At 31.7% G+C, this 115343-nt stretch carries 88 protein-coding genes and 4 pseudogenes (1 of these 92 running past the window's edge); 84 read left to right on the top strand and 8 right to left on the bottom strand.

Annotated features, from left to right (window positions below; genetic code table 11):
- The 3 genes from BMY82_RS03835 to BMY82_RS03825 form a co-directional block, all read left to right on the top strand.
- Positions 1-792, top strand: partial view of a bifunctional 3,4-dihydroxy-2-butanone-4-phosphate synthase/GTP cyclohydrolase II gene (locus tag BMY82_RS03835; protein WP_091974833.1) — the 3' portion only. It extends 426 nt beyond the left edge of the window; 792 of the gene's 1218 nt are visible here — the last part of the coding sequence; its start codon lies beyond the left edge, outside the window; it ends in the stop codon at positions 790-792.
- A 10-nt stretch (positions 793-802) separates the two neighbouring features.
- A complete protein-coding gene (ribE, locus tag BMY82_RS03830) occupies positions 803-1264 on the top strand; it encodes a 6,7-dimethyl-8-ribityllumazine synthase (RefSeq protein WP_091974831.1) in 462 nt (153 codons plus the stop codon).
- A gap of 305 nt (positions 1265-1569) precedes the next feature.
- Positions 1570-2403 carry a deoxyribonuclease IV gene (locus BMY82_RS03825; protein ID WP_091974829.1) on the top strand — a complete coding sequence of 278 codons (834 nt, stop codon included), beginning with the start codon at positions 1570-1572 and terminating at the stop codon, positions 2401-2403.
- Positions 2404-2577: 174 nt separating this feature from the next.
- Here BMY82_RS03825 and dcd read toward each other — a convergent pair whose 3' ends face one another.
- Positions 2578-3102 (bottom strand): dCTP deaminase, encoded by a 525-nt coding sequence (gene dcd, locus BMY82_RS03820; RefSeq protein WP_091974827.1) that lies wholly within the window; start codon positions 3100-3102, stop codon positions 2578-2580.
- A gap of 324 nt (positions 3103-3426) precedes the next feature.
- On the opposite strand from dcd, the gene BMY82_RS03815 reads away from it, so the two are divergent.
- The 8 genes and pseudogenes from BMY82_RS03815 to BMY82_RS03780 all read left to right on the top strand — a co-directional run bounded on the left by BMY82_RS03815 (position 3427) and on the right by BMY82_RS03780 (position 14065).
- Positions 3427-4659: an ABC transporter substrate-binding protein gene (locus BMY82_RS03815; protein ID WP_091974825.1), complete on the top strand. Its 1233-nt coding sequence runs from the start codon at positions 3427-3429 to the stop codon at positions 4657-4659.
- Between the two features lie 122 nt (positions 4660-4781).
- A complete protein-coding gene (locus tag BMY82_RS03810; RefSeq protein WP_091974823.1) occupies positions 4782-5486 on the top strand; it encodes a GTP-binding protein in 705 nt (234 codons plus the stop codon).
- Positions 5476-6477 (top strand): annotated as a pseudogene (locus BMY82_RS03805) (ATP-binding cassette domain-containing protein). The gene BMY82_RS03810 and the pseudogene BMY82_RS03805 overlap by 11 nt, the downstream one beginning before the upstream one ends.
- 575 nt (positions 6478-7052) lie before the next feature.
- Positions 7053-8252 carry an FprA family A-type flavoprotein gene (locus BMY82_RS03800; protein WP_091974821.1) on the top strand — a complete coding sequence of 400 codons (1200 nt, stop codon included), beginning with the start codon at positions 7053-7055 and terminating at the stop codon, positions 8250-8252.
- A gap of 232 nt (positions 8253-8484) precedes the next feature.
- On the top strand, positions 8485-9468 hold the full coding sequence (locus tag BMY82_RS03795) for an aromatic ring-hydroxylating oxygenase subunit alpha (protein WP_091974819.1): 984 nt from the start codon (positions 8485-8487) through the stop codon (positions 9466-9468).
- A gap of 492 nt (positions 9469-9960) precedes the next feature.
- Positions 9961-10536, top strand: coding sequence for a TetR/AcrR family transcriptional regulator (locus tag BMY82_RS03790; RefSeq protein WP_091974817.1), 576 nt, complete (start codon positions 9961-9963; stop codon positions 10534-10536).
- Positions 10537-10602: 66 nt separating this feature from the next.
- Positions 10603-12360: an ABC transporter ATP-binding protein gene (locus BMY82_RS03785; protein ID WP_091974815.1), complete on the top strand. Its 1758-nt coding sequence runs from the start codon at positions 10603-10605 to the stop codon at positions 12358-12360.
- Complete coding sequence (locus tag BMY82_RS03780) at positions 12344-14065, top strand: ABC transporter ATP-binding protein (RefSeq protein ID WP_091974813.1); 1722 nt, start codon at positions 12344-12346, stop codon at positions 14063-14065. Before BMY82_RS03785 ends, BMY82_RS03780 begins: the two co-directional genes overlap by 17 nt.
- A 226-nt stretch (positions 14066-14291) precedes the next feature.
- Here the strand turns inward: BMY82_RS03780 and BMY82_RS03775 are convergent, their stop codons facing one another.
- Entirely contained in the window at positions 14292-15893 is a 1602-nt protein-coding gene (locus BMY82_RS03775; protein ID WP_091974810.1) for a solute:sodium symporter family transporter, read from the bottom strand.
- A 758-nt stretch (positions 15894-16651) separates the two neighbouring features.
- On the opposite strand from BMY82_RS03775, the gene iolG (BMY82_RS03770) reads away from it, so the two are divergent.
- From iolG (BMY82_RS03770) to BMY82_RS03740, 7 genes are all read left to right on the top strand, one after another.
- Positions 16652-17683: an inositol 2-dehydrogenase gene (gene iolG / locus BMY82_RS03770; protein ID WP_091974808.1), complete on the top strand. Its 1032-nt coding sequence runs from the start codon at positions 16652-16654 to the stop codon at positions 17681-17683.
- A 33-nt stretch (positions 17684-17716) separates the two neighbouring features.
- The gene (iolE, locus tag BMY82_RS03765; RefSeq protein WP_091974806.1) at positions 17717-18619 is read left to right on the top strand and encodes a myo-inosose-2 dehydratase; all 903 of its coding nucleotides are present in this window, start codon (positions 17717-17719) and stop codon (positions 18617-18619) included.
- Positions 18620-18639: 20 nt separating this feature from the next.
- Positions 18640-20028, top strand: a complete 1389-nt coding sequence (locus BMY82_RS03760) for a sugar porter family MFS transporter (protein ID WP_091974804.1) — start codon at positions 18640-18642, stop codon at positions 20026-20028.
- Positions 20029-20058: 30 nt separating this feature from the next.
- Entirely contained in the window at positions 20059-21087 is a 1029-nt protein-coding gene (gene iolG, locus BMY82_RS03755; RefSeq protein ID WP_091974803.1) for an inositol 2-dehydrogenase, read from the top strand.
- 21 nt (positions 21088-21108) lie between these two features.
- Entirely contained in the window at positions 21109-22143 is a 1035-nt protein-coding gene (locus BMY82_RS03750) for a Gfo/Idh/MocA family protein (RefSeq protein WP_091974801.1), read from the top strand.
- A gap of 186 nt (positions 22144-22329) precedes the next feature.
- Positions 22330-22788, top strand: a complete 459-nt coding sequence (locus tag BMY82_RS03745; RefSeq protein ID WP_091974799.1) for a heme-degrading domain-containing protein — start codon at positions 22330-22332, stop codon at positions 22786-22788.
- A 40-nt stretch (positions 22789-22828) separates the two neighbouring features.
- Complete coding sequence (locus BMY82_RS03740; protein ID WP_180366722.1) at positions 22829-24064, top strand: MFS transporter; 1236 nt, start codon at positions 22829-22831, stop codon at positions 24062-24064.
- A gap of 270 nt (positions 24065-24334) precedes the next feature.
- Here BMY82_RS03740 and BMY82_RS03735 read toward each other — a convergent pair whose 3' ends face one another.
- The 3 genes from BMY82_RS03735 to BMY82_RS03725 are packed head-to-tail and all read right to left on the bottom strand — an operon-like array spanning position 24335 to position 26206.
- Positions 24335-25147, bottom strand: a complete 813-nt coding sequence (locus tag BMY82_RS03735) for a hypothetical protein (RefSeq protein ID WP_091974795.1) — start codon at positions 25145-25147, stop codon at positions 24335-24337.
- A complete protein-coding gene (locus tag BMY82_RS03730; protein WP_091974792.1) occupies positions 25141-25839 on the bottom strand; it encodes an ABC transporter ATP-binding protein in 699 nt (232 codons plus the stop codon). Before BMY82_RS03730 ends, BMY82_RS03735 begins: the two co-directional genes overlap by 7 nt.
- Positions 25832-26206 carry a GntR family transcriptional regulator gene (locus BMY82_RS03725; protein ID WP_091974790.1) on the bottom strand — a complete coding sequence of 125 codons (375 nt, stop codon included), beginning with the start codon at positions 26204-26206 and terminating at the stop codon, positions 25832-25834. Before BMY82_RS03725 ends, BMY82_RS03730 begins: the two co-directional genes overlap by 8 nt.
- Before the next feature lie 256 nt (positions 26207-26462).
- Here BMY82_RS03725 and BMY82_RS03720 point away from each other — a divergent pair, with 256 nt between their 5' ends.
- From BMY82_RS03720 to BMY82_RS03665, 12 genes are all read left to right on the top strand, one after another.
- A complete protein-coding gene (locus BMY82_RS03720) occupies positions 26463-26681 on the top strand; it encodes a YdbC family protein (protein ID WP_091974788.1) in 219 nt (72 codons plus the stop codon).
- Between the two features lie 313 nt (positions 26682-26994).
- Positions 26995-28809, top strand: a complete 1815-nt coding sequence (locus tag BMY82_RS03715) for an oleate hydratase (protein WP_330386667.1) — start codon at positions 26995-26997, stop codon at positions 28807-28809.
- 133 nt (positions 28810-28942) lie between these two features.
- Positions 28943-31039, top strand: coding sequence for an AAA family ATPase (locus tag BMY82_RS03710; protein ID WP_091974785.1), 2097 nt, complete (start codon positions 28943-28945; stop codon positions 31037-31039).
- A 62-nt stretch (positions 31040-31101) separates the two neighbouring features.
- Positions 31102-32373 carry a hypothetical protein gene (locus BMY82_RS03705; RefSeq protein ID WP_144019715.1) on the top strand — a complete coding sequence of 424 codons (1272 nt, stop codon included), beginning with the start codon at positions 31102-31104 and terminating at the stop codon, positions 32371-32373.
- Between the two features lie 17 nt (positions 32374-32390).
- Entirely contained in the window at positions 32391-34346 is a 1956-nt protein-coding gene (locus BMY82_RS03700) for a vWA domain-containing protein (protein WP_091974781.1), read from the top strand.
- A 226-nt stretch (positions 34347-34572) separates the two neighbouring features.
- Complete coding sequence (locus BMY82_RS03695; protein ID WP_091974779.1) at positions 34573-35160, top strand: TetR/AcrR family transcriptional regulator; 588 nt, start codon at positions 34573-34575, stop codon at positions 35158-35160.
- Positions 35161-35193: 33 nt separating this feature from the next.
- Positions 35194-35439 (top strand): DUF1653 domain-containing protein, encoded by a 246-nt coding sequence (locus tag BMY82_RS03690; protein WP_091974777.1) that lies wholly within the window; start codon positions 35194-35196, stop codon positions 35437-35439.
- Between the two features lie 72 nt (positions 35440-35511).
- On the top strand, positions 35512-36012 hold the full coding sequence (locus tag BMY82_RS03685; RefSeq protein ID WP_091974775.1) for an O-acetyl-ADP-ribose deacetylase: 501 nt from the start codon (positions 35512-35514) through the stop codon (positions 36010-36012).
- A 92-nt stretch (positions 36013-36104) separates the two neighbouring features.
- The gene (locus BMY82_RS03680; RefSeq protein WP_091974773.1) at positions 36105-36692 is read left to right on the top strand and encodes a helix-turn-helix domain-containing protein; all 588 of its coding nucleotides are present in this window, start codon (positions 36105-36107) and stop codon (positions 36690-36692) included.
- 463 nt (positions 36693-37155) lie between these two features.
- Complete coding sequence (locus tag BMY82_RS03675; RefSeq protein ID WP_091974770.1) at positions 37156-38739, top strand: bifunctional aspartate transaminase/aspartate 4-decarboxylase; 1584 nt, start codon at positions 37156-37158, stop codon at positions 38737-38739.
- A gap of 1163 nt (positions 38740-39902) precedes the next feature.
- Positions 39903-41225: a branched-chain amino acid transport system II carrier protein gene (brnQ, locus tag BMY82_RS03670; protein WP_091974768.1), complete on the top strand. Its 1323-nt coding sequence runs from the start codon at positions 39903-39905 to the stop codon at positions 41223-41225.
- 133 nt (positions 41226-41358) lie between these two features.
- Positions 41359-42546: a pyridoxal phosphate-dependent aminotransferase gene (locus BMY82_RS03665; protein WP_091974766.1), complete on the top strand. Its 1188-nt coding sequence runs from the start codon at positions 41359-41361 to the stop codon at positions 42544-42546.
- 222 nt (positions 42547-42768) lie between these two features.
- Here BMY82_RS03665 and BMY82_RS03660 read toward each other — a convergent pair whose 3' ends face one another.
- A complete protein-coding gene (locus BMY82_RS03660; RefSeq protein WP_091974764.1) occupies positions 42769-44016 on the bottom strand; it encodes an AI-2E family transporter in 1248 nt (415 codons plus the stop codon).
- Between the two features lie 182 nt (positions 44017-44198).
- On the opposite strand from BMY82_RS03660, the gene BMY82_RS03655 reads away from it, so the two are divergent.
- The 50 genes and pseudogenes from BMY82_RS03655 (at position 44199) to BMY82_RS03415 (ending at position 108463) form a co-directional block, all read left to right on the top strand.
- Entirely contained in the window at positions 44199-44606 is a 408-nt protein-coding gene (locus BMY82_RS03655; RefSeq protein ID WP_091974762.1) for a hypothetical protein, read from the top strand.
- The gene (gene uvrB / locus BMY82_RS03650) at positions 44606-46579 is read left to right on the top strand and encodes an excinuclease ABC subunit UvrB (protein ID WP_091974760.1); all 1974 of its coding nucleotides are present in this window, start codon (positions 44606-44608) and stop codon (positions 46577-46579) included. Before BMY82_RS03655 ends, uvrB begins: the two co-directional genes overlap by 1 nt.
- 206 nt (positions 46580-46785) lie before the next feature.
- Positions 46786-49629 (top strand): excinuclease ABC subunit UvrA, encoded by a 2844-nt coding sequence (gene uvrA, locus BMY82_RS03645; protein ID WP_091974758.1) that lies wholly within the window; start codon positions 46786-46788, stop codon positions 49627-49629.
- Between the two features lie 132 nt (positions 49630-49761).
- Positions 49762-51576 (top strand): excinuclease ABC subunit UvrC, encoded by a 1815-nt coding sequence (uvrC, locus tag BMY82_RS03640; protein WP_091974756.1) that lies wholly within the window; start codon positions 49762-49764, stop codon positions 51574-51576.
- 239 nt (positions 51577-51815) lie between these two features.
- Complete coding sequence (gene hprK, locus BMY82_RS03635) at positions 51816-52748, top strand: HPr(Ser) kinase/phosphatase (protein WP_091974964.1); 933 nt, start codon at positions 51816-51818, stop codon at positions 52746-52748.
- An 81-nt stretch (positions 52749-52829) separates the two neighbouring features.
- Positions 52830-53750, top strand: a complete 921-nt coding sequence (murB, locus tag BMY82_RS03630) for a UDP-N-acetylmuramate dehydrogenase (RefSeq protein ID WP_091974753.1) — start codon at positions 52830-52832, stop codon at positions 53748-53750.
- Between the two features lie 15 nt (positions 53751-53765).
- Positions 53766-54503, top strand: a complete 738-nt coding sequence (locus BMY82_RS03625) for a PHP domain-containing protein (RefSeq protein ID WP_091974751.1) — start codon at positions 53766-53768, stop codon at positions 54501-54503.
- 28 nt (positions 54504-54531) lie between these two features.
- Positions 54532-55395: an RNase adapter RapZ gene (gene rapZ, locus BMY82_RS03620; protein WP_091974749.1), complete on the top strand. Its 864-nt coding sequence runs from the start codon at positions 54532-54534 to the stop codon at positions 55393-55395.
- 12 nt (positions 55396-55407) lie between these two features.
- Positions 55408-56559 (top strand): gluconeogenesis factor YvcK family protein, encoded by a 1152-nt coding sequence (locus BMY82_RS03615; protein WP_091974747.1) that lies wholly within the window; start codon positions 55408-55410, stop codon positions 56557-56559.
- Positions 56560-56578: 19 nt separating this feature from the next.
- Positions 56579-57007 (top strand): NUDIX hydrolase, encoded by a 429-nt coding sequence (locus BMY82_RS03610; RefSeq protein ID WP_091974745.1) that lies wholly within the window; start codon positions 56579-56581, stop codon positions 57005-57007.
- Positions 57008-57009: 2 nt separating this feature from the next.
- The gene (whiA, locus tag BMY82_RS03605; protein WP_091974743.1) at positions 57010-57978 is read left to right on the top strand and encodes a DNA-binding protein WhiA; all 969 of its coding nucleotides are present in this window, start codon (positions 57010-57012) and stop codon (positions 57976-57978) included.
- Positions 57979-58312: 334 nt separating this feature from the next.
- Positions 58313-61921: a DNA polymerase III subunit alpha gene (locus BMY82_RS03600; RefSeq protein WP_091974741.1), complete on the top strand. Its 3609-nt coding sequence runs from the start codon at positions 58313-58315 to the stop codon at positions 61919-61921.
- 539 nt (positions 61922-62460) lie between these two features.
- Positions 62461-63429, top strand: coding sequence for a 6-phosphofructokinase (pfkA, locus tag BMY82_RS03595; protein ID WP_091974962.1), 969 nt, complete (start codon positions 62461-62463; stop codon positions 63427-63429).
- A gap of 79 nt (positions 63430-63508) precedes the next feature.
- Positions 63509-65248, top strand: a complete 1740-nt coding sequence (gene pyk, locus BMY82_RS03590; RefSeq protein WP_091974961.1) for a pyruvate kinase — start codon at positions 63509-63511, stop codon at positions 65246-65248.
- Between the two features lie 207 nt (positions 65249-65455).
- A pseudogene (rlmD, locus tag BMY82_RS03585) lies at positions 65456-66808 on the top strand (23S rRNA (uracil(1939)-C(5))-methyltransferase RlmD); the annotation flags it as partial.
- Positions 66809-67109: 301 nt separating this feature from the next.
- Positions 67110-67391 carry a CD1845 family protein gene (locus BMY82_RS03580; protein WP_091974959.1) on the top strand — a complete coding sequence of 94 codons (282 nt, stop codon included), beginning with the start codon at positions 67110-67112 and terminating at the stop codon, positions 67389-67391.
- 40 nt (positions 67392-67431) lie between these two features.
- Positions 67432-67950: a ClbS/DfsB family four-helix bundle protein gene (locus BMY82_RS03575; RefSeq protein ID WP_091974736.1), complete on the top strand. Its 519-nt coding sequence runs from the start codon at positions 67432-67434 to the stop codon at positions 67948-67950.
- A gap of 105 nt (positions 67951-68055) precedes the next feature.
- Positions 68056-68811, top strand: coding sequence for a replication initiator protein A (locus BMY82_RS03570; protein ID WP_091974734.1), 756 nt, complete (start codon positions 68056-68058; stop codon positions 68809-68811).
- Positions 68811-69659, top strand: a complete 849-nt coding sequence (locus BMY82_RS03565) for an ATP-binding protein (protein ID WP_420358841.1) — start codon at positions 68811-68813, stop codon at positions 69657-69659. The genes BMY82_RS03570 and BMY82_RS03565 overlap by 1 nt, the downstream gene beginning before the upstream one ends.
- Positions 69656-70141 (top strand): PcfB family protein, encoded by a 486-nt coding sequence (locus BMY82_RS03560; protein ID WP_091974730.1) that lies wholly within the window; start codon positions 69656-69658, stop codon positions 70139-70141. Before BMY82_RS03565 ends, BMY82_RS03560 begins: the two co-directional genes overlap by 4 nt.
- Complete coding sequence (locus tag BMY82_RS03555) at positions 70138-71919, top strand: VirD4-like conjugal transfer protein, CD1115 family (protein ID WP_091974728.1); 1782 nt, start codon at positions 70138-70140, stop codon at positions 71917-71919. Before BMY82_RS03560 ends, BMY82_RS03555 begins: the two co-directional genes overlap by 4 nt.
- Positions 71920-72152: 233 nt before the next feature.
- Entirely contained in the window at positions 72153-72464 is a 312-nt protein-coding gene (locus BMY82_RS03550; RefSeq protein ID WP_091974726.1) for a single-stranded DNA-binding protein, read from the top strand.
- A 3-nt stretch (positions 72465-72467) separates the two neighbouring features.
- Positions 72468-72683 carry a Maff2 family mobile element protein gene (locus tag BMY82_RS03545; RefSeq protein WP_091974724.1) on the top strand — a complete coding sequence of 72 codons (216 nt, stop codon included), beginning with the start codon at positions 72468-72470 and terminating at the stop codon, positions 72681-72683.
- Positions 72684-72695: 12 nt separating this feature from the next.
- Positions 72696-73559, top strand: coding sequence for a VirB6/TrbL-like conjugal transfer protein, CD1112 family (locus tag BMY82_RS03540; protein WP_091974722.1), 864 nt, complete (start codon positions 72696-72698; stop codon positions 73557-73559).
- 18 nt (positions 73560-73577) lie between these two features.
- Entirely contained in the window at positions 73578-73967 is a 390-nt protein-coding gene (locus BMY82_RS09570) for a hypothetical protein (RefSeq protein WP_242938904.1), read from the top strand.
- Positions 73937-74344 (top strand): PrgI family protein, encoded by a 408-nt coding sequence (locus tag BMY82_RS03530; RefSeq protein ID WP_091974720.1) that lies wholly within the window; start codon positions 73937-73939, stop codon positions 74342-74344. The genes BMY82_RS09570 and BMY82_RS03530 overlap by 31 nt, the downstream gene beginning before the upstream one ends.
- On the top strand, positions 74238-76667 hold the full coding sequence (locus BMY82_RS03525) for a VirB4-like conjugal transfer ATPase, CD1110 family (protein WP_091974717.1): 2430 nt from the start codon (positions 74238-74240) through the stop codon (positions 76665-76667). Before BMY82_RS03530 ends, BMY82_RS03525 begins: the two co-directional genes overlap by 107 nt.
- Positions 76668-76671: 4 nt before the next feature.
- Complete coding sequence (locus BMY82_RS03520) at positions 76672-78804, top strand: CHAP domain-containing protein (protein WP_091974715.1); 2133 nt, start codon at positions 76672-76674, stop codon at positions 78802-78804.
- Positions 78805-78816: 12 nt separating this feature from the next.
- Positions 78817-79056, top strand: coding sequence for a conjugal transfer protein (locus BMY82_RS03515; protein ID WP_091974713.1), 240 nt, complete (start codon positions 78817-78819; stop codon positions 79054-79056).
- Positions 79031-80569 (top strand): CD1107 family mobile element protein, encoded by a 1539-nt coding sequence (locus tag BMY82_RS03510; protein ID WP_091974711.1) that lies wholly within the window; start codon positions 79031-79033, stop codon positions 80567-80569. Before BMY82_RS03515 ends, BMY82_RS03510 begins: the two co-directional genes overlap by 26 nt.
- A gap of 88 nt (positions 80570-80657) precedes the next feature.
- On the top strand, positions 80658-83714 hold the full coding sequence (locus tag BMY82_RS03505; protein ID WP_091974709.1) for a VaFE repeat-containing surface-anchored protein: 3057 nt from the start codon (positions 80658-80660) through the stop codon (positions 83712-83714).
- A 62-nt stretch (positions 83715-83776) separates the two neighbouring features.
- On the top strand, positions 83777-85483 hold the full coding sequence (locus tag BMY82_RS03500; RefSeq protein ID WP_091974707.1) for a DNA topoisomerase 3: 1707 nt from the start codon (positions 83777-83779) through the stop codon (positions 85481-85483).
- 18 nt (positions 85484-85501) lie between these two features.
- Positions 85502-85684, top strand: a complete 183-nt coding sequence (locus BMY82_RS09395) for a hypothetical protein (protein WP_180366721.1) — start codon at positions 85502-85504, stop codon at positions 85682-85684.
- A 76-nt stretch (positions 85685-85760) separates the two neighbouring features.
- A complete protein-coding gene (locus tag BMY82_RS03495) occupies positions 85761-87188 on the top strand; it encodes an AlbA family DNA-binding domain-containing protein (protein ID WP_091974705.1) in 1428 nt (475 codons plus the stop codon).
- 87 nt (positions 87189-87275) lie between these two features.
- Positions 87276-93587 (top strand): annotated as a pseudogene (locus BMY82_RS03490) (helicase); the annotation flags it as partial.
- A gap of 750 nt (positions 93588-94337) precedes the next feature.
- Complete coding sequence (gene ltrA, locus BMY82_RS03485; RefSeq protein ID WP_091974701.1) at positions 94338-96233, top strand: group II intron reverse transcriptase/maturase; 1896 nt, start codon at positions 94338-94340, stop codon at positions 96231-96233.
- A 166-nt stretch (positions 96234-96399) separates the two neighbouring features.
- Positions 96400-98841: pseudogene (locus BMY82_RS03480) on the top strand (helicase-related protein); the annotation flags it as partial.
- Positions 98842-98883: 42 nt separating this feature from the next.
- Entirely contained in the window at positions 98884-99543 is a 660-nt protein-coding gene (locus BMY82_RS03475) for a DNA-binding protein (RefSeq protein WP_091974699.1), read from the top strand.
- A gap of 245 nt (positions 99544-99788) precedes the next feature.
- Entirely contained in the window at positions 99789-100208 is a 420-nt protein-coding gene (locus BMY82_RS03470) for a MarR family winged helix-turn-helix transcriptional regulator (protein WP_180366720.1), read from the top strand.
- Complete coding sequence (locus tag BMY82_RS03465; protein WP_091974695.1) at positions 100192-101031, top strand: pirin family protein; 840 nt, start codon at positions 100192-100194, stop codon at positions 101029-101031. Before BMY82_RS03470 ends, BMY82_RS03465 begins: the two co-directional genes overlap by 17 nt.
- A gap of 15 nt (positions 101032-101046) precedes the next feature.
- A complete protein-coding gene (locus BMY82_RS03460) occupies positions 101047-101628 on the top strand; it encodes a TMEM175 family protein (RefSeq protein WP_091974693.1) in 582 nt (193 codons plus the stop codon).
- Positions 101629-101634: 6 nt separating this feature from the next.
- Complete coding sequence (locus tag BMY82_RS03455; protein WP_022156143.1) at positions 101635-101862, top strand: (4Fe-4S)-binding protein; 228 nt, start codon at positions 101635-101637, stop codon at positions 101860-101862.
- On the top strand, positions 101856-102134 hold the full coding sequence (locus BMY82_RS03450; RefSeq protein ID WP_242938903.1) for a GNAT family N-acetyltransferase: 279 nt from the start codon (positions 101856-101858) through the stop codon (positions 102132-102134). The genes BMY82_RS03455 and BMY82_RS03450 overlap by 7 nt, the downstream gene beginning before the upstream one ends.
- A gap of 9 nt (positions 102135-102143) precedes the next feature.
- Positions 102144-102716, top strand: coding sequence for a nitroreductase family protein (locus BMY82_RS03445; protein ID WP_091974691.1), 573 nt, complete (start codon positions 102144-102146; stop codon positions 102714-102716).
- Positions 102717-102949: 233 nt separating this feature from the next.
- On the top strand, positions 102950-104224 hold the full coding sequence (locus tag BMY82_RS03440; RefSeq protein ID WP_091974689.1) for a DUF3440 domain-containing protein: 1275 nt from the start codon (positions 102950-102952) through the stop codon (positions 104222-104224).
- A complete protein-coding gene (locus BMY82_RS03435; protein ID WP_091974687.1) occupies positions 104208-104726 on the top strand; it encodes a ParB N-terminal domain-containing protein in 519 nt (172 codons plus the stop codon). The genes BMY82_RS03440 and BMY82_RS03435 overlap by 17 nt, the downstream gene beginning before the upstream one ends.
- A 175-nt stretch (positions 104727-104901) precedes the next feature.
- Positions 104902-105345: an OsmC family protein gene (locus BMY82_RS03430; RefSeq protein ID WP_091974685.1), complete on the top strand. Its 444-nt coding sequence runs from the start codon at positions 104902-104904 to the stop codon at positions 105343-105345.
- A gap of 56 nt (positions 105346-105401) precedes the next feature.
- On the top strand, positions 105402-107090 hold the full coding sequence (lpdA, locus tag BMY82_RS03425; RefSeq protein ID WP_091974683.1) for a dihydrolipoyl dehydrogenase: 1689 nt from the start codon (positions 105402-105404) through the stop codon (positions 107088-107090).
- A complete protein-coding gene (locus tag BMY82_RS03420) occupies positions 107090-108010 on the top strand; it encodes a lipoate--protein ligase (RefSeq protein WP_091974681.1) in 921 nt (306 codons plus the stop codon). Before lpdA ends, BMY82_RS03420 begins: the two co-directional genes overlap by 1 nt.
- A gap of 15 nt (positions 108011-108025) precedes the next feature.
- Complete coding sequence (locus BMY82_RS03415; protein WP_091974679.1) at positions 108026-108463, top strand: MarR family winged helix-turn-helix transcriptional regulator; 438 nt, start codon at positions 108026-108028, stop codon at positions 108461-108463.
- A gap of 67 nt (positions 108464-108530) precedes the next feature.
- Here BMY82_RS03415 and BMY82_RS03410 read toward each other — a convergent pair whose 3' ends face one another.
- Together BMY82_RS03410 and BMY82_RS03405 are read right to left on the bottom strand one after the other, a co-directional pair.
- Positions 108531-109862 carry a relaxase/mobilization nuclease domain-containing protein gene (locus tag BMY82_RS03410; protein ID WP_091974677.1) on the bottom strand — a complete coding sequence of 444 codons (1332 nt, stop codon included), beginning with the start codon at positions 109860-109862 and terminating at the stop codon, positions 108531-108533.
- Positions 109863-109867: 5 nt separating this feature from the next.
- Entirely contained in the window at positions 109868-110218 is a 351-nt protein-coding gene (locus BMY82_RS03405) for a plasmid mobilization protein (protein WP_091974675.1), read from the bottom strand.
- Positions 110219-110496: 278 nt separating this feature from the next.
- On the opposite strand from BMY82_RS03405, the gene BMY82_RS03400 reads away from it, so the two are divergent.
- The 4 genes from BMY82_RS03400 to BMY82_RS03385 form a co-directional block, all read left to right on the top strand.
- Positions 110497-111093, top strand: a complete 597-nt coding sequence (locus tag BMY82_RS03400) for a recombinase family protein (RefSeq protein ID WP_091974955.1) — start codon at positions 110497-110499, stop codon at positions 111091-111093.
- Between the two features lie 194 nt (positions 111094-111287).
- On the top strand, positions 111288-112079 hold the full coding sequence (locus BMY82_RS03395) for an AP2/ERF family transcription factor (protein ID WP_091974673.1): 792 nt from the start codon (positions 111288-111290) through the stop codon (positions 112077-112079).
- Positions 112080-112138: 59 nt separating this feature from the next.
- The gene (locus BMY82_RS03390; protein WP_091974671.1) at positions 112139-112570 is read left to right on the top strand and encodes an RrF2 family transcriptional regulator; all 432 of its coding nucleotides are present in this window, start codon (positions 112139-112141) and stop codon (positions 112568-112570) included.
- A 68-nt stretch (positions 112571-112638) separates the two neighbouring features.
- On the top strand, positions 112639-115343 hold a 2705-nt coding region (locus tag BMY82_RS03385; protein WP_144019714.1), incomplete at its 3' end, for a Rib/alpha-like domain-containing protein.

Below are 115343 nucleotides of genomic sequence, written 5' to 3'. Positions count from 1 at the left end.
CATACAGAGGCAACTGTAGATTTGCTAAAAATAGCAGGGCTTGAAGAAATAGGTCTTTGCTGTGAGATTATGAAAGATGACGGTACCATGATGAGAAAAACTGAGCTTATAGAACTTGCTAAAAAATGGGATATAAAGTTCACTACAATAAAAAAACTTCAAGAATATAGAAAAAAGAATGATAAATTAGTAGAAAAATCAGTAGAGGCATATATACCTACAAAATACGGAGATTTTAAGGCATACGGATATATTAATTTGTTGAACGGTGAACATCACATAGCTCTTGTAAAGGGTGATATATCTGATGGAGAGGATGTTCTTTGCAGAGTTCATTCAGAATGTTTAACTGGAGATGTATTCTCATCTCTCAAGTGTGACTGCGGCGAACAACTTAACTTTGCAATGAGTGAAATAGAAAAAGAGGGAAGAGGTATCCTGCTATATATGAGACAAGAGGGAAGAGGAATAGGCTTAATAAACAAGTTAAAGGCATATGCTTTACAAGAAAAAGGTATGGATACTTTAGAAGCAAATTTAGCATTAGGCTTTGAAGCCGATATGAGAGAGTATTATATAGCGGCTCAAATTTTAAAGGATCTTGGAGTGAAAAGTTTAAACATTCTTACTAACAATCCAGATAAAATAGAGCAACTGAAGGATTATGGAATAGATATAAAAGAGAGAAGAGCAATAGAAGTTCAGGCAAATGAACATGATAAAAATTATTTAAAGACTAAAAAAGAGAAAATGGGACATATTTTAGAATTAAAGAATGTAGTAGGAAAATAGGGGGAAAAAAATGAATTTATATGAAGGAAAGTTAGTAGCAGACAAGATAAAAATAGGAATAGTAGCAGCAAGATTTAATGAGTTTATAGTATCCAAACTATTGGATGGCTCTATGGATGCTCTAAAAAGACATGGAGTAGAAAGTGATGATATAGATATAGCTTGGGTTCCAGGAGCATTTGAAATACCTTTAATAGCTTCTAAGATGGCATCTAGTAAGAAGTATGATGCTATAATATGCTTAGGTGCGGTTATTCGTGGAAGTACAAGCCATTATGACTATGTATGCAATGAAGTATCAAAAGGTATTGCTCAGATTTCATTAAAACATGAACTTCCTGTAATGTTTGGAGTTTTAACAACAGAAAATATTGAACAGGCAATTGAAAGAGCAGGGACAAAAGCTGGAAATAAGGGATTTGATGTTGCAACAGGAGCAATAGAAATGATAAATCTTATGAGAGAACTTTAAAAAGAGCTTATTTATATTAAAAAAATAAAATTAGATGTTTTTAATAAATTTAAATATAAAAATATAAAACTTTAAAAATAAAGTGTAAACTTTCAAATATTAAATAATAAGAATTAATAAAAAGCGAAATCAAATATATCTTGAGATTAATAGGATTTTAATAGTAGAAAAACTAATAAAAGTAAGATTAGAAACAAAAGGAAAGCATCTGCTTTCCTTTTGTTTTGTTAATTACATGCTATAATTGGGTATAATATAAATATGTTATATCTAAGTGTAGTTGTAATTTTAAAAGGAGGATACCCATGTTATATATAGGATCACATTTATCCGTATCAAATGGTTTTATGGCAATGGCAAGAGAAGCAAAAGCAATGGGAGCTAATACTTTTGCATTCTTTACAAGAAACCCTAGAGGCGGAAAAGCAAAAGATGTAGATATGAAAGACGTAAAAGAATTTAATGAATATATAAAGGAAAACGACTTTGGAAAACTTGTAGCACATGCTCCGTATACATTAAATGCAGCAAGTGCAACTGAAAAAACTAGAGAATTCGCTTTAATGGCTATGAATGAAGATTTAGCCAAAATGGAACTTATTCCAGGAAACTATTACAATTTTCATCCAGGTAGTCATGTAAAGCAGGGTGTAGATTTGGGAGTTAATTTAATAGCAGATGTTTTAAATAAAGTATTAAAAAAAGATATGACAACTACTGTTCTTCTTGAAACAATGGCAGGCAAGGGTACTGAAATAGGTAGAAACTTTGAAGAAATTAAGTCTATAATAGATAAAGTTGAACTAAGTGATAAAGTAGGAGTATGCCTAGATACTTGTCACATAAGCGATGGTGGATATGACATAATTTATAATCTTGATGAAGTTCTTGAGGAGTTTGATAAAATAATAGGACTTGATAAATTAAAGGCACTTCATTTAAATGATAGCAAAAATGAAAGAGGAAGTCATAAGGATAGACATGAAAAAATAGGAGAGGGATATCTTGGAATTGATACATTTAAAAATATAGTCAATCATCCATACTTAAAGACTCTACCTATGATTTTGGAGACACCTAATGATTTTTCTGGATATAAAGAGGAGATAGAACTTCTTAGAACTCTTGAGGATAAATAGAGCTTTAGAATCTGGATTTTTTAGGGATAAGTTTTAAACTCCAGCTATATTATTAAAAATAAATATAACTGTTAAAAACAGCCAGATCAATAAGACATCAAAGGCAAGCACTTGCCCTTATGTCTTATTTTATTGCAAAAAATAGCTTGCCCAAATAGGCAAGCATTTTTAGTTCTACTTTTCAAAGTCTTTATACATAAGTGAAGGTTGAATACCCTTGTTATTTTGATACTTTCCACTAGAATAAAGGTCGTAGTCACCATGAATATCATGATAATAAATCTGGCAGATTTGAGTATCAGGATATATTCTTATAGGCTGAACGCAGAATATTTCAAGAGTCCAGTATCCTGCAAATCCAATATCACCGAAACCAGCAGTAACATGAATAAAAAGACCCAATCTTCCTGTTGAAGATCTTCCTTCTAACATAGGTACAAATTTTTCTGTTTTAGTAAATTCATTTGTTCTACCTAGGTATAATTTATTAGGTTCAAGAAGAAGCCCTTCTTCAGGAATAGTTATTTTCTTAGCAGGATTTGGAACCTTCATATCTAAAACTTCATTTTCATATACCAAAAGTTCATTGCTTAATGAAAGATTGTAGCTGTTTGGATTTACATTATCCTTATTAAAAGGTTCTATTATAATGTCACCAGACTCTACATTTTTTAATATTTCTTTACCAGATAAAATCATTATTTCCACCTCTATAAAAATTATTAATCAAAAACGAAAATGATAAATTAAAAGTCATAATCGTTGAAATCACCATATCTTTTTATCATTATAACACACTTAAGCAAGTCAATAAACAATAAAGATAGCAATAATTTACTTTTCTAGCATATATATAGTGTAGTTGTTGATTTTTATTAATTATGTTGCAAATGCAACTGAAAAAAAAAGATAGTTATAGTAATCTATTTATAGAAAAGTTAATTTAAATAGTGGTATAAAAAATAATAAATATTAAATAGGTATATATAAATGAGAATTATAAATAAAGAAAAGAGGATAAAAATGAATAATTATTTTTCAGTAAATGATAAGATTTATGACATAGTGAAGAAAAATCCCAAAGCCTTGGACTTTTTAATTGCTAATGGCTTTGAGCAGTTTAAAGATTCTAATATATTTAATAGTATGTCAAAGAATATAAGTCTTTCAATGGCATTGAAATTAAAGAAAATAAATGTAGAAATATATGAGGAGAGATTACTATCTTTTTTAAAGAGTGAAAGAGAAAGTGTAGATAGAGATTTATTGGGAACATTAAACTCTAAAAAGAAAAAGGCAGATATTAATGTTGAAGGAGTTCTTCCTTGTCCAATTAGAATTCCCTTAGTAGAGTCTTTTAATGAATGGCTTGAAAAAAATAGAAGCTCATTTGACTATTCTATTGAGTATGATTTGAAATCTGCAAATATGGGTCTTGATTGGATAAAAGAACAGGTTAAAACAGGTAAAATAGATGAAATTCCAGATATATTGATGTCAGCAGGCTTTGATTTATTCTTTGATAAAGAGCTTATGGGGCAATTTATGGAGAGAGATGTTTTTGAAGCTTCTACAGATGAGATAAATAAGGATTTTTGCAATGATTATATAGATCTTAGAGATCCTAAAAAAAGATATTTAATTACAGGTGTAGTGCCAGCTGTCTTTTTGGTAAATAAAAATGAATTAAATGGAAGAAAAATACCTCAAACTTGGGAGGATTTATTAAGTGAAGAATTTGAAGATTCTGTGGCAATACCAGTGGGAGATTTGGATTTATTTAATGCGCTGATACTTACTATTTATAGAGAATATGGTGAAGATGGAATTTCTAAGTTAGCAAGGTCATATATGAAAAACTTACATCCAGCAGAAATGGTGAAATCAAGAAGAAAAAATAACTCTAATACTCCAACAGTTAGTATTATACCTTATTTTTTCACAAAGATGATAGATGAGAACAGCCAGGTAGCAGTATGGCCTAAAGACGGTGCAATAATAAGTCCAATATTTATGATTGCTAAAAAAGAAAAAAAGAAATCCTTACAAGCAATAGTGGACTTTTTTATGTCTCCTCAAATAGGAAATATATTTTCGGCAAATGGGAAATTCCCTTCTACTAATAAGGAAGTAGATAATCATCTTGAGGAAAATCAAAAATTCAAGTGGATTGGTTGGGAATTTATAGAAAAGCATGATATGGGAAGCTTACTAAAAGAGTTAGAATATAAGTTTAATAAAGAGATTATAAAATAAAAAAGCTAAAAGCGCATGGTTATTTTAAAATTATGCAAGAAATTGTAAAAGGCTTAAAGCAGGGGCTGAGTTAAAAGAACATAGCTATGGTAAAAGAAAAAGTATTTTAAAAGGAGAAAAAAATGAATTTAGTAGTATTTTCTGGTCCTCCATCATCTGGAAAGACTAGTGTAATAATGAAAACAATTGACGCATTGAAAAGACAAAATATAAAAGTTGGAGTAGTTAAATTTGATTGCCTATATACAGATGATGATTTGATATACGCAAAAGCTGATATTCCTGTGAAAAAGGGGCTTTCAGGTTCTCTTTGTCCAGACCATTTCTTTGTTTCAAATATAGAAGAGATAGTGAAGTGGGGAAAAGAAAAAGGACTAGATCTTTTGATAACGGAGTCAGCAGGTCTTTGCAACAGATGCTCTCCATATATCAAGGATATAAAAGGTATTTGTGTAATCGATAATCTTTCGGGAATCAACACTCCTAAAAAAATTGGTCCAATGCTGAGAGCAGCAGATATAGTAGTTATAACCAAAGGAGATATAGTATCTCAGGCAGAAAGAGAAGTATTTGAGTCAAAGGTAAATTCAGTAAATCCAACATCAATAACTATGCATATAAATGGGCTTACAGGACAAGGAGCATACGAATTAAGTAGATTGCTTCTTGAAGAAAAGAAAGAAATAGATACGGTGAAGGGTATGAAGTTGAGATTTCCAATGCCATCAGCACTTTGTTCCTATTGTCTTGGAGAAACAAGAATAGGTGAACAATATCAGATGGGAAATGTAAGAAAGATGGATTTGGGGGAAGAAAATGAGAAATAAGTTGAAAGATAAAAAATTAAAAGAGATAATAGAAAAATATCCATTTGTACTTTCTTTCTTTGAAGAAAACTCCTTGGATATAAAAGGAAAAGAAGAATATAGCTTTGAAGAATATTTAAATGAGTTTTCAGAAGATGAAATAGAAAATATGGCTTTAGATTTAAATAAGCTGTTAATAGATTTTTATGAATATATAAAACAGATGAAGGAATTTTTATGAATTCAAGAAGATGAGGGAGTAAAGTCTTTAAGCATTATAGCTGGCAGAGATAAAAATGGAGTTAAAGAAAAATTTGAAAGACTGGATATAAATAAATCTGAAATGATAGCCATAGTAGGTGCAACTGGTTCAGGAAAATCAAGGCTTCTTGCAGATATTGAGTGGGTGGCACAAAATGATACTCCAACAGAAAGAAGCATCTTGATAAATGGAGAAAAAGCTAAGGATAAATGGAGATTTTCCTCAAATAACAAATTGGTAGCACAGTTGTCACAGAATATGAATTTTGTAATGGATTTGTCTGTCAAAGATTTTCTAGAAATGCATGCCAAGAGTAGAATGGTTGAAGATATTGATAAGACAATAGAAAAAATAATAGAAGAGGCAAATAAATTAGCTGGTGAACAGTTTAATATAGATACGCAGATAACAGCTTTAAGTGGTGGTCAGTCAAGAGCTCTTATGATAGCAGATACAGCTATACTTTCATCTTCTCCTATTGTGTTGATAGATGAAATAGAAAATGCAGGTATAGATAGAAAAAAAGCTCTTGAGCTGTTGATTTCATCAGATAAAATTGTTTTGATGGCAACTCATGATCCAACTCTTGCCTTAATAGCTGATAAAAGAATAGTTATAAAAAATGGTGGAATTTCAGATATAATAGAGACAAGCAAGGAAGAAAAAGAAAAGTTAAAAGAACTTGAGGAGATGGATAATATAATACAAGAAATGAGAAGGGCGTTAAGAGCTGGAGAAAAAATAGGATAAAAAAGTAAAAAATATATTTTATAAAAATAAAATATAAAGTGAAATGCTTTGATAGAAAAAATAAATATTATTGAAAAAATATAAAGATTAGCAGAAAAAAGTATAAAGATATAGAAAAGTAGTGTAGCTATTAATATGAAAATTATAGATAAAAAGAAAACGTCAAATTGTAAAATTTGACGTTTTCTTAATTAGCTTTAAGAAAAAAATCTATGAAAAAGTTATTTTTTAAGATATAAAAAGATAAATATTAAACATTATTAATTGAAATGAAATATAGCAATAAAAAAATAAAAATAATCGATTAAAATAAAAAAATAGGGGGTATAATGAAATAGCGGTATCAATTGTATACAGTATTTTATTTAACAAAAAGCTTTGTTTTTGAAGTAAAATTCATTTATTTTTCATTGTATTTTAGTGTATAATAATTAGTGAGGATAAGAAGCTTACTTTTATAGACAATACTTTGTAATTATTGTATAATAAAATCTAGGTGTGATAACGTAAGAAATAATTATTAAAGAATTTATATAATTTATTAGTTTATATAACTAGAAGGGAGAATTTTAAGTATGAATACTGTTTCTGTAAAAATATTAGAAGATTTATATTATATGGGTGTAAATGATAGGGAAACAAACTTGTTTGAAAATATGTGGCCACTTCCAGAGGGGGTAGCATATAATTCTTATCTTATAACAGACGAAAAGACAGCTTTACTTGATACAGTAAAGATAATAAAGGTAGATGGATTTGTTGAAAATTTAAAGGCTAATCTTGGAGGTAGAAATCTAGATTATCTTGTAGTACATCACATGGAGCCAGATCACTCAGGATGCATGAAAACTATAATGGAATTATATCCTGATGTAACAATAGTTACAAATAAAAAGGCAAGAGCCATGATAGATGATTACCTTAATATAGAAATAAAGAACTATATAGAAGTTAAAAATGGAGATACACTTGATCTAGGTAGAAGAAAACTTAACTTTGTTACAACTCCAATGGTACATTGGCCAGAATCTATGGTAAGTTATGAGTCAACTGATAAGATATTATTCTCTCAAGATATATTCGGTGGATACGGTGCATTAAATGGTACAATATTCGATGACGAAATGAATTTCGATTTCTTTAAAGACGAAACAAGAAGATATTACTCTAATATAGTAGGTAAGTACTCTAAGCAGGCAGCAAGAGCACTAGAAAAAGTTAAAGAATTAGATATAGATATAATATGCCCAGTTCATGGTATAGTTTGGAGAAGCAATCCAGAACTTATAGTAGATGAATATATCAAACTTGCAAACCAAGTTAATGAAGAAGGTGTAGTAATAGCTTATGGTTCAATGTATGGAAATACAGAGAAGATGGCAGATCAACTTGCAAGATTTATAGCTGAAGAAGGTATAAAGAATGTTAAGGTCTTTGATGTATCTAAGACTCATGTATCTTATATATTAAGTGAAATATGGAAGTACAAGGGAGTTGTTCTTGGAAGCTGTACTTACAATAATTCAGTATACCCTAATATGAATCAGTTATTATATACTTTAAAAATGAACAAACTAGCTAACCACGCTCTAGGTATATTTGGATCATACGGATGGAGTGGAGGAGCTGTTAAGGAACTTACAGAATTTGCATCAGAAGGTGGAAATTTTGAAGTTGCTCCTACAATAGTTGAAACTAAGGGAACAATGAAGGAAGATGATATTGAATCATTAAGAGCTTTGGCAAAAGAAATTGCTCAATTAGTAAGAGCTTAATAATAAACTAATATCTATGACTAATAAATTAGTAGAATAAATATAAAAAACAGCATTGATTAATGCTGTTTTTTTATTTGAAAATGTTATGGGATAAAATTTGCTGTGAAGTATTTATTTTGATTGGTGAAATAATTTTAAATGTCGAAAAAGTATAAATTGCAACAAAAAAACTCTGATAAATGATAGAATAATAATAGGGGGGATTTTAGTAAAAAGAAAGGATTATTATATGATAAAAAACAAATGGTACGCTATACTTAGTTCGTCAGAAATAAAAAACGGACAGCTTCTAGGAGTAAAAAGATTAGGTGAAAACTATGTACTTTATCGTGATAAAGATGGAAAAATATCTTGTTTTGCTGATAAATGCGCTCATAGAGGTGCAGCGCTTAGCAAGGGGTGGAAAAAAGAAAATGACTGTATAGTCTGTCCATTTCACGGTATAGAATATGATAAAACAGGAAAATGTGTTCATATACCTAGTGAAGGAAAAAATTCTGAAAAAGATTTTTCCAAATTCAATCTAAAAAAATATTATGCCGAAGAAAAAAATAATATTGTCTATTTTTGGAATGGTGAAGGAGAACCAACTGAGGAGATAGACTATTTTGAAATGGATTATGAAAACATGGTTTATAGTGAGATATGTGACCATTGGAAAGTTCATTATTCAAGGGTAATAGAAAATCAGCTAGATGTTTCCCACCTTCCATTTGTCCATTACAATACTATTGGTAAGGGAAATAAAACGCTTGTAAATGGACCAAAAGTAATATGGATTGATGAAAACACTTTACAAACAAGCGCAAATAATCAAGTAGATGAAGGACAGAAACCTTTGAAAGCAAGTGAAAGCAAGATAAAAAGCACAAATATTCAGTTTAAATTTCCGAATACTTGGTTAAATACAGTTAATGAAAATTTAAAGATAATGGCATACTTTGTTCCTGTAGATGATGACAATACACTACTTTATATTAGATTTTATAATAAGATAACAAAATCAAAGGGAATAAATAAATTAATCGCTTGGTTTGGAAAATTTGCAAACAAGAAAATTGAAAGACAGGACAAGGTAGTAGTTGAAACTCAGATACCTAACTATACAAGTTTTAAAATGGATGAGAAATTGTTACAAGCAGATAGACCTATTATAGAGTATAGAAAGCATAGGGAGTTTTTAAAAAATAATTTAGGGGAAAATGAAAAATAATAAAAATATATTCTAAATTATATTAGGAAAATGTAATTACTGATAGATTATTAAATTTTTATAGTGATTCACTTAAGCTATAAATAAAAGATATGTTATAGATAAAAACTATTATAATAATAGATATTATGATTGATTATAATAGCCCATTTTGATATAATTAAATCAACAAAGAGTTATTGATGTAGGAATCGATCTTGTCCGTACATTTATCAAAACCCGATTGTTGAAATACAAATATTACACATAATTATAACTTAAATTATTCTGTACAAAAGGAGAGCGATGCTCTCCTTTTTCAGTATGTAAATTATCAATCTATTCTATTTTAAAATTATAAATTTCTTCTTATATTATAGAGTTACAAATAAGTTTAAAAGGTTTTAAAAAAGTTTGAAAAGAAAATATAATAAAGATAATATTGACCTTATTTTAAAGATGCTATATAATGAAATTAACCGACGATATCGTCAGTAAAGAAGGAGGTGTACTATGTGTGCGCGTGCTAGACTAAGTCAAGGAGAAAGAAAAGAAGAAATACTCAAGGCTGGAATGAAAGTTTTTAAGAAAAAGGGATATGTAAATACTACAATGGAGGATATCATCGGTGAAACAACACTTTCCAAGGGAGGAGTGTATTATTACTATAAAAGTACTTCTGAAATTTTACATGATCTAATGGAGTTTGGAATTCAGTATCGCATGGATATTGTAAGATCTACTATTGATAATTTTGAAAAAGATAGTGTTGATTTTTTAGCGGAAAAGATATTTGAAAAGATAATAGATAATAATCCTTATATGGATATTTATGTTCAATTTCTTTTAGCTAAGAGAAGAGATTCTAAGTTAGAGTCATTGTTTGAAGAGTTGAAAATTGAAGCAAGAGACGAATTTAGAAAGGAAATGGGTGATTTGCCAAATTCTTTTGAGGTTGAGGAACTATATGATTTTTTAACATATTTTATGAATTCATTAATTATAGGTGCAGAAGTATTAGGTGCAAGAAAAAGTTTTCTTGATAATAAAGATATGTTAATTGAAATGTTAAAAACTATTTTGAGTTAAGGGGGGATTTTTTTATTGTATTAATGAGAATGAATATCTATATTAAAAAACAAGGGGGAGGTTTTTATGAAAGTATATAGAAAGTTATTTAAGTATGTTTCAACAGAAAAAAATAATGGAATTCTTGCAGTTTTGTTTTCTTTTATTTCAGTAATAGCAACTTGTATAGGATATTATTATATATATAATATTTTGAAGTTGTTAATCTTATCAAAAGACTTTGTAATGGCTAAAGAGTACGCTTTTATTTCTATGATTTGTTTGACACTTGGGGGAATACTATATATTTTTTCAGGTCTATTTTCTCATAAACTAGGATTTAGAATAGAAACAAATCTAAAAAAGAGAGGTATAGATGGTATTACAAATGCAAGTTTTAAATTTTTTGATATTAATGAATCGGGAGTAATTAGAAAAACTATAGATGATAATGCATCAATGACTCATCAGGCTATTGCTCATATGATTCCAGACTTGGGACAAGCATTTCTTACTCCGATTTTAGTTCTTATATTAGCTTTTTTGGTTAGTTTTAGAGTAGGTATTTTGCTAATTGCGACAATTTTAGTAGCAAGTATCTTTATAATGAGAATGATGGGTGGAGAAACATCTTTTATGCAGGTATATCAAGATGCACTGAAAAGACTAAGTGGAGAAACAGTTGAGTATGTAAGAGGTATACAGGTAGTTAAAATTTTTAAGGCAGATATAAATTCATTTAAAGCTTTGTATGATGCAATTTATGATTATTCAAAAAATGCATATGCTTATTCAAAAAGTTGTAAATTTCCATATGTTACATATCAATGGATTTTTTTAGGAGCAATTTCTATTATAATCTTGCCGATATCTTTTTATTTATCGAAAATTTCAGATAAACAGTATTTTATGATAGAGATAATAATGTATTTTTTCTTAATAGGTATAATATATGTAACTATTATGAGAATAATGTATGCTAGTCAAAATATCTTTAATGCCAGCTATGCAGTGGATAATTTAGAAAAAATATATGAAGAAATGTTAAAAGATAAGTTGGAGTTTGGAAGTAATACAAAGTTTAAAAACTATAATATCTCTTTTGAAAATGTAAGCTTTTCATATGGAGAAAAATATATTCTTGAAAACTTCAATCTAGATCTTCAGCAGGGAAAGTCATACGCTTTAGTGGGAGAATCTGGTTCTGGAAAATCCACAATTGCAAAGCTTTTAAGTGGATTCTATAAGGTAGATAATGGAAAAATAAAAATAGGTGATAAGTCAATCAGTTCCTATACTGAAGATGCTATAACAGATTCAATATCTTTTGTATTTCAAGATCCTAAATTATTCAAAATATCTATTTATGATAATGTTGCTATAGCCAAGAAAAATGCTAAAAAAGGTGATGTAATGAAAGCACTTAAATTAGCAGGTTGCAATGATATTTTAGAAAAACTTCCTCAAAGAGAAAAGACTTTAATAGGAGAAAAGGGAGTACACTTATCTGGTGGTGAGAAACAGAGAATAGCAATTGCAAGAGCTATTTTGAAAGATGCTCCTATTCTTATAATGGATGAGGCTTCAGCAGCAATAGATGCTGATAATGAATATAAGTTACAGGAATCTTTTAAAGAGTTAATGAGAAAGAAAACTGTTGTCATGATTGCACATAGATTATCTAGTATTAAAAATGTTGATGAAATAATAGTTCTTAAAAATGGAAAAGTTGTAGAAAAAGCAAACCATAAAGAATTGATAAAATACAATAGTGAATACAAGAGAATTTTAGATTTATATAACAAGACAAATGATTGGAGGGTGAAAGATGAAGGAATGCTTTAAGAATAAATTTCAAGTTACAGACTCTGGAGCTGAAGGTATAGTAAAAGCAGCATTTTCAAGTTTTTTAGTTTACGTTATTAGTATGCTTCCTGTAATGCTACTGATGATGTTGGGAGATGAACTTATTCTAGGAAATGAACATAACAAGTGGAGTTACTTCCTTTTTTCCTTGCTAATAATCATTATTTTGTATATGGCACTTTGGAATGAATATGAAAAATTGTACAATTCTACTTATAAAGAAAGTGCAAATCTAAGAATTAATATAGCAAAAAAATTAAAAGAATTGCCGTTGAGTTATTTTTCTAAACATAACTTATCTGATTTAGCTCAATCTATTATGTCTGACGTGGAAGCTATAGAACATGCGATGAGTCACTCAATACCAAAAGTTTATGGGCTATATTTCTTTTTACCAGTTTTAGCTATTATGCTGATGCTTGGTAATTATAAATTGGGAATAGCCGTTATATTACCTAATGTACTGAGATTTGTTATTATTTCTTTATCTAAAAAAAGTAATAAAGTTGAAAATACTGAGTATCATAAAGTTTTAAGAGATAATAGTGAAAAGTTCCAAGAAGCAATAGAGATGCATAAGGAAATAAGAGGATTTAACTTAGCTAATGGAATAAAAAAAGATCTATATAAGCAAGTGGATTATAGTGAGAAGAAGCAGCTTAAAGCAGAACTGATATCTTTTAGAGCCATAGGAACTTCATCTTTATTTTCTTTTGTTAGTTTAGGGATTGTGATGATAGTAGGTACAAAGCTATTGTTTACAAATGAGATTAATATTCTTTATTTGATAGGATATATATTGGCAGCAATAAAATTAAAGGAGATGGTGGATGTTTCTAATGAAAGTATAATGGAAATAGCGTATATCTCTCCAAGAATTGCAAAAATAAGAGAAATTAATGAAGAAGAACTACAAAGTGGTAAAAAAACTAGATTAAATAAATTTGATATAGTCTTAAAAAATGTTGGATTTTCATATGAAGGGGATAGAAAAATTTTGAAAGATATATCGTTTACAGCAAAGCAAGGAGAAGTTACGGCTCTAGTAGGACCTTCTGGCTGTGGAAAAACTACCTTATTGAAACTTATTTCAAGACTGTATGATTACAATAGCGGGGAAATATTGATCGATGGTAAGGATATTAAGGAAATAGATATTGAATCCCTATTTGACAAGATATCTATTGTTTTTCAAGATGTTACTTTATTTAATACATCTATTTTAGAAAATATAAGAATAGGAAAGGTTACTGCAAGCGATAAAGAAGTAAAAAAAGCAGCAGAATTAGCTAATTGTATGGAGTTTATTGAAAAACAACCAAAAGGCTTTGAAACGCGCATAGGTGAAAATGGAGCGGAACTTTCTGGAGGAGAAAGACAGAGATTGTCTATTGCAAGAGCCTTTCTAAAGGATTCTCCTATACTTATTTTAGATGAGATATCAGCAAGTTTAGATGTCGAAAATGAAATGAAAATACAGGAGAGTTTAAATAAGCTTATTGAAAACAAAACTGTAATAATAATATCTCATAGATTAAAATCTATAGAAAATGTTAACAATATAGTTGTTTTAGAAAATGGATATCTTGAAAGCACAGGAAGTCATAGCGAACTACTAGAAAAATCTAACACTTACAAAAACCTAAATGAAAAGTCAAAAATGGCAGAAGAATTTGTTTACTAATAATAAATAGAAAGATTTTAAATGATTAGTAATAAAATTAAAAATCCAGTGATTACTTTAGTAGTAGTTTATAATGGAAAGTGTAAATGTTCGTGAAAATGAAGTAAGAAATTTAAGTACAAAAAAATATGAATTAGAATTATAGAAAAGAATTAATATATAGAAAATTAAGAAAAATAAAAGACCTTTTAAATTATATTTAAAAAGGTCTTTTATTTTTATAGAATTAAATCATAGCCGAAATACCAATGGGAGAAAAAAGTAAATACGTAGCTATAACAGTAATCACTACTAGAAGTCCTATACTATATCTATGTTTCCAAGGAGTAAGATCCAAAGCAGTATTTTTTTCTTTGAATTTATTATTGCAATTAGTACATGAAATTTTATTAAACAAAAGCAAAATAAATAAATCTAAAAAGAAAAGAACACTTAAAATATAAAGGAAGTTTATATTTGGAACTAAAATCTTAGAAACACCATAAAGCAAAATATGTATCAAGAAAACATATTTTGCACCCTTTGATGAAAGTTTTTTGCAAAAAAATCCACATAATATAAGTACAAGAAGAGGCATATTATATAGTCCATTAAATTCTTGAACCACTTGATAAAGTCCTTGGGGAAATAAAGATATAGCAGGAGCTATTAGTGTAGCAAGAATACCTATTAAAACTGTAACCTTTTTACCCAATCTTGCAATTTGTTTTGAAGATTTGTTTTTACCCCAAATAGGCTTGTACAGATCAAGTGTAAATAAAGTTGCCGTACTATTTAGGGAACCTACAAAAGAACTTAATATTGCTCCAAATATTATAGCTCCAAATATTCCATATGCCCAAGTAGGTAATATATGAACTAAAAGTGTAGGGTAGGCATCATCTGGGTTTTGTATAGTATTTCCAAAAAGATTGTATGCTATTATTCCAGGTAAAACAAGGAATAATGCTCCGAATATTTTGAAGAATCCGACTAATAAAGCGCCTTTTTGAGCTTCCTTTAGATTTTTACCAGCTAAAGCCTTTTGTATAATCATCTGATTTGTACACCAAAAAAATAAATTATTAAAAAACATTCCAAAAAATAAAGTTGGCCAAGGCACTATATTTGAGTTTATAGCTCCAATTGAATTCAATTTTTCTGGGCTGTGTACTGCTATATATTTTATACCAGATAAGAAATTTCCATGTCCTAAGATAGTCAATCCAATAATTGGTATCGATAGACCACCTATAATAAGTCCAATTCCATAAATAGAATCACTATATGCTCCCAGACTAAGACCACCTATAAATAAATAGATTATTCCGAAGAAACCTATGCAAAAGGAAATAAGTATTATTGCCTGTATATTAGTAATACCAAGGATTTCATTAACTTTGAATATCTTGTTGAAAACAAGAGATCCTGAATAAAGTACTACTGGAAGAAAAGAAGTAATATATGTAAAAATAAATAAAATAGATACAATTCTTTTTGTAGTTGTGTCATATTTAACTTCTATGAAATCTGAAATAGTATTTATACCGTATTTGAAATATCTAGGAAGGAAAACTATTGCAAGAATTACAAGAGTTATTGCAGCTGTAACTTCCCATGCCATTACTTCCATTCCAACTCGGAACGATTGACCGTTTTGACCGACGATTTGTTCGGTAGATAAATTAGTCATAATAATTGTAAATGCAATGGCAAATCCACTTAAGCTATGTCCACCAAGAAAATACCCTTCTTCATCCGAACAATCGATTTTTTTGCTTTTATTATAAGCATATATTGCTATTGATATTACAATAGCAAAAAAAGAAATAATTGAGAAAGCACTCATATAAAACCTCCTAATAGAATACATAATAAATTATTAATTTAAAAAATATAGTTTAAATTATAAAAACTAGAAAATAATGATACTTTTTAAACATAAGACAATCATATATTATCGATATAAAAATGTCAATGTTGAATTTTTTGACAAAAAATATAAATCTGAAAAAAACACAAAATCAAAAAGGAATACGTTTCATAGTCCAAATCCAAGCAAATGAATACTTAAAAAGCAATTAAATTATTCGATTTTTCTAAAAAACAAGCAAAAAAATAAAAAAATATTGTTAAAAAATATTGACAAATATGTAATGGATGGTTTAATATAAAGTTGTGTTTATTAATTAATTAATTAATTATGAGTTGCTATTCGGCTGTAGTTGATTACTTTAATTAGTGGTTTATAGAATAACTGTAACCGGTTTACTAAAAGTTTTTTACTAGATGTACAGGAGTTACTAGATTATTAACTATAAATTCAAGTGAGCTGGTATACTAAAATTAGAAAAGTGTAACCGGTTTACTAAACTGATAGATTTAAACTTAAAAATAATAGAACAAGGTGAAAATCTAAATTTAAATGTTTTTTAATATTTAATATAAGTTGATTTGAAGAATTGTTTATTGTTTTGCAAGTGTAATCGGTTACATTTTCCATATTACAGATGTAATCGGTTACACTAAAGATTAATATTTACAGAAAAGAATTGCTTTAATAATTAATAATAAATAAAAAATTTCGATGAAAATCAGGAGGTAAAAATGAAAAGAAAATTAAAAGCTGGAGTAATAGGTTTAGGAAGAGCAGGTTTTATGCATTTAAGAAATATTTCATCTATGACTGAAATAGAAATAGTTGCAGTTGCAGACATGATGGTAGATAAGCTATCAGAAGAATTAGATCAACTAAATATAACAAAAGATGCTCGTTATTCAGACTATAAGGATTTATTAAAGCAGGATGATGTAGAAGCAGTATTTATATTTACATCAACAAATACACATGAAGAAATAGTTTTAGAAGCTGCAAAACATAAAAAACATATTATGTGTGAAAAGCCTTTAAGTATGAGTCTTGATGAGAAAGATACAATAAATGTACTTAATGTTGTAAAAGAAAACGGTGTTAAATTACAGATGGCATTTAACAGAAGATTTGATCCTCAGTTTAGAAAGACTTATGAAATGGTTAGAGAAGGGAAGATAGGAGATCCTCAAATTGTAAAAATAACTTCAAGGGATCCAGATTTACTTCCTCATGACCTTATCTTGAGAATAGGTACACTTATATTTGACTTTACAATGCATGATTTCGATATGGCTAGATATATGATGGGAAGTGAAGTAGTCGAAGTATATGCAAAAGGAAATACACTTATAGATCCAACTTTAAAAAATATCAACGATGTAGACACTTTAGTAATAATTCTCCAGTTTGCTAATGGTGGATATGCAATTATAGATAATAGCAGAAAAGCTGTGTATGGATATGACCAGAGAGTAGAAGTATTTGGTTCAAAGGGAATGTTAAAGGCTGAAAATTATAGTGCTTCAACAGTAGAATATTACAATGAAAATGCTGTTGAACTTGCTAAGCCACTTCCAATGTTCCAGGTTAGATATACAGATGCATACAAGAATGAAGTAAAGATGTTTGCAAACTCTATACTAAATGATGCGCCAATAGTATGTGTTGGACTAGATGCATTAAAGGCTCAAAGAATAGGTATAGCAGCTCAGAAGTCTTTAGAAACAGGATTGCCTGTAAAAATTGATATAGTTGAAGAAATATAATTTGATTAAATTTTAGATAAAAGAGGTAAAAAAATGTCTTATGAAGTAAAAAATATTAGATACGGTATTGCTCCAATAGGATGGAGAAATGATGATATTCCTGAAATTGGTAAGGAAAATACATATAAACAAATACTTAGTGACGCAAAGATTGCTGGATTTGAAGGTACTGAAATAGGAGGATGTTATCCGACTTCTGCAGAAGAATTAAACAAGGAACTTTCTCTAAGAAATATGAGAATTGCTGCTCAGTGGTTTAGTGGTTTTTTAATTCAAGATGGTTTAGAAAAATCAATTGAGGATTTTACAAAGCATTGTGAATTTCTTCAGTCTGTAGGAGCTGATGTTGCAGTTTATTCTGAACAGACAGCTAGTGTGCAAGGAAAGACTGATGTATGTGTTTATACTCAAAAACCAATATATACAGAAGAAGAATTTAAAATTTTAGCTGAAGGACTAAATGTTCTTGGAGAGATAGCAAATAAACATGATCTAAAGTTATGTTATCATCATCATATGGGTACAGGAGTTCAGACTCTTGAAGAAACAAGAAAGTTAATGAATATGACTGATCCTACAAAAGTATATCTTTTATTTGATACAGGACATATATTTGTATCGGATGGTGAATATATGCCTATGTTAAAAGAGTTTAAGGACAGAATAGCACATGTACATTTTAAGGATGTAAGACCAGAAAAGCTTAAAGAAGCAAAAGCACAGGAAATGAGTTTCCTAGGATCATTTTTACATGGAATGTTTACAGTACCTGGAGATGGTTGCATAGACTATAAAGAAATATATGATTTCCTTTTAGAGATAAATTATTCAGGATGGATAGTTGTAGAAGCAGAACAGGATCCAAAGATTGCAAATCCATTGGAATACGCTATAAAGGGATTTAACTATATGCAGGCATTAAGAAAGTTTATATAAAAAATTAGGAGGATGCTTTAATGTCTTTAGATACAAAATCAAAAAAGAACTTATATCGATTTGTATATATTGCTACTATAGGTAGTTTAATGTTTGGTTTTAATACAGGAGTAATAAATGGAGTCGATCTTTTAATAAAAAGACCGGATCAGTTAGGTGCAACAGCAGCCCAAATAGGTGCAGTTGCAAGTTTATTGACAATAGGTGCAGCATTTGGTGCATGGTTTGGTGGAGCAATCGCAGATAAGATTGGTAGAAAGAAGTTATTACTTCTACTATCTGTATTATTTACAGTTTCAACTTTCGGATGTGCAATAGTGCCAAATATTTCAGTTTTAATATTTGCAAGATTAATATTAGGTTTTGCAGTAGGTGCGGTTTCAGTTACAGTACCAGTTTACCTTGCAGAAATAGCTCCTGCAGAAGAAAGAGGTAAGATTGTTACAATGAATCAGCTTCTTATAGTAACAGGACAGTTTTTAGCATTTGCTTCAAACGGTATTTTAAGTAATATATTTGCAAATAATCCAGCTATATGGAGAGTAATGCTTGGTGTTGCAGTAATACCTTCAGTATTATTATTGCTTCTAGTATTTGTAATACCGGAATCACCAAGATGGTTAGTAGTAAATAATAGACTTGATGAAGCTGAAAGGGTTCTTAAAAAGGTAAGAACAGAAGAGGCTGCAGCTAGAGAAATAAGAGAGCTTAAACAGGTAGCAGTAAGAGAGTCAAAAGAAGAAAAAGCTACAATAGCGGATATTTTTAAAGAACCTTGGCTATTGAGAATTGTACTTATAGGAATAGGTCTTGGACTTGTTCAACAGGTTGTAGGTATCAATATTATGATGTATTACGGTGCAGCTATACTTAAAGATGCAGGATTTAGTCAGACAGTAGCAACTGCAGCTAATGCAGCAATAGGTGTTGTATCTATAATAGGAGCAGCTGTAAGTGTAATGTTCATAAACAAGATAACAAGAAGAAAATTGTTACTAAGTGGTTTAGCTGTAACAACAATATCAATGGGATTAATGACATTAGTTTCTGCAGGAATTATTCCACTTGCATTAGCCGTAAAGCCAGTTGTAGTATTTGTTATGGTTTTAATATTTGTTCTTGTTTTCCAAGGAACAGTAGGACCAATACCATGGCTTGTATTATCTGAAGTATTCCCAAGAAGAATAGGTGGTCTAGCAATGGGTATATGTACTTTCTTCTTATGGATAGGAAATGCTCTTGTAGCTCAGTTATTCCCAATTATGCAGGAGAATATGGGACTAAATGGATCTTTCTTAGTATTCTTTATATGTAATATAATAGGAATCTTATATGTAATTAAGTTCCTTCCAGAAACAAGTGGAAAATCTTTCGAACAACTTGAAGCGGAGTTAAAGAAGGCAGTATAAATATTAGACAGTGTAAAAAGAGGTAATTATATGAAGAAGTTAAAAATAGGCATAGCTGGTCTAGGACGTATGGGTATGACTCATGCAAAAAATATTACAAGATATGTTTCAAACGTAGAAGTAGTTGCAGCTTGTAGTCTAGAAAAAGAACAACTTGAAATAGCCCAAAATGAACTTGGAATAAAGGATGTTTATTTAAGTTTTGAAGAAATGATTGACAATGCTGATATTGACACAGTTGTAATAGCGACACCAACAATAATACACCCAGAACATGCAATTTATGCAATGAAAGCTGGTAAAAATGTATTTTGTGAAAAAGCTTTAAGTATGTCAATGGATGATGAGAAAAATCTAGAAGTTTTAAAAGTTCAAAGAGAAACTGGAGCAAAGGTTCAAATTGGATTCAACAGAAGATTTGACAAAGATTACAGAGATGTATATGAACAGGTTAGAGCAGGCAAGCTTGGCAATCTTGAAATGGTTAAAATTACTTCAAGAGATCCATTTGTAATATCTCATGAACTTATAAAGAGAATAGGCGGTCTTGTATTTGACTTTACAATGCATGATTTCGATATGGCTAGATATATGATGGGCAAAGAAGTCAAGGAAGTAATAGTTAAAGGAAATACGTTGATTGACAAAGGACTTAAAGAACTAAATGATGTTGATACTCTTGTAGCAATACTTGAGTTTGAAGATGGAAGTTTTGCTGTAATAGATAACAGTAGAAGAACAACATTTGGATATGATCAGAGAGTTGAAGTTTTTGGTGAAAAGGGAATGCTTGTAGCTGAAAACGTAAGCGGGTCAAATGTTAAATTCTATGGTGAAGAGGGAACAGTAATGAAAAACCCATATCCAATATTTATGGATAGATATCACAATGCATATGTAAAAGAAATACAGATGTTTGTAGATACTCTACTAAATGGAGGAGAGATACAGTGTAAACTTGAAGATGTTATAAAGGCTCAGAGAATAGCTGTAGCAGCTTTTGAGTCACTTCAAAATAATGGTAGAGCAGTTTCAGTTGACTGTAAAATAGATTTATAGAATATAAATTGGAGGTAAACCATGATAAAAGTTGGTGTAGTAGGTATAGGTAAAATAGGAGAAGATCACTTAAACAGACTTCAAAACAGAGTTTCAGGAGTAGAAGTAGTTGCAGTTTGTGATATAGTTCCTAACAAGGCAAAGGAAGCTTTAAAGAGATTAAATCTTGAGCATATAAAGGATTATGCAGATTACAAGGATTTAGTAAAGGATAGCGAAGTAGAACTAGTTGTTTGTACAGCTAATAACGAAGCTCATGCAGAAATAGCTCTTGAAGCATTAAACAATGGAAAGTATGTATTCGTAGAAAAGCCACTTTCTATGACAGCAGAAGAATGTCAGGCTATAATGGAAGCAGAAGAAAAGAATGGAAAGAGAATGGTTCAGGTAGGATTTATGAGAAGATATGATCCTGGATACCAGCAGTTAAAGAAGTATATAGTTGAAGGAGAAATAGGAGCACCTTTAATGATGCATTGTAGACACTTCAATACATATCTTTCTCAGCCAAAGGACTATGAAAGTGAAAGAGCAATTGTTGAAACATTTATACATGAAATAGAAATAGTACATTGGTTATTAGGTGAAGAATACAAGAATGTAAAGGTATACTTCCCTAAGAGAGCTGATATAACTAAGGAATATAGCAAGGGACTTCAGGATCCACAAGTTATAGTAATAGAAACAGAATCTGGTGTAAATGTAGTTACAGAAGTATTCGTTAATGCTTACGGATATGATATACACTGTGATATAGTGGGTGAACTAGGTATGGCTCAATTACCTGCAGTACCAAGTGTTACTCTAAGTAAGGCTGCAAAGAGAAGTACAGATATATTAACTGATTGGAAAGAAAGATTCATAGCTGCATATGATGTTGAGTTCCAGGATATAGCAGACAGATTAAATTCTGGTAGAGAATTAAATGGGCCTTGTTCTTGGGATGGATATGTTGCAGCTGTAACAGCAGACGCAAGTATTAAATCACAGAAAACTGGTGAAACAGAAGAAATCAAATTAATGGAAAAACCAGAATTCTATAAAAACTTTAAGTAAAATAGCTTTTAAAAAATAAAATTTTTAAATGCTTTTATGTAATTTTAAAATTATAATAAATTAGTTTTAAAAAAGATTTGATAGATAGTTATTATATTGAAAAAATTTAATGAATGGTGATTTTTAGATATTATTATTGAATAATCACCATTCTTATTTTTTGACATTAATTGGGAGAATAAAAATATGAATATACTCGAAGATTTATTAAATGAAGAAAGAGAATTAGTATTTGAAAAGTTCAACAATGACGATGCTTTGAAATTGGGATTGATGATAATAGAATATTCAAAGGCTAATAATATAAGTATGGGTGTTAAGATAGAAAGAAATAGACAAGTTCTTTTTAGTCATCTAATGGATGGAACTTGTTATGAAAATCAGATGTGGTATAACAGAAAGAAAAATGTAGTAGACAGATATTTCCACTCTTCTAAATTTGTAAAAGAAATGTTTTTAAGCAATAATCAGACTTTTTCTGATAATGGATTACTAGATGAAGAATTCTATCAGGCTGAAGGGGGTTCTTTCCCTCTAACAATTAAAGGAACTGGTGTAGTTGGAAGTATTACAGTATGTGGACTTTCTGGAGATGAAGATCATGAAATATGTGTAAAAATGATTAGAGAATTCTTAAATAAGTAATATGAAGGGGTTCACAATAAAAAATATAAAAGTTATCTTGATGATTGTAACATTGGGAGGTTTTTTATTCGGATATAACAGTAGTATAATAAACGGTGCAATTTTAATACTTTCAGAAAGTAGTAGTTTTTATCTAAGTAAATCTGAGGTGGGGATTATTGTATCGATACTTCCCTTGGCTGCAATGATAGGAGCTATTTTATTTGGGAAAATTACTGATTTATTTGGAAGAAAGAAAGTGATAACTTTTATATCATTGATGTTCATTATATCTATTTTAGTTATAAGTGCATCAAACTCTGTTTTTCAGTTGATTTTAGGAAGATTTGGTTTGGGATTTTCAATTGGTGCTATTAATACTGTCGTTCCAATATATATAGCTGAAATTTCAAATGAAAACAATCGTGGTAAAATGGTAATGACAAATCAAGTAATGCTGGTTTTTTCGCAGTTTATTGCATATTTAGTAAATTATATTTTTTACTATTTAAATATCTCTTGGAGATATATGTTTCTAATTGCAATAATACCATCTATTATAATTTTTATTGGATCATTCTTCATTCCAGAAACAGTAAATAAAAGAAATATAAAGAAAGAATATCAAAGACTAAGGAAAGAATTTCACATAATAAGTAAATTTGAAAAAAATAAAAGAAGATTTTCAATTTTTATTCCAGGAATATTATTGGGTATAACACACCAGTTTACAGGTATAAACATTATAATGTATTATAGTTCATATATATTTTCATCTATTGGATTTAAAAATGAAAAAAGTTTTTTTATAAATATAATACTTGGTTTTGTTTCTTTAGTGGGTGTGCTTATAAGTTTTAAAATAATAGAATCTTACGAGAGAAAAACAATATTATTAATAGGTCTTGAAGGGTGTTCAATGTCCTTATTTTTGATTATTCTTTTAAATAGCTTTTTAAATGAAGAAAAATATTATATATATATGGTAGCCTTATTTATAATTGTATTTGTATTCTGTTTTCAGGCATTTGTCGGAGGTGTCATTTGGTTGTTGATATCTGAAATCTTTCCTGAAAAAATACGCGGTATTGGAATGGGATTATCTAGTGCAGCTTTATGGTTTTCAAATTTTTTAAGCAGCCTAATATTTCCCATGATAATAAGTGAATATGGTTTGGGAGTAGCGTTGATCTTATTTTTTACTGTCACAACAATTTCAATACCTTATATCAAATATCTAAAAAATACAAGAGGTATATCTCTAAAAGATTTAGAAAAAGCTACTCTGAATGAGTAGTTAATAATAAATAAAAAGTAGTTAATAATAAATAAAAAGTAGTAATAATAAATAAAAAAGTAGTTAATAAGCAAAAATAGTGATTAATAAGTAAAATTAAATTAAAGCAAAGGTTAAATAATAGGCATATAAGATCGGAAAAGTTGTTTAATATAAAAAGCCTATTACTAACAGCATCAATAGAATATATCTACTGATGCTGTTTTTTATTTTTTAATATTTGATTAAAAAAATATGCGACATAGTTGATTTAACTATGTCGCATTAGTATTATTCAAGATTAAGTTTGTTTTTCATCATGTAGTCAATAGCTATCCATGCAAGAATTGTAAAGATTAGTGATATAACACTAGAAAGTAAAAATGTACTATTAAAGAAAGTGTTAACAGCATTAATTATAATTACAGGATCATTGGTTGCCACACTAGGTGGTGTCTTACCTACAGTATGATTAAGAATAAGGTTTGATACACCTGATTCAACTGCACTAAGAACAAAGTAAGTAACGAAACCATAAATATACTTGTGGTTTATACATTGTTTTAAGTGGGCTACTGAAATAGAAAAATAAATAAAAATTGTAGCTGATACAGTTGAAACTATAAATACTAAAATAAAGTTAATTATTGTTAAAGTAACATTTATTTCAGATGAACTTATTACCTTCATAGCATCGTTTATAAATTGACTAAAATTCAATATATTTATTTTAGATAGATTAGGAGTAAGTAAAAGCAAAATAGCAAGTCCTAATACTATGGTAGATAAAAATGAATATATTAAAATAGTTATAGCCTTAGAAGCAATAATCTGGTTTGATGTTACAGGTAAAGTGTTTGTAAGATATCCCTCTTCGCCATATACGGAAGAAGAAAATCTTTTAACGGTAACGTAGATATTTATAAACATAAATAACAATGTTACAGATGTAAGTAAAATTATCATGATCAATGATATAACAGAGTCCGATGTTTTAGGTACAGTAAATCCATTTAAAAGAAATACAAGTAAAAGTGCAACATATATAGGTAGGAAATACCTAGAACAAGCTTTAAATTCGTGTTTTATTAATTTACCTAGCATTTAAATACCTCCTTAAATAGGGCGTCTACTGATTTGCCTTTTTCCATTCTTAGGTTATCAGTATTTTCATGTATAACAATTTTTCCATTACTTAGGAATGCTACTTCATCGCAAATACTTTCTATTTCAGAAATTAAGTGGGTAACTATTATTAGAGTAGAACCTTCAGGGAAATTGTTAATTATGGTTTTTAAAATATAGGCTCTAGCAGCAGGGTCAACTCCACCAATTGGCTCGTCAAGAACGTATATTTTAGCATGTCTTGACATTACAAGTGCTAGTTGAACTTTTTCCTTAGATCCCTTTGAAAGATTCTTTATTTTTGAGTTGGTGTCTATTTCCAAATCTTCAAGTATTTCATGAACTTTATCAATATCAAAGTCTTCATAAAAATCTTCAAAGTATTCTATGATGTCTTTCACCTTCATCCAATCGTTAATATAAGTTTTTTCAGGCAAATAAGAAATTATTTTTTTTGTTTCTACACCAGGTTCGAGACCTGCAATATGAACGCTACCAGAGTCGGCTTTTAAAAGTCCATTAATTATTTTTATAAGTGTAGACTTACCACTTGCATTTGGTCCAAGAAGACCTACTATTTTTCCTGAATCAATATTTAAATTTAAGTTTTTAAGTACTTCTTTTTTACCATATGACTTTGATAAATTATTTATTTCTATAATACTATTCATTTATATTTTCCTCCTTTAACAAATTTTTTAGTGAAGAATAGATTTCTTCCTTTGAATAACCTTGAGAATAAAGTTTCTCGAGCATATTTCTTATTTCTACGTCAATCTGTCTTTCTCTAATTAAATTAATAAGTTTTTTGTCATCTGTTACAAATTTTCCAACGGCTCTTTTTGAGTAAATTAGACCTGTTGATTCAAGGTCAGAAAGTGCTCTTTGAACTGTATTTGGATTTACCTCATACATTTCAGCATAAGATCTTACAGATTCCAATTTTTCTCCAGGAGATAGTTCACCTGAAATTATTTGATTTCTTATAAATTCTGTAATTTGAATATATATAGGTAAATTAGTATTAAATTCGATCATGATTTCCTCCTTTCAAAAAGAATATATCACTATATTTGATGTATTACTGTATTAATTGATTAATACAATGATACAATGATACAGAATTTTTGTCAACAGTTAATTAAAAAATATATTATTTTAATATGGTAAAAGTATTTAGTAAAATATAAAAATCTTGGAACTTGAGAGGTGATATTTTAATATAAAAATTTCTTCATAAGAGTTTAAAATAATGATATAATATCTGTAATTGATTATTTGAAGGGAGCAAAAAATGGCTATAAAATATGAAATAACTGAGAATTTAGGAACATTGTCAAAGTCTCCAAAGGGGTGGACAAAGGAATTTAATTTGGTTAGCTGGAATGATAGAGAAGCAAAATTTGATTTAAGAGAGTGGAGTGAAGATCATAGCAAGATGAGTAAGGGGGTAACTCTTACAAAAGAAGAGCTAGTAGAATTGAAGGAAATACTGAATAATCTAGATATATAAGAGTTTATATTATATAGAAGAAATTTTAAAAAATATAGAAATATCTAAATGAAAACATCGCTTATTTAGCGATGTTTTTTTGTTATAATATTTAGAATGAAAAACAATAAGGACAACAATGATATTAGATAAATATAATAGTTTGTCGTGAATATAGGCAAATAGCCTAATATGTCTAATGAATATTCTGATAATAAGGGTTATTATAGAGTTAACAGTAGATATAGATTTTTTAATCTATAATAAATCTTATTTAAATAAGGTTTAAAATTTTATAGTCGATGCAAATAAGTATTATTAGATTTAGTATTTTATGGAAGGCAGGCGTTATTTTATGAAACTTGAAACTTATGATGAAAGATTAACTTTAACAAACGGAAGTTATCATGCACTTGTGAATACTAGAAAGCCAAAGGGAATTGAAAACAAGAGTGCCTATTTAGTAGGTACAGGTATAGCATCACTTGCAGCAGGATGTTTCCTAATAAGAGATGCTCATATGGATGGAAGCAAAATTACTTTCCTAGAGCAGTTAGATTTGCCAGGTGGTTCACTAGATGGAGAGTTTAGAGAAAATATTGGCTATGTTGCAAGAGGCGGAAGAGAAATGGGACAGCATTTCGAATGTTTATGGAGTTTATTTAGCTCTCTTCAATCTGTAGAAGACCCTAATATGACAGTATTAGACCATCTATATTATACAAACTATGACGACCCAAATTCAAGTAATTGTCGTATTACAAAGAACAGAGGGGAAAGACATGACAATGGTAAGTTTAATTTAGGAGAGAAATTAGCTACAGAGCTAGCAACATTTGTGAGCTTGTCAGATGAAGAACTAGAGAATAAATCAATAGAAGAATTTTTCTCAGAAGAACTTTTAAATACTGATTTTTGGACTTTCTGGAGAACTATGTTTGCCTTTGAAAATTGGCATAGTGCATTGGAAATGAAGATGTATATGAATAGATTTATACATCATGTAGCAGGACTTCCAGATTTATCTGCTCTTCAATTTACTCGCCATGACCAATTTACATCTATGGTTACTCCTATGATTAACTATTTGAAAGAACATGGAGCTAAGATTGAGTATGGAGTAACAGTTGATAATGTTGAATTTGATATATCAGATAAAAAGAAAGTAGCTAAGAAAATACATGGATATTATAAAGATGGTAAAGAATTGTCTATTGATTTGACAGAAGATGACTTGGTATTTATTACAAATGGATCTATAACAGAAGGTTCAGGTTATGGAGATGATAATACGCCTGCTGAATTTAATAAAGAACAAGGTGGTTGCTGGGAATTATGGAAAAATATAGCAGCACAGTGTGATGAATTTGGGCATCCTGAAGTATTCTGTGGTGATACAGAAAAAACAAATTGGGAATCTTGTACAGTAACATGCCACGATGAGAGAGTTCCTAAATATATAGAAAAAATTATAAAAAGATCACCATATGGTGGTAAAACTGCAACTGGTGGAATAGTAACTGCAATGGATTCTTCTTGGTTGATGAGCTGGACAATAAATCGCCAGGAACAGTATTATGGACAGCCAAAAGAAGATATTGTAGTTTGGTTATATGGACTATTTACTGATATAGAGGGCGACTATATAAAGAAGGCACTTAGAGATTGTACAGGTAAAGAAATTACTAAGGAATGGTTGTATCATATAGGTGTTCCAGAAGAAGAAATAGAAGAACTTGCAAAATCTTGTACAGCTATACCGGTAATGATGCCTTATATTACTGCTCAATTTATGCCTAGACAAATGGGAGATAGACCTTTTGTAGTTCCAAAAGATGCAGTCAACTTTGCATTTTTAGGTCAGTTTGCAGAAACATTAGACAAACCGGGAAGAGATACTGTATTTACAATTGAGTACTCAGGAAGAACAGCAATGGAAGCTGTATATGTTCTTACAGGAGTAGAAAAGGGTGTTCCAGAGGTTTATGCATCAAGATATGATATAAGATATCTTTTAAATGCGGTAAGTAGTTTGTTAGATGGTGAAAAACCTCATCTGCCTTTATCTCCTATAGCAAAGCTTAAATTGAAAAAGAAGCTTGCAGGAACTGACTTGGAGTTGTTATTAAAGCAATTTAATATAATCTAATTTTCAATTTGAAATTGTAAAGCAAAGCTAAAATCCCGACCTTAATCGGGATTTTGGCATTTTTTAACTAAAAAACAGTTAGCATTAAATCTTATATTTTTAACATCACTGTAGGAGAAATGAGAGGGAAAATATGAAGAAAATAAAAAATGAAAAAAGAATTGTTTTAACTGACGAATTAAGAGAAAAATATAAAGAAAATCTACGAGAAGAACTCTATTTAAAAGAAAATAAAGAAGAGTATTTAAAAAATGAAGGTGAGTTTTTTAATAAGTTTAGAAGAAAAGAAAAATGTGAAAATAAATTGGAAAGAGATTTTCCAAATAGCGATGATGATGTATTTGATAAATATATGGAATTTATAAAATTAGAGGAGAAAGAAATAGAAGATAAAGTAAATAGAATAAACAATTTAATAGACTATGAAAGGTTTTTTCTAAACTGGGAAAGAAGGTTAATAACCAAGTATGATAAAAATAAAAGTTATAATAGTAATTCAGCTACAAGATATAGAGTAGATCAAATAAAGAGATTGGAAGATGAAAAAAGTATAATCTTAAACTCATCTAGTGTGGCAAAAGACTATTATAATAAGAAAAAAATACTATTGGATATAGAAAATCAAAATAATGGAAAACTTATAAATGTAGATTATGTAGATGAAGCAAAGAAAAAAATAAAAAAGGCTTTAATAAATGGAAATCCAATAAATATCTTTGGACATTTAGGAAGTGGAAAAACAGCTATAGCAACAGAAGCGGCAGTAGAATACGCAGTAGAAAGAAAAATTCAGAGCTATCTAGAATTATCTATGGAAACATGGTATATTGAACATATAGATGCTGATTTTGAGGAGATGATAGAAAACTTTTCTTCATTTAACAGTTATATAAAAAAGTACTATAAAAACATTCTAAATAATCCTCTAGATAGCCAGTGGCAAGAACTTCAGCCTCTTTTCATATCAGGCTCCCATAATCTAACTTATGAAGATATGTTTGTTGAAAAAACTTTGAAATTAGAAAATACTTTTTCAGTAGATTCATTAGAAAATCATTTAAAAACAATTGCTATAAGTTTCAATAATTGGATATTAGATCATAAAAATGAGCTAAAAGAAATGTCAGATGAAGAAGCAATCAATGCCAAAATAGAGATTTGGAAAAGCCTTTCAGATATTCTAGTTGCTCAAAATAGTTCCTTTGGAACGGAAATCAAAAAAATAGAGAAGGAAATTTTAATTGCACTTAGACAAGGTAGAGTAGTGATAATAGATGAGTTAAATGCTATAGCTATGTCCAATCTTATTGCTTTAAATGATATTTTACAGAAGAAAAGAGGAGAATATGTTTATGTTACAGGTGTAGGAGCTGTAAAAATAGAGGATGGTTTTGCTATTATAGGAACTGGAAACTTGTCAAATAGTACTGTAAATTATGAAGGAACAAATGAACTTAATCCTGCTTTTAAGTCTAGGTTTATAAATATGGAATATAACTATCTTCCACAGAACTTGACAGGTGAATACAATAATCAAAGTGATTTATATGAAAATCAATTATTTAGAGTAATAATCACACGACTATTAGATCTAGATGGAAGTCTTAGAATACCTTATCCACAGAGAAGTATAGATGAACTCTTTAGATTTGCCCAACTTTCTAGATTGACACAAAATGTTTTTATGGGAAAGTGGAGAGATAGCCAAGACGGTGAGAGAGATATTGTAGACATAGAACTTAGGGAGAGTGTTCTTTCAATAAGAAATATAATGAGAGTTTTAGATGAATGGAATTTAGGTGAAGAAAAAGATTTTTCAAAAGCTTTATGGGATGCTTTTATTAGTTCAATTACATCTCCTGAAGATCAAAATTATATTTTATCACAAGCTATAAGATTTGGTTTTTTCAACAGCTCTGAAGGTTGGAATAATGAATTGAGATATTCTTGGGACTATACTCTATCATTTGAAGATATAAGAAAAGAAAAGTATACATATACTAGACCAAAACTTGAAATATTAAGCATAATAGATGTAGGAGAGTTAATATATGGAAAATATTCTGGAGAAGATAGAAAACTTATGGATTATCTTGACTTAAACATTTCCAGCAATGAAAAAAATATAAATGCTGATGAATATATAGAGTATGATAAAAAAATAAGGAACTTGGAAAGTTCTTCAGAAATTATAGACTATATATTTAATAATTCTAAAAAGGATAACTAGTTATAAAAATCAAATCTTAAATTAGATACAAATTTTAAGAGAAGGGATGGATTTTATTAAATATGCTGACGAAAAATAAGAATATTTTGGAGAAATTGGCAAATGAAAATAAATATGATAGCTGGGAAAAAGATTTAGGAAAAAAGGACAGCGAAGATTTAAAAGAGGATATAAAAAGTTATAAAAAATATGTAAAGCTTTTAAGAGAACAGCTTGAAAAAGGTATGTCTAGCGGAAGTATAAAGAAGGATTTAGATGAAAAGATAAAAGCTGTAAAAGAGATAGAGTCAAATATTGTGGAAAAGATTATTCCTATACATAGAAAAGAAAATATAGAAGAAACCCCATTTTACCTTAAGAGGTTGGATCATGTAGGAAGTTACGAAATATCTGGAATTGTAAATGAAACGGAATATTTAGGTGATTTTATTTTTGTATCCACTACTTCAGATGGAGAGGTGGCTATTTATAAATTAGATAAGGACGAAAAAACAATAAAATGGATTCATCTAGAAAAGTTAGAAATATCTGCTATAAGCAGTATGTTTAAAATATCTAAAAATCAAGTGATTATTTTAGGTGTAAGTGGTGAAGTTTTTTTGTGTAAGTTAGATTTTGATGAAAAAGAATTAGGAAATAGTAAAATATATGTTGAAAAAATTTCATCTAAATATGATGAATATGGATTTGATATGGTCAGGAGAATATCCAAGAATTATTTTGCTAGAAGAATAGGGGAAAAAGAAATTGAAATATTTGAAATAGATCTTTCTAATAGAAAGATAGTCAATAAAAGAAAAGTATTAATGAAACATACAATAGCAGATTATATAGCTTTAGATGAAGAAAGAATACTTATAGGAGATAAAACAGGAAATCTTTTTATAGTATCTAATAACTTTGAAAGAATAAGTACAATTTATGAAGATAGTGATTCTTTAAGAAAAATAATAGGGATGGTAAAAACAGAGTCTAAAAATATATCTTATATTTGGGTATTTCTATCTGACGGAGGTTTTTTATATTATTCTTTAAAAGGGGATAGATTAGATTTTATAGATAAAATTGAAGTAGACGACAAGGTGTTCTTTGCAAGCTCAGATAATGAAACAGCCTTTATTCTAAGTGATTCAGGTAAAAACTATATTTTAGAAGAAAATAATGGTAAATTTTATCTTAATAAAAAAGCAGTAGAAAACTTTTATGCAGATTCATTTAGTATTGGTGAGTTTGAACATATACTATTTGATGTTGATGGAAATGTTGATATTATTACAATAGATAGGATAAATACAGCAGAGAAACTTTACAATAGTAATTTTATAAAAAAATAGAGTGTGGTGATCTTCTTATGAAGCTTGAAAATACAAAATTATTAGATGACAATAGTCATTTAATGAAAGATTACAATAAAACGATAGAAGATGCTAAAGAAAACTTAGAAGTTTTTTTAGAAAAAAACAAGAAGAATTTAGTTAGTTATACACTTGATTCGAGTATTCTTTATTTAGCAGATGAAAATGCAGAAAAATTTATATTTAGACCAGCTAAATCAACTCTATATTTGCCATTGACAGTTTTTGTGGAAAAAGAGATTAGCGAAAATCAAATATTATGGCAGATATATTTTTCCTTGGCACTTTATCCAGATTGGAAGAAAAATATATATTTATATAAAAATAGAGAACAGTCTTGGAAAAAAGAAATAGAATCGATTTCTATGTATATATTGAAAGAAATAGAAAATGCTGGCTTGGAAAATGATGAAGCTTATAAAAGAAGTAATATATATAATTATGTCAAAGAAGAAATTATGAGTTTTCTATATAATATAGACTCTTTTGCTTCGGCGATTAGAGTAGGTGAAAGTTGTCCTATATATAGAAGTAAATATGCTAGAGAAGAAATAGAAAGATATAATAAAAAAATGGGTAAAAAGTATGAAAAATTGAAATATCTGCCTAAACATAGGGTTTTTTCTAATTCATTTTTTATTAAATATATTTATGGTATGGACCCTGAAATAGATAGTAAAAATAATCCTTATAAAAATAAAATTTTTGATAAAGATTATTTTGATTTTATTGAGCAAGAGTTTAAAAAAATATTTGTGAATTATTTAGGTATAGAAAAAAGAGATGAATTTACAAAGACATTTATATATCCATATTTTAAGGACTTATGGATAGAAGAAATAGGGGAGAGTAACTTTTATAGTTCAAAAGAAAAGAAAGAAAAAAATACCAAAGCCGATTCAACAGAAAAGGATAAATATAAAGAGGCAAATCCTGACGATATAGGAATTAATAAAAAAGAGCATGAGGAAATAATAGAAGAAATTTATAATATAAAGAAGACTGAGGATATTTCTAATAAAGATTTACAGATTGATGCTAATTTATCCCTAGTCAATAAACATGAAAATGATGTATTTAAATATTATAAAAATATAAGTAAAAAAGAACGGGATGACATGAAAAAAGTTTGGAAAATGATTATTGGACATGCTCAAAAAGAAAAGAATATAAAAAAATATATGCAAATTAGTGGTAAGTTAGACGTAAATAGTTTTATTAATAGATATCCAGATTATGTTGAAGCAGAAAGAAAAGGAAGTTATAAGAATCTAAAAATATTTAGTAGATATGAATTGGAAAAGGAAAAAAATAGACTTCCAGAAAATATAGAGATAAGTTTTTTAATAGATAATTCAGGGTCAATGAATAGTGAGAAAATAGACTATGCAAGAAGGGCTATTACAGTAGCGCTACTATCATTAGAGGATTTTTCAGACTATATAAAAGTGCATGCAAGTTCTATGAATCAAAAAATATCTGTTGAAACAGAAACCTTTTTTTTCGGCAGTGGATATAAAAAAATAAAAGAATTTAATGATACTAGAGGCAAAAAAGAGGCAAATATTATTAAATCCATAGTGAAAATAGACGGTTCTTCTGGCGCTACTGACGATGCAAGTTGCTTAAAGGAAATTAATGAAAGTATAAATTTAAAAGAAGAAAATCTTATAAAAAGAGGCAAGTTAATTAAAATGGTATTTGAAATAACAGATGGTGCATCTGGATTTCCAGGTTTAGCTAAAAAAGAAGTGAAATCTATGGAGGAAAAGGGAGTTTTGATCTACGGTATACAAATAGGAAAAGTTACTGAAAGCAGCAAAAAAACATTTGATTATATATGGAATGGCGATGAAAAAAGAGGGATAAGCTTAGGTGAAGATATAGAAAAACTTCCAAAAACGCTTTTAAAACTTATAAGTAAGAATATAGAATTTATTTTAAATGGATAGATAATAAAAAATATAAATGAAAATATAATATATATATAATTTAAGAAGAGTGTATTTTTATATGGCTTAATTTTTTTAGTATGTAAGAGATAAATAATAATTGACCTATATGCTATAATAATTAATAATAAGAAATTGAAAATATAGACTATCTAGTATTAGTAGAAATTAAAAATATACTTTTTTATTTACAAAGGTAGATAAAATATTATTAGGGAGTGATTTTTTGGTTCAGCCATATACAAAAGCAATAATAAGAGAAAAGTTCATTTATATGTTAAATGAAAAGCCTATGAATAAGATAACTGTTAAAGAACTTGCTGAAAGATGTGATATAAATCGAAATACATTTTATTATCATTATACAGATATCTATGAATTATTATCTGAGCTTTTTCATATAGAGTTAGAAAAGGTAATAGATGAATATAATGACACGCTTTCTTGGGAAGAAAGCTTTATAATGGCAGCAGATTTTGCAGTAGATAATAAAAAGGCAATATATCACATATATAACTCTATGCAAAGAGAAGAATTGGTAGATTATATCTATAGTGTTGCAGGAAGTATAATGAATAACTATGTTAGAAGAATAAGCAAAGATATAGATTCATATGAGTACGATAGAGTATTAATATCATCTTTCTATCAGTGTGCACTTACAGAGATGGTTTTGAGGTGGATTGCTACAGGAATGAAAGAAGATCCAGAAGAAATTGTTGGAAGAATAGGAAAGCTTTTTGACGGCAATATAGAATTATCGCTAAAAAGAAGTGAAGCTCTTAAAATGAATGAAGGTTCAAGTAAATTTTAGTCTATAAAATATAAAGTAATAAAGGGGTATTGTATGGAAGAGAGAAGTTTAAAGATAGGCGGGCTGTATAGGCATTTTAAAGGAAAGCTTTACTATGTAAAAGATATTGCAGTTCATAGTGAAACAGGAGAAAAGTATGTAGTATATCAACAATTATATGGTGAATTGAAAACATATATAAGACCATATGAGATGTTTTTAAGTGAAGTGGATAGAGAAAAGTATCCTAGTGAAAAACAAAAGTGGAGATTTGAACTTCAGGATGGGTATAGTAAATAATTTAAAAAGTGATAAAAAATGAACATTATATATTATTAAAAAATCTAAAATAATTAAAAAGAAGGTGCAGATATGTCTTTAAAAATAGTAAAAGGTGATATAACACTTCTCGAAGTAGATGCAATTGTTAATGCAGCAAATACATCTCTTTTAGGTGGAGGTGGAGTAGACGGTGCAATACATAGAGCTGCTGGACCAAAGCTTCTTGAAGAATGTAGAACTCTTAATGGTTGTGAAACGGGAGAAGCAAAAATAACCGATGCTTATAATCTTCCATCAAAAAAAGTAATACATACAGTAGGTCCAATATGGAGAGCTGGTAATTTTGGTGAAGAAAAACTTTTAAGAAGTTGTTACAGAAATTCTTTAAATCTTGCAAAGGAAAACAATATTAAAAGCTTGGCTTTTCCTCTAATTTCAGCAGGTGTTTATGGATATCCTAAAAAAGAGGCTATTAAGATTGCTATTGAAGAAATAGAAAAGTTTTTGAAAGAAAATGAAATGGAAGTTTATTTAGTGATTTTTGATAGTGAAACATACAAAATGGCAGAAAGTATAAAGATGAATAAATAAAATAAAAGTAAAAGTCTACCCTTCGTGGATTGTTCCTGATTAAGTATAGCTTTATAATCAATATAGATACTTAACTTGAGAAGGAGAAAAAAATGGATTGTTCAAAAACAGGGAAGTTAATAGCACAATTGAGAAAAGAAAATAAATTTACACAGCAGAATCTAGCAGATGCTCTTGGTATAAGTAATAAGACAGTTTCGAAATGGGAGTGTGGCTTAGGATTTCCAGACGCTTCACTTTGGGCTGATTTGTCACAAATTTTAGGAGTAGATATTGTTCAAATTATGGAGGGTGAAATAACACCAAACAGACCGGATATAGGAAATATTAATAGAGTTAAATTTTATGTATGTCCCAAGTGTTCAAATGCTCTTATAAGTACAGGTAGTTCTACGATCTATTGTTGTGGTAAAAAACTAGAAGCAGCTAAAAGTCAATGGGATATAGAGGAAAATGAGTATACTGTAGAGAAAATGGATTTGGATTATTATTTTAAGATAAATCACCCTATGGAAAAGAATAATTATATATTATTTTTTGCATATGTGAAAAACGATAGAGTCTTTTTCTACAGAATGTATCCTGAACAGGCTCCAGAAATTAGATTTCCACAGAGTAGGGGAGGAAAGCTATATATTTATAGTCTTGAAAAAGGACTGTCAAAAGCTATAAAGCTATAAAAAAGAGAATTTTAATAAGAAATACTAACTACTGCTTTTGTGTTTTATAAGACATAGCATTAAGTGTGAGCAAAATAAAATATGCTCTCTATCTAGTTGGATAGGGAGCTTCTTTTATGGTTAAAAAAATAAAAATCTTAATAAAAATCAAAAAAACAATAGAAATAGTTTAATACAGCTTACTTTTATGCTTTTTTACCGGTGATATAATTATTATTTTGAAGTGAAAAAGAGATATAAAGGAAAACCGATTAATTAATTAAAACGCTTTCCTAATAATGCTATGTATAAACAAGAATTTATCTAAATTCATATAAAAAAAGACTTATTTCAACTTATATGTTAGAATTGAGTTGTACAAGAATTAAAATTTTATTTTAATAAATTCTATTAATTATGGAGATATTTTCCAAAATTATAGATATTTTTGTTATGTTTTTATCAACAAATAAGGAGGCTTTTTATGAAAGATATAGGATATGAGAAAAAACTTGAAAAACTGGGAGCTTTTGAAGTAAGTAGCAATATGCTTAAAATAGCAAAGAACAACGATAAAAATAATACAATACTCAACGCAGGTAGAGGTAATCCAAACTGGATAAATACTCAGGCACGTTTAGCTTTTGCTAGATTGATTCAATGGGGTGTTGATGAAAGTAAAAGAACAATAGATTTTGAAAATATGGCAGGTTATACAGAAAAAGATGGTATATACGATAGATTCTGCCAATATATGAAAAATGATGATGAAGTAGATGACTTTTTAAGAAAGGCAGTTGCTTATTGTATAGATGAACTTGGTCTTGAAAAAGATGAACTGATAAAGGAAATAACTGACGGAGTTATCGGAAACAATTATCCAGTTCCAAGTAGATGTTTAAAGAACATAGAGATTATATTAAATGATTATTTAGAGTCAATTTTATATAATGGCGTAGATTTAAAGAATGAAACAGTAGTTTTTCCAGTAGAAGGTGGAACTGCTGCAATGTGCGATATATTAAATTCGTTAAAGCATAATGGACTTGTAAATAAGGGTGATAAAATAGCAATGAATACACCGATATTTACACCATATATTCAGATACCTCGTCTTACAGGATTTAGTATGGTTGAAATAAATCTTAGATCAAAAGAAGAAAATAATTGGCATATGGAGCCAGAACAAATAGATAAATTGCTAGATCCAGAAATAAAGGCATTTTTTATTGTTAATCCATCAAATCCAGCCTCACAGGCAATATCAGATGAAATTTTAGATAGACTTGCAGAAATACTAGAAAAAAGAAAAGATTTAATAATAGTAACAGATGATGTTTATGGTACTTTTGTAGATGGTTTTAGAACTATTTACAGTATAGCTCCTCATAATACTATACTTGTATACTCTTATTCAAAATTGTATGGAGTTACAGGTTGGAGAACTGGTCTTATAGCAATGCATAAGGAAAACGTATGCGACAGACTTATAAAGGAGCTTCCTGAACAGAAGAAAAATGACCTTATTTATGATTATTCAATTGTAAGTACAGATCCAGAAAAAATGCCATTTATAGATAGAATGTGTGCAGATAGTAGAAATATAGGTTTATATCACACAAGTGGTCTATCTACACCACAGCAAATATTTATGGCTCTTATGTCTCTGACTCATCTAGTAGTTAAAAATGATGATAAATATATAAAGAAATCAAAAGAAATAGTTTCATCAAGATATCATGACTTGATGTCAACTTTAGGATTAGAAGAAAACAATTATTCTTATAATGCTAAGTATTACAGTCTTATAAATATATATGATATAGCAGAGAGAGTTTACGATAAGGAATTTTCAGAATGGATGAGAAATAATTTTGAAGAAATAGATTTTCTAACTAGGTTATCTTCTGAAAATGGAGCTGTGTTAATGGGTGGAGTAGGATTCTCTGCAGAAAAGGGAACTGTTAGAGTATCTCAGGCAAACCTACCTGACAAAGATTATAAGGAATTAGCAGAAAGAATACTAAATATATTAGAAGGCTATCATAAAGAATACATGAATAGATAGTAAAAATTAAAATATTTAGCAACTTCTAAGCAAACTTATCTTTTGTACTTATACCTATATAAAATTCCACTTAAACAAGTATAAAAGAAATTTAAATTAGAAGTCCATTAATAAGAAGCAAATTTAAAAATAGAATAATTAGAATACAACTTAAAGAGGTGTTAATAGTAAGAATTCATATTTTATATGTGTGAATAAACTTGTTGTTAACACCTTTTTTATAATATTTATAAATTTAGAGATTAACAATAAAAATGTTGTATTATTGTGCTTTTATAAATTTTTATGCTTTTATAAAAAATAATATATATTTTTCAAAAAATATAATTATGAATATAAGTCTATACACAAATTTAAAGAAAACAGAAAGAAAAAATGGTTAATAATTTAATATAAAAAAGAAAAAATATGGGAAATAAAAAAGTTAAAAATATGCTAAAAAAATTATACATAAATTGTATAATAAGACAAAAAATAAACATTGTGTTTAAAGAAATTTAGTAAAATTCGGAAAACTTTAAAAAAATGGTGTTTTTTTGTAGAAAATTATGATAATTTATTGTATAATAAGGTAACGAGAAAGGCAGTATTTCATACAGTGGATTTAAAAAATAAAAAATTTCCTATATCTGAAGTAAAAAACAAAAGTAAAAAAGTCATTTTCAAGAAATTTACTTTTAAAAAGTCGTTCTATTTAGGTAATTATTAATAAAATAATATTTTTTATAATTTATTTTTCTAACTTTAAGATTTCCAAAGACTATATATATTATTTTAAAAATAAATTTAAACTTATTTATTTTAAATAATGTTAAATGTTTTCAAATTAAATAATAGTTGAAAAATATACTTGCTGATTTATTTGTGTATTATTGTGGATATTTCAGAAAGAATAGGTAAATGGAGTAAATTCTATCTGAATATTCTGTATTTTAATATTTAAAGAGGCGACTTATTAGGTGATTAAAAAGTACACTCAAGCAGTAAAGATAACTTTCTCTTATTTTGCTTTGGCTTTACATGGAATTATTTTATAGCTATTTTGAAATAGTGTTAAAAAGAGAAAGATTATTTTAACTGAGTTTTACTAACCTTCTCACAGAAACAATCTACTTTGCTGGTAGAATTGTTGAAATTTATTTTTTAGAAAAAGGTGAAAAATTATGGAAATTAAGAGAAAAGACATTATTATATGCGGATTCGCATTGTTTGCTATTTTCTTTGGCGCTGGAAACTTGATTTTCCCTCCATATCTTGGTATTTTGTCGGGGAATAGATGGTATATAGCTATGTTTGCATTTTTACTATCAGATCCAGTGCTACCGATACTTGGTGTAATAGTTACAGCCAAACTCGGTGGAAGAGCAGATGACTTAGGAAAGAGAGTAGGACCTAAATTTGCAAAATTGGTAGGTACAGTAGCGATACTTACAATAGGACCATTCTTCGCAGTACCTAGAACAGGCGCAACAACACATGAAATATTTATTAGACCTCTGTTTCCTTCTGTACCAAGTTGGATTACATGTTTAGTATTCTTTATAATAACTTACTATATTACTTTGAATCCTACTAAAGTAATAGACATTATAGGAAGATACCTAACTCCTTGTCTTCTTGTAATACTTGCACTTATAGTAGTAGTGTCAATAGTAAATCCTCCAGATCCTCTAGTTCAAACTTCAACTCCAAAGTTATTTACATTAGGATTTAAAGAGGGATATCAGACAATGGACGCCTTGGGTTCTCCATTAATGGCTGGAATAGTAATTACAGATTTAATTAGACGTGGATATACCGATAAAGAAATTCAGTTTAAAGCAAGTGTAAGAGTAGGCTTAGTTGCATTTCTATTGCTTGCTCTAGTATATGGAAGTTTGACTTATGCAGGGGCTACAGTTGGCGCTCACTTTGATGCAGATACTGAAAGAACAGCTCTTTTGATAGGAATGGTTGAACTTATGTTAGGTAATGTAGGTAAGGTATTTATGGGAGTTGCAGTTGCACTTGCATGTTTAACAACATCTACAGGACTCACATCTACTTGTGGTAATTATTTTGAGACAATTACTGATGGAAAGATTAAGTACAGAACAGTAGTAACAATATCCGTGCTAGTTTCATTTGCATTATCATTCTTAGGTGTTGATGGATTAATAGATGTAGCAGTTCCTATTTTATCTGCAATATATCCAGTTATGATAGTTCTTATACTTATGTCAATCTTTGATAAGAAAATCAAATACAATTGGACATATACTGGTGCAGTTATAGGTGCATTTGCTGTATCTGTCATTGAAAGTATAAATCTAGCATCTGCAATGAGAGGTGGACATCTATTAGAGTCTGCAGCTAATGTGATAGCAGGCTTCCCACTAGCGAACTTTGGCTTTGAATGGGTATTACCTGCGATTGTATGCTCAGTAATATTTACACTAATAAGTATGCTAGGAAAGGTTGGAAAAACTATCAACGATCCTGTATAAAATTTAGTTAAAACTATAGAAAAAAGTTATTGAATTTAGTAGTAAATACCGCTAATATATAAATATATACAGTTAGTTTATATTTATTAAATTAGCGGTATAACTACATATATTTGTTTAGGGGGTAAATTTTATGATATCTCAAGAAATGACAAAATTAGGAACTGAAAAATCTATTATTAGGGAACTTGCAGCTTTTGCAGCTATGAGAGCTAAGGAAGTCGGAGAAGAAAATGTGCTTGATTTTAGTTTAGGAAATCCGAGTGTTCCTGCACCTAAAGAGGTTCAGGATGCTATAATTGAAATTATAAAAGACAATTCTCCAATAATGTATCATAGTTATAGTTCAGGAATGGGACATGATGGAACAAGAGAGGCTATCGCAGACAATTTAAACAGAAGATTTGGAACTGACTATTCCAAAAATAACATACTGCTAACTTGTGGAGCAGCTGCATCATTAAATATTGTTTTTAGAGCCTTGATTGCTTCAGAAGATGATGAAATAGTAGTTTTAGCACCATTTTTCCCTGAATATTCTGTATTTATTAAAGCACAAGGTGGAAAGCAAGTGCTTGTAGATTGTAAAGACGATATGCAACTAAATATTGATGCATTGAGAGATTCAATTACAAAAAATACAAAAGCTGTAATAGTAAATTCACCAAACAATCCATCAGGTGTAGTCTATTCTAAAGAAGAAATAGAAGCTTTAGCTAAGTTGCTTGAAGAAAAATCTGAAGAATTTGGGAAAACGATTTATCTAGTGACAGATGAACCTTACAGAGAGTTAGTTTTAGTAGATGGGCTTGAAGTGCCATTTATCCCAGAATATTATAAGAACACAGTAGTTTGCTATTCATGGTCAAAATCTCTATCACTACCAGGAGAGCGTATAGGTTATATACTTATTCCTGATTGTGTAGATGATAAGATGTTAATGGCGGCTTGCTCAGGAGCTGCGAGAGCTCTTGGATATGTATGTGCACCGACTCTATTCCAAAGAGTAATAGAAAAGTGTATAGATGTTGAACCGGACTTAACAGTTTATAAAGAAAATAGAGATATTCTTTATAATGGACTTACAGAACTAGGATATAAACTTGCTAAGCCAGCAGGAGCATTTTATTTATTTATAGAATCACCAGATGGAGATTCAGAAAAATTCTCTGAAAGAGCTAAAGAATATGATATGATAGTTGTACCTGGAACTGGATTTGGATCTAAGGCTCATATGAGACTTTCATACTGTGTAGAAACAGAAAAATGTAGAAAAGCATTGAAGGTATTCGAGAAAATGATGGAAAAATATTATAAATAGATATGCCATTAGCTTGAATAAAGTAATCAGTAGATGTAGAATATAGTAAAGTATATATATTAAAATTTAAATATGCTTTATAATATATAATTGACAAGATTCATAATTCTATATTATGGTTCTTATAAAAAGCTATATAGAAACTTTTTCTATAAAATAATCAGCAAGGGAGGAGCTCACCACATGGAGTGCTCCTCTCTTGCTGATTATTTTATATATTATTTATTTTTCAATATTGTTATTTGAAGTATCGTAATCGTAAGATTTGTCTTCCGATTCTGAAATAGTTTCTTCCTCATCTATAGAAATCTTTATATCTGCAGATATTTTTCCATGAGATGATAGAAAATCCTTACTAATAGGTTCTCCACCGTCATTTACTGCAGCTTTTAAGATTTTATAAATAGTTGCTGTAACAGGAACACTAAAGAATACTCCAGCAATACCTGCCAATCCACCACCTATAATAATTGCGATAATTACCCAGACTCCAGGAAGCCCTACAGAACCACCGACTACTCTAGGATAAATTAAATTACCTTCTATCTGTTGTAAAATTACTAGGAAAACTATAAATAAAATAGCCTGTATTGGACTGTGAGTTAAAATCATAAAAAATCCAAAGGCCCCTCCTATATATGCTCCTATTAAAGGTATTAGGGCAGTAAAGCCTACTACAGATCCAATCATCGGTGCATATGGGAATCTAAAGATAAAGAGTCCGACAGTACACAAACTTCCTAATATAATAGCCTCAATAAACTGACCTGTAAAGAATGAAGCGAAAGTCGAATTTGCAATATCTAAAACATAGTACATTTTTTTAGTGAAACCTTCAGGAAGGAATCTTTTGAATAGCTTCTTAAACTGTCTTCCAAGAGTTTCTTTTCCAGCAACAAGGTATATAGCTATAATTGTTGACATAACAAAATCTGCCATTACACCGAATACAGAGCCTATAATATTAAATATATTACTTGTCCATATTGAAAGAGTTCCAATAAGTTTTTGAATAGCCTCTTGACCAGTTTTATCAGAAGAAAGAAGTTTTTCTCTGATCGTAGGTAGAGAGCTGGAATGTTTAATAGCTTCATCACGAATACTTTCGTAAAGATCAGGGAACTTATTAGATATAACAGCAATCGATTTTGAAAGCTGTGGCACTACAAGCATATAAACAAGATATAGTATCAAAATAACAGATAAAAAAGATAGAAGGATGCATATTCCTCTTCTACTTTTCTGAAGATACTTGCTCTTTGTGTTTGGAAAAAATATTTTTTCCCAAAGTGAAACTACTATATTAAGTATAAAGGCTATTACGCAGCCAAGGAAAATTGGCTTAAATATGCCTAAAAATCCAAAAAATTTTATTAACACATCTTTTGCATTTAAAGCAACTGCTAGTACAATACCAAGTACTATTAAAATTAAATAGACATTTTGTTTTGTTTTAAATCTATTTTCCATTTACTACCTCCTGTTAAGTGATATATCTTAAAATCGTAGACCTTCAATTAAACGGTAAATAAAGCCCTGAAAAGACCATGTAATAATTACATTATATTTTACAATATAAGAAAAATAAATACAACATTCAAAAATATATGGTAAAATATAGTTAACATAATATAATTGGAGGTGTACTTAATATGACAGCAAAATATAATGAAGAAAATGTAGTAGTTAGTTTTACAACATACAGAAAATTAAACAGAACAAATCTTGGAACAAATATGGTTGCAAATTCACTATTAGGACATAATAGAACCTCTGGTCCAGTTCCAGACTTGTATACTTTATATCTTACTGAAGAAACTTTTTTTGCAGAATACAGTAGAAAAAGTCTTCACGGAAGTATGCCGAAAAAGATTACGAAATTAGACATACCAATAGTAGATATAGAAAAAATAGAACTAATTGAAAAAGAGGGTGAAGAATATCTACATCTTTTAAGCGATTGGGGCAAGGAATATTTATTTAATATAGAAGGCGACATTACTAGAGAACTTGCAGAAGAGATGATCGAGTATGTTGAGAACAAGAAGAGGAAGAGATAATGGAATTTAAATTAGTTTCAGACTATAAGCCAACAGGAGATCAGCCTCAGGCTATAGAAAAAATTGCAGAGTCCATAAATAAAGGAAACAAATATCAAACTTTGCTAGGTGTAACAGGTTCGGGAAAAACCTTCACCATGGCAAATATTATTCAAAAGGTTAAAAAGCCAACCTTGATACTTGCACATAATAAAACTTTGGCAGCTCAGCTTTATAGTGAGTTTAAAGAGTTTTTTCCAGAAAATGCAGTAGAGTATTTTGTTAGCTATTATGACTATTATCAACCGGAAGCCTATGTTGCACACAGCGATACATATATAGAAAAAGATGCCAGTATAAATGATGAAATAGATAAATTAAGACACTCTGCCACTGCAGCAATACTTGAAAGAAGAGATACAATAATTATATCTTCAGTTTCATGTATTTATGGCTTGGGTGATCCTAAAGACTATAAAGAGCTGATGTTATCATTAAGACCAGGTATGATAAAAGATAGAGATGAAGTTATTAAAAAACTTGTGGAAACACAGTATGAAAGAAATGATATAAACTTTGTAAGAGGTACTTTTAGAGTTAGGGGAGATATATTGGAAATATTCCCTGCTGGAAATGATGAAAGAGCAATAAGAGTAGAGTTCTTTGGAGATGAAATAGATAGAATCACAGAAATAGACTATGTAACGGGAAAAGTAGTAGGCGAAAGAAATCATGTTGTAATATTCCCCGCATCTCACTATGTAACAACTCCTGAAAGAATTGAGTCAGCGATAAAAACTATAGAAGTTGAGCTAGAGGATACAATTAAAAACTTTAAAGACAATGATAAACTTTTGGAAGCTCAGAGAATTGAACAAAGAACTAATTATGATATAGAAATGTTGAGAGAAATAGGATTTTGTCAGGGGATAGAAAACTATTCAAGGCATATTACTTCTAGAGAAAAAGGAGAAAAACCATACACATTAATGGACTTTTTTCCAGATGACTATCTTATTATAGTAGATGAATCTCATGTTACTATACCACAGGTTAGAGGAATGTATGCAGGAGATCAATCTAGAAAGAAATCTCTTATAGAAAATGGATTTAGACTTCCATCAGCTTATGACAATAGACCTCTTAATTTTGAAGAATTTGAGGAAAATATAAATCAAATTTTATTTACTACGGCTACTCCAGGACCTTATGAAATGGAGCATTCTCAGGTATTTGCAGAACAGATAATCAGACCTACGGGACTTTTGGATCCTATAATAAGTGTAAGACCTGTTGAAAATCAAATCGATGACCTTGTAGTTGAAATAAATAAGAATATTGAAAAGGGCGAAAGAGTATTGATAACAACACTTACAAAGAAAATGAGTGAAGATCTTACAAATTATTTAAAAGAATTGGGAATCAAGGTCAAATATCTACATTCTGATATAGTTACTCTAGAAAGAACAGAGATAATAAGAGATTTAAGACTAGGAAAATTTGATGTTTTGGTAGGAATTAACCTTTTAAGAGAAGGTCTTGATATTCCAGAAGTATCACTTGTAGCTATACTAGATGCAGATAAGGAAGGTTTCTTGAGATCTGAAACATCTTTAATACAGACCATAGGGCGTGCCGCTAGAAACGCAGATGGTAGAGTAATAATGTATGCAGATAGGGTTACTGATTCTATGAATAAAGCAATTACAGAAACTGAAAGACGTAGAGCGATACAGTCTGCATATAATGAAAAACATCATATAACACCTAAAACTATACACAAGGAAATTAGAGATAGTATAGAAGCAACTAAGATTGCAGAAGAAGAAGGAAGTTATGATTTGAGCAATGTAAGTAAGCTGAAAGATAAGGCTGATATAGGAGATGCAATTATTATTCTTAAATCAGAAATGATGGAGGCGGCTGAAAAACTAGAATTTGAAAAGGCGGCACAGCTAAGAGATAAAATAATGGAACTTGAAAAAAAGTTGTAATTTAAAATAAAAAAGTGATTTACAAGTTTACTGTTTTAAATATATGAAAAACAGGTAATAATATAATAGATTATTTAAGAACACTCCTGGTAATGCCAAGGGTGTTCTTGTTTATATAAAGTTTTGGATATTTAAAATTTATTATGATATATTAGAATAAAGCAAAACAAACACGATAAATAGGAATAGATAAAGGAGGGGTGTTTTTGAACGATCAGATTATAATTAAGGGCGCTAGAGAAAATAATTTAAAAAATGTTGACTTGACGCTTCCAAGGAACAAGTTTATTGTATTTACTGGTTTGTCAGGTTCAGGCAAGTCTTCTCTTGCCTTTGATACAATATATGCTGAAGGTCAGAGAAGATATGTCGAAAGTCTTTCTTCATATGCAAGACAATTTTTAGGTCAAATGAACAAACCGAGCGTAGATAGTATAGAGGGGCTTTCTCCGGCTATATCAATAGACCAGAAAACTACTTCAAAGAATCCGAGGTCTACAGTAGGTACCGTAACGGAAATATATGATTATTTGAGACTTTTGTATGCAAGAGTAGGAGATGTACATTGTCCTACTTGTGGAAATTTAATAAGTCAAATGACGATACAAGAAATAGTAGACAAAGTAATGGAATATGAAGATAGGGCCAAGCTTCAAATTCTGTCCCCCATGGTTAGAGGGCAAAAAGGCGCTCATAAGAAGACTCTTCAATATATACAAAAAGAAGGATATGTAAGAGTTAGAGTTGACGGAGAAAATAGAGAAATAAGTGAAGATATTGAGTTAGAAAAAAATAAAAAACATACTATAGATGTAGTGGTAGATAGAATTATTGTAAAAGATGGAATTGAAACTAGACTTGCCGATTCAATTGAAGCAGCGGTGAAACTATCTGATGGTCTTGTAATAATACAGGAGCTTGGAAGAGATGGTGAAGAAAATAGAGAAACTCTTTTCTCTACAAAATTTGCTTGTCCAGATCATGGAATAGGAATAGAAGAGCTATCACCTAGGATGTTTTCTTTTAATGCTCCGTTCGGGGCATGTGATTTGTGTAATGGTTTAGGAGAAAGTAAAGAAGTAGATGTGGATTTAGTAGTTCCAAATAAAGATCTTACTCTAAAGCAAGGTGCAATAGCAGCTTGGTCGACAAATGGACTTAATGACAATACATATTACTCAAAGATGATATTGGCACTTTGTGAAAAATTCAATGTTTCAGTAGATGTTCCCTTTAAGGATCTTCCAGAGGATTTTGTAAATGAACTTTTATATGGTCAGGAAAATACAATTGTTTCCTTTGAATTTGAATCAAAGTTCGGTGGGCTAAAAGAACACAAAAATTATTTTGAAGGTGTTGTTGTAAATATAGATAGAAGATATAAAGAGACGAAATCTGATGCCATGAGAGATAGGCTAGAAGATTATATGGCTGAAAAACCATGTCCAAGATGTAAGGGAAGAAGATTGAAAGCTGAAGTTTTGGCAGTGAAGGTTGGAGATAAAAATATAATGGAAGTTACAGACCTTTCTGTAGATGAACTGATATATTTTATTGATAGTTTACAACTAAGTGAGAAGAAGGCTTTTATTGCAGATGATATACTAAAAGAAATAGGCGAGAGAGCGAAGTTCTTAAAAAATGTAGGACTAGGATATCTTACTCTTTCAAGAAAGGCTGGAACTTTGTCTGGTGGTGAAGCACAGAGAATTAGACTTGCAACACAGATAGGCTCAGCTCTTACAGGTGTCTTATATGTATTAGATGAACCTAGTATAGGGCTTCATCAAAGAGATAATGACAAGCTAATAGCAACTTTGAGAACACTTACAGATATAGGAAATACCTTGATAGTAGTCGAACATGATGAAGATACTATGAGAGCTGCAGATTATATTGTAGACATAGGACCTGCAGCCGGTATTCATGGTGGCGAAATAGTTGCAGAAGGTCCTGTTGAAGATATTATAAAGAATAAAAATTCAATAACAGGTAAGTATCTAAGTGGAGAAATTACAATCCCAACTCCAGAAAAATTGAGAGAGGGAAATGGACAGTTTATTGAAGTTAAAGGTGCAAAAGAAAACAATCTTAAAAATATAGATGTTAAATTTCCTTTAGGAAAGTTTATATGTGTTACGGGAGTTTCTGGTTCAGGTAAGTCCACTTTGGTAAATGAAATTTTACACAAGGGATTAGCACAGAAGTTGAATAGATCTAGAGTCAGACCGGGACAACACCAAGAAATAAAGGGTATAGAGAATATAGACAAGGTAATAAATATAGATCAAAGTCCCATTGGAAGAACACCTAGATCAAATCCTGCAACATATACAGGTGTATTTGATATGATAAGAGATCTTTTTGCATCTACAAATGAGGCAAAAGCCAGAGGTTATAAAAAAGGAAGGTTTAGCTTTAATGTTAAGGGAGGAAGATGTGAAGCTTGTAAGGGCGATGGAATTCTAAAAATAGAAATGTTTTTCCTTCCAGATGTATATGTTCCTTGCGAGGTGTGTAAGGGGGAAAGATATAATAGGGAAACTCTTCAGGTAAAATATAAGGATAAAAGCATATCAGATGTTTTGGATATGAATGTTGAAGAGGCTTTGGAATTCTTTGAGAATATACCATCTATAAAAAGAAAATTAGAGACACTTATGGATGTAGGACTTTCTTATATCAAACTTGGACAGCCTTCAACTCAGCTTTCAGGTGGAGAAGCCCAGAGAATTAAACTGGCTACAGAGCTTAGTAAGAGACCTACAGGCAGAACTATATATATACTTGATGAACCTACAACAGGTCTTCACTCTGAAGATGTAAGAAAGCTTATAGAAGTTTTACAGAGATTAGCAGATACTGGAAATACTGTAGTAGTAATAGAACACAATCTTGATGTTATTAAAACAGCTGATCACATAATAGATTTAGGTCCAGAAGGTGGTAATTTAGGCGGAACAATAGTTGCAGAAGGAACTCCTAAAGAAATAGCAAATGTAAGAGAAAGCTATACTGGACAGTATATTTCTAGAGTTTTAGATAAGTAAGAAAAAAATCTTTTTTAAAATATTGAAAAAGATTAAAAATAATAAATAAATATAAAGGGGTTGATTATATCAATCCCTTTTTGGTGTATAATATAAAGTATAGATATTTTGAATTAGAAAGGTGGGAAGAATTTGTTTGATATACAAGAGCATTTAAAGACCTTACCATCAAATCCCGGAGTTTATTTGATGAAGAATAAAAAAGGACAAGTAATATATGTCGGCAAGGCAGTTTCTTTAAAAAATAGAGTCAGACAATACTTCCAGTCCTCTAGAAACCATTCAGATAAAGTAAAATCTATGGTTAAAAATATTGCAAGCTTTGAGTATATAATGACCGATTCAGAGTTAGAGGCATTGATACTAGAATGTAATTTAATAAAAAAGTATAAGCCAAAATATAATATATTGCTAAGAGATGATAAAACATATCCATATATAAAAATTACAATGGCAGAAGACTATCCTAGGGTAAAAAAAGTAAGGCGTGTAATAAAAGATGGTTCTAAATATTTTGGACCCTATACAAATGTGGCTGCAGTAAATGATACTCTAGATATTATTAGAGATATGTATCCTATTAGAACTTGTAATATAGATATAGATAGAGCCATAAAAAATAGAATAAGACCATGTCTGAATTATCACATTAAAAAATGTGTAGGACCTTGTAGAGGTAGTGTTTCAAAAGAAGAATATGGAGAAATGATAAATGAAATTATAATGTTTCTTTCAGGAAAAGAGGAGAATCTGATATCTATTTTGGAAATAAAGATGAAAGAGGCTTCTAAAAACTTAGAGTTTGAAGAAGCTGCAAGATATAGAGATCAGATAAATAGTCTTAGGGATATAATGGAAAAACAAAAAATATCCAATGTGCAAAATGATACAGATCAAGATGTTATTGCAATGGCTAACTTTGATGAAGAAGCATGTGTACAGGTATTCTTTATTAGAAATGGTAAAATTTCAGGAAGAGAAAACTTTATGCTAGAAGGAGTAAAGGATAATAATAGATCTGTAATACTAGGTTCATTTATTAAACAGTTTTACATGTCTCAGGAGTATATTCCTAAAGAGCTGATAGTAGAGGAAGAATTTATGGATATGCAAATAGTAGAAGAAATGCTATCTTCCAAAAGGGGAAGTAATGTTTATATTAGAGTTCCTCAAAAGGGAGAAAAAAAGGCTCTAGTTAAGATGGTTAGAAAAAATGCAGATGAGTATCTGGTAAAGTTTGACGATTTAAACAAGAAAAAATATAAAAGAAGTGTTGGCGCATTGGAAGAACTTGCAGAACTTCTTAATCTTGATGAAAAACCAAGAAGGATAGAATCCTATGATATTTCCAATATACAGGGAGTTGATTCAATAGGAACTATGGTTGTATATACCGATGGTGTAAAAGATAAAAAAGAGTATAGAAGATTTAAGATAAAAACAGTAGAAGGTCCAGATGACTATGCTTCTATGGCAGAAGTTTTGGATAGAAGATTGAAACACGGTAACTATCCAGATTTAATACTATTAGATGGTGGAAAAGGACAAGTTTCTGCAGTTAAAGAAGTAATGAAATATAACAATGTGGACATTCCTCTTTGGGGTATGTATAAAGATGATAGACACAGGACTAAGGGGCTAATAAATTTTGAAAAAACAATAGAGCTTGATAGAAGTTCAAGCTTGTATCGATTTGTAGCAGGAATACAGGAAGAAGTTCATGATTATTCTATTTCATATCACAGAAGTTTGAGAGATAAGAAAATGACAAAATCTGCTCTAGATGATGTAGTTGGAGTGGGTCCAAAGAGAAAAAAGGCTCTTATGTTGAAGTTTAAGGATGTAGACAATGTAAAAAAGGCAACTCCTGAAGAAATAGCAGAGACAGAGGGTATAAATATAGAATTAGCAAATAAGATACTTGAGCATCTTAAAAAAGTTAGATAAATGCAAAATTAATATTATATAGAATAGAAAAAATAAAAAGTTAGTAAAAATATACATATTTGATAATATGTATAAGAGCAATTAAAAATATTATGCTGTTTTTAAGAAAAAAATGTTATTTTAGAGAATAAAAACTTTAATAATAAGGAAAAACAATATAAAAAATAGTATAATATAAAGAAGGATTCCTAGTCCTTTAATTAAAAGAAAATGAGGAAAAAATTATGGAAGGCGTGAAAATGAAGAAAGTTACAGTTAGAGAATTAATAGATGATTTAAAATTAAAAGAAATAATATGTCCTGAAGGCAAGGCTGAGAAAATGATAATAACAGAAAAGGAAATAAATAGACCTGGAATACAGCTAGCTGGATATTTTGATTATTTTACACCAGAAAGAATACAGATAATTGGTAAAACAGAGTATACTTTTTTTGGTAACTTTGATGAAGAATCAAGAGATAATACTTTAAGCCAGTATTTTTCGTATGATATACCAATAGTAATAGTAACTAGAGGTATGGAGCTTAGAGAAGATTTCTTCAAGTGGGCAAGTAAAATGGGTACTATAGTATGTTCAACTAAGAAGGAAACTACAAGGTTTATTAATAAGCTATCCTCATATCTTGAGGAAAGAATGGCACCTACTCAGACAGTTCATGGAGTTTTGGTAGATATAAATGGAGTAGGAGTTCTTATAAAGGGTGAAAGTAGTATTGGCAAGTCTGAAACAGCGCTAGAACTTGTGCAAAATGGCAATAGACTAGTAGCAGACGATGCAGTGGAAATAAAGCGTTCAGACGATGGTGTCTTAATAGGGCAGTCTCCAGAACTTTTGAGAAATTATCTTGAAATAAGAGGCATAGGAATAATAGATATTAGAAGCCTTTATGGAGCAAGAAGCATAAACCCTAGAAAAAGAGTGGATATGATAGCTTATCTTGAAAGTTGGAATCCAGAAAAGTACTATGATAGATTAGGGCTAGATAAGGATTATGAATATATACTTGATACAAAGATTGAAAAAATAGTTGTTCCAGTTAAACCAGGCAGAAATATCGCCATGGTGCTTGAAGTTGCAGCTATGAATTACAGGCAAAGACAGTTAGGAAATGATGCTGCAATAGAATTTTCTAACAAATTAACGGATGTGATAGAAAATAAAGGAAAATAAACGTAAAAGTATTGTTATTTTGACGTATTTTAGATATTATATAAGTTGGTATGTATTGTTTAAAATTGAAAGGAGGATATAATGGATAAAAAAGAAATGTACGATTCGTTAAAGGAAGTAATAAGTGAAGAATTAATATTTATAGATGAACCAATGGACAAGCATATTTCTTTTAGAGTTGGCGGTCCAGCAGATATACTTGTAAGACCTACAACTGAAGAAGAAATAAAGGCTGTTTTTAAATTTGCGACAGAGAAGAATATCCCATTTTTCGTAAAAGGAAATGGAACAAATATATTAATAAAAGATGGTGGTTTTAGAGGTTTGGTAATAGAATTATCAGATAACTTTAGCGACTACAAGATTGAAGGAAATCTAATAACAGTTCAGACAGGTGCACTTTTATCAGTAATAGGTAGAGAGGCTATGAGAGCATCTTTAACAGGATTTGAGTTTGCATCAGGTATTCCGGGATCTCTAGGAGGAGCATTGGCAATGAACGCAGGTGCTTATGGTGGAGAGATGAAGAATATAGTAAAGTCAGCAAGATTAATGGACTGCGAAGGAAATATTACAGAATATACAAACGAAGAGATGAATTTTGGATATAGACACAGTAGACTTACTGATGAAAAGAAAATAGCAATATCTGCTGTTATAGAGCTTGAAAAAGGCAACTATGAAGAAATAAAAGAAAAAATGGATGACCTTGCTTATCAGAGAAAATCAAAGCAACCACTTGAATATCCAAGTGCAGGTTCAACTTTCAAGAGACCTGAAGGTTATTTTGCAGGAAAGCTAATACAAGATTCTAACTTGAAAGGTAAGTCTTTAGGTGGGGCACAGGTATCTGAAAAGCATTCAGGATTTGTAATTAATCACAATAATGCAACAGCAACAGATATAATCAACCTAATTGAACATGTAAAAGACACAGTTTACAGTTCACAAGGAGTACATCTTGAGGAAGAAGTAAAGATTATAGGAGAAGATAGAGAGTAATCTGGAGGTGAATAGATGAAAATTCTAGCAGATTACCATGACCACACAATTTATAGTTGTGGTGGTAATGATAAGAGAAGACATGCAAAAGGAACTATTGAAGAAAATGTAAAGGCTGCAATAGATAAGGGTCTTAAAACAATAGGAATTTCAGAACATGGATTTAGCCATAGTCTATATGGGCTTTCTAAGGAAAATGCTAAAAAGGAAAGAGAAGAAATAGATAGACTAAATAAAAAATATCCAGAAATAGAAATATTAATGGGTATGGAGTGTAATATTTTAGATGATAGCGGTAAAATTGATATGCCTGATGATATGAAGGGATACTTTGATTATATCTTGGCAGGTTATCATTTTGGTTCAAAACCAACATCATTTAGAGCCCTTTTAAATCACGTAGACAATGTGATTACTGGAGGTAGATTTTCAAAGGCATATAATACAAGAGCAGTTGTAAATGCAATGAAGAATAATGATATAATGTATATAACGCATCCAGGAGATAAGGGAAGAGTAGATATTGATGAAATAGCTAGAGTTGCTGAAGAAACAGGAACTGGGCTTGAAATAAATGGTCATCATGATAGGCTCAATGCAGAAATGATAAAACAAATAAAGGATAGAGATATTAAATTCTATATAGGTTCGGATGCACATCGTCCTGAAGATATTGCTAATTTCAAAAGAGCTTTTGAAATTATTGAGGAAGCAGGATTAGATGTAGAAAGAGTTGAAAATATAGAAAAATAATAGTAGTTAATGATTGGAGGTCTGATTAATGAAATTTGTGATAGTAACAGGACTGTCGGGTTCAGGTAAAAGTGAGGCAATGAGAGCTTTAGAGGATATGGGCTTCTATTGTGTGGATAATTTACCTCCAGCGCTTATAATTAACTTTGCAGAACTCTTTTTCCAGTCGAATTCTAATATGGATAAGGTGGCGCTTGGCATAGATATTAGAGGAAGAGAATTTTTCCAGGCTTTAAATGAAGCATTAGAACAGTTAAGTGCAGCCAACTATAAATACGATATGATATATCTTGACTGTGATGACAATGTTTTGGTCAAGAGATATAAGATGACAAGAAGAAATCATCCATTGGCGGCAAACTCACAGATTCCGGATGGAATCAAAAAAGAAAGAGTGATTATGGAGCCTTTGAAGAAGTATTCTAAGATGATAATAGATACTACAAATATGAAGCCAAAGGATTTAAAAGCTGAAATAGCTAGTATGTATGATTCTGGTGATGGTTTAGAAAGTCCAAATATTACAATATCTGTAGTGTCATTTGGATTTAAATATGGATTACCTATTGATGCAGATCTTGTATTTGATGTAAGATTTTTGCCAAATCCATATTATGTTCCTGAACTAAGACCAAAGACAGGTGATTTTGAGGAAGTAAGAAATTTTGTAATGGATTCAGAAATCAGCAAGAAATTTGTAGAAAAATTATTCGATATGCTTGATTTTCTTATTCCACAATATCTCAACGAAGGTAAGCAACATCTTGTAATAGGAATAGGTTGCACAGGTGGAAGACATAGATCTGTTACAATAACTAATATGACTTACGATTATCTATGTGAACAGGGTTACAGAGCAGTGAAGAAACATAGAGATTCTAAGTTAGATTAATGGAGGCAAAATATGCAAATACAACTGAGTGGGACAGAGCTAGTATTATCTCTTCTTGCTTTTTTAGGTGTTATAGCATTTATAGTTGCTTTGTTTGTTTCGTATAAATTTTTAAAATTATATAAAAAAGCCTTACACCAAAGTCAGATAACATTTCAAAAGATAGAACAACAAATAAATGAACCAAATGTTGTCGTAATAGGTGGCGGTACAGGACAATCAGTTTTTTTAAGAGGATTGAAACATGATACAAAAAATATTACTGCAATAGTTACTGTTGCAGATGATGGTGGAGGCTCAGGTGCATTAAGAGAAGACTTGGGAATGTTGCCACCAGGTGACATTAGAAATTGTCTTCTTGCACTTGCCAACATTGAGCCGACAATGAATGAAGTAATGCAGTACAGATTTCCTGAGGGAGCTCTAAAGGGACAGAGTTTTGGAAATCTTTTTATAGCAGCTATGACAGGACTGTACGATAATTTTGAAACGGCTGTCTACAAGATGAGCCAGATATTTGCCATTACAGGGAAGGTACTTCCAGTTACTATGGATGATATAAATCTTGTAGCTGAACTGGAAGATGGAAGCACAATAGTAGGCGAATCCAACATACCTAAGGAAGCAAAAAAGAAAAATACAAAAATAAAGAAAATGAGTCTAGATAAGAAAGATGTAAAACCTTTGGAAGAAGTTATACATTCAATAGAAAATGCAGATGCAATAGTAATAGGTCCAGGTAGCCTTTATACAAGCATACTTCCTAACTTGTTAGTAGAAGATGTTATAGAAGCTCTATCTAAATCCAAGGCACCTAAAATCTATGTATGCAATATAATGACTCAGCCTGGAGAAACAGATGGAAAGAATGTTTTGGACCATGTAAAGGTATTAATTGACCATGCAGGTACAAACTTTATAGACTATGTTGTTAGCAATAATGACCAACTGCCTTCTGGTGTTTTTGAAAGATATGCCAAGGATGGTGCAGAGCTTGTTCTTTTGGACGATTATCAAAAAGAAGAGCTAAATAGAATGGGAATAACATATGTTGAGCAACAGTTAATAGAAATAAAGAACGGATATATAAGACATGATGCTGAATTGGTGTCTAGTTCAGTACTTAAAATAGCGGTTAAGCATAGTTATACAAACAACATTTGATTTAATAAGGAGTGATATTATGAGAGAAGAGGTAAGTGCAGGTGGTGTAGTTGTCCTTGGTAATACTATATTACTACTGAGAAAGTACAATGGTGATTGGGTTTTGCCTAAGGGCAAGGTAGAAGCAGGGGAAACTCATGAAGAGACAGCACTTCGAGAAGTAAAGGAAGAAACAGGTGTAAAGGCAAGTATAGAAAAATATCTTGGTGAAATTCACTATACATATAAGGAAAATTGGGATCAACAAAGAGGGGTCCATAAAATAGTATTTTGGTACTTAATGCACACAAAAAGTATGGACACAGTTCCACAAAGAGAAGAAGGGTTTGTAGAAGCAAAGTTTATTCATATTGACAGAGTTCTTGATATGGCAAGATACGATGATGAAAGAGAAATCATCAAAGTAGCACTTAAAGAAATTGCAAAAGAAGGTAAAAAGGATAGCTAAAGATGTCTTTTTCAGCAAATACAAAAAGTGAACTGTCAAGAATAGAAAATAATAGCAAAAGACTAGATATTGCTGAGCTTTCTGCAATCGTAAGGCTATCTGGAACTATTCAGCTTTCAGGTAATATGCAGATAAGCCTAAAGATAACAACTGAACTCAATGTAATAGCTAGAAGAGTGTTCAAGATATTGAAAAATAACTTCGACATAAACACAAGTATCACTGTCAATAAAAATCAAATGTTAAAGAAGAACAATAGTTATGTTCTGACTGTTACTCCTGAAATGGGAGCAAGTAAACTTCTAGTAGGACTTGGAATTTTGGAAAATGAAAATACAATTTTCACGAGAAATGATATTCCACCAGAAATAGTAAATGAGCCCGATGAAGCAAATGCCTATATAAGAGGTGCTTTTTTGGGAAGCGGCTCAATCAATGATCCAGAAAAAAACTATCATATGGAGTTTGTAACTAACAATGAGGACTATGCTTATGAATTAAGTGATTTGATAAATTCAATGGGATTTAATAGTAAAATAGTTGCAAGGAAGAATAACTTTGTAGTATATCTCAAAGAAAGTGAACAAATTTCTGACCTTCTCGCAATTATGGGAGCTAATAGTGCTATGTTTGCACTGCAAAATGCCAAAATAATGAAAGATATGAGAAATAAGGTAAATAGAATAGTCAACTGTGAAACAGCCAATCTTTCTAAAACTGTTGATGCAGCAGTAAGACAAGTAGAAAGTATATTGATAATCCAAAAGACGATAGGAATTAGCAAACTTCCTAAAAATCTTCAGGAGGTGGCTCTTTTAAGATTAGAATATGAAGATATTAGCCTAAAAGAATTAGGAGAACTTCTTCATCCTCCACTTGGAAAGTCAGGGGTAAATCACAGATTTAAAAAAATAGAAGAAATAGCTGACCGTTATAGAGATCAAGTAGCACCAGAAGACTTGTTTAAATAAGCCCTTAAAGGCTTATTTTTTTTGAAAAATTTTAGTAATTTAAGAAGAGCTTGCAAAAAATATATTTAGACCGACTGTTAAAATTTAATAGTAGATAAGAAAGTTATCTTTTCCAATAATATATTAAATGAAAAACTCTTAAAAGTAAGTGCAATGAAAAATTCTATAATGTATAATAGAAATATCGAATGTAGAATAAATGGATTAAATTACATAGATTCTATATAAAAGTTTAAGTAAATGAAAAGATAAGTATCTTATTAAATGAAATATTATTTAATAAAAATAGCAACTTATTTTTAAATATGTTTTAAAATTTTGAAGGGAGGACGGTATGTTAGAAATAGAAGAAAAAAAAGAAGATGAAACTTTTGAAGTAAAAAATAAAGATTTTTGTCATCTTCATGTGCATACAGAATATAGTCTTCTTGATGGATTTTCTAGATTGAAGTGGTTAATTCCAAAGGTAAAAGAGCTAGGTATGAGCTCTTGTGCAATTACTGACCACGGTTCAATGTTTGGGGTAATAGATTTTTATAAGGCTTGTAAAAAAGAAGGAATAAAGCCAATTATAGGGTGTGAAGTATATGTTGCAGCAAGAAAGTATACAGATAAGGACCCTATGCTTGATAAAAGATCATCGCATCTAATTCTTCTAGCTGAAAATAACGAAGGATATAAAAATCTTATAAAAATAGTTTCAGACTCATATGTAGATGGATTTTATTATAAGCCTAGAACAGATAAGGAACAGTTGAGAAAGTATTCTGATGGAATAATATGCTTATCAGCTTGTTTAAATGGTGAAATTCCAAAGGCATTAATGCAAAGAGACTATGAAAAAGCACTTGAGCTTGCAAAAGAATATAGGGATATATTTGGAGAAGATAATTTCTTTCTTGAAGTGCAAGATCATAAGTTAGCGGAAGACAAGGAAGTAAATGCAGGTATTTTAAAAATATCCAAAGAACTAGGAATACCTATGGTGGCAACTAATGATTCGCATTATGTAAATAGAGAGGATTCTAAAAATCATGATGTGCTTTTATGTATACAGATGCAGAAAATATTAGACGATCCATCTAGGATGAAATTTCCCAATGATGAATTTTATATAAAGTCTAGGGAAGAGATGGAAGAACTATTCACATTTGCACCCGAAGCTATTGACAATACTTTAAAGATAGCAGAAAGATGCAATGTAGAATTTGATTTTAATAATTATCACATACCTTCTTTTGATGTCCCAGAGGGGTATACTCCATTGGAATATTTGAAAGAACTTTGCTACAAAGGTTTGTATGAAAGATATGAAAATCCAAGTCAAGAAATTATAGATAGGCTTGAATATGAAATTAATGTAATTTCTAGCATGGGATATATAGAATACTTCCTAATTGTTTGGGATTTTATAAATTTCGCAAAAAATAATAATATTATGGTAGGACCTGGTAGAGGTTCTGCAGCAGGTTCTATAGTTTCATATACCCTTAGGATAACGGATATAGATCCTATTAAATATAATCTTCTCTTTGAAAGATTTCTTAATCCAGAAAGAGTAACAATGCCTGATATAGATATAGACTTTTGTTATGAAAGAAGAGAAGAAGTAATAGAATATGTAAAAAGAAAATATGGAAAAGATCATGTTGCCCAAATAATCACTTTTGGTACTATGGGGGCAAAGTTGGCAATTAGAGATGTAGGGAGAGTTTTGGATATTCCTTATAATAAGGCGGATTCAATAGCAAAAGAAATACCATTTGCTCTTGGAATGACAATAGATAAGGCATTTGATGTCAATCCAAATATTGTTCAGATGTATGATAATGACGAAGAGGTAAAAGAAGTAATAGATATTTCTAAAAAATTAGAGGGTATGTTAAGACATGCTTCCACACATGCAGCAGGAGTGGTAATATCTAAAAATCCTGTGTATGAATATGTACCTCTTTACAAAAATCAAGATTCCATAACGACACAGTTTACAATGACAACGCTGGAAGAACTTGGACTTTTAAAGATGGACTTTTTAGGTTTGAGAACACTTACAGTTATAAGGGACACACTAGATTTAATAGAGTTAAATAGAGACAAAAAAGGATATACTGAGCATATAGATTTTTCAAAGATGGAATACGATAATCCAAAGGTATTTGAAAATCTTTCGCAAGGAAATACTTTGGGAGTATTCCAGTTGGAAAGCAGTGGAATGAGAAACTTTATGAAGCAATTAAAACCAAGTAGTTTTGAAGACATTGTCGCCGGTATTTCTCTTTTTAGACCAGGACCAATGGACTCTATTCCAACATATATTAAGTGCAAACAGAATCCAGAAGAAGTAAAATATATTCATGAAAAGTTAAAACCGATACTTGAAGTAACATACGGATGTCTAGTTTATCAGGAACAGGTTATGCAGGTAGTAAGGGAGCTTGGTGGATATAGTTTTGGACGAAGTGACCTTGTAAGACGTGCTATGAGTAAGAAAAAGATGGACGTAATGGAAGAGGAAAGACAGTACTTTATATATGGAAAGCTAGATGAAGAAGGTAATATCGAAATACCAGGTTGTATAAGAAATGGTGTCCCAGAAGATGCTGCCAATCAGATATTCGACGATATGATAGACTTTGCTAGATATGCATTTAATAAGTCCCACGCTGCAGCCTATGGAGTATTGGCATATGAGACAGCCTATCTAAAGACTTTCTATCCAGTAGAGTTTATGGCGGCTCTTATGACCTCTGTAATGGGTAATACTGATAAGGTAGTTGAATATATTAGAGAATGTAATGCTATGGGGATAGAAGTATTGCCTCCAGATATAAATAAATCATATTCAAAGTTTTCAGTAGATGGAAACTGTATAAGATTTGGACTTGCAGCTGTTAAAAATGTGGGATCTCATGTAATAGACGCAATTGTTCAAGAAAGAGAAGAAGCTGGAGACTTTATAGACCTTAGCAATATGCTAAAAAGGTTAGATTCTAAGCTTACAAATAAAAGAATAGTTGAGAGCTTAATTAAATGTGGTGCCTTTGATTCTCTTGGGGAAAACAGAGCTACTCTTATGTTTGGATTTGAAGCTTTACAAGAAAGCATCAACAAGGATAAGAAAAAGAATGTCTCTGGTCAAATTTCGCTATTTGAAATGATGTCACAGGAACAACAAGAGGAGGTAGAGGAACAAAACTCCTTGAAGTTTGTTCCGGAATACAAGGATAAAGTAAAACTTGAAATGGAAAAAGAAGTTTTAGGTGTATATGTTACAGGTCACCCTCTTTCTGAGTATGAAGACCTTATAAAGAGAAAGACCTCTATAAACTGTGGTGAAATCAACAAGCTAAAAGAAGAACCAGAAAAACTTTTAGAACTCAATGATAAAGAGCATATAATCGGTGGAATGGTAATAGGCAAAAGACTTATGACTACGAAAAAAGACGATATTATGGCATTTGTAACCCTTGAGGATTTATATGGAAGTATAGATGTAGTAATATTTCCAAGAACACTTCAGCAGTATCAAGAATTACTAAAAGAGGACTCGATTATATTTATAAAGGGAAGAATAAGTGTGAGAGACGATGATGATGTATCAATTCTTGCTGGTCAAATAAAATCAATTGATGACGATACACCTTTTGAAGAAAAGGAAAGAAGAAGTTACTATAAAAAAGAGGAAACAATACAAAGTCATGGAACAGGTAAAAAATTGTTTCTTAGAGTGGATTCAATGAAAAATGATGAATTGATAAATGAAATCTATTCTATAGTTAGACGCAATCAAGGAACTGATCTCGTAACGATATTCCCAATTGATGAAAATAAGGATGGCGGAAGAAAGACTTATCAACTTTCAGGAATAGGTGTTTATGCGGATATAAATGTAAAAGAAGAACTTTCAAGAATTATGGATGAAAAAGATATAGTAATACAATAAAATAAAGCTGTATTTTCAGTTTAAAGAATCCTAGCAAGTAAAATTAAATAGATTGAATCTAAAAAATTAAGTTAAGGTAATAATAAAGAGGCTATATTTGTTTGAAATAAAAAACAGATTATAGCCTTTTTATAAAATCAAACAATATTTCAAATAGAGTTTAAATAAAAAAAGATATTTACTTTTAAATTAGTATAGAAAATAAAAGTCAAAAATTATTATAAAAATATAAGAAAAACAAAGTTGATGTTTTGAAAGAATCTATTTTGAGTGAAAACAATATCCTGACAAAAGTATCTAGAAATACACAAAAATAGCAAAAAAATGCCCTAAATCTATTCTTAAATTGACAATATTGTGTTATAATATCAAAAGATACAATCGTAATATTTTTTTAACTATTGTGGGATAAAAAGTGAATGGCGTGGTCTTTAATTGTCCCTGTTTTAAATTTTTTATGATTGTAATATTTGTTATGTGATTAAAAAAATTAGCTATAGATTAGGATTTTGCTAATGCGATAGGAGGATATGGTAGTTATGAAGGCAATTGGTATTTTAACTAGTGGAGGAGACGCTCCAGGAATGAATGCGGCAATTAGAGCCGTAGTTAGAACTGCAATTTATTACGGATATAAGGTTTATGGAATTGAAAAGGGATACAGAGGTCTTTTAGATGAAGAGTTTGTAGAAATGGACTTGTCATCAGTTGGTGATATAATTCAGAGAGGCGGAACAATACTTAAATCTTCAAGATGCGACGAATTCAAAACAGCAGAAGGTAGAGAAAAAGCTGTAGAAATACTTGAAAACTACGGAATAGAAAGTCTTGTTGTAATAGGAGGAGATGGATCTTTCACAGGTGCAAAGCTTTTAAGCGAATTAGGTGTCAAGACAATAGGTATACCGGGAACAATAGATAATGACCTTGCGTATACAGATTATACAATTGGATTCGATACTGCAATGAACACAGTAATAGATGCAATAGGTAAGATAAGAGACACATCTTCATCTCATGACAGAGTAAATATAGTAGAAGTTATGGGTAGAAATTGTGGAGATCTTGCGCTATATGCTGGTGTTGCTGGTGGAGCTGAAACAATAGTAGTTCCTGAAAGAGAAATAAGAACGGATGAAATAGTAAGTAAGTTAAGAACTACTCAGAAGAGAGGTAAGAAGCACAGCATAATCGTATTAGCAGAAGGTGCGGACATAGAAGGTGGAGCATTAGGACTAAAGAATGCTCTTACAGTAAAGGATAAGGCAGATGTTAGAATAACAGTTTTAGGACATGTACAAAGAGGTGGTTCACCATCTGCATTTGATAGAATACTTGCTAGTAAGTTAGGAAATAAGGCTGTTGAATTACTTATAGAAGGTAAGAGCAAGAGAGTAGTAGGTATCAAGGACAATAAGATAATTGACCTAGATATAGATGATGCTCTATCTATGGAAAAGGAATTTGATCAGGACTTATATGAAATGGCTAAGATTCTTTCTATATAGCAAAAAGTTAGTTTAGTTTAGACAGTGTTAAATAATTTATAGTATATATTAAATTATTGAAAGAAAATTTGAGGTGATTATAGTGACAAAGTTAAAAAAGACAAAGATTGTATGTACAATGGGTCCTGCTACGGATTCAGATGATATTTTAAGAGAATTAGCATTAAATGGTTTAAATGTATGTAGATTCAACTTCTCTCACGGTTCTCATGAAGAACACAAGGAAAGAATGGATAGAACTAAGAGAATAAGAGAAGAACTAAATATGCCTATTGCTATTCTTCTTGATACAAAGGGACCTGAAATAAGAACAGGAGACTTTGAAGAAGCCATCGTACTAGATGAAGGTGAAAAGTTCGTTGTTACAATGGATGACTGTATAGGAAATAGAGAAAGATGTACAGTATCATATAAGGGAATGATAAATGATGTTAAGGTTGGAGATACAATACTTATAGATGACGGTCTAGTTGCTTTAAAGATAACTGAGATAAAGGGAAATGACATAATTACTGTAGTAGAAAACTCAGGTAAGGTATCATCAAAGAAGGGTGTAAATCTTCCAGGAGTTGTAATAAATCTTCCAGCTATAACAGACAAGGATATATCAGACATAAAGTTTGGTATAGAACAGGGAATAGATTTTATAGCAGCATCATTTGTTAGAAAGGCTTCAGATGTTCTTGAAATAAGAAAGATATTAGAAGAAAACGGAGCAGATGATATACAGATAATATCTAAGATAGAAAGTCACGAAGGTGTAGAAAATATAGATTCAATAATTCAGGTATCTGACGGTATAATGATTGCCAGAGGAGATATGGGTGTTGAAATACCAAGTGAAGAAGTACCAATAGTTCAGAAGATGATAATAAGAAAGTGTAATGAAATATCTAAGCCAGTTATAACTGCGACTCAGATGATGGACTCTATGATAAGAAATCCTAGACCAACAAGAGCAGAAGTAACAGACGTTGCAAATGCAATATATGATGGTACAGATGCTATAATGCTTTCTGGAGAGACAGCAGCAGGAAAGTATCCAATTGAAGCAGTTTCAACAATGAATAGAATAGCACTTAGAACAGAAGAAACTCTTGAATACAAGATATCATCTTTTGGTAAGAAGGAAATAACAGTAACTGATGCAATCAGTCATGCAACTTGCACAACTGCTATGGATCTTGAAGCACAGGCAATCATAACTTGTACTTCTTCAGGATATACTACTAAGCAGGTATCTAAGTTTAGACCACTAGCACCTATTATAGCTGCAACTCAGAGCGACAGAGTAATGAGAAAGCTATCTCTTAACTGGGGAACATACCCTGTAAAGAGTGAATTAGGACAGAATACTGACGAAGTAATAGAAAACTCTATAATAGCTGCAAGAGAAAATGGATTCGTAAACACTGGAGATACTGTAGTAGTAACAGCTGGTGTTCCTGTTGGAAAGATAGGAAAGACAAATCTAATCAAGGTAAGCGTAATAGCAGACTTCCTTGGAAGAGGTGTAGGTATCGGTGGAGAATCTATAGTAGAAGGTATAGCTAGAGTAGTTAAGCCAGGAGAAACTCCAAAGGTATTCAATGAAGGAGACATACTTGTAGCAGTAGGAACTGACAAGGAAATGGTTCCATACATGGAAAAGGCAAGTGCAATAGTAACAGAAACAGGCGGAATGACTTCTCATGCTGCAATAGCAGGAATAAATCTTGGAACTCCAGTAGTAGTATCTGTAAAGGAGATAACTGCAAAGGTTAAGGATGGAGACAAGATAAGAGTAGAAGCAACAAGCGGTTCAATAACTAGAGAATAATAAAAATATAGATTTACAGCAACATACTAATCCCCCAGATTGTATGTTTATAAAAAAGCGTATAGTATATTAACATAGAGCTACTGTATAAGGTTCAACCAAATTACAGTAGCTTTTTATTGTTGTTTTTGATAAAATAAATCTATTATGGTAAAAATAATTAATAAAAAATTATATAGATAGACAAAAGTCAAAGGAGGAAGAACTTTGCTAGAAAAAAATAAAAAATATGAATGCAAAATAGTAGATATAGGACAGGGTGGAGTAGGAATAGGAAAACACAAGGATTTTACAGTATTTGTAGACTCTGCACTTCCAGGTGAAATAGTAGATGTAAAAATTACAAAATCAAAGAAAAAATATGCAGAAGGTGTAATATCTAAAATAAAGAAAGAATCAGAAGATAGAGTAGAAAGAGTCTGTTCAATGAAGTACAGAAACTGCGGTGGTTGCCAAATACAAGAACTAGACTATCAAAAGCAACTTGAAATAAAGACAAACTCAGTAAAAGAAGATTTTAAAAGAATAGCAGGAATAGAAGACATAGAAGTACATGATACAATAGGAATGGAAAATCCTTTTAGATATAGAAATAAAGCACAGTTTCCAATACAAAGAGAAAATGGAAAGCTGAAAATAGGCTTTTATAAGAAAAAAAGTCATGATGTAATAGACATGGATAAATGCGTAATACAACATGAGGTAAATGATAAAATAATAGAAATACTAAGAAATTTCATTGAAAAAAATAATATTAGCGTTTATGACGAAAATGCTAACAAAGGCCTTTTGAGACATATAGTCACTAAAATAGGATTTACAACAAAAGAAGTAATGGTAGTTTTGGTAGCTACTAAGTCAGAAATACCACATATAGAAGAATTTTTAGAAGAATTGAAAGAAAATATAGAGGGATTTAAAACTTTAGTAGTCAATGTAAATGACAAGAAAACAAATGTAATACTAGGAAGAAAAAATAAAAATATCTATGGAAATGGAAGAATAATAGACTATATAGGAGACTTGAAATTTGAAATAAGTCCACTGTCTTTTTTCCAAGTAAATCCAGTTCAGACAGAAGTTCTATACAATAAGGCTTTGGAATATGCTAATATAGGAGAAGAGGATACAGTATTTGACATATATTGTGGAATAGGAACTATATCTCTATTTTTGGCTCAAAAAGCAAAGAAGGTATATGGTGTGGAAGTAGTAGAAGATGCCATTAAAGATGCAAGAAACAACGCAGAATTGAATAATATTAGTAATGTGGAGTTCTATGTAGGAAAGGCTGAAGAAGAAGTTCCTAAGCTATATAATCAGGGGAAGAAAGCGAATATTGTAGTAGTGGATCCTCCAAGAAAAGGATGCGATGAGAAGGTTCTTGAAACAATAGTGGATATGCAGGCGGATAGAATAGTTTATGTTAGTTGTAACCCTTCCACTCTTGCAAGGGACTTGAAGTATTTGGATGAAAAAGGATATAGATGTGTAAAAGCTCAGCCAGTGGATATGTTTCCGCATAGTGTGCATGTGGAGACGGTAGCGTTATTGTCCAAACTCGATGTCAATAATCATATAGAGGTTGAAATTGAGCTCAATGAGATGGATTTGACAAGTGCTGAAAGTAAAGCAACATATACTCAAATCAAGGAGTATGTATTAGAAAAATTTGGGCTAAAGGTTTCTACACTCTATATTTCACAGATTAAAAAGAAATGTGGAATTGAACTGAGAGAGCATTATAATAAATCAAAAAAAGAAAAACAGATTATCCCACAATGTACACCGGAAAAAGAGGAAGCTATAATGGAAGCTTTAAGACATTTCAAAATGATTGAGTAGAAAAGAAGTTAGTGTTATGAGATGGATATTAAAAATCTTTTTGGTCCCAATTAGTTGGATTTTAAGCATCCTTATTGCTGCACTAACATTTTTACTTAGTATAGGAACTACTATTTTATATTTTCTTATGCTATTTTGTATAGTTGGAGCAATTGCTTCTTTTTTACAAAAAGAGGTTACCATCGGGATAGAAGCCTTAATTATAGGTTTTTTACTTAGTCCTTATGGGATACCGATGGTTGGAGCATCAATTATAGCATTATTGCAAGGGATAAACGAGAAAATAAGGTCAGTTTAAATCAAAGAATTGATAAATCAGAAGTTGTAAAGGTGATTTTATGAGAGTATACGAAAATAAAGAAGAACTCAAAACTGAAATAAATAAAACATTTGGGAAATATATTGCAGAATTTGATAATATTCCAGAAAGCTTAAAAGATAAAAGAATTGATGAAGTTGACAGAACTCCGGCAGAAAATCTTGCCTATCAGGTGGGATGGACAACATTAGTCCTCAAATGGGAAGAAGATGAAAGAAATGGGATTCAAGTAAAGACACCATCGGATGAATTCAAATGGAATCAACTTGGTGAATTATATCAATGGTTCACAGATACTTACGCTCATTTATCATTGCAAGAGTTAAAATCTAAATTAAATGAAAATATTAATTCTATATATGTAATGATTGATTCATTAAGTGATGAAGAATTATTTAAACCACATATGAGAAAATGGGCTGATGATGCGACTAAAACAGCAGTGTGGGAAGTATATAAATTTGTTCATGTTAATACGGTTGCACCATTTAAAACTTTCAGAACAAAAATTAGAAAATGGAAGAAGATGGTGCTATAAATTTTAATTTGATTATTAAAAACTTTATAAATAGGGTTACCAAAGGCGATAGAGAAATAACTATCGTCTTTTTCTTTGTGAATTTTTATGAGAAAGGGGGAGGCTATGGATTTTGACTATTTTTATAATCGTGACACAGAAAGATTTAGTTTCTATATGCTACCCAAAGTTTTGGTAACCAATGATCTATATAAAAATTTATCTTCTGATGCAAAGATACTTTATGCTTGTTTATTAGAGCGTTCAGGTTTATCGTTTAGAAATAATTGGATTGATAAAGAAGGGCGAGTTTATATTATATTTACTGTCGAAGAAGTTATGCAGACTTTGAATAAGTCAAATAAAACAGCGGTAAAAATTTTAAACGAACTTGATGGAAACACGAAAGGAATAGGACTTATAGAGAGAAAAAGACAGGGACTTGGGAAGCCAAATATTATTTATGTAAAAGATTTTATGAGAATTCTTAGTTCCGAGTGTAAGAGTTACACTCCGGAAATGAAGAAATTACACTCCAGAAATGTAGGAAATACACTTCAAGAAATGAAGAAACTACACAGAAGTAATAATAATATAAATAATACTGATTATAGAAATACAGATTTTAGTAAGAGTGACATAACATTTGGAGAATTTCAAAATGTTGTTTTATCAGCAAGTGAATCAGAAGAATTAAGAAAATTACTAAATTCTCAATTTGAAAATTATGTTGAAAGATTATCTGCATATATGAAAAGTACTGGAAAAACATATCAAAATCATAAGGCAACAATTCTTTCATGGTTTTATAAAGATCAAGGCAAAAAGGGAAAAGCAAATATACCTACATTGGAAGATTATGATAAAGGAGAACATTTATAATGACCGAATTAAAAACAATGATGATAGAAGGGGTAGAATATTCTTTTAATCCAGAAAATGAGTATATAAAAGAGGGACATGCTTATTGTAAAATCTGTCATGAGCAAAAGGACGGCAAGATACTTGAGTTTTTGGGGAAAAAGATGATTTTTAAATCTTCGTGCAAATGTGATAGAGATAGAGAATACAAAGAAAAAGAGCGACAAAAAAAGTTAGAAGTGGAGAGATTAAAAAACAGTTGTTTTAGCTCGATTGTTCAGTGGACATATACATTTGAAAATTATAAAGGAAATAGAAATCAAAGCCTTATTATTGCTAAAAATTTTGTAAGAGATTACGAAGTAATGAAAAAAGAAAATGTTGGACTTTTATTTTATGGATCGGTAGGAAGTGGGAAAACCTACTTAGCTTGTTCTATTGCCAATGGATTAATAGAACGATATCAAGTAAGTGTAAAAGTAAGAAATTTTGCTCAAATTATAAATGAACTGCAAAAAGGTGGGTTTGATTTTGATAAAAATGCATACATCGAATCCCTTGTAAATACATCGGTTCTTATCTTAGATGATTTAGGAATAGAACGAGATACAAGCTATGCAAAAGAACAAGTATACAATATTGTCAACAGCAGGTATTTGAAAAACAAGCCTACTATTTTTACAACAAATCTTTCGTATGACAGCATTGTGAATTGTAAAGAAAGTGTAGAGTATCAAAGAATCTATTCAAGAATAACTGAAATGTGTATTCCAGTTATGGTAGTAGGGGAGGATTTTAGAAAGAAAATTCAAAAAGATAAATTAAACAAAAACAAAGATAGATTATTAATGGGAGGTGATCGAACTTGATTAATGAAGAAGTAGCAAGAAAAACCTTGAATATGGAAGTAAGAGCGGGAAAAGTAACTGGAAAGATTCTCTTGAACTTGTTGAAGAAACTGATGAAGGAGGCTGACAAATTAGGTGGACTTGAAAAGCTCGTCAATACAAATAGTAACGAAGTAAAACTTAAAGATTTAGTAAAGAAGGGACAATTGGAAGAAATTCCCGTTCAGGAAGTAGACTTAAAAGAATTAAAAAAAGAATTGAATAAAGATGGAGTGATGTTTTCGGTGATGAAAGATAAGGCAACTGGTAATCATTCCGTATTTTTTCAAGCTAAAGATATTAAAGTGATGGATAAGGCATTTAAAAAAACTATTTCATTGTCTGAAAAGAAGGCAGAAAGGAAAGACTCTATTCACAAAAACATAGAGAAATTTAAGAAAATGACAAGGAATACAATTTCTAAAGATAAAATCAAGAACAAACAAAAGGAACAGAGCCTATGATAGATAAAATAATAAAAGATATCAAAGGTTTATTTAAAATGCAAGATAAGGCAAAATTTGCAAGGCAGAATATTCCCTATCTTGTATTTTTCTATTTAGGGAATATTTTCTCTAATCATGTTCGAAGTTATGTAGGTGGCGATATTATAGACAAAATCTTTCAGGGGATATTAGAGCTTAATACGATGAGCTTTTTTCCAAGTATTCACCTTACTGATATTCTAATGGGTGTGGTTGTGGCAGCTTTAATTAAATTCATTGTTTATACCAAAGGCAAAAATGCTAAAAAGTTCAGACAAGGAAAAGAGTATGGCTCAGCAAGATGGGGAACGGCAAAAGATATTCAGCCGTATATGGATGAAAAGTTCCAAAATAATATCTTACTCACTCAAACTGAACGATTGACTATGAATGGCAGACCGGCAAATCCAAAGTATGCAAGAAATAAAAATGTTTTGGTCATAGGAGGGTCAGGGAGCGGAAAGACCCGATTTTATGTAAAGCCTAATTTGATGCAAATGCACAGTAGCTATTGTGTAACCGATCCAAAAGGAACAATAGTAATTGAGTGTGGGAAAATGCTTGAAGATAATGGATATGAGATAAAAATCTTAAATACCATTAACTTCAAAAAGAGTATGAAATATAACCCGTTCGCTTATCTTAGAAGTGAAAAAGATATTCTAAAACTGGTTCAGACGATCATTGCGAATACTAAAGGCGAGGGTGAAAAATCAGGTGAGGATTTCTGGGTGAAAGCCGAAAAACTCTACTACACAGCTCTGATTGGATATATCTTTTATGAAGCTCCAAGGGAAGAAAAGAACTTTGCAACACTTCTTGATATGATAGATGCCTCTGAAGTTAGAGAAGATGATGAAACCTATATGAATCCGATAGATAGACTCTTTGAAGCATTGGAAAAGAAAGAACCTACACACTTTGCGGTGAAGCAATATAAAAAATATAAATTGGCTGCGGGAAAAACAGCCAAGTCGATCCTTATTTCATGTGGTGCAAGACTTGCTCCATTTGATATTCAAGAGCTTAGAGATTTGATGAAAGAAGATGAGTTAGAACTGGATAGACTCGGAGATAGAAAGACAGCACTGTTTGTAATTATCTCAGATACAGATGATACTTTTAACTTTGTAGTATCTATCATGTATTCTCAACTATTTAATCTATTATGCGATAAAGCAGATGATGTTTATGGTGGTAGACTTCCTATTCATGTGCGTTGCCTATTAGACGAATTTGCGAATATCGGCTTAATTCCAAAGTTTGAAAAACTTATTGCTACAATCAGAAGTAGAGAAATATCTGCAAGTATCATTTTGCAGGCACAATCTCAGCTAAAGGCAATTTATAAAGATAATGCCGATACGATTGTAGGTAATTGTGATAGTACATTATTTTTAGGAGGCAAAGAAAAAACAACACTTAAAGAACTTTCTGAAACACTTGGTAAAGAAACTATTGACTTATACAACACTTCGGAGACAAGAAGTAATCAAAAGAGTTTTGGTTTAAATTATCAAAAGACCGGAAAGGAGCTAATGAGTCAAGATGAAATAACAGTAATGGACGGCGGAAAGTGTATTTTTCAGCTTAGAGGTGTAAGACCTTTTCTTTCAGATAAGTACGATATTACAAAGCACAAAAATTATAAGCTTTTGGAGGACTATGATAAGAAAAACACATTTGATATAGAGAAATATATTAAAAGACATGGTAAAGCAAAATTAAATAGAGAAACACTTATCACGAGGCTTTAAGTATATGATTTGCATTGTGAGATAGGAGGTAGTAGGGATTATGAAAAAATAAAATCATAAAAACAAAAGAATAAAGGTTTTCATTTAAACAGTAAGTCTAAAAAGATTTGCTGTTTTTTATTACAAAAACGAGGAGAAAAAATGTTAAGGATAAGAAGTCCAACTGTATAAAAATAGACAATAAAAGTATTTGAGATTTGAAAATGATTATTTTTTAAAAGGAGAAAAAATAAATGAAACAAGAAATGGTTAATATCAATGCAAATTTAGTTGCAGATCCTATTTTTTCAAGCTTTGAAAAAGATGGGGAAGAGGTAGAAGTTGTAAATTTTACACTGGTAAAAAAATATGGAAAAGGCAAGGACTATATTAACTGTGCAGCTTATGGAGACAAAGTAAAGATTGCAAAGAATTTTTCAAAAAGTGATTTTATTCATATATTTGGATATTTTAAGGAAAGAGAAAAAGATGGAAAAACCTATAAAAACTTTGTTGTTAAAGCATATAACAAAATTGAAAAGAAAGAAGAAAAAGAGGAGGAATAATTTATGGAGTTTTTTACACAGGCAGTAAATATATTAAAAATTTTAGTTATGGCAGTAGGAGCAGGACTTGGTGCATGGGGTGTGATCAATTTGATGGAAGGATATGGAAATGATAATCCGGGGGCAAAATCACAGGGAATTAAACAACTTATGGCTGGAGGAGGCATTGTTCTTATCGGTTTGAAGTTGATTCCTCTTTTAGCAAATGTATTAAGATAAAGGAGAAAGATTATGTTTGGTATTTTCGACAAAATAGAAGAATTTTTCAAAGAACTTCTACTCGGAGGTATCCAAGCAAACTTAGAGTCAATGTTTCTTGATATCAACGATAAAGTTGGTACAGTTGCAACAGATATTGGGAAAACGCCTATGGGTTGGAATGGTGAAGTTTTTGGTTTCATAAAAAACATCAATGATTCAGTAATTATCCCAATAGCAGGATTAATTATTACTGCCGTTTTATGTATTGAGCTTATCAATATGGTAATGCAAAAGAATAATATGCATGATACAGATACTTTTGAATTCTTTAAATACATTATCAAAATGTGGATAGCAGTATGGTTAGTATCACATGCGTTTGAATTTTCAATGGCAGTCTTTGATGTTGCTCAACATATGGTAAACAAGGCGGCAGGGGTTATTAACACCTCTGCCACCGTTTCCGGAGAACAGATAGTGGCAATGATTGATTCATTAAAAGATAAGGAACTTGGAGAACTTGTCATGATCCTCTTTGAAACTTCGCTCATCAGGGTTGCTATACAGGCAATATCTATTGTGATTATGCTTGTAGTCTATGGAAGAATGTTTGAAATATATATTTATTCATCAGTTTCAGCCATTCCGTTTGCAACTATGGGAAATAAAGAATGGGGACAGATAGGAACAAATTATATAAAAGGTTTGTTTGCAATAGGGCTACAAGGACTCTTTTTGATAGTTTGTCTTGGAATCTATGCGGTATTAGTTAAAACAATACAAATTACAGATATACACACAAGTACATTCACTATACTTGGATATGCAGTTTTGTTGGGGTTGATGATGTTAAAGAGTGGAACACTGGCTAAAAGTGTATTAAATGCACACTAAAAGAAAAGGGGCGATACTATGAATAAAAGAAAAGCAATACTTCCAATTATGATTCTGGGAACAGGTGCTTTATCACTCGTTTATAAAATTTGGCTTTATAAGAGGATTAAAGAATTAGAGCATAAAACAAAAGAACTTGCTCATTACCATAATGATTTTTGTCTTGTACAGGGAAAGTGCAATAAAAGCATGGATGAACAGATTATAAATATTCAGGAAGAAATTGGTTCTGTTTATGAGCATATTGAAGGGCTTTTAGATATGCAAGAAACAAAATATACAGATGAAAAAGAGTGTAAAAAAGAGAATAGCTATTGTGATAAAGATTTAGAAAAACAGAATAAACAATTAAGCAAAAAACAGAAGGGAGGTAAATTATGGCATATGTACCAATCCCAAAAGATTTAAAAAAGGTAAAAACAAAGGTAGCCTTTAACCTTACGAAAAGACAGCTTATAGGATTTACAATTGCAGGATTAGTAGGGGTACCAATCTATTTGTTTATGAGGAAGGTGGTTCCTAATGATATAGCTGTTATATTTTTGATTGTGTCAACACTACCGATATTTTTTATTACCTTATTTGAAAAAGATGGACTGACATTTGAAAAATATTTTAAATATATTTATCTTCATAAGTTTTACCAACCTCAAAAGAGAGTGAGAAAGGAGGTTTACCTTGAAAGACAAAAGAAGAATTCAGCAAATAAAGTTAGAAAGTCGTCAAAAAATCTTAAGAGAAAACAAAAAAGACCTGAGAAAAGAAAAAATAAAAAAGGACAATAAAAAATTATCCATATTGGATTTATTTTTTAAAAAAGAGGCAAAAAGGTACACAGTAGAAGATACGATTCCATATCTTAGAATGCTTAAAAATGGAGTTTGCCAGATAGACAAAAATCATTTTAATAAGAGTATTGTATTTGAGGATATTAATTATCAACTGGCTTTAGAGGAAGATAGGGATCTAATTTTTAATCAATTTGCAAATTTTTTAAATTCCTTTGATCCAAGTGTTGGACTTGAGCTTTCTTATATTAATCAACTTGGGAGAAATGAAGAAATGCAGTCAGCAATTCAGATACCGGATAAACAAGATGGTTTTGATGATATACGATTAGAGTTTAGAGAAATGCTTAAAAGCCAAATTTTAAAAGGAAATAATGGGTTAAAAAAATCAAAGTATATAACCTATACAATAGAAGCCGATAATTTAGAACACGCAATCTCAAAGCTTGAAAGATTGGAAATAGATATATTATCAAATCTTAAAAGTATGGGCGTTAGAGCAGAAAGCCTAAGCGGAGATGAAAGACTGAAAATACTTCATGATGTACTAAATCCGGGTAAAACCTTTAATTTTTCATACGAGGAATTAAAGAAAAGAGAAAGCACTAAGAATTATATTGTACCTGATGAATTCAATTTTACACCAAGTAAATATTTCAAATTCGGTAAGTTTATCGGAGCAACAAGCCATTTTCAAATCCTTGCAAGTGAGCTTTCAGACCGTATGCTTGCTGAGTTTTTAGATATAGATGATAACATCAATATCTCTTTTCATATCAAGGCGATTGAGCAGTCAGAAGCCATAAAGATGGTCAAAAGAAAAAATACCGACATTGACAAGATGAAGATTGAGGAGAATAAAAAGGCTGTAAGAAGTGGGTATGATATGGATATTCTTCCAAGTGATTTAATCACCTATGGGGAAGATGTAAAAAGCCTCTTAAAAGACTTGCAGACCAGAGATGAGAGAATGTTTGTTGTAACTATTATCTTTATGAACTTTGCAAGGACAATCCAAAAGCTGGATAACACTATTTCTCAAATCAGCTCCATTGCCAATAAGCATAATTGCAAGTTAAAAAGACTCGATCATGCACAGGAGCAGGGCTTAATCAGTGTACTTCCTCTTGGGGTAAATAAGATTGAAATCGACAGAGGACTAACCTCATCATCTACGGCAGTGTTTATGCCTTTTACCACAGAGGAGCTTTTCATAAACTCGGCAAACAGTTTGTACTATGGACTAAATGCCCTAAGTCATAACCTGATTATGGCAGATAGAAAGAAACTGAAAAACCCGAATGGTCTAATCCTTGGAACTCCGGGAAGTGGTAAATCCTTTAGTGCAAAAAGAGAAATGGCAAATGCCATTCTTACAACCGATGATGATGTGATTATCTGCGATCCGGAAGGTGAGTACGGAAACCTTGTGTGTCAGTTTAAGGGAGAAGTCATTAAGGTCAGCAGTAAGTCAAAAGACTATCTCAATCCCCTTGACATCAATATGAACTATGGTGATGGGGACGCACCACTGAAAGATAAGGCAAACTTTATTATGTCTATGCTTGAATTAGTAGTTGGTGGTAGTGGACTTACAGCTGAAGAAAAGTCGGTTATAGATAGATGCTTACCTAAGATTTATGAAAAGTATTTTGAAAATCCAGAGCCTTGTAATATGCCTATTCTTCAAAACCTGTATGATATGTTAAAAAATCAAGAAGAAAAAGTCGGCAAAAAACTCGCAACGGAAATGGAGATTTATGTAACAGGCTCTCTTAATGTATTTAACCATCAGTCCAATGTGGACTTAAATAAGCAGCTTCTTTGTTTTGATATTAAGGAGTTAGGTTCGCAGCTTAAAAAAATTGGAATGCTTGTTATTCAGGATCAGGTTTGGAACAAAGTATCGCAAAACAGAGGAAATAAGGCTACAAGGTACTATATTGACGAGTTTCACTTATTGTTAAAAGACGAGCAGACAGCTTCTTATTCCGTAGAGATTTGGAAAAGATTTCGTAAGTGGGGAGGAATTCCGACAGGTATTACACAGAATGTCAAAGACCTACTTATGAGTAAGGAAATTGAAAATATCTTTGATAATACGGACTTTGTTTTAATGCTTAATCAGGCTTCAGGTGATAGAGAAATTTTAGCAAGGAAACTTAAAATCTCACAGCCACAGCTAAAATATGTAACTAATTCCAATGCAGGAGAAGGACTTTTGTTCTTTGGAAACACCATTGTTCCTTTCCTTGATAAGTTCCCGAAAGACACAATCCTTTACCAGAAGATGACAACCAAGCCTGAAGAAGTGAGGTAGGCTTATGGAAAAGAAATTGAAAAAAGACTTTAAGGAAAGGCAAAGGGCAAGGATTGAAAAGGAAACACTGCAAAGTAATAGCAGCATAGATCCTGAAGAAAGTAAGTTAAAGCATAATGATGATTACAGAGGGAAAATCGTCCATGATAAAGACAGATTTCAAGATAAGGTGCATGATAAAACAAGCAAAATGATCTCTGATAGTGAACCGGTTCGAGGGACTTCCAAAAGAAATGCAAGGTATAGAAGTTCTGAAACAGGAACTGTAAGTCAGGATGAAATTGGAAAAGCGGATTATGGTACTGAGGTTAAGGATGGAAAAATCTATTATCCTTTAGGAAAAGATCTGGATAATGATGGAATCATAGATAGATATGACAATGACTTTAGAGATAGCGACTATTTTGAGTCAACCTATGATGTAGAGGATAATCTGCAACATAAAGCTGAAGATACAAAAGACTTCTCAAAAAGCCAAAAAGCTCAAAAGAAAAATTATAAGAGGAAAAACTATTCCGATAAGCTCTATACCAGAAAAAAAGATGCTGAAGCCAAAGAGGAAAAGGTGGACAATAAAAAAAGCGGAAAAGAAGCCATTCTTGATAGAGAAAAGAAAAACAAGCTTTCTAAAGAACAGGAAAAAATTTTCAGGGATAAGGCTTCTAAAGTATCTGCTTTATCAGGCTTAGCAAAAGGAAGTGAAACCGTACGGGATTATTTATCTCATGGAAGCGATGAAAATCAAGGGGTAGAGGCAGGAGAAAAGACAGCCGATACAAGCTCAAAGCTCATTCATGGTATTAAGAACTACTCGGATAAAAAAAGAGCAAAAAAAGGATATGACCTTACAAATAAGGACTATAAAATCAGAAAGCGAAAATCCAAATTAGAGTTTCGAGATGCCAAAGAAAAATTGAAAAAGACGGAGGAATATCAAAAAGCAAATAACTTTAAGCGATTTCAAAAGCGAAAGCAGATGAAAGATTCCATTAAAAGGCAGAATAAGTCAAGGCTTAGAGATCGCATTAAGGAAGGTCTTATCGGCAGTCTTAAAAGTTCAAAGGAAGTTATATTAAGAAAAGCAAAGGGACTTATGATTATTTTCATAGGTCTTATTATTTTAGGAACTTTTATGATTAACTTTGCGGGAACATCCATGACTGGAGTTATGAATACTACAAGTAGTGTTTTAACAACATCTTATTTATCAAGTCCAAATGTCTTAAGTGAAATAAACCAGAAGTTTTCAGAGATGGAACAGGAGCTTCAAAATGAAGTTGATAATGTAGAAGAAAATTATCCCGGATATGATGAATATATCTTAAATAACACGGAGTATATCGGTCATAATGTCCATGAGCTTTTGTCCTACATTACATCAAGATGTGGAGAGGTAAAGAATGTATCAGAAGTAAACTCCATATTAAAAGAATTGTTTGAGACTATGTATGACCTTGAGTATAGGGAAGAAATTGAAATTAGATACAGAACAGTTACGGAAACCTATACCGATGAAGATGGCAATGAATATACCGAAAGCCACGAAGAACCTTATGAGTATAAAAAGCTCATTGTAACGCTTCATAAAAAAGAGATGGACAGTATTATCCGAAAGGTATTTGCAGACTATCCCGATAATTTAAAGCACTATGAATCGCTATTTTTAGCTCAAGGAAACATGGGAGAAGTCTTTGGAAATACCGACCTTATCATTTCAAATGGAGGTATAGGTGGAGGAAAAGAGTACGAAGCTTCAGATGAAGTGCAAAAGAAGATTGTAAATGCTGCATATATTACGCCGTCTCCGGGTGCAGGCTGGTGTGCTATGTGGGTATCTCAGGTCTATCAGAATGCGGGACTTGGATATATCGGAGGAAACGCTAATGATATGTATCGAAACTATACCTTTACATCGGATAGATCAAAGCTAAAAGTTGGAATGCTTGTAGCGGTTGAAAGTAGCAGTAGTGGAAGTACAGCCGGACTTACCTATGGTCATGTCGGTATCTATATTGGAGACGGTAAGGTCATTGATAACATCGGTCATATAAGAGTAACTACCTTAGATAATTGGATAGCAACATTTTGTAAGCATCATCCGGTAGGCTTCGGTTTTCCACCAAATGTAAATAGATAAGGAGGGAACAATGTGAAAAAAGAACTTACAACAGTTAAAAATAAAATAAAGAAGTTAAAGGATAAAAAGGCTCTGATTGATGAAGAATTGGAGTCTTTATTTATTAGGGAAGAAGAACTTGAAAACGAAGAAATCATTGCCATTTGCAGAAAGAATAACATCACAATCAGTGATTTGATGGCAAAAGTAAACAGAGAAAAAGCAGAACTGAAAAAGGAGAAAACAAATGAAAACCAGTTTGAAAAAGAATAAGAAGCTTTGGATAGCGTCCATTGCAGTAATTGTAAGTATTAGCTGCCTTTTAGGACTTTGTACAGTAGTTTATGCACAGGAGCACAAAACTGAAAATCCTACAAAAAATGAGGCTGTTCAAACGGAAGTTGAAGTAAATGTGAAGTATATTTTTGAAGATGAGAAGGTCTTTAAGGAAGAAAAGATAAAGGCTAAGAAAGGACAACTTCTTGATAGTGGAGATCTTCTAATGCTCACTGATGATATGAAATTTATTGATGAATTTCTTTTCTATGAAGTAAAGGGAGATGGGAAAGATGAGATTATCCGTAAGGTAGCAAAGGCTGAGCCTAAGAATAAAGAAACTGAGACGGAAGAAGAAAAGCCAAAGCCAAAGCATGATGAAAGCACGCAGACAGAAGATAAAAAGACAGAGAATAAAGGAACACAGACAAAGCTTTCTAAAGATGATATTTCCGAAATGGAAAAAGGGGCAAAGGAGCTTCGGGAAAAACTTGATAAGTTAAATAATGAAATCAAGGATAAAGATAAATTAAGTGATAAGCAGAAAGAAAAAATCAAAGAACTGGAAGATGAAGTTGAAAGCCTGAAAGAGAAAATGAAAAAAGATAAGAAAAATAAAGAACTGTCTTCTGAATTGATAAAGGAAATAGACAAGCTGACTGACAAGGTTAAAGAACTTGAGGAAATTAAAGAAGAAGCAAATATGGCTCTGACATCATCTCATTCTATTACACCGATTAATCCAATTTCCGGTATTAAAACAAGCTCGAATATTTCTCCTCAAGCACCACAGACCTCTGTAAATAGTTCTGGTAAAGGTTCACCTGATACAGTAAACTCAGGCAGTGCTACAAAGGATACAAGTAAAATGGAAGTAAGGGAGAAAGAAAAGGAAGTCCGCTATCCCAATAAGTTAACAGCTAAAGTTCCTGCTAACAACAGCGGTTTGGATTCATCAATGGATACTACAAGCAATGATATAAGTACCAATAAGGGAGTAGCTTCAGCTCCATCAAAGGCAAGAGCTTCTGTTACAGAGAATAAAGATAATGCGAATAATGACTATCCGATTCATCATGGAGATAGTAGTGATAACAAGGAAACGGATCAGTATTCAGCAGATGCAAGGCAGTTTGTTACCTTTCAAACCAAAAATGGGAAGACCTTTCATTTAATCATTAACCACGATGAACAAAGTGAAAATGTGATGTTACTTACAGAAGTCTCTGAAGATGATCTTTTAAATATGATTGAATCAAAGGAAAAACCAAAAGAAGTAGTTAAAGAAGAAACCGTAAAAGAAGAAACAGTTACTAAAAAAGAGGAAGAAAAAAATAATTTAGGGACATATATCATACTTGTTCTTGTAGTAGTAGGAGCTTTAGCAGTAGGATATTACTTTAAAGTTATGAGAAAGAAAGAAAACGAAGAATTAGAAAATTTTGAGGAAGAAGAAGATTTTTTTGCTGAAGAATCAGCAAATGAAGAAGACGATTACTTTGAGAATTAAAAAATTATAACTAACAAACAAAAAATCTCAAAGAAAGCAAAGTTCATTTGAACAATTGCTTTCTTTGAGAACGAAAGGAGATTAGGATATGAAAAAAATAATCCAAAAAAATATAGTAATGTTACTGACAATGCTTTTAACTATGATAAATATTGTGCCAGGTATAGCATATGCGGCGGAAAACCAGTATTGGACTGAGTCAAAGAATCGTGTGGGCATTGTTGAAAAAGTGATGAATGACGGATCTATCAGTTCAACTTTTAATGAAGGATATCTAACGGTTGAAGGAGAGGATGCCTATTGTGTAGATATTAATACAAATTTTAAAAATGGCTATAAAAAAAGATTCGACGCAAGCTCTCGCATGAGTTCTGATCAAATAAGCGATATTGCTTTATCCATTGAATTTGTAAAGCAATATACCAATACTCATAGTGGAATAAGTGAAAATCATGCTTATCTTTTAAGGCAGCTTGTTGTATGGCAGAGATTAAGTGTTCATTTAGGTTGGCAGTGTGACAATGTTAGAGCCTCATATAGTGAAATAGCAAGAGAAATACAAGATGAAGTCTTTGCAGGGGCAAAATCATTCGTAGAAGAAAATAAGAACCGATATGAATGTGGAGGATATATCTATTCAGGTGAAGGACAGGACTTAGGACAGTTTTGGGCAGTTATAAATGTCGGAAATGTGACACCTCAAAAAACTTCTGATAATAATAGTATTACAGAAGGCAATGAAATTTACTCAATATCTGGTGCTGAGTATGGTGTATTTTCTGATAAAGATTGCACACAACTTATTGAAACCCTTACTACAGATGAAAATGGTGACACGGAAACTGTAGAAGTAAAAGCCGGCACAGTATACATCAAAGAATTATACTCTCCATTAGGATATAAAGTTGATACAACGGTATACTCTCTAAAGGTTGAAGCTGGAAAGACAGCGATTTTGAAAGTATCTGATACGCCAAAAGTAACGGATACTTTGATTGAGATTTTCAAGATTGATATGGAAACACAGAAAGACAATCCGCAGGGGAACGCTTCTTTAGAAGATGCGGAATTTACATGGAAGTATTATGCAGGCTTTTATAACAAAGACACTCTTCCTGCTGAATCTACTCGTACATGGGTTACAAAGACAATCGCTGAAACAGACGGCGACGGGACAACTCATTACATCACGAAATTATCGGACGCTTACAAGTTAGCTGGCGATAACTTTTATATGCAGGACGGTAAGGTGGTTCTTCCTCTTGGAACATTGACTGTTGAGGAAACAAAAGCTCCAAACGGCTACTTGTTAGACGGTGCGTATATGCAGGCTGGCGATAAGTCTGAACAAATTAAGGGCTTATATGTAACACAGATTATAGAGGACGACGATATTGCTATATTATCTGGAAGTAACCAGTTTTCTGTATCAGACAAGGTCATTCGTGGTGGAGTAAAGATTCAGAAAAGAGATTTAGAAACTGGAGAAAACAAAGCACAGGGAGGTGCTACTTTAAAAAATGCTTCCTTTGATATTATTTCTTTAAATGAAAATAAGGTACTCGTTGAAGGGAGACTATATAAGAAAAATGATGTTGTAAAGACGATTTATACTGATGTTGAGGGAATACATTCTACATCTTCTGAACTACTTCCTTATGGACGATATAGAATTTCAGAAAAACTACCACCGGAAGGTTATTTGACTGATGGTGCAATTGAAATCGACTTTTCAATTACTGAGGAAGGGGAAATTGTTGATTTAACAGATAAAGATTACTCTATATACAATCAGATTAAGCGTGGAGATATTGAAGGAATTAAAATAGGTGATAAAACTCATAAAAGATTAGCCGATATTCCTTTTAAGATCACAAGTAAAACAACTGGAGAAAGTCATATTATCGTGACAGATTATAATGGGCAATTTTCCACTTCTGCAAAATGGGCATCACACAAACATAATACCAATGCTGGAAAAACGAGCGAGGATGGTATCTGGTTTGGAAGTTCAAAACCAGATGATAGTAAAGGAGCTCTTCTTTATGACACCTATATTATTGAGGAACTGAAAAGTAAAAATAATAAAGGGCTTAAACTAATTCCACCATTTGAAATCATTGTTGCAAAAAACAATCATTCTATTGATTTAGGGACGCTAACCGATAAATATGAGAAAGAAATATCTATTCACACAACAGCGACCAACAAAGAAGGAGAAAAAACAATACAACCCGAAAAAGAAGTTACAATTGTGGATCTTATTAAACTGGATGGTTTAGAAAAGGGGCAAAAATATAAGATTAAGGGATGGCAAATGATAAAAGAAGAAAATAAAGAGCTTGAAATTGATGGAAAGCGTATTGAAAAAGAACATACCTTTGTAGCTGATAATGAAGCAATGGAAGTAGAAGTTTTTTATACATTTGATGCATCAAATCTTAGTGGAAAAAATTTGGTAACATTTGAAGAGCTATATAAACTTGATAAGAAAAATGGAACCTTTAAAGTAGCGGAGCACAAAAATATTGACGATAAGGAACAAACTGTTTTTGTCAACAAAGTTTTAGAGAAAGAAATTATTGAAATTAGAACCTTTGCTCAAGGAGATAATAATAAAAAAGAAATTGAGGCAAGTGAAAACACAAAAATAACAGATACTGTGGAAATGAAAAACTTGAACAAAAATATAAAGTATAAATTAAAAGGATGGCAGGTTGTAAAAGAAGATAAAAAAGACCTTGTTATAAATGAAAATAAAATTGAAATTACAAAAGAATTTATCGCAAAAGAGAAAAATCAAAAAGAAGTTATGACCTTTGAATTTGATAGTAGGGAACTTTCCGGTAAAACTTTAGTTACATTTGAGGAGTTGTATGAGCAAGAAGAAAATGGCAACTGGACGAAAGTAGCGGAGCATAAAGATATTGATGATAAAGATCAGAGTATAGTAGTTAGAGAAAAAGACAGCCCTAAAAATCAACCAAAAGAACCATCTAAGGAGGATGAAAAACCGATGAAAAATTCAAGTAGAGAAATACCTAAAACAGGGGATAAAACGAATCTGTTAAAGTATATGCTGCTAATATTATTATCGTTAGTAGGGACTGTTTTTATGGCAGTAAATATTAAAAGAAATAAATGATAGAGTCCGGGTGAGAGTAAATCTTTCACCCTTTTTTATTTTTAGTCAAGGAGGTAAAATATATGAAATTGGTAATCGCAGAAAAGCCGAGTGTTGCAATAACAATTAGTAAGGTTATTGGAGCAAAGGAAAAGAAAAATGGCTATTATGAAGGAAATGGATATAAAGTTAGTTGGTGCGTGGGTCATCTTATTAAAATGGCGAATCCTGAGAGTTATGATAAAAAATATGGAAAGTGGAAAATAGAAGATCTTCCTATTATTCCTAAGAAGTATAAATATGAACTAATAAAAGAAACCAAAAAACAATTTGGTATACTAAAAACTTTGATGAATGATAATAGTGTTGATGTAGTCGTAAATGCGTGCGATGCAGGACGAGAAGGAGAAGCTATATTCAGACTTGTGTATAACCAAGCAAATTGCAAAAAGAAAATGAAAAGACTTTGGGTTTCTTCAATGGAAGATAATGCCATTAGAGAGGGGTTTGAAAATCTAAAAGATGGGGAAAAATATGATAATCTTTTTGAATCGGCACAGGCAAGGGCGATTGCAGATTGGCTTGTCGGAATGAATATAAGTAGGCTTTATTCTTGCCTTTATAGACAAAATTACAGTGTCGGGAGAGTTCAGACACCGACCCTTGCTATGATTACTGGTAGAGATGAGGAGATAGCTAATTTCAAGAAAGAAAAATACTATACAGTAGAGCTTGATTTAGACGGATTTACTCTTTCTACTGATAGAATTGATGATAAGACGGTTGCAGACCAATTATTTAATTTGGTAGGAAACACCATTGAAATTACTGATGTCGTTCAAAAAGAAAAAGTAACAAAACCTGAGTTGCCATTTGATTTAACTACCCTTCAAAGAGAGTGTAATAAGTATTTTGGGTTTAGTGCTAAACAGACACTTGATTATGCTCAAAGCCTGTATGAGAAAAAACTTATTACTTATCCAAGAACAGACAGTAGATATTTAACCGAAGACATGATTATAAGTATAGTAAATAATATCTTGGGCAAAAATGATTTTGATACACAGCGTATAAAGGTAGTATTTAACTCTAAAAAGGTTACAGATCATCATGCTATTATTCCAACTGTAAGCTCTTTAAAAGAAGATATGTCCAAACTTCCTGTAAGTGAAGCAAAGGTGTATGGGCTTATTTCTAATAAGCTTCACTCAAGCGTAGGTTATCCATTAGTAGAAAATACAACTAAGATTGTGGCTTTATTTGACGGCTTTAAATTTACAAATAGTGGAAAAGTTATTGTAACAGAGGGTTTTACTAAATTTTTAAAAGAATATAAAACTAAGAGTGGACATGAAGCTGTGCTTCCAGCAATAAAGATTAAAGATGTGTTGAAGATTAAAAATAAAGAGATAAAAGAAAAATATACGACACCTCCTAAAGCTTTTACAGAAGAAAGTCTTTTAAAAGCTATGGAAATTGCAGGAAATAATGTATTAGATAAAGATGCTTTTGTAGAAAGAAAAGGTCTTGGAACACCTGCGACAAGAGCGGGGATTATAGAAAATTTGATTTATAAAGGTTTTATAAAAAGAGACAAGAGAAACCTAATATCCACGCATAAAGGAATCAGTCTTGTAACGATAGTATCTGATACTTTTAAATCAGCAGAAACAACCGCAAAGTGGGAAATGAAGTTATCGGATATTGCACAAGGGAAATCTTCAAAGGAAAAATTTTTAGAGTTAATAGAAAAAGAGATAAAAAAAGAGATTTTGACATATAATATGTAAGAGGAAACTAATTTTAGCGTGGAAAAAATGTTTAAAAAATGCTATAATTTCTGGAAGAAAAGTAGGGAAAAGAAAAGCAAGTATGATAGATATGTTTACGGATACTGCAAAGGTTATATTAAAATGAATGACGACTATTCCGAAAATGATAAAATATCTTTTGAATTTGCAAAATGGAAATCATATTACTTTTGTGGTTAATAGAGATAAAGAATAAATCTAAAATTCCAAGGTTTTATTGGAAAAATACAGAAAATAAAGGTGGTGAAATAATCAGATGACAATAGATGAAATAAAAAAGTTGATTAAAAATGGAGAAAAAATAGATGTTGAGTTCAAAGAATCAAGGAATGCTTTGACAAAAGATGTTTTTGATACAGTATGCTCTTTCAATAACAGGAATGGAGGACATATTTTACTTGGTGTAAATGATAAAAGAGAGATTGTTGGTGTTAGTAAAGATAAGGTAGATAAAGTGATTAAGGAATTTACTACGGCAATCAATAATCCGCAAAAGATGTATCCTCCACTTTATTTACTTCCGGAAGTCTTTGATGTTGATAAGAAAAAAGTAATCTATATCAGAGTGCCGGAGGGTTATCAGGTATGCAGACACAATGGGAGAATTTGGGATAGATCTTATGAAGGGGACATCAATATCACAGATCATTCAGAACTTGTATATAAGCTATACGCAAGAAAACAGGGTAGCTATTTTGTGAATAAGGTGTATCCAAATTTCGATATTGAATTTCTTGATACTGATGTTATTGATAAAGCTAAGAAAATGGCTGTCTCCCGAAATAAAAATCATGTTTGGGAGAATATGAGTAATGAGGAGCTTCTTAGAAGTGCTAATTTGATTTTGACAGATCCTGAGACAAAGCAGGAAGGAATTACATTAGCTGCTATTTTATTATTTGGAAAAGATAATTCTATTATGTCAGTCCTTCCACAGCATAAAACCGATGCAATATTTAGAGTCGAAAACAAGGATAGATATGACGATAGAGATGTTGTCATAACAAATCTGATTGATAGCTACGATAGGCTTATAGCATTTGGACAAAAGCATTTAAATGACTTATTTGTCTTAGACGGAATCGTTAATGTCAATGCAAGGGATAGGATACTTAGAGAAATTGTTTCTAATACATTGGCTCACAGAGACTATTCAAGTGGACTCCCAGCAAAAATGATTATTGACGATGAGAAGATTACGATAGAAAACAGTAATTTAGCTCATGGCATGGGAGCATTGGATTTACAAAAGTTTGAGCCTTTTCCTAAAAATCCTGCTATCTCAAAAGTATTTAGAGAGATAGGACTTGCTGATGAGCTTGGTTCGGGGATGAGAAACACCTATAAATATACAAGGCTATATTCAGGTGATGATCCTCTGTTTGAGGAGGGAGATATATTTAGAACGATTATTCCTTTGAAGAAAATAGCGACTCAAAAAGTTGGAGGAAGCGGTGTCGTTCAGGGTGTCGCTCAGGGTGTCGCTCAGGGTGTCGCTCACGATAAGATAGCTCTTGTAGAGTTTATAAAAGAAAAAATAAGAAAAAATGATAAGATTACAAGAAAAGCAATTGCAGATGAAGCTGGAGTTAGTGTAAAGACTATAGAAAGAGCCATTAAAGAGATAGATAATCTAAAATATGTAGGTAGAGGAAGTAATGGTCATTGGGAACTGAGTGAATAGCATTAAGTTGCACCATACAGAATTTAAAGGTGATTAGAGTAAAATCTAACCGCCTTTTTTATTTATGAAAAAAAGAAGGAGGTAAACATGCGAATAAATGATTTTCATAACATTTTGGAGCTAATAAAACAAGATGTTCTGCATACTGAAGCAGAATATCTGAAGCTTTTAAAAGTTGTAGGAAATAATCAAAGATATGATTTTAGAAGTCAGTTAAGTATTTATGATAAAAATCCTGAAGCGACAGCTTGTGCCAAGTTTGATTACTGGAGAGAACATTTTAATCGTACAGTCATGCGAGGGCAAAAAGGAATACCAATCTTAGAGGACTATGACACATACAAAAAGGTGGACTATATCTTTGATATAAGTCAGACCGTTTCAAAAAATAGAGATGTTAATGAGGTAAATCTTTGGAGATTTGATAAAGAAGCTCATAGAGATGTATTAAAAGAAATGATAAAAGCTGAAAGCTATGAAGAAAGCGAAAGCACCTTAGAAAACATCTTTTCTGTAAGCAGGCTTTACGGAGATGAAAAAATAGATAGTCTGATGAATGAGCTTAGAATATTCGATGAAGATAGAATTTCCTTTACTAAATTTGTTAGGGATTCGATAAGTTATGCAGTGGCTTCAAGATTTAAGTTAGACTATCCTGTGGATAAGGAAGTGTTAAAGGAAAACTTTGCAATGCTTGACAGCATTTCTCTTATGAGCCTTGGAGAAACGGTGTCGGATATTAGTGGAACAGTCATTGATGCAACCATTCAAAAAAGTAAAGAGTTAGAGCTTCAAAAAGAAGTTTTAAGAGGTAAAGAAGTAGAATATAATAAAATAAAAGAAGAATTAGAGGAGGTAGAAGAAAATGTACTTCGACGAGATGATCAGGAGAGAATTATTGAAAACGAGCGAATTTTCCGAAATGGAGAGTACGGACGAGATAATAGAGAAAATCAAAGAGAATACGATGAATCAGTTAGAGGAAGAGATGGACTTTATGAGGGAATATCCGAATCCGATATACGCAGTGATGAGGCTGGATTATCTTTCAAGCAGCGAGGAACAGAGCCACTTCGAGATGTTAGTGGATCTATACAAGGAGAAGAAGCTGATGGGACACCTGATGGATATTCAGAAACAGGCGATAGAGTTTATGAGAGCAGAGAAGCCGAAACTGATGATGGCTTGGCAGATAGAGGACGAGAGCCATCCGCAGTACAAAGCGATGATTTCAGCACTCAAAGAGATGACAATCAAGGAAGTAGTGGAAATCTAAAAGAAAATACGGATAAAGAGATAAGAGAAGCTGACAAGGCTTCTTTTTCTTTGCCTGAAAACAGCTTAGGACAGATTAAACTTACGATACCTCTTGCCCAAAATGATATTGACAGTATTCTTGTAAACGGTGGAAACCATGAAGGTGAAAGACTTCCTATCATTGTTGAATTTTCCAAAGGAAAAACAGTAGAAGAATTAGGAGAATACCTTAAAGATACCTTTAGAGGCGGAAATGGCTTATTTCTTAATGGAGCAGAAGTATCTTCCTGGTATTCGGACAAAGGCATTCATTTAGCTTATGGAACTTCAGCAAGAGATGATATGACGCAAATTTTAAGCTGGAGTGATGTTGCAAGAAGAATAAATGAGCTTTTGGAAAATGGAGAGTTTGCCACAAATGTAGAGCTTTTAGAAGCACAGGACTATGAAAGAGATAGAGTTTCAGAATCGCTATGGTATCTATATCATGATTTAAGCGAAGAAGGGAAAGCACAGGGATATTTTGGCTTTATAGAAAGAGGTGGTGGCTTTCCGGAAGAAACGAAAAGATTATCTGAGGCATTAAAAAATCCCCAATATCTAAAAGACATAATTAGGGAATACAGCCGTTTTTTAGCAGGATACAAAGAAAACAAAGATGTACTAAGATTTCATTATCACAAGGTAGACAGCCTTTATCAGAAATTACAGGAGCTTGCACTCCCAAGAAAGGAATATACCTCTAACCTTACCGAATTTCCAAAGGCACATGGCTTTATTACAGAAGATGAAGTCCTTGCTACGATTTCAAGAGGAAGTGGAGTTGATAAAGGGAAAGAGCGAATTACTAAGTTTTTCAAAGAAAATCATACCTTGCAGGAAAAAGCGAATTTCCTAAAAGATGAATACGGAATCGGAGGTCATTCTCATGCAGTTTCAGGAGCAAATGGAAGTGATGAATGGCACGATGCAAAGGGGCTTAAATTACAGAAGAATCATTGCAACGATGTTTTTCTTACATGGTCAAATGTAGCAAAGCATATAGATGAGCTGCTCTCTAAAGATCTTTATCTTGAAGAAAATAAAATTGAAAGTAAGGCAGAGATAGAAGAACAAAAAGAACCAAGCTATTACTCTAAAGACGATCCATATAATCTAATGACTGATGAAATGCTTGAGAAAGTGCCTGAGCTTTATGCACAAGAGGATGTAGCTTTAGCGGATAAACAGGTTCATGCAGCATACATCATTCCATTTAGAAGTAACTGGACTTGGTATATGACGGAATATGATAGGGAAAGTAAAGATGCTTTTGGTCTTGTGCTTGGAATAGAATCGGAATGGGGATATTTTAATCTTGATGAGCTAAAGGAACTAAATGCCCAAAGGCTTGTTTTAGAAGATTTTCCAAAGACATTTAGAGAACTTAAAGACAGTGAACTTAAAATGCAGATGGATGAGCAGGAGCTTCATCATGTCTTTAACGGAGAGCTAAGTTTTGAGGAGAATAATACACAGCTTGAAGCACCTGAAGAAGTAGAAGAAAGCATACAAGCAGAACTTTTTCAGGCTACCTTATTTGATTATCTAAAGGAAAAAGAAGAAGTAGAGCTCAACGAAAAAGAGGACAGCCTTTTAGATGAGTTTGCAGTTAAAGAAGGCGATACCGTCTATTTTAATCATGAGGAGTACAAAGTAAGAGAGATTTCCAAAAATCACATCACAGGAAGAAATGATTTGTGGCTTGATCCTGTAAGGCAAGGTAATCATCAAATTCCGATTGTAGCCTTTACAGATAATGAGGATTTATTAAGCCAAATAAGTCTTGAAAGACCTGACTTTATCATCGGTGATGAAGTGAGATATAAGGGGAAAGATTATACCATCACAAGATTTGATGATATGGGAAATAACCTAAAGACGGTAACGGTTAAGGATAATACCGAATATCTTGGAGGTATGATTACAGGCTCCGATGTAATTCCTTATCGTAAGGAAAGTGAGCTTGATAGAATCTTTGAAAATCTGACCAATGAGAAGCCCGAAAAGACTTTTGAGGAAATAGGAATAAAGAAAAATGAAGTTCATAATTTCAAGATTACAGAAGAAACGCTCCCTGCAAAGTTATCTCCAAGTGAGAGGCTAAACAATAACCTTGAAGCAATCTCTATGCTTAACAGAGTGGAAAGCGGAGAGCGAGAGCTTGATATTACAGCTCAGGAAATTTTAGCAAAATATGTAGGCTGGGGAGGACTTTCAGATGTCTTTGATGAAAGTAAGGATGGACAGTGGAAAGAGGCAAGAGCCTTCTTAAAAGATAACCTATCACAAGCAGAATACGAAGCTGCAAGAGAATCTACATTGACGAGTTTTTACACACCGAAAGCAGTCATTGACGGAATATATAAGACGCTTTCAGGTATGGGATTTAAACAGGGAAATATCCTTGAACCATCAATGGGCATTGGGAACTTTATCGGTAATCTACCTGATGAAATGAGTAAGTCAAAGTTTTATGGAGTAGAGCTTGATTCGGTAAGCGGTCGCATTGGAAAGTTCTTATATCCGGAAAGTGAAGTACAGGTAAAGGGACTGGAAGAAACGGGATTTTCCAACAACTTCTTTGATGTAGCAATCGGAAATGTTCCCTTTGGGGAGTACAAGGTAAATGACAGAGAATATAATCGTAATAACTTCCTTATTCACGATTATTTCTTTGCCAAGTCCATTGATAAAGTAAGAAACGGTGGTGTTATCGCCTTTATTACATCTTTAGGCACAATGGATAAAAAGGACGAAAGTGTAAGACGCTATCTTGCAGCAAGAGCCGAATTTTTGGGTGCAATCAGACTTCCAAACGATACCTTTAAGGGTGTAGCCGGCACAGAAGTAACTTCAGATATTATCTTCCTCAAAAAAAGAGATAGCGTATTAGAGCGAGAAGAAGATTGGATACACCTTGCGGAAGATGAAAAGGGGCTTGTATATAACAAATACTTTGTCGATCATCCTGAGCAGGTGCTTGGTTCTATGCGTGAAGTAAACGGAAGGTTTGGAAAAACTCTAACTTGTGAACCGATAGCTTTTTTAGGGCAAGAGATAAATATGGCTTCATTAAAGGAGCATATCGAGATTGCAGGAGAAAGAATTTCAAAAGATACCAAGTATGAAGAAATAGAGTTATTAGATGATGAAGTAACATCCATTCCTGCGACCGATGATGTAAAAAACTTCTCATATACCTTAATTGATGATGAAGTCTATTACAGAGAAAACTCACTCTTTATTAAAAAGGAAGTATCAGACAAGAATAAAGAAAAAATCAAGGATTACCTTGAGCTGAATGCTGCCTTAAAAGATGTGATTTACAAGCAGAAAGAAGATTTTAGCGAAGAAGAAATCAAGGCTTCACAGGAAAAATTAAATGAAGTCTATGATAACTTTTCAAAGAAGCATGGCTTTGTAAATAACCTAAGCAATACCAGAGCCTTGAAAGAGGATAGCAACTTCCCTTTGGTATCGTCCATTGAAATCCTTGATGAAGAAGAAAACTTCAAGGCGAAGGGAGATATTTTCTCCAAAAGAACCATTACAAAAGCCAAAGTCATAGACCATGTTGATACTTCTTTGGAAGCCCTTGTTTTATCGGTATCTGAAAAAGGATATGTGGACTTTGACTATATTGGAAGTCTTACCGGAAAAGACAGACCGACTTTAATTGAAGAGCTTCGAGGGGAAATCTACCTGAATATCAGAGAAGAACAAAACTTTTACAGACCACTTTCATTTAACTTGGAGGATGGTGATCTGCCTTTTGCCTGTGCAAATGACAGCAATTCCTATAAATATGGCTATGTAACAAAAGATGAATACCTAAGTGGGAATATCAGGGATAAGATTGCCATTGTAGACAGTTATCTATCAAAACTAAGACAAACGGAAAGAGAACTTCCTCATCTTGGCTTTGCCGAGAATGGAAAAGAAAAAGAGCTGATAAGCTATGAAATGAACCGTTTGGAATACCAAAAAGCGGAGCTTACAAAAGTACTTCCAAAGGAATTGGAAGCAAGTGAAATCAATGTTCGTCTTGGTGCAACATGGATACCGATTAAAGACATTGAAAAATTCATCTTTGAAATGCTTAAAACTCCGGGATATGCAAGATGGGATATTAAGGTTAAATTTTCAAATCTAACGAGTGAATGGAATGTAGAAGGAAAAAGCAGAGACAAAGGAAATGACCTTGCTGAAATGACTTACGGTACATCAAGGGTAAATGCCTATAAGCTGATTGAAGATGCCTTAAACCTTAAAGAAACAAAGGTGTTTGACCAGATTTTAAATCAGGATGGCTCTAAAACTTCTGTCTTAAATAAAAAAGAAACCATGCTTGCAGGACAAAAGCAGGAACTTTTAAAAGAAGAATTTAAGAACTGGATATTTAACGATCAGGAACGAAGAAATCGCCTTGTAAAACTGTATAACGAGCGTTTTAACTCAATTCGTAACAGAGAATATGATGGAAGCAATCTCTCTTTTGAGGGAATGAATACGGAGATTGATTTAAGATCTCATCAAAGAAATGCCATTGCAAGAAGTCTTTATGGAGGAAATACATTGCTTGCTCATGTAGTAGGAAGTGGAAAAACCTTTGAAATGGTTGCTTCCGCAATGGAAAGTAAAAGGCTTGGAATGTGTAGTAAGTCATTGTTTGTTGTACCGAATCATTTAACAGGACAAATCGGTCGTGAGTTTATGCAGCTATATCCATCGGCTAATATTATGGTGGCTGATAAAAAGGACTTTGAACCGAAAAATAGAAAGAGATTTATCGGAAAGATTGCTACAGGAGAATACGATGCGGTTGTTATCGGGCATACACAGTTTGAAAAAATCCCAATGTCAAAGGAATATCAAGAGAAGCATATTCAAGATCAGATTGATGAAATCGTAAACTATGTAGAAGAATATAAGCATGACAGAAATCAGAACTTTACGGTAAAACAGCTTGAAAAGACGAAGAAAAAACTGGAGGCAAGACTTGAGAAATTAAACGATGATTTTAAGAAAGATGATGTTATTACCTTCGAGGAATTAGGGGTTGATAAGCTCTTTGTTGATGAGGCACATGGATTTAAGAACCGTGCGAAACGTTGTTGAATAAGGAAGGAGTGATTAAACTACCGAAATCAACCGACAGAAATCACTTAGAAATAAGAATGAGCTGTCAGAACTTAAATCTCAAAATCAAGGGAGAATTGCCCTTGCCACACTGAATTAACATTGATGATGGCATATCAAAGCCGGAAATGGTGTGCGAGATGATACTTCACTATGCAGAAATGTCTGTACAATATTTCATGTATAAAGCGTGATAAAGTCGTAACTTGAATACCTAAGTTCATGAAAATGAATATGGGATAAATAGTGCGGTCTTCCGAAAACTATGGTTACGTTAAAGAAATCCATGCAGTATCGTAAGAGCAGCGGCACCCGAAAGGGTGAAAGATTAGGGAAGAGTGTATTGCTGGTTTTTCAATACATTCCTGTATGAATGAAATATCATACAGAGCATATTTAACTGTAATTCAAGATATGCTTATCCCTACGGTGTAAGGTGGAAACCTAAGGTTTTCAAGTAGTTAAATCTACACAAGGATAGAGATTTAGGAACGTTTGAGAGCCTGTATTTAGAGCTGTACAGAGTGATGAAGAATACAGGAAGTCAGCAGTCCCATAGTAGTCTGAGGTTGGGAAAGCCAACTACATGAGTTGAAATACTCAAGGCAAAGGGGACTAGTCAGAATAATTTACAGATTTCACGAAAAGAAAATAACTAAAATTAGTAAAACTCCCTGAAATAATGGGTGACGAACTGCGAGGTGATAGCCTGTGCATATAAACGTCAAATTTTCAAATAAAACAGATTTAAAGAAATTATTGGATTTACTTTACGAAAAATCAAAAACAGGAAATGTATTTACAGGACTTTTAGAAGCAATAACAGATGAAGTTGTCATTGTAACGGCAATCCATAATATAAAATCCAACAAAGGTAGTAAAACTACCGGAGTAGACAAAATTAAAATGGATAAGTACCTGCAAATGCCAAAGGACGAAGTAATATATTTGGTCAAGAAATCAATATGCGATTACAAACCAAAACCTGCTAAACGAGTATATATAGACAAAGGGAATGGTAAAAAGCGACCTCTTGGTATACCGACAATCTTAGACAGGATTATACAGGAGTGTATAAGGATAATTATTGAACCAATATGCGAAGCAAGATTTTATCCGCATAGTTATGGGTTCAGACCATATCGCTCACAAAAACACGCAATTAGGGGTATTGTCAATGTAATCAATGCAAACTATAAATCTAAAGACCAACCAGTCTGGGCATTAGAGGGCGATATAAAAGGCTGTTTTGACAACATCAATCATAGAATATTGTTAAAGAAGTTATGGGATATAGGGGTTCATGACAAACGTGTAATTCAAATCATCAAGGCTATGCTATCGGTCGGATACGTTGAGTATGATATGTTAAAGAACGATGATAAAGGAACACCGCAAGGTGGAATATTATCACCGTTACTGGCAAATGTATATCTTAATGATTTTGACTGGTATGTAGGAAGAAAATACTATGAACCACATAGAAAGTGTAAATACAAATGCAACGACTCAAGAAGATTAAAATGGTCAGGAATAACTCCAAAGTACAATTTCAGATATGCCGATGATTGGGTCATTTTAACATCATCTAAGAAAGAAGCGGAAAGACTGAAACGAGAATTAAGCAAGTATTTTAAGTACAAGCTGAAACTCGAGTTGTCAGAGGAGAAAACCAAAATAACCGACATGAGAACAGACGGAATACATTTCTTAGGATTTGTAATAAAAGCTGAAAAGCCAAGAAGAACACCTGCTGATAAAGAAATAAAAGAACATTTTGTTGGTAAGCCTTATCCTGATATGAAAAGGTTAAGTAAGAAAATACAAAACCTTTGTAAAGAAATTAGAGATATAAGGAATTATTCGGCAGTAAACAGCAGAATTGCACAGATACAATATATAAATTCAGTTATTATGGGAATTGCTGAATATATAAAAATTGGGATAAGTTCCCATGCGTTCCATGTGATAGACCGAAGAGTAAATAACAGTGCATTATCAACTTGGAAAAGAATGTATTCCGACAAATATAATGAATGGCAAATTCCCTTAAAGGATTTATCTAATCTACCACATAGGCACGAGGGCTATATCAGCAAGACTTTTGCCATACCTTACGAGGATATGTGGATAGGAATTACAATGGCATTCATTACTCATGTTCGATATGAAGCTAAACCATTTAATCAGAAGATGACACCTTACACTCCGGAGGGCAGAAAAATTTATGTAAATTACCGAAATAAAAATAAACCGCTTCCCAAAGATAGACCATCTATCAATACGAGTGATGATTTGCGTATGGCAGTCTATGCGGAAAATAAAATGAACTTTGAGTACTTCATGAATCGTGAGTACGCCTTTAATAGAGATAAAGGAAAATGCAGATGTTGCAAAACACCACTTTATGAGAATCCTACAGCGAATTGCCACCATGTAGATAATAAGTTGCCGATTGATAAGATAAACAAGGTAAATAACTTAGCATGGGTGTGCAGAAGTTGTCATTTGATGATACACGGAAGTGAAATTCCTGAAAGTTTAGATACGAAAGTAGTAAAGAAAATTGAAAAATTTAGAGAAAAATTGAAGCAAGCACAAAAATAAGTGAAATTTGTAAGCAGTATATACTTGTGAGAGTATATGCCTGTTGAAATCCGATGGAGGAAAGTAAGTTATTTTGATGGAACGCCGTATGCGAGGAAACTTGCACGTACGGTGTGGAGCGGGGGAAAAGGTAGAGATAACATCAAAACCTTACCTATCGCTATTTTATCTTTATACAAAGATGCGTAATGTTGCAGGTATCGGTCAAAGTGAAGCCTTTAAGTCATCCGATATGTTTATGAAATGTAGATACATGGATGAAATGACAGGTGGAAAGGGAGTGGTTTTTGCCACAGGAACACCTGTAAGTAACTCTATGACAGAGCTATATACGATGCAGCGTTATCTTCAGTATGATAGCCTAAAAAAGAATGGACTGGAGCATTTTGACTCTTGGGCTTCTACTTTTGGAGAAACGCAAAGTTCTTTTGAATTATCTCCTGAAGGAACAGGGTATAGGATAAAAACGAGATTTTCAAAGTTCTATAACTTACCTGAACTTATGAGTATGTTTAAGGAAGTTGCAGATATTCAGACTGCGGATATGCTTAATCTTCCTACACCAGAAGCTAACTATGAAGTTATTAAAACAGAGCCATCTAAAGAACAAAAGGAAATCTTAAAGAGCCTGTCTGAAAGGGCAGATGATGTAAGAAATAGAGTTGTTGAACCTGATGAAGATAATATGCTTAAAATCACCAATGACGGTAAGAAACTTGCCTTAGATCAGCGTTTGATAAATCCACTTCTTCCTGATAATCCCGATAGTAAGGTCAATGTTTGCGTTAAAAATGTTTTTGCAATTTGGGATAAGACAAAAGAAAATAAGTCAACGCAGTTACTTTTCTCCGATATATCAACTCCAAAAGGAGATGGTGAATTTAACATTTATGATGATATTAGAGAAAAACTTGTAGCAATGGGAATACCAAAAGAAGAAATCGCTTTTATCCATGAAGCCAATTCTGATAAGCAAAAAGATGAACTCTTTGCAAAGGTAAGAAAAGGCGAAGTTCGTATCCTTATGGGTTCAACGCAGAAAATGGGAGCCGGAACGAATGTACAAAATAAGCTGATTGCACTTCATGATTTGGATGTACCTTGGCGTCCTGCCGATTTAGAGCAAAGAGCAGGTAGAATTGTAAGACAAGGTAATGAAAATGAGAAAGTAAATATCTATCGTTATGTTACAGAGAATACTTTTGATGCATACTTATGGCAAACTATAGAGAATAAACAAAAGTTCATTTCTCAAATTATGACTTCAAAGACTCCTGTTCGTGTGGCAGAAGATGTGGACGAAAGCAGCTTAAACTATGCAGAGATTAAGGCACTTGCCACAGGAGATCCAAAAATCAAGGAAAAGATGGATTTGGACAATGAAGTTACAAAACTTAAAATGCTTGAAGTAAACTATAAGTCTAATCGTTACAGATTAGAGGATAAGGTGGCGAAAAACTATCCTGAAGAAATCGCAAGAACGGAAAAGCTCATAGAAGCTGTTACGAAAGATATAGCAAGTGTAGAGCCTAAAGCGGAAGGTGAGGAAAAATTTACTTCCATTACCATTGCAGGAGAAAAGATTACCGATAAGAAATTAGCTGGAGAAAGACTGCTTGAAGCTATTTCAAAGGTTAAAATCAATGAAAGCAAGGTGATAGGCAAGTATAGAAATATGGATTTAGAGGTAAGCTATAACTTCTTTACCAACGAACATAACTTTAGCCTAAACGGTGCTGCAAAGCATTCAGGAGAGCTTGGAACAAGTGCGGACGGTAACATTACAAGACTGGATAACGCTCTTGAGAAAATGCCTGAGAAATTAAACAGGCTTGAAGAAAAACTTATCAGTACAAAGGAACAACTGGAAAATGCCAAAGAAGAATTAAAGAAACCTTTTGAAAAGGCAGATGAACTTAAAACTAAGGTATTAAGACTTGCAGAACTGAATAAGCTCCTTGATATGGGGGAAGTGGAAGAAAAGAGAAATGATAATCCACTTGTAGAAGATGTAAAAAGAGCAATCATTGACTTCTGTAACAGAGAGTACGAAGAAAATCATAGCTATGAGGAATTTAATACCTTATATCCTGATTTGAAGAATATCGGTATCGCCTATACCAATACACCGGATGAAAGGCATGGTATTCAATATGAACTTGATTTAGAGGAGAAAACTTGGACACAGTACATTGATGATACTCCTATCAAAACAGAGAGCTTTGATTACGAGAATAAAGGAGAAAATGAAGCTCTAAGGAATATGAAAAATGAAATAGAAATGTCCTCTTTTAGCGATTTGGTTTATGTTGATTCCGAAGATTTAAGAGCAGCAACGGGTCTTGATATTGATGATGAAGGAAACTTCTATGATCCACTTTCTAAAGACCTTGATAATGACGGTATTCCTGATAGATATGACAATGACTTTAAGGATAGCGACTATTTTGAGTCAACTTATGATGTGGAGGACAATTTTCATAACAAAGAAGAAACCGCACAAAAATCAGAGAATAAGCCATCTATTTTAGGTCAGATAAGAGCCTATCAAAATGAAAGTAAAACTGAAGAAAAGCAAAAAACAAAAGAACAGGAAATTTTAAGATAAGGGGAGGGCAACCTCCCTTTTGCCATGAAAGGAGATAAAAACATGGATTACAAAACAATGAGAAATCAAATAGAAGATATGGTAAGTAATAACCATAAGGACTTTGTAAAGGCGATTATAAGCATGGAGAAAGGTATCAACGATGAAAGTGCTTTAGATAAGCTCTATGACGCTTATATGGACAATGACAGCCTTAATTTGTTACATGAGGAATTTGACTATATGATTGAGGATTTAAGGGAACAGGGGCAGATAAAAGACTTACCTTATGTTCAGGAAGAAAAGGATAATCTTATCAATATTGTAGGAAATATCGTTGGAGAGGTCGATGTAGTTGAAAGGGAAAATAAGAATGGAGAAGCCTTTAAGGTAGCGAACTTCTCTGTAGTATCCAAAGATGATGAGGGGAATAAGGTATATCGTAATTGCTCAGCTTACGGAGAAAAAAGTGATATTCCAAAGGACTTTAAGCAGGGAGATTTTGTTAAGCTCTTTGGACAAATCAGAACTTCTATTGATGATAACGGCAAGGAGCATAGCAATATCAGAATACTTTCTTCAAAACTGTTAAAGGCAAAGGAACAGATGAAAGGACAGGAAGAAAAGAAAGAATCTGTACTTGGAGCTATCAAAAAATATCAGGCGGAAGATAAAGGAAAACCAAAAGAAAGAAAAGAAGTTCTAAAAGAAACTGAAAGATAATAAAGTAGTTGAAGCAATATTATGACTGTAATTTTTAAATATATATAACTTAAAAAAATGGTGTAGCCATATGGCTACACCATTTTTTTTGTGAGTTTTAAGAAATAAATAACAATGATATTATCAATAAATAACAAGCTACTATTTACAAAAGGGGAAAAATGCGGTAATATATATCTAAATAGATAATATCTATTTAGATATATATTACATGAGGAGGTGAATAATTTTTGGGGAGAACAGAGATGAAGATTTTAATTGGACTTCACAGAAATGTAAATACTTTAGATAAAAAAACATCTAAAATAGCAGCAGAATACAATTTAACTTTTAGTCAGTTTATGGTTTTAGAAGCTCTTTACAGCAAGGGGGACATGAGCGTAGGAGAGGTAAGGGAAAGGATATTAAGTAGTGTAGGAACCATACCTCTTATAGTCAATAATTTAGTAAAAATGAACTATGTTGAAAGACTTCCTGATGAAAAAGACAGGCGTGTCTGTATACTGCGTTTGACAAAAGAAGGGTACGATGTTATTAGCAAAGTCGCACCTAAAAACGAAGCGATGATAGCAGAGAGCATGGAAGTTTTAGATCAAGAAGAAAAGGAAAAATTGGTATACCTTTTGAAGAAAATAGGAGGGAAATTAGATGAAAAGAAAAGTTAAGACAAAGGTAAGAGGCTTTAGAACAAGAGATGGTGCAGGAGTGAACTTAGTAAGAGTTTTGGGTAATCAGACAACAAAAGAATTTGATCCTATTTTAATGCTCGATTCTTTTGACAGCACAAATCCGGATGATTATACGGCGGGGTTTCCGATGCATCCACATAGGGGAATTGAAACAATCAGTTATGTTTCAAGAGGCAAGATGGTTCATAGGGATAGTTTAGGTAATGAAGATGGTATTTCAGATGGGGAAGTTCAATGGATGAATTCTGGTTCAGGTATTATGCATGAAGAAATGGTTCCAGCTGCGGAAAGGCTTTTAGGCGTCCAATTATGGTTAAACTTACCATCAAAAGATAAAATGAGTAAACCAAGCTACAATAGTATTAAAAATGATGAGATAGATGAAATAGAGATAGATGGCGGAAAGATAAGGCTTTTAGCAGGAACTTATGGAGAGTATCAAGGCTATAAAGGGGATTATCTTCCTATGGACTATTATGATATTCATCTAAACGCTAATAGTGAAATTACACTTACTATGGGGGAAAAAGACTCAGTAATGATTTTTACTCTTTTAGGTAATGTTTATATTAATGATGAGCATATAGAAGAAAAAACTGCTGTTAAATTAACAGAAGGGGATAGTCTTACAATTAAAAATGGAGAACAGAATGCTCAGGTTTTATATATAAATTCGAGAGCTTTAAATGAACCGGTTGCATGGGCAGGTCCAATTGTAATGAATACACAAGAAGAAGTACAGAAGGCATTTATAGAACTTAGAAATAACACTTTCATCAAAGAAAAAGTAGAGTATTAAAGTAAGGAAAGTGTGATGAGTAAAGGTAGAATGGAAGCTTTTAGCGATGGCGTATTAGCAATTGTCATAACTATTATGGTATTAAAGCTTAATGCACCAGAAAGTTTGACACTTGACGCAGTAAAAGAGGTTTTTCCAACATTTTTAGCATACATTCTAAGCTTTATCTATGTTGGAATATATTGGGCGAATCACCATCATTTAATTAATATGACCGATTCGGTATCTGGTAGATTATTATGGAAAAATCTCCACTGGATATTTTGGATGTCGCTAATTCCAATGGCAACTGAGTGGATGGGGTTAAATCCCTATGAAAGCTTACCCGCTTTGTTTTATGGAATGATACTTTTTATGTGTGCGGTTTCATACAATATTGTTCAATCGGAAGTTATTAAAATAAATGGAGATAATTCTGAAATTTCTCAAAACATAGGAAATGATTTAAAGGGCAAAATCTCTATTTTTGCATACGCTGTCGCTATTATTTTTGCTTTTTATTTTCCGATCATATCGTATTTAATATATATTGTAATCGCTTTAATTTGGGTAGTGCCGGATAGTAGACTGGAAAAAAGCATGATGAAAAAGGGGTAAATATTAATGGAAAAGAGTTATGAAACAGAAAATCTAAAAATTTTTTGGAAACCTGATATATGTCAACATGCAGGCAAATGTGTGCATGGGGCACCTAAGGTATTTGAGGTAGGAAGAAAGCCATGGATTATTCCTGAAAATGGAAGAGAAGAAGATATCATAAAAGTTATAGATAAATGTCCTTCTGGGGCTTTAAGTTATAAATTAAAAAAAGGAGGTAGCAAGGAGTGGTAAAAATCGTTTATGAACAACAAAAAAATAGAGCAGCTGCATATGATGATGAAAAATTCATTGGTGAAAGCACATACTCTAAGTCGAACAAACTATGGATTATAGATCATACTTTTGTTGAAGGCAACTATGGAGGACAGGGAATTGCGACTAAGTTAGTTGCTAAACTGGTCGATGAGGCAAGAAAAGGCAATATAAAAATTATACCTTTGTGCCCTTTTGCCAAAAGAGAGTTTGAACGAAAAGAAGAATATTTAGATGTATTATCAAAATAGGAGGTAGTTATGAGCATTATAAAATCATTAGCAAATAGAAGAACATATTATAACATTGATAAGAACATACCGGTTTTAGAAAAAGAAATTGAAGAAAAGATTAAAGAAGTTACAGAGTTAGTACCAGATGCATTCAATATGAAAAGTGCGAGAGTGGTACTTGCCTTTGGCGAAAAACATGATCAGCTATGGGATGAAATTTACAATGTTTTTGAGGGAAAAGTACCAAGAGAAAAGATCGATTCGTTTAAAGCAGGAGCAGGAACGATACTGTTTTTATATGACGAGGAAACTGTTAAAAAAATGCAGGAGCAGTTTAGCACTTATGCAGATAATTTCCCTATTTGGGCAAATCAGGCAAATGGAATGTTGCAGCTTTCTGTTTGGTCTGCACTAAGAGAGCTGAATATTGGAGCTTCACTTCAACATTATAATCCTGTAATAGATGCAAAAGTAAAGGGAATTTTTAATATACCTGAAAATTATAAATTAGTTGCTCAGATGCCGTTTGGAGGTATTGTCAGTGAACCTGATAAAAAAGAAAAAGAAGAAATAGATAAAAGAGTAACAGTTATAAGATAGTGAAATTTGATTTTAATTAAAGATTTAAAGGAAAAACACTTTAAAAAGCTCGCACTAAAAAGACGATTGTGTGAGCTTTTTTTATATTAGAAATGAAATAGATAATTTGAACATATATGTGAAAAATTTAAAAAGTTTTTTATATGGTATAATACATATAAAAGCTTTTTGTAATATTGACTTTTAAATGCAAGTATATATCAATTATGTTTTTTCTATGGAGGTGATATGTTTTGGGAAAGATTTATTTAGAGAAAAATGTCTATACCGCTGCACTTGAAAGATTAGAAAAAATTTTCTCACAGGACTTTGCTGTATACTTTTCGTTTTCTGGTGGTAAAGACAGTTCCGTAATGTTACAATTGGCAAATATGGTTGCAAAGGAGAAAAACAAGAAATTTGATGTATTATTCATTGATTTAGAAGGTAATTATCAATACACTATCGATCATGTAAATGAGCTCAAAAAACTAAGTCAGATTAATGAATTTTATTGGGTTTGTTTACCTTTAGTTTTAAGAAATGCAGTAAGTCAATTAAGTACACATTGGATTTGTTGGGATAAAAGACAGAAAGAGTTCTGGATAAGAGATATGCCAAAAGAGTGTATTAATGAAACGAATTATCTCACAAAGTATGGTTGGGATTTTTTTATTAGCGGAATGCAATTTGAAACTTTTATCGTTGCATTTGCAAAATGGTACCAAAAAAAGCATAACAAGCCAGTGATGTGTGGGGTTGGTATTAGGACAAATGAAAGTTTTAATCGTTTTAGAACGATTGTATCACTTAGAAAAGAAAAGTGGGAAGATTATAACTGGACAACACTTGTCCAAAATGATTTACACCTTCCAATTTATAATTTTTATCCAATTTATGATTGGCAAACAAGAGACATTTGGATTGCTGTTTCTCAACTTGATTTAAAATATAATCAACTTTATGAGCTTTTTTACAAATCTGGACTTTCCATTCATGAAGCAAGAATTTGTCAACCGTATGGTGATGACCAAAGAAAAGGTCTAAGTCAATTTAAAGCTATTGAACCGGAAACTTGGTCTAAACTTTTAATAAGAGTTGGTGGAGTAAATTTTGGCAATATTTATGCTAAAAGTTTAGCCCTTGGGTATATGAAGTTGGAAAAACCCAAGCATTTAACATGGCAAGAGTACACAATCTTTTTATTGGAGAGTATAGGGATTAAAAATTATGACTTAATGATTCACTATGCGAGAAAAATAGAAAGGTTTATTGAATGGTATGAAGTGAAAAAAGGGATCCCAATGCAGGATTTTGCACCGAAATACTTAGAATCTAAAAAGAAAGTAGCTTCATGGAGAAGATGTGCAAAAATGATTTTAAAAAATGATTACTATGGTAGAGGATTATCGTTTTCACAAACCAAAAGAGATGACGCAGAATTAAAGGCGATGTTAGAAAAAGATGAAACAGAGAATAAGATAATATATTTTGATGAGAGGTTAAAGGAAAATGGCAGAAGAGATTAAAATGTTAGCGTTAGAAGCAAAATTAGTTCCAATAGATGAAGTTTATGCTAACGATTATAACCCTAATATAGTTGCAGCACCTGAAATGAAATTATTGGAAACATCAATTATAGAAAATGGATTTTGTTATCCAATAGCAGTCATAAAGGATGAAAATAACATGTACTGTATTGTAGACGGCTTTCATCGTTATACAGTTGCAAAGAAGTTAAATTTAAAGGAAATACCAATAGTTGTACTAAAACATGATATTGTTAAAAGGATAGCTGCAACTGTTCAATTTAATCGTGCGAGAGGTACACATCAAGTATTAGATATGTCAAAAATAGTTATAAGGTTAGTTGGAGAAGGTAAGACAGATGCAGAGATTGCAGAAATGTTGGGAATGGATGGCGATGAAGTATTTCGATTGAAGCAACTTTCTGGTCTTAAAGAGGCTTTTAAAAACAAAGAATTTTCTAAATCGTGGGAAGAATTTTCCAAGAAATATGATTGGGATTGATATTTATGGTAAACGGTATGGTTTCTTATAACTGTACCGTTTTTGTTATAATACAGATAAAATGTGTTAAAAGGACTTGACAATTGCAGCACAATGAGATATCTTAAAACAAAGAATACTTAGTGTACTAAGTATTAGTTAGCTAAGGAATGTGTTGTTGGGAAAGGAGTGCAAAATGAAAGAGACTTTTAAAGTAATTGCAAGAAAAACAACAGAAGGCTTACAAGTTGAATCAGAAGCCAGAGGATTTAAACTTATAATGGATGAACCTGAAGAATTGGGAGGAACAAATACAGGAATGAATCCAGTTGAAGCGTTATTGTGTGCATTAGGTTCTTGCCAATCAATAGTCGCATTTGCATTTGCAGAAGCTAATGGAATCAATCTTGAAGGCTTTCATGTAGAACTTGAAGGGGATTTAGATCCTGACGGGTTTATGGGACTTAATGAAAATGTAAGAAATGGATATCAAGAAATTCGTTATTCTATGCATTTTAAATCAAATGCGAGTCAAGAAGAATTGGAAAATTACGCTGATTTCATTGAATCCAGATGCCCAGTTGGTGATTGTTTACAAAACGGTGTACCATTGAAACTAGCAAAAGTTGTTGCAGAATAATTTGTTTGGAGCTGTTCGTGGTAACAGCTCCTTTATTTTTGAAAGGATGTATTGTCATGGTTGAAATAATAGTACCAATTATTCCGGGGAAAAAACTTGGTGTTGTAGGTAAAATAGATATCGATGTTGGAGAAAAAGTTGAAAAAGATCAAGTATTATGTCAAGTAGAAACAGCAAAAGGAAATCGTCAAATAAGAGCAAGCATATCTGGATATATTAAAGAAATACTCGTAGAAGAAGGTCAAGAGGTAGCATCTAACGAAATATTAATCTTAATTGATGAAAATATGCAACTAAACCCGGAACCAAATGTTCAAAGAGTGGAAAAAATACAGAGTTTTGAAAAAAATAACTCTGAAGAGACGCTCGAAAAAGATTTGCTGATTATAGGTTCTGGTCCCGGAGGATATGTTGCAGCAATTTACGCTCGAAAAAGAGGATTAGATGTTGGATTGGTTGAAAAAGATAGACTTGGAGGAACTTGTTTGAATATAGGATGTATTCCGACAAAGTCTATGGTTCAATCGGCTCATTTTTATGATTCCCTAAAGGAAATGGAAATGTTTGGGATAGAAGGAGATTTTAGTTCTTCTGTAAATATTGAAAAAGTTGTACAAAGAAAAAATGATGTGGTAGACACATTAGTTTCAGGTATAGAATATTTGATAAATAAGAACGATATAGAACTTTTTTATGGACAGGCTGAATTTATAAATGACAAATTAGTAAAAGTAGGGAATAAAATGGTAAAAGCGAAAAATATCATTATTGCCACAGGTTCTCAGCCAAGCATATTAAAAGTAGAAGGGCATAATTTAGATGGTGTAATTGATTCAACAGAAGCTTTAAATTTAAATGAAATACCAGAAAATCTTCTGATAATTGGAGGAGGGGTAATTGGATTAGAATTTGCCTTTGTTTACAATACATTTGGCTCAAAGGTGCATGTTGTTGAGTTTCAAGATAGGCTTTTACCAATGTTTGACCAAGATGCAGGAGAATTAATTGAAAGTATATGTGAAGAAAAAGATATTCAGATAAGTATTTCCAGTAAGGTAATAAGTATTAAAGAAACTTTAGAAAATAAGTATATAGTTAATTTTGAAAAAGATGGCAAGTTATATTATTCAATTGCTGATAAAGTTTTAATGTCAACAGGAAGAAAGGCAAATATTGATGGACTTGGAATTGAAAATACATCCATAAAGATAAATGAAAAAAGTGGTAACATAATAGTAAATGAATATAAGCAAACTAATTTATCGAATGTATACGCAATTGGTGATGTGTCGTCTAAACTAAAATTAGCTCATTTAGCATCACATGAAGCTTTTATAGCAGTTGATCATATATTTGGGGAAAAAAGAGAGATTAAAAATATCCATGTTCCATCAGTTGTATATACAAATCCGGAAATAGCAGTTGTAGGACATAGTGAACAAGATTTAAAAAATAAAAATTTAAAATACAGGGTTTCGAAGTTTGAATTTGTTGCAAATGGTAAGGCACTTACCATGAATCAAAACAAAGGATTTATAAAATTATTGGCATCTGAGAAAGATGAGATATTAGGAGCTGTCATATGCGGAGCAGATGCGTCTACATTAATTTCCAGTATCACGATTGCAATGAAAAATAATATTTCAATCAAACAATTAACTCAAACCGTTTTTGCTCATCCGACAACGGCAGAGGTAATCCATGAAGCAGCACTTGATTTAATTGGGAGAGGAGTACATATGTAATGAAGGTGAAAATTGTTATACTGGATTCAAAAAATCCCTACACTAATATTTCAAGAGAATATAGTTATTTTGAAAACCTACAGAGTGATGAAATAATTTTTTTGTTATGGCAAAATGAACCTTGTGTTGTAATGGGAAGGAATCAGAATATATATAATGAACTTGATTTGACTTACATTGACCAACAAAAAATTCTGCCAGTGAGGAGATTTACAGGCGGTGGTAGTGTCTACCATGATTTAGGAAATTTAAACTTTACTTTTATATCCAATCAGAAAAATAAAGACATAAACACATGGATAAATATCATACTAAAAGCTTTAAAAAAAGAGGGTATAGAAGCAGAGAAAAAAGGCAGAAATGATTTATTGTCAAATGGAAAGAAAGTTTCAGGAATGGCTTGGCTTGAAGATGAAGAGAAGTTCTTAATTCATGGAACCTTAATGGTCAATCTTGATCTAAAAAAGCTTTCAAAATGTTTAACGCCAGATATAAGTAAATTTATTGGGAAAGGAATAAAATCTATAAAAAGTCGAGTTGTAAATTTGAAAGAATTAAATCCTTTTATTACTGTTAGCGGCTTAAGAAGTAGTTTGATCGAAGCGTTTAAAGAAGAGTATCCATACGCAAAACTTAGTAAGCATACTGAAATTCCAGATGAAATTGCTATATATGAAATGTTAAAAAGTCAAGAATGGATATTTGGAAAAAGAGAAAAAGCACAAATGCAGCGAATTTTGAAAGTTGAAGGCAAACCACTAAGTCTTGATATTTATATTGATAATGGTATAATTGATAATGTCGATGTTTATACTGATAGTTTAGATTTGAAAAAAGTTGAAAAGATAAGAGCCAATTTAATTGGGAAAGAATATAAAAGCTTAAACATCGATGATATTATTAAATCGATATGGGCATAGGACGGAGGAATATTTTTGTTTGACTTAGATCATTGTGTGGCATTTGTAACTAATGTTGCATCTAAAACTTTATCAGATGCTTTAAATAGCAGACTTATTAAACATGGCGTTACAAAATCACAATGGATTGCTATGTATTACATAAATAAAAAAGAAAATCTTACTCAAAAATCATTAGCTGATTTAATGGGTACGAAAGAATCAACGGTTACAGGAATACTTGACCGTTTAGAAAGAGAAGATTTAATATTACGACAAGAAGATATCAATGACAGGCGAAAGAAAATTCTCGTGCTAACTGATAAAGGTCGGTTAAAAAACACTAAATTAACGGAGATAGTACAGAATTTTAGAGATGTTTGTTTAGCTGGCGTTTCTGAAGAAGATCAAAAAGTTTTTTTAGAAATTCTTGATAAGATGGTAGTTGCAGCTACAAATTGGAAAGAAAAATAAAAGAGCAGAAAAATCTGTCGGAAGTTACTTCTGACAGATTTTTTCTTTGAATAAGGTAGAGAAAAAATTATCTCTCCATCTCCTTATCCATATAAATTCCGTAATTCTTTCGTATCTTATAAAGCTCGTCCATAGTAGATTTTGCGATAGAATACTCTTGCATAAGGACGTTCTTTTTTTCTTGTAACTTATCAAGCCTATTTAAAATATCCTTTGATTTTGGCAACTTAGAATAAGATTTTTTAAGCTCTGAGAGGGCAGTTTCGTAGAGGGTAATTTGCGTTTTATATTCAATGGAAAACGCCTTATCAGAAGGATTTGCCTTATGTTCTTTATAATATTCCCTGTATTTTTTAACGGTATGAACTTGTTCCATAGATATAGATAACGCTTGCATTGTCTCATCAATGGACTTTATTTCATCCTGTAAATTTTGCCTTTCATCAGCTGTTTTTTGAATATATTCATCAAGTTGATTAACGGATTTAATGCCATGCTCTCTAATAAAAATAACGGATTCAGCCATTGTGTGAAGGTTATGTTTTGTTGCCCAATATTCATAGCCTTTGCATTCTCTCACCTTCGTATTGGTGTTCATGTCAATGATCGTACCAATGCGTTTTTTTATGGCAGGAGTCTTAATGGCTTTTCTTTTTTCAATGCGTTCTTTTAATCTTTCTTCGGTATAATCTTTTCCAATTGTTTTTGCTCTTGTAAATCTTGCCTTGTCTTTTGGTTTAAAAGCGATGTGTTTACCATACTTAATTTCATAACCAAGCTCAGCCATTTTATTCAGAAATTCATCCCAATTTTGAGATTGTTTTATTATACGATCAATGTCAAATTGAAGTCTACTTTTCCAAGAAGAACCACGCCTTGCCTGTTCATTTTCATACCAAGACTTACCTTTTGTTTTGTACTTTTTCTTATAGATTTCGTAGTGCTCATCAATAACAGAAAGATTGTTTTCTTTGCACAATTTATCGCTTTGATATCTGATTTTATGATAGCTTTTCTTGTTCGATTGATAGCATTTTCCGGTAACCATATTTACATTGTTAAAGATGATATGATTATGGATATGCCCTTTGTCTATATGAGTAGATAAAACAAATTCATATTGATCTTTTAATATTTTCTTACATAATTCAAGACCGATTTGGTGTGCCATTTCAGGCGTTGCTTCTCCCGGTAAAAAGGATTGAATAAGATGTCTTGCGAGTACAGTCCCTTTTGTTCCTGCATGTTCTCTTGTTCTTAAAAATTGAGTATGAGCAGTTGATTCGTGACATTTATGAGTGCTAACTAAAATTTGTTTATCTGTTTTTTCTTCGTCAATGATATATGAAATGGCAAGGTTAAGGGTTAATTTTATAGGGTGTATCTTTGTGATAGCCATTAAATTTAATCACCTCCAGAAGTTCTATTTAGGAGTAATGAATGAATTTTCCATAATTCTCTTGAGAAATGTTCAATCTCTTTTTTTATGTCATCAATGTCATCTTTGTAGATTATACCTGTCGAATTTACTCGTTTTGCAATCTGGTTAATATTATTTGTAGCATTTGATAGTAAGCCTTGTAAATCTCGAAACGGTTCTAAATCTACGATATAAATTTCCTTTTCCAAAACGCATTTACGAATGAAGTGGCTCATATTTCTGCACTTTGCAAGTTTTCTTTTCTCTACAAAAATAGCCTTTTCTTCTTCAGTTAGTTTAATTTCAAGTCTTTCATTTCGTATTCTATTTGCCATAAACAATTCCTCCTTTATCTGTATTTGGGGTCTTAGGGTGCTCCCTAACAAGCTTAAAAATTAACAAAAAAAGAAGCAGACACATGTGGCTGCTTCGTCAATTTTTTCGTAAGTGTCCGTACACTTACTGTGCTTGCTACAAAAGAATGATTTGGATAACAAGCTTTAAGCAAAAATTCTATTTTATTCATTATATCATAAGTTTAAGCAAAAAACAGTTGTTTAAAACAATTAAATAACATTTCATATATGAGTGGTGAAGATAGGAGGAGGATATGATGAAATACGGATATATCAGAGTATCAACAAAAGAACAAAATATAGACCGTCAGTTGACAGCTATTCTTAAAGAAGGAATTGATGTTAAAAATATTTATATTGATAAGGCGAGTGGCAAAGATTTTAATCGTAAAAAATATAATCGGTTGATAAAAAAATTAAAAGAGGGAGACGAGTTATTTATAAAATCTATAGATCGACTTGGTAGAAACTATGAAGAGATAATTCAAGAATGGAATACAATCACTAAAGACAAAAAAGTGGACATTGTAGTTTTAGATTTCCCATTGCTTGATACAAGAGAAAAAATAAATGACTTAACAGGAAAATTTATCTCCGATATAGTTTTACAGATATTATCATATGTCGCACAAATTGAAAGAGAAAATACTCACCAAAGACAGATGGAAGGTATCACCGAAGCAAAAAAGCGAGGCGTGAAATTTGGCAGACCACGAAGAGAACTTCCTTGTAAGTTTTATGAGGTTGCGAAAATGTGGAAGAACAGAGAAATATCGCTTAGGGAAGGAGCAAAAATGTTAGAAGCAAGTCCAAGTATGTTTTCAAAATGGTTAGAAGAACAAAATTTTAAATAAAAAATGAACTAAATGGTTCACTTTTAAGAACACCAATAATTATAAGGACTATCCTCCTATCATCAGTTTATTCCTAATCATAATTATTGTAACATATCTGTTCTTAAAAGTGAGCTTTTATTTACATAATAATTTAACATTTGACAGGGCTTCATCCTTAGGGTGTTTGAAAGGAAGGTGGAGATTAAGTTTAAATGCGTCCGATTGAGAAAGAATTAATAAACAAAAGATTCGGCAGATTGACTGTGAATGAGGTTGTAAGAAATGAAAAAAACAGAAAGATCTGTAGATGTAAGTGCGACTGTGGAAATGAAACTTTTGTAGAAATAGCTAATTTAAAAGCTGGAAGAACAAAAAGTTGTGGATGCAGAATGAAAGAGATAAATAGCAGATATGCAGATATTACGGGCAAAAAATATCACAACTTAATTGTAGAAAGTAAAACTGAAAAAAGAAAAGATAAGACTGTAGTTTGGAAATGTCGGTGTTTGAAGTGTGGCGAATATATCGAAGCAACAAAAAAGCAATTAGATAGAGGATATGTTAAAGACTGTGGAAATCATGATCATCAAAATCTGTTAGGAAAAAAGATAGGAAGATTGCAAGTTTTATCTTTTGATGAAGAAAAAGGTAAGTATTTTTGCAAGTGTTCTTGTGGCAATTATACATACGCAGAAAGAGGAAATTTAATAACCGGTCATACAAAAAGTTGCGGATGTTTACAGAGGCAGGATAATTTCACAAGAATAGATGGTGCAGTTCCGCCAATGTTGACATCAAAATTATCCAAAAGAAATACAAGCGGTTACAAAGGCGTCAGTCAAACAAAGAAAGGAAGGTGGGTGGCATACATTACATTGAAAAGGAAGAGATATACATTAGGAACTTTTATAAAAAAAGAAGATGCTGTGAAGGCAAGAGAAGAAGCTGAGGAGAAACTTTTTTACCCTATATTGGAGAAATATGTGGAGAGAGGTTCTAAGTAGTAAAAAGATTTTTTAAAACAATACAAAATACATATTGTTTTGTATTGGAGAGGTGAAAGATGCAGTTAAATAAAACAACAGATTATGCAGTCAGGATTGTAATGTTTTTAAGCCAACAAAACGACATTGTAACTTCAGAAGAAATATCTGAAGCAACTCAGGTTTCTAAAAATTATATTATGAGGATTTTAAGGAAATTGTCAAAAGCAGGATTATTAAAAATGGTTAGAGGCACTAAGGGGGGATTTCAAGTAGCTAAACCTGCTGATGAAATAAGTCTTTATGATGTAATTGTAATCATGGAGCCTACAATACAAATCAATCCATGTTTGGAAGATGAAGAAGATTGTAGTTTATATGCTACAGGGAGTTGCCCTGTTAGAAGGTTCTATCTATCTTTACAAGAAGAATTAGAAAGTAAACTAAAGTCTACAACCATTGAAAAACTCAAAAATTCGGGGGGGGGGGTCAGATATTTAGATAGTTCTTGAGTAAGCTTTCCAAAAGTAAAAATGAACCTAAACAGCAGAAATTTTTAAGAGTAATATAGGAGAACGAAATGGAAAATTTAAGAAGATTAATTGAAAAGAAAAAGTCAAAAGGAAATGAAAAAACTCCACGATATGGAATGAGAAAATTAACTGTAGGATTAGTATCATGTATGCTCGGATATATGATATTTGTTTCGCCAGTTGTTGTTGATGCTGCTGAAGTAAAACCTGAAGAGGAAAACACTATTAAGGTACATTCGTTAGAAGAAAATCTTCCAAAGCCGGACAATGTGGAAGTTAATGAATTAAGAGAAAATGATGAAGTTATTGAAACTAATAATGTAAAGACATCCACTGTTGACGAAAAAAACAGTTTAGTTGTTAGTGAGGAGGAAGAAAACACAGACGAATCATCTGAAGTATCAGAATTAGATAAGGTATCTAAGGAGAATGGGATAAATGAGGAAAGTTCAAGTAGAGAAGATACTGAGCAGGGAAGTTTAACTGTTGAGGAAACAAATCAAGAAACACAAGAAAATAAAGCCGATGAGGAAGAACAAGAACAGGAAAATGTAGCATTACCTACTATGTATGCTGTTAGAAGTATATCGGATAAAGCGGCATCTGGAAATACTGAGCATGAAATGCTTGGGTATGCACCAAACAAGAAATATAATTTTCAGGACTTAAAATTTTCTCCAGATGATCTATCCAAGAATAATCGTACCACAGTGGCTAACTTTGAAATGTATGGTAAACATAATATTGCGGCTTCAACAGATAACTGGAAAGTAAACCTACAAATTGATGAGAGGCTCGCAAAATATATAACTAAAATTGAGGTTGAGCCTAAAAGAATAGCAGGTGCAAGCTCACAAAGAATTGTTTTTCAAAGAAAAAACGACACACTTGGTAGAAGTAAAAATATATGGGTAGCTAATTACATTAGAGGTAATAATGGAATCTTTGCAGGAGGAGAGACGACAGATACACAAACAGCACACAATGGTAAAATCTATTTTGAAAAACCGGTAAAAGACATTCTTGCAGAAATAGGAGATAGTCAATTAAGAAGTGATAAACTTTTTTACAGAATCTATCTTACAAGCAAACAAGATAAGGATAAAATTGTACCCGGAATTGATTCAACAGGCTTTTTTAAGGTGCAAGGAATTGATAAAGATAACATTGAAAATACAGTTTCCACTGGAAATGATTGGTTTAAACACTCATCAGTAGAAAGCAGATACGAAAAGAATCCAAAAATTGGAAGTTCCAACGGTGCAATTGTTGTGGATCATAAAATATCAAAAAACAGCAACTTAAGCTACATTCTAAGTGCAAAAAATAAGCCATGGAATTTAGAATATTCTGTTGACCCAAGACTTGTAAAATATATTGATGGGATAGAACTTTATAAGATGGGTAATGCCACTGATGTGACGCCTGACTTTTCCTTTGAGGGGAGAAGCAATAAAAAAGTAGGGGATTTGTCTATAGATAGAAGACCAAATAACTCACAATACGGTAAAGGTTATTTTACAGATAATCGACTACAGGACTATGTTAATTTTTCTGACGCTTCACCAAGACCGGTAATTATACGATATGTATACAAACTTAATAAGCCGATGGAACAAATTTTGGAAGAACTTAGAAATGAAGCCGGAGTAAGTGAAGGTGAGCCTTTTGGAGATGATTTTGTTTTCCATGCATGGCTTACTGATAAAACAGCAAATGCATTAATTCCAAAAACTCACGGTGTTGGTTTTTATAGAGTTCAAGACATTGATGGTGATGGAAAGAGTGACGATGAAGAGGTTAATAATAACCAAAGTCCTTATATTGGTAAACCACAAATCAAGGCACCTTATAGTGGAGACAAAAAGGTAAAAGCTTCTGTTTTACTAAATGAAAATGCAGGAAAAGGAAATACAGCACAACTTATTAACAAAAACGGAGAAGTCGTAGCAACTATAAATAACCTAAATGCAGAAGAAAACGGCGTGCCTAAGACAATAATAAAAGAATTAGAATTAAATGTAGACAATCCAAGTAAGTTAGGCAAAGTCGGTGATGAACTTACGGTTCGTATTATTCCTTCAGATCCAAGATTTACAAAGGGAGAAGAAGCAAAAGCAACAGTAAAAGAAGCTCCTAAGGCGGTTAAGGAAGCAATAGAAATAACTAAAGATACAGACTTAGCAGATGATAGTTCTATTGCAAAATCAGGAATTGCAAACGCAGCTAAAATGCCGGAAGGTACAAAATATTCTTGGAAAACAACACCAAACACAAGTGAACTTGGAGAAAAAACAGGAGTTGTTTTAGTAACTGTACCGGATAGAGATGAGCCTTTTGAGGTTACTGTTCCTGTAAAAGTGGTACAAGGCTTTGAAGTGACTGTTACTAATCCACCAAAACAAATTGAGGGACAGGAAGTAGCAGCGAACACGAAGGTAATTGAAGCAAACGAAGACGGTTTTACTATTTCAGGAGTACATGATGAAGGAAATAACTACGGATTGACGATTGATGAAAATGGTAATTTATCAGGAACACCTAACGGTCTTTCATGGGGAGATAAAGATTCAAATACTTACGAAGAACAGAATATCACACTTCATGCAATTGTAACATCAGAAGATGGTAATTCCACAAAGAATGTAGAAGTTACTGTCACAGTGCAAAGAGATACAGATGGAGATGGAACACCAGACATCACAGATACTGACGATGATGGAGACGGAATTCCAGATACAGAAGAAAATGA

The sequence above is a fragment of the Peptostreptococcus russellii genome, from assembly GCF_900110295.1.
In the GTDB taxonomy this organism is placed as follows: Bacteria; Bacillota; Clostridia; order Peptostreptococcales; family Peptostreptococcaceae; genus Peptostreptococcus; species Peptostreptococcus russellii_A.
Note: the sequence above shows the minus strand (reverse complement) of the source record. Positions and strands in the feature narration are given on the sequence as shown.

What these genes read in the sequence shown, in the direction of transcription:
- BMY82_RS03555 (WP_091974728.1), top strand. Translation starts at nt 70,138, where the DNA reads ATGATAGATAAAATAATAAAAGATATCAAAGGTTTATTTAAAATGCAA.
- BMY82_RS03475 (WP_091974699.1), top strand. Translation starts at nt 98,884, where the DNA reads ATGGATTACAAAACAATGAGAAATCAAATAGAAGATATGGTAAGTAAT.
- BMY82_RS03395 (WP_091974673.1), top strand. Translation starts at nt 111,288, where the DNA reads ATGCGTCCGATTGAGAAAGAATTAATAAACAAAAGATTCGGCAGATTG.
- whiA (WP_091974743.1), top strand. Translation starts at nt 57,010, where the DNA reads ATGTCTTTTTCAGCAAATACAAAAAGTGAACTGTCAAGAATAGAAAAT.
- BMY82_RS03445 (WP_091974691.1), top strand. Translation starts at nt 102,144, where the DNA reads ATGAGCATTATAAAATCATTAGCAAATAGAAGAACATATTATAACATT.
- iolE (WP_091974806.1), top strand. Translation starts at nt 17,717, where the DNA reads ATGTCTTATGAAGTAAAAAATATTAGATACGGTATTGCTCCAATAGGA.
- BMY82_RS03760 (WP_091974804.1), top strand. Translation starts at nt 18,640, where the DNA reads ATGTCTTTAGATACAAAATCAAAAAAGAACTTATATCGATTTGTATAT.
- BMY82_RS03800 (WP_091974821.1), top strand. Translation starts at nt 7,053, where the DNA reads ATGAATACTGTTTCTGTAAAAATATTAGAAGATTTATATTATATGGGT.
- BMY82_RS03745 (WP_091974799.1), top strand. Translation starts at nt 22,330, where the DNA reads ATGAATATACTCGAAGATTTATTAAATGAAGAAAGAGAATTAGTATTT.
- murB (WP_091974753.1), top strand. Translation starts at nt 52,830, where the DNA reads ATGGATAAAAAAGAAATGTACGATTCGTTAAAGGAAGTAATAAGTGAA.
- ribE (WP_091974831.1), top strand. Translation starts at nt 803, where the DNA reads ATGAATTTATATGAAGGAAAGTTAGTAGCAGACAAGATAAAAATAGGA.
- BMY82_RS03655 (WP_091974762.1), top strand. Translation starts at nt 44,199, where the DNA reads ATGACAGCAAAATATAATGAAGAAAATGTAGTAGTTAGTTTTACAACA.
- BMY82_RS03390 (WP_091974671.1), top strand. Translation starts at nt 112,139, where the DNA reads ATGCAGTTAAATAAAACAACAGATTATGCAGTCAGGATTGTAATGTTT.
- BMY82_RS03775 (WP_091974810.1), bottom strand. Translation starts at nt 15,893, where the DNA reads ATGAGTGCTTTCTCAATTATTTCTTTTTTTGCTATTGTAATATCAATA.
- pfkA (WP_091974962.1), top strand. Translation starts at nt 62,461, where the DNA reads ATGAAGGCAATTGGTATTTTAACTAGTGGAGGAGACGCTCCAGGAATG.
- BMY82_RS03435 (WP_091974687.1), top strand. Translation starts at nt 104,208, where the DNA reads ATGGCAGAAGAGATTAAAATGTTAGCGTTAGAAGCAAAATTAGTTCCA.
- iolG (WP_091974803.1), top strand. Translation starts at nt 20,059, where the DNA reads ATGAAGAAGTTAAAAATAGGCATAGCTGGTCTAGGACGTATGGGTATG.
- BMY82_RS03825 (WP_091974829.1), top strand. Translation starts at nt 1,570, where the DNA reads ATGTTATATATAGGATCACATTTATCCGTATCAAATGGTTTTATGGCA.
- BMY82_RS03570 (WP_091974734.1), top strand. Translation starts at nt 68,056, where the DNA reads ATGGATTTTGACTATTTTTATAATCGTGACACAGAAAGATTTAGTTTC.
- BMY82_RS03580 (WP_091974959.1), top strand. Translation starts at nt 67,110, where the DNA reads ATGAGATGGATATTAAAAATCTTTTTGGTCCCAATTAGTTGGATTTTA.
- BMY82_RS03715 (WP_330386667.1), top strand. Translation starts at nt 26,995, where the DNA reads ATGGAAGGCAGGCGTTATTTTATGAAACTTGAAACTTATGATGAAAGA.
- BMY82_RS03725 (WP_091974790.1), bottom strand. Translation starts at nt 26,206, where the DNA reads ATGATCGAATTTAATACTAATTTACCTATATATATTCAAATTACAGAA.
- dcd (WP_091974827.1), bottom strand. Translation starts at nt 3,102, where the DNA reads ATGATTTTATCTGGTAAAGAAATATTAAAAAATGTAGAGTCTGGTGAC.
- BMY82_RS03780 (WP_091974813.1), top strand. Translation starts at nt 12,344, where the DNA reads ATGAAGGAATGCTTTAAGAATAAATTTCAAGTTACAGACTCTGGAGCT.
- BMY82_RS03460 (WP_091974693.1), top strand. Translation starts at nt 101,047, where the DNA reads ATGAGTAAAGGTAGAATGGAAGCTTTTAGCGATGGCGTATTAGCAATT.
- BMY82_RS03530 (WP_091974720.1), top strand. Translation starts at nt 73,937, where the DNA reads ATGGCATATGTACCAATCCCAAAAGATTTAAAAAAGGTAAAAACAAAG.
- BMY82_RS03545 (WP_091974724.1), top strand. Translation starts at nt 72,468, where the DNA reads ATGGAGTTTTTTACACAGGCAGTAAATATATTAAAAATTTTAGTTATG.
- BMY82_RS09570 (WP_242938904.1), top strand. Translation starts at nt 73,578, where the DNA reads ATGAATAAAAGAAAAGCAATACTTCCAATTATGATTCTGGGAACAGGT.
- BMY82_RS03730 (WP_091974792.1), bottom strand. Translation starts at nt 25,839, where the DNA reads ATGAATAGTATTATAGAAATAAATAATTTATCAAAGTCATATGGTAAA.
- BMY82_RS03750 (WP_091974801.1), top strand. Translation starts at nt 21,109, where the DNA reads ATGATAAAAGTTGGTGTAGTAGGTATAGGTAAAATAGGAGAAGATCAC.
- iolG (WP_091974808.1), top strand. Translation starts at nt 16,652, where the DNA reads ATGAAAAGAAAATTAAAAGCTGGAGTAATAGGTTTAGGAAGAGCAGGT.
- BMY82_RS03720 (WP_091974788.1), top strand. Translation starts at nt 26,463, where the DNA reads ATGGCTATAAAATATGAAATAACTGAGAATTTAGGAACATTGTCAAAG.
- BMY82_RS03815 (WP_091974825.1), top strand. Translation starts at nt 3,427, where the DNA reads ATGAATAATTATTTTTCAGTAAATGATAAGATTTATGACATAGTGAAG.
- BMY82_RS03735 (WP_091974795.1), bottom strand. Translation starts at nt 25,147, where the DNA reads ATGCTAGGTAAATTAATAAAACACGAATTTAAAGCTTGTTCTAGGTAT.
- BMY82_RS03400 (WP_091974955.1), top strand. Translation starts at nt 110,497, where the DNA reads ATGAAATACGGATATATCAGAGTATCAACAAAAGAACAAAATATAGAC.
- BMY82_RS03690 (WP_091974777.1), top strand. Translation starts at nt 35,194, where the DNA reads ATGGAAGAGAGAAGTTTAAAGATAGGCGGGCTGTATAGGCATTTTAAA.
- BMY82_RS03675 (WP_091974770.1), top strand. Translation starts at nt 37,156, where the DNA reads ATGAAAGATATAGGATATGAGAAAAAACTTGAAAAACTGGGAGCTTTT.
- BMY82_RS03505 (WP_091974709.1), top strand. Translation starts at nt 80,658, where the DNA reads ATGAAAAAAATAATCCAAAAAAATATAGTAATGTTACTGACAATGCTT.
- rapZ (WP_091974749.1), top strand. Translation starts at nt 54,532, where the DNA reads ATGAAATTTGTGATAGTAACAGGACTGTCGGGTTCAGGTAAAAGTGAG.
- brnQ (WP_091974768.1), top strand. Translation starts at nt 39,903, where the DNA reads ATGGAAATTAAGAGAAAAGACATTATTATATGCGGATTCGCATTGTTT.
- BMY82_RS03410 (WP_091974677.1), bottom strand. Translation starts at nt 109,862, where the DNA reads ATGGCTATCACAAAGATACACCCTATAAAATTAACCCTTAACCTTGCC.
- hprK (WP_091974964.1), top strand. Translation starts at nt 51,816, where the DNA reads ATGAAGAAAGTTACAGTTAGAGAATTAATAGATGATTTAAAATTAAAA.
- BMY82_RS03810 (WP_091974823.1), top strand. Translation starts at nt 4,782, where the DNA reads ATGAATTTAGTAGTATTTTCTGGTCCTCCATCATCTGGAAAGACTAGT.
- BMY82_RS03680 (WP_091974773.1), top strand. Translation starts at nt 36,105, where the DNA reads ATGGATTGTTCAAAAACAGGGAAGTTAATAGCACAATTGAGAAAAGAA.
- BMY82_RS03785 (WP_091974815.1), top strand. Translation starts at nt 10,603, where the DNA reads ATGAAAGTATATAGAAAGTTATTTAAGTATGTTTCAACAGAAAAAAAT.
- BMY82_RS03550 (WP_091974726.1), top strand. Translation starts at nt 72,153, where the DNA reads ATGAAACAAGAAATGGTTAATATCAATGCAAATTTAGTTGCAGATCCT.
- BMY82_RS03710 (WP_091974785.1), top strand. Translation starts at nt 28,943, where the DNA reads ATGAAGAAAATAAAAAATGAAAAAAGAATTGTTTTAACTGACGAATTA.
- BMY82_RS03465 (WP_091974695.1), top strand. Translation starts at nt 100,192, where the DNA reads ATGAAAAGAAAAGTTAAGACAAAGGTAAGAGGCTTTAGAACAAGAGAT.
- BMY82_RS03405 (WP_091974675.1), bottom strand. Translation starts at nt 110,218, where the DNA reads ATGGCAAATAGAATACGAAATGAAAGACTTGAAATTAAACTAACTGAA.
- BMY82_RS03520 (WP_091974715.1), top strand. Translation starts at nt 76,672, where the DNA reads ATGGAAAAGAAATTGAAAAAAGACTTTAAGGAAAGGCAAAGGGCAAGG.
- BMY82_RS03510 (WP_091974711.1), top strand. Translation starts at nt 79,031, where the DNA reads ATGAAAACCAGTTTGAAAAAGAATAAGAAGCTTTGGATAGCGTCCATT.
- BMY82_RS03470 (WP_180366720.1), top strand. Translation starts at nt 99,789, where the DNA reads ATGAAGATTTTAATTGGACTTCACAGAAATGTAAATACTTTAGATAAA.
- BMY82_RS03500 (WP_091974707.1), top strand. Translation starts at nt 83,777, where the DNA reads ATGAAATTGGTAATCGCAGAAAAGCCGAGTGTTGCAATAACAATTAGT.
- BMY82_RS03565 (WP_420358841.1), top strand. Translation starts at nt 68,811, where the DNA reads ATGACCGAATTAAAAACAATGATGATAGAAGGGGTAGAATATTCTTTT.
- BMY82_RS03625 (WP_091974751.1), top strand. Translation starts at nt 53,766, where the DNA reads ATGAAAATTCTAGCAGATTACCATGACCACACAATTTATAGTTGTGGT.
- BMY82_RS03705 (WP_144019715.1), top strand. Translation starts at nt 31,102, where the DNA reads ATGCTGACGAAAAATAAGAATATTTTGGAGAAATTGGCAAATGAAAAT.
- BMY82_RS03740 (WP_180366722.1), top strand. Translation starts at nt 22,829, where the DNA reads ATGATTGTAACATTGGGAGGTTTTTTATTCGGATATAACAGTAGTATA.
- BMY82_RS03495 (WP_091974705.1), top strand. Translation starts at nt 85,761, where the DNA reads ATGACAATAGATGAAATAAAAAAGTTGATTAAAAATGGAGAAAAAATA.
- BMY82_RS03700 (WP_091974781.1), top strand. Translation starts at nt 32,391, where the DNA reads ATGAAGCTTGAAAATACAAAATTATTAGATGACAATAGTCATTTAATG.
- BMY82_RS03790 (WP_091974817.1), top strand. Translation starts at nt 9,961, where the DNA reads ATGTGTGCGCGTGCTAGACTAAGTCAAGGAGAAAGAAAAGAAGAAATA.
- BMY82_RS03610 (WP_091974745.1), top strand. Translation starts at nt 56,579, where the DNA reads ATGAGAGAAGAGGTAAGTGCAGGTGGTGTAGTTGTCCTTGGTAATACT.
- BMY82_RS03660 (WP_091974764.1), bottom strand. Translation starts at nt 44,016, where the DNA reads ATGGAAAATAGATTTAAAACAAAACAAAATGTCTATTTAATTTTAATA.
- BMY82_RS03615 (WP_091974747.1), top strand. Translation starts at nt 55,408, where the DNA reads ATGCAAATACAACTGAGTGGGACAGAGCTAGTATTATCTCTTCTTGCT.
- BMY82_RS03575 (WP_091974736.1), top strand. Translation starts at nt 67,432, where the DNA reads ATGAGAGTATACGAAAATAAAGAAGAACTCAAAACTGAAATAAATAAA.
- BMY82_RS03420 (WP_091974681.1), top strand. Translation starts at nt 107,090, where the DNA reads ATGAAGGTGAAAATTGTTATACTGGATTCAAAAAATCCCTACACTAAT.
- BMY82_RS03795 (WP_091974819.1), top strand. Translation starts at nt 8,485, where the DNA reads ATGATAAAAAACAAATGGTACGCTATACTTAGTTCGTCAGAAATAAAA.
- BMY82_RS03540 (WP_091974722.1), top strand. Translation starts at nt 72,696, where the DNA reads ATGTTTGGTATTTTCGACAAAATAGAAGAATTTTTCAAAGAACTTCTA.
- BMY82_RS03430 (WP_091974685.1), top strand. Translation starts at nt 104,902, where the DNA reads ATGAAAGAGACTTTTAAAGTAATTGCAAGAAAAACAACAGAAGGCTTA.
- BMY82_RS03665 (WP_091974766.1), top strand. Translation starts at nt 41,359, where the DNA reads ATGATATCTCAAGAAATGACAAAATTAGGAACTGAAAAATCTATTATT.
- uvrB (WP_091974760.1), top strand. Translation starts at nt 44,606, where the DNA reads ATGGAATTTAAATTAGTTTCAGACTATAAGCCAACAGGAGATCAGCCT.
- lpdA (WP_091974683.1), top strand. Translation starts at nt 105,402, where the DNA reads ATGGTTGAAATAATAGTACCAATTATTCCGGGGAAAAAACTTGGTGTT.
- BMY82_RS03455 (WP_022156143.1), top strand. Translation starts at nt 101,635, where the DNA reads ATGGAAAAGAGTTATGAAACAGAAAATCTAAAAATTTTTTGGAAACCT.
- BMY82_RS03600 (WP_091974741.1), top strand. Translation starts at nt 58,313, where the DNA reads ATGTTAGAAATAGAAGAAAAAAAAGAAGATGAAACTTTTGAAGTAAAA.
- BMY82_RS03685 (WP_091974775.1), top strand. Translation starts at nt 35,512, where the DNA reads ATGTCTTTAAAAATAGTAAAAGGTGATATAACACTTCTCGAAGTAGAT.